89 protein-coding genes and 1 riboswitch (1 of these 90 only partly in view) are annotated in these 115,343 nt (G+C 45.4%); of the genes, 32 read left to right on the top strand and 57 right to left on the bottom strand.

The window, feature by feature from the left end; genetic code table 11:
• From lptD to BZA03_RS08175, 8 genes are all read left to right on the top strand, one after another.
• On the top strand, window positions 1-1,776 hold the 3' portion of the coding sequence (gene lptD, locus BZA03_RS08140) for an LPS assembly protein LptD (RefSeq protein ID WP_014975696.1). The gene continues 477 nt to the left of window position 1, outside the view; the window shows 1,776 of its 2,253 coding nt (coding positions 478-2,253); its start codon lies beyond the left edge, outside the window; it ends in the stop codon at window positions 1,774-1,776.
• 29 nt (window positions 1,777-1,805) lie between these two features.
• Window positions 1,806-3,119, top strand: coding sequence for a peptidylprolyl isomerase SurA (gene surA, locus BZA03_RS08145; RefSeq protein WP_258364609.1), 1,314 nt, complete (start codon window positions 1,806-1,808; stop codon window positions 3,117-3,119).
• A 13-nt stretch (window positions 3,120-3,132) separates the two neighbouring features.
• Window positions 3,133-4,119, top strand: coding sequence for a 4-hydroxythreonine-4-phosphate dehydrogenase PdxA (gene pdxA, locus BZA03_RS08150; protein ID WP_110288484.1), 987 nt, complete (start codon window positions 3,133-3,135; stop codon window positions 4,117-4,119).
• Window positions 4,116-4,943, top strand: coding sequence for a 16S rRNA (adenine(1518)-N(6)/adenine(1519)-N(6))-dimethyltransferase RsmA (gene rsmA, locus BZA03_RS08155; RefSeq protein WP_014948308.1), 828 nt, complete (start codon window positions 4,116-4,118; stop codon window positions 4,941-4,943). The genes pdxA and rsmA overlap by 4 nt, the downstream gene beginning before the upstream one ends.
• Before the next feature lie 7 nt (window positions 4,944-4,950).
• The gene (apaG, locus tag BZA03_RS08160; RefSeq protein ID WP_014948307.1) at window positions 4,951-5,325 is read left to right on the top strand and encodes a Co2+/Mg2+ efflux protein ApaG; all 375 of its coding nucleotides are present in this window, start codon (window positions 4,951-4,953) and stop codon (window positions 5,323-5,325) included.
• A gap of 7 nt (window positions 5,326-5,332) precedes the next feature.
• Window positions 5,333-6,160, top strand: coding sequence for a symmetrical bis(5'-nucleosyl)-tetraphosphatase (locus BZA03_RS08165; protein ID WP_110288485.1), 828 nt, complete (start codon window positions 5,333-5,335; stop codon window positions 6,158-6,160).
• A 282-nt stretch (window positions 6,161-6,442) separates the two neighbouring features.
• On the top strand, window positions 6,443-8,467 hold the full coding sequence (locus BZA03_RS08170) for a methyl-accepting chemotaxis protein (RefSeq protein WP_039235832.1): 2,025 nt from the start codon (window positions 6,443-6,445) through the stop codon (window positions 8,465-8,467).
• A 227-nt stretch (window positions 8,468-8,694) separates the two neighbouring features.
• Window positions 8,695-9,276 carry a heme-binding protein gene (locus tag BZA03_RS08175; protein ID WP_014975692.1) on the top strand — a complete coding sequence of 194 codons (582 nt, stop codon included), beginning with the start codon at window positions 8,695-8,697 and terminating at the stop codon, window positions 9,274-9,276.
• Between the two features lie 63 nt (window positions 9,277-9,339).
• Here BZA03_RS08175 and lysC read toward each other — a convergent pair whose 3' ends face one another.
• The 9 genes from lysC to BZA03_RS08220 all read right to left on the bottom strand — a co-directional run bounded on the left by lysC (window position 9,340) and on the right by BZA03_RS08220 (window position 23,572).
• Window positions 9,340-10,689: a lysine-sensitive aspartokinase 3 gene (lysC, locus tag BZA03_RS08180; protein WP_014948303.1), complete on the bottom strand. Its 1,350-nt coding sequence runs from the start codon at window positions 10,687-10,689 to the stop codon at window positions 9,340-9,342.
• A 60-nt stretch (window positions 10,690-10,749) separates the two neighbouring features.
• Window positions 10,750-11,199 carry a DUF192 domain-containing protein gene (locus BZA03_RS08185; RefSeq protein ID WP_014948302.1) on the bottom strand — a complete coding sequence of 150 codons (450 nt, stop codon included), beginning with the start codon at window positions 11,197-11,199 and terminating at the stop codon, window positions 10,750-10,752.
• Window positions 11,200-11,271: 72 nt separating this feature from the next.
• Window positions 11,272-13,884, bottom strand: a complete 2,613-nt coding sequence (gene acnB, locus BZA03_RS08190) for a bifunctional aconitate hydratase 2/2-methylisocitrate dehydratase (RefSeq protein WP_110288486.1) — start codon at window positions 13,882-13,884, stop codon at window positions 11,272-11,274.
• A 626-nt stretch (window positions 13,885-14,510) separates the two neighbouring features.
• Window positions 14,511-15,464 (bottom strand): DNA ligase, encoded by a 954-nt coding sequence (locus BZA03_RS08195; RefSeq protein WP_110288487.1) that lies wholly within the window; start codon window positions 15,462-15,464, stop codon window positions 14,511-14,513.
• Window positions 15,465-15,609: 145 nt separating this feature from the next.
• Window positions 15,610-15,894, bottom strand: coding sequence for a DNA ligase (locus tag BZA03_RS08200; protein ID WP_110288488.1), 285 nt, complete (start codon window positions 15,892-15,894; stop codon window positions 15,610-15,612).
• A gap of 6 nt (window positions 15,895-15,900) precedes the next feature.
• Complete coding sequence (locus BZA03_RS08205) at window positions 15,901-17,082, bottom strand: alpha/beta hydrolase-fold protein (RefSeq protein ID WP_110288489.1); 1,182 nt, start codon at window positions 17,080-17,082, stop codon at window positions 15,901-15,903.
• Between the two features lie 132 nt (window positions 17,083-17,214).
• The gene (locus BZA03_RS08210; protein ID WP_110288490.1) at window positions 17,215-18,927 is read right to left on the bottom strand and encodes an ATP-binding protein; all 1,713 of its coding nucleotides are present in this window, start codon (window positions 18,925-18,927) and stop codon (window positions 17,215-17,217) included.
• Window positions 18,928-19,135: 208 nt separating this feature from the next.
• Window positions 19,136-21,946: a bifunctional aconitate hydratase 2/2-methylisocitrate dehydratase gene (locus BZA03_RS08215; RefSeq protein ID WP_014948296.1), complete on the bottom strand. Its 2,811-nt coding sequence runs from the start codon at window positions 21,944-21,946 to the stop codon at window positions 19,136-19,138.
• 399 nt (window positions 21,947-22,345) lie between these two features.
• Window positions 22,346-23,572 carry a PQQ-dependent sugar dehydrogenase gene (locus BZA03_RS08220; protein ID WP_110288491.1) on the bottom strand — a complete coding sequence of 409 codons (1,227 nt, stop codon included), beginning with the start codon at window positions 23,570-23,572 and terminating at the stop codon, window positions 22,346-22,348.
• Window positions 23,573-23,689: 117 nt separating this feature from the next.
• Between BZA03_RS08220 and BZA03_RS08225 the strand changes: the two genes are divergently transcribed.
• From BZA03_RS08225 to BZA03_RS08240, 4 genes are all read left to right on the top strand, one after another.
• A complete protein-coding gene (locus tag BZA03_RS08225) occupies window positions 23,690-24,163 on the top strand; it encodes a hypothetical protein (RefSeq protein WP_258364610.1) in 474 nt (157 codons plus the stop codon).
• A 112-nt stretch (window positions 24,164-24,275) separates the two neighbouring features.
• Window positions 24,276-25,844 (top strand): AMP-binding protein, encoded by a 1,569-nt coding sequence (locus tag BZA03_RS08230; RefSeq protein ID WP_110288492.1) that lies wholly within the window; start codon window positions 24,276-24,278, stop codon window positions 25,842-25,844.
• Window positions 25,845-26,089: 245 nt separating this feature from the next.
• Complete coding sequence (locus BZA03_RS08235; protein WP_110288493.1) at window positions 26,090-28,969, top strand: PAS domain-containing hybrid sensor histidine kinase/response regulator; 2,880 nt, start codon at window positions 26,090-26,092, stop codon at window positions 28,967-28,969.
• Window positions 28,962-30,062 (top strand): two-component system response regulator, encoded by a 1,101-nt coding sequence (locus tag BZA03_RS08240; RefSeq protein ID WP_039224527.1) that lies wholly within the window; start codon window positions 28,962-28,964, stop codon window positions 30,060-30,062. The genes BZA03_RS08235 and BZA03_RS08240 overlap by 8 nt, the downstream gene beginning before the upstream one ends.
• 57 nt (window positions 30,063-30,119) lie before the next feature.
• On the opposite strand, the gene BZA03_RS08245 is transcribed toward BZA03_RS08240, so the two are convergent.
• From BZA03_RS08245 to phoB, 12 genes are all read right to left on the bottom strand, one after another.
• Window positions 30,120-31,469, bottom strand: coding sequence for a lipopolysaccharide assembly protein LapB (locus BZA03_RS08245; protein WP_110288494.1), 1,350 nt, complete (start codon window positions 31,467-31,469; stop codon window positions 30,120-30,122).
• A gap of 6 nt (window positions 31,470-31,475) precedes the next feature.
• Window positions 31,476-32,084 (bottom strand): energy transducer TonB, encoded by a 609-nt coding sequence (locus BZA03_RS08250; RefSeq protein WP_075175980.1) that lies wholly within the window; start codon window positions 32,082-32,084, stop codon window positions 31,476-31,478.
• A 3-nt stretch (window positions 32,085-32,087) separates the two neighbouring features.
• Window positions 32,088-32,495, bottom strand: coding sequence for a biopolymer transporter ExbD (locus BZA03_RS08255; protein ID WP_014948289.1), 408 nt, complete (start codon window positions 32,493-32,495; stop codon window positions 32,088-32,090).
• A gap of 32 nt (window positions 32,496-32,527) precedes the next feature.
• Window positions 32,528-33,046 carry a MotA/TolQ/ExbB proton channel family protein gene (locus BZA03_RS08260; RefSeq protein ID WP_012517279.1) on the bottom strand — a complete coding sequence of 173 codons (519 nt, stop codon included), beginning with the start codon at window positions 33,044-33,046 and terminating at the stop codon, window positions 32,528-32,530.
• Between the two features lie 2 nt (window positions 33,047-33,048).
• The gene (locus BZA03_RS08265) at window positions 33,049-34,413 is read right to left on the bottom strand and encodes a MotA/TolQ/ExbB proton channel family protein (RefSeq protein WP_014948288.1); all 1,365 of its coding nucleotides are present in this window, start codon (window positions 34,411-34,413) and stop codon (window positions 33,049-33,051) included.
• 13 nt (window positions 34,414-34,426) lie between these two features.
• Window positions 34,427-35,185 (bottom strand): DUF3450 domain-containing protein, encoded by a 759-nt coding sequence (locus BZA03_RS08270; RefSeq protein WP_014948287.1) that lies wholly within the window; start codon window positions 35,183-35,185, stop codon window positions 34,427-34,429.
• 207 nt (window positions 35,186-35,392) lie between these two features.
• On the bottom strand, window positions 35,393-38,089 hold the full coding sequence (locus tag BZA03_RS08275; protein WP_039224525.1) for a TonB-dependent receptor domain-containing protein: 2,697 nt from the start codon (window positions 38,087-38,089) through the stop codon (window positions 35,393-35,395).
• Between the two features lie 96 nt (window positions 38,090-38,185).
• Window positions 38,186-42,256 (bottom strand): hypothetical protein, encoded by a 4,071-nt coding sequence (locus tag BZA03_RS08280; RefSeq protein ID WP_101563490.1) that lies wholly within the window; start codon window positions 42,254-42,256, stop codon window positions 38,186-38,188.
• A gap of 206 nt (window positions 42,257-42,462) precedes the next feature.
• The gene (locus BZA03_RS08285) at window positions 42,463-43,254 is read right to left on the bottom strand and encodes a 2OG-Fe(II) oxygenase (protein WP_110288564.1); all 792 of its coding nucleotides are present in this window, start codon (window positions 43,252-43,254) and stop codon (window positions 42,463-42,465) included.
• A 62-nt stretch (window positions 43,255-43,316) separates the two neighbouring features.
• Window positions 43,317-44,345 (bottom strand): PstS family phosphate ABC transporter substrate-binding protein, encoded by a 1,029-nt coding sequence (locus tag BZA03_RS08290; RefSeq protein WP_110288495.1) that lies wholly within the window; start codon window positions 44,343-44,345, stop codon window positions 43,317-43,319.
• 16 nt (window positions 44,346-44,361) lie between these two features.
• Window positions 44,362-45,663: a phosphate regulon sensor histidine kinase PhoR gene (gene phoR, locus BZA03_RS08295; RefSeq protein WP_014948282.1), complete on the bottom strand. Its 1,302-nt coding sequence runs from the start codon at window positions 45,661-45,663 to the stop codon at window positions 44,362-44,364.
• A 100-nt stretch (window positions 45,664-45,763) separates the two neighbouring features.
• Window positions 45,764-46,453, bottom strand: a complete 690-nt coding sequence (phoB, locus tag BZA03_RS08300; protein WP_110288496.1) for a phosphate regulon transcriptional regulator PhoB — start codon at window positions 46,451-46,453, stop codon at window positions 45,764-45,766.
• Window positions 46,454-46,707: 254 nt separating this feature from the next.
• On the opposite strand from phoB, the gene BZA03_RS08305 reads away from it, so the two are divergent.
• The gene (locus BZA03_RS08305) at window positions 46,708-48,438 is read left to right on the top strand and encodes a HAMP domain-containing sensor histidine kinase (RefSeq protein WP_039224522.1); all 1,731 of its coding nucleotides are present in this window, start codon (window positions 46,708-46,710) and stop codon (window positions 48,436-48,438) included.
• A gap of 117 nt (window positions 48,439-48,555) precedes the next feature.
• Window positions 48,556-49,467, top strand: a complete 912-nt coding sequence (gene rdgC / locus BZA03_RS08310) for a recombination-associated protein RdgC (protein WP_014948279.1) — start codon at window positions 48,556-48,558, stop codon at window positions 49,465-49,467.
• A 205-nt stretch (window positions 49,468-49,672) separates the two neighbouring features.
• Here rdgC and BZA03_RS08315 read toward each other — a convergent pair whose 3' ends face one another.
• Window positions 49,673-50,236: a helix-turn-helix domain-containing protein gene (locus BZA03_RS08315; RefSeq protein ID WP_061094220.1), complete on the bottom strand. Its 564-nt coding sequence runs from the start codon at window positions 50,234-50,236 to the stop codon at window positions 49,673-49,675.
• Between the two features lie 185 nt (window positions 50,237-50,421).
• On the opposite strand from BZA03_RS08315, the gene BZA03_RS08320 reads away from it, so the two are divergent.
• Window positions 50,422-51,612, top strand: coding sequence for a benzoate/H(+) symporter BenE family transporter (locus BZA03_RS08320; protein WP_014975686.1), 1,191 nt, complete (start codon window positions 50,422-50,424; stop codon window positions 51,610-51,612).
• 126 nt (window positions 51,613-51,738) lie between these two features.
• Here the strand turns inward: BZA03_RS08320 and BZA03_RS08325 are convergent, their stop codons facing one another.
• On the bottom strand, window positions 51,739-52,575 hold the full coding sequence (locus BZA03_RS08325) for an HDOD domain-containing protein (protein WP_014948276.1): 837 nt from the start codon (window positions 52,573-52,575) through the stop codon (window positions 51,739-51,741).
• Window positions 52,576-53,024: 449 nt separating this feature from the next.
• Between BZA03_RS08325 and BZA03_RS08330 the strand changes: the two genes are divergently transcribed.
• A complete protein-coding gene (locus BZA03_RS08330) occupies window positions 53,025-54,719 on the top strand; it encodes a Zn-dependent hydrolase (RefSeq protein WP_110288497.1) in 1,695 nt (564 codons plus the stop codon).
• A gap of 82 nt (window positions 54,720-54,801) precedes the next feature.
• Here BZA03_RS08330 and BZA03_RS08335 read toward each other — a convergent pair whose 3' ends face one another.
• From BZA03_RS08335 to folB, 4 genes are all read right to left on the bottom strand, one after another.
• Window positions 54,802-55,173, bottom strand: a complete 372-nt coding sequence (locus BZA03_RS08335; RefSeq protein WP_014948274.1) for a histidine triad nucleotide-binding protein — start codon at window positions 55,171-55,173, stop codon at window positions 54,802-54,804.
• A 158-nt stretch (window positions 55,174-55,331) separates the two neighbouring features.
• Window positions 55,332-56,132, bottom strand: a complete 801-nt coding sequence (locus tag BZA03_RS08340; RefSeq protein WP_014948273.1) for an undecaprenyl-diphosphate phosphatase — start codon at window positions 56,130-56,132, stop codon at window positions 55,332-55,334.
• Between the two features lie 8 nt (window positions 56,133-56,140).
• On the bottom strand, window positions 56,141-56,635 hold the full coding sequence (folK, locus tag BZA03_RS08345) for a 2-amino-4-hydroxy-6-hydroxymethyldihydropteridine diphosphokinase (protein WP_110288498.1): 495 nt from the start codon (window positions 56,633-56,635) through the stop codon (window positions 56,141-56,143).
• A complete protein-coding gene (folB, locus tag BZA03_RS08350) occupies window positions 56,635-56,988 on the bottom strand; it encodes a dihydroneopterin aldolase (RefSeq protein WP_014948271.1) in 354 nt (117 codons plus the stop codon). Before folB ends, folK begins: the two co-directional genes overlap by 1 nt.
• Before the next feature lie 281 nt (window positions 56,989-57,269).
• Here folB and plsY point away from each other — a divergent pair, with 281 nt between their 5' ends.
• Entirely contained in the window at window positions 57,270-57,872 is a 603-nt protein-coding gene (plsY, locus tag BZA03_RS08355; protein WP_014948270.1) for a glycerol-3-phosphate 1-O-acyltransferase PlsY, read from the top strand.
• Here plsY and BZA03_RS08360 read toward each other — a convergent pair.
• Both BZA03_RS08360 and tsaD read right to left on the bottom strand, forming a co-directional pair.
• Complete coding sequence (locus BZA03_RS08360; protein ID WP_110288499.1) at window positions 57,862-59,178, bottom strand: ectonucleotide pyrophosphatase/phosphodiesterase; 1,317 nt, start codon at window positions 59,176-59,178, stop codon at window positions 57,862-57,864. The genes plsY and BZA03_RS08360 overlap by 11 nt on opposite strands.
• A gap of 192 nt (window positions 59,179-59,370) precedes the next feature.
• The gene (gene tsaD / locus BZA03_RS08365; RefSeq protein ID WP_039224515.1) at window positions 59,371-60,396 is read right to left on the bottom strand and encodes a tRNA (adenosine(37)-N6)-threonylcarbamoyltransferase complex transferase subunit TsaD; all 1,026 of its coding nucleotides are present in this window, start codon (window positions 60,394-60,396) and stop codon (window positions 59,371-59,373) included.
• Between the two features lie 520 nt (window positions 60,397-60,916).
• On the opposite strand from tsaD, the gene rpsU reads away from it, so the two are divergent.
• The 4 genes from rpsU to rpoD all read left to right on the top strand — a co-directional run bounded on the left by rpsU (window position 60,917) and on the right by rpoD (window position 66,327).
• Window positions 60,917-61,132: a 30S ribosomal protein S21 gene (gene rpsU / locus BZA03_RS08370; RefSeq protein WP_012517258.1), complete on the top strand. Its 216-nt coding sequence runs from the start codon at window positions 60,917-60,919 to the stop codon at window positions 61,130-61,132.
• A gap of 439 nt (window positions 61,133-61,571) precedes the next feature.
• Complete coding sequence (locus BZA03_RS08380; protein WP_012517256.1) at window positions 61,572-62,018, top strand: GatB/YqeY domain-containing protein; 447 nt, start codon at window positions 61,572-61,574, stop codon at window positions 62,016-62,018.
• 203 nt (window positions 62,019-62,221) lie between these two features.
• Window positions 62,222-64,000 (top strand): DNA primase, encoded by a 1,779-nt coding sequence (gene dnaG / locus BZA03_RS08385; RefSeq protein WP_110288501.1) that lies wholly within the window; start codon window positions 62,222-62,224, stop codon window positions 63,998-64,000.
• Window positions 64,001-64,494: 494 nt separating this feature from the next.
• Window positions 64,495-66,327 carry an RNA polymerase sigma factor RpoD gene (rpoD, locus tag BZA03_RS08390; protein ID WP_110288502.1) on the top strand — a complete coding sequence of 611 codons (1,833 nt, stop codon included), beginning with the start codon at window positions 64,495-64,497 and terminating at the stop codon, window positions 66,325-66,327.
• Window positions 66,328-66,493: 166 nt separating this feature from the next.
• On the opposite strand, the gene BZA03_RS08395 is transcribed toward rpoD, so the two are convergent.
• From BZA03_RS08395 to BZA03_RS08415, 5 genes are all read right to left on the bottom strand, one after another.
• On the bottom strand, window positions 66,494-68,113 hold the full coding sequence (locus BZA03_RS08395; protein WP_039224512.1) for a methyl-accepting chemotaxis protein: 1,620 nt from the start codon (window positions 68,111-68,113) through the stop codon (window positions 66,494-66,496).
• Between the two features lie 143 nt (window positions 68,114-68,256).
• A complete protein-coding gene (locus BZA03_RS08400) occupies window positions 68,257-69,456 on the bottom strand; it encodes a topoisomerase IV (RefSeq protein WP_110288503.1) in 1,200 nt (399 codons plus the stop codon).
• 34 nt (window positions 69,457-69,490) lie between these two features.
• On the bottom strand, window positions 69,491-69,895 hold the full coding sequence (locus BZA03_RS08405; RefSeq protein ID WP_039224509.1) for a phosphate ABC transporter substrate-binding protein: 405 nt from the start codon (window positions 69,893-69,895) through the stop codon (window positions 69,491-69,493).
• 529 nt (window positions 69,896-70,424) lie between these two features.
• A complete protein-coding gene (locus BZA03_RS08410; protein ID WP_110288504.1) occupies window positions 70,425-73,532 on the bottom strand; it encodes an efflux RND transporter permease subunit in 3,108 nt (1,035 codons plus the stop codon).
• Between the two features lie 14 nt (window positions 73,533-73,546).
• Window positions 73,547-74,596, bottom strand: a complete 1,050-nt coding sequence (locus BZA03_RS08415; protein ID WP_110288505.1) for an efflux RND transporter periplasmic adaptor subunit — start codon at window positions 74,594-74,596, stop codon at window positions 73,547-73,549.
• Window positions 74,597-74,823: 227 nt separating this feature from the next.
• Between BZA03_RS08415 and BZA03_RS08420 the strand changes: the two genes are divergently transcribed.
• From BZA03_RS08420 to BZA03_RS08430, 3 genes are all read left to right on the top strand, one after another.
• A complete protein-coding gene (locus BZA03_RS08420) occupies window positions 74,824-75,369 on the top strand; it encodes an NUDIX hydrolase (protein WP_110288506.1) in 546 nt (181 codons plus the stop codon).
• A 65-nt stretch (window positions 75,370-75,434) separates the two neighbouring features.
• The gene (locus tag BZA03_RS08425; RefSeq protein WP_014948258.1) at window positions 75,435-76,202 is read left to right on the top strand and encodes a class II aldolase/adducin family protein; all 768 of its coding nucleotides are present in this window, start codon (window positions 75,435-75,437) and stop codon (window positions 76,200-76,202) included.
• Between the two features lie 55 nt (window positions 76,203-76,257).
• Window positions 76,258-77,442 (top strand): mandelate racemase/muconate lactonizing enzyme family protein, encoded by a 1,185-nt coding sequence (locus tag BZA03_RS08430; protein ID WP_014975676.1) that lies wholly within the window; start codon window positions 76,258-76,260, stop codon window positions 77,440-77,442.
• Between the two features lie 70 nt (window positions 77,443-77,512).
• On the opposite strand, the gene BZA03_RS08435 is transcribed toward BZA03_RS08430, so the two are convergent.
• Both BZA03_RS08435 and BZA03_RS08440 read right to left on the bottom strand, forming a co-directional pair.
• Complete coding sequence (locus tag BZA03_RS08435) at window positions 77,513-78,388, bottom strand: amidohydrolase (protein ID WP_110288507.1); 876 nt, start codon at window positions 78,386-78,388, stop codon at window positions 77,513-77,515.
• Window positions 78,389-78,474: 86 nt separating this feature from the next.
• Complete coding sequence (locus BZA03_RS08440; protein ID WP_039224914.1) at window positions 78,475-79,266, bottom strand: SDR family NAD(P)-dependent oxidoreductase; 792 nt, start codon at window positions 79,264-79,266, stop codon at window positions 78,475-78,477.
• Between the two features lie 347 nt (window positions 79,267-79,613).
• On the opposite strand from BZA03_RS08440, the gene BZA03_RS08445 reads away from it, so the two are divergent.
• Window positions 79,614-81,374: an acyl-CoA dehydrogenase family protein gene (locus tag BZA03_RS08445; RefSeq protein ID WP_110288508.1), complete on the top strand. Its 1,761-nt coding sequence runs from the start codon at window positions 79,614-79,616 to the stop codon at window positions 81,372-81,374.
• 94 nt (window positions 81,375-81,468) lie between these two features.
• On the opposite strand, the gene BZA03_RS08450 is transcribed toward BZA03_RS08445, so the two are convergent.
• Both BZA03_RS08450 and BZA03_RS08455 read right to left on the bottom strand, forming a co-directional pair.
• The gene (locus tag BZA03_RS08450; protein ID WP_014978309.1) at window positions 81,469-82,014 is read right to left on the bottom strand and encodes a DUF3016 domain-containing protein; all 546 of its coding nucleotides are present in this window, start codon (window positions 82,012-82,014) and stop codon (window positions 81,469-81,471) included.
• Window positions 82,015-82,137: 123 nt separating this feature from the next.
• Complete coding sequence (locus BZA03_RS08455; protein ID WP_014948251.1) at window positions 82,138-82,509, bottom strand: hypothetical protein; 372 nt, start codon at window positions 82,507-82,509, stop codon at window positions 82,138-82,140.
• Window positions 82,510-82,989: 480 nt separating this feature from the next.
• Here BZA03_RS08455 and ccoG point away from each other — a divergent pair, with 480 nt between their 5' ends.
• The 5 genes from ccoG (at window position 82,990) to BZA03_RS08480 (ending at window position 89,400) form a co-directional block, all read left to right on the top strand.
• On the top strand, window positions 82,990-84,420 hold the full coding sequence (gene ccoG / locus BZA03_RS08460) for a cytochrome c oxidase accessory protein CcoG (protein ID WP_014975671.1): 1,431 nt from the start codon (window positions 82,990-82,992) through the stop codon (window positions 84,418-84,420).
• A complete protein-coding gene (locus tag BZA03_RS08465) occupies window positions 84,417-85,400 on the top strand; it encodes a serine/threonine protein kinase (protein WP_110288509.1) in 984 nt (327 codons plus the stop codon). Before ccoG ends, BZA03_RS08465 begins: the two co-directional genes overlap by 4 nt.
• A gap of 119 nt (window positions 85,401-85,519) precedes the next feature.
• A riboswitch (cobalamin riboswitch) is annotated at window positions 85,520-85,772 on the top strand.
• Window positions 85,773-85,860: 88 nt separating this feature from the next.
• Window positions 85,861-87,783: a TonB-dependent siderophore receptor gene (locus tag BZA03_RS08470; RefSeq protein WP_258364611.1), complete on the top strand. Its 1,923-nt coding sequence runs from the start codon at window positions 85,861-85,863 to the stop codon at window positions 87,781-87,783.
• Window positions 87,784-88,091: 308 nt separating this feature from the next.
• Complete coding sequence (locus BZA03_RS08475) at window positions 88,092-88,724, top strand: thiol:disulfide interchange protein DsbA/DsbL (RefSeq protein WP_014948248.1); 633 nt, start codon at window positions 88,092-88,094, stop codon at window positions 88,722-88,724.
• Between the two features lie 85 nt (window positions 88,725-88,809).
• Entirely contained in the window at window positions 88,810-89,400 is a 591-nt protein-coding gene (locus tag BZA03_RS08480) for an HD family hydrolase (protein ID WP_014948247.1), read from the top strand.
• A gap of 58 nt (window positions 89,401-89,458) precedes the next feature.
• Here BZA03_RS08480 and BZA03_RS08485 read toward each other — a convergent pair whose 3' ends face one another.
• The 13 genes from BZA03_RS08485 to BZA03_RS08550 form a co-directional block, all read right to left on the bottom strand.
• The gene (locus tag BZA03_RS08485) at window positions 89,459-90,679 is read right to left on the bottom strand and encodes an alginate export family protein (protein WP_110288511.1); all 1,221 of its coding nucleotides are present in this window, start codon (window positions 90,677-90,679) and stop codon (window positions 89,459-89,461) included.
• A gap of 129 nt (window positions 90,680-90,808) precedes the next feature.
• Entirely contained in the window at window positions 90,809-91,711 is a 903-nt protein-coding gene (locus tag BZA03_RS08490) for an ABC transporter ATP-binding protein (RefSeq protein ID WP_014975666.1), read from the bottom strand.
• A 16-nt stretch (window positions 91,712-91,727) separates the two neighbouring features.
• Window positions 91,728-92,723, bottom strand: coding sequence for an ABC transporter permease (locus tag BZA03_RS08495; protein WP_014948244.1), 996 nt, complete (start codon window positions 92,721-92,723; stop codon window positions 91,728-91,730).
• A gap of 88 nt (window positions 92,724-92,811) precedes the next feature.
• Window positions 92,812-94,221: a CmpA/NrtA family ABC transporter substrate-binding protein gene (locus BZA03_RS08500; protein WP_014948243.1), complete on the bottom strand. Its 1,410-nt coding sequence runs from the start codon at window positions 94,219-94,221 to the stop codon at window positions 92,812-92,814.
• A gap of 571 nt (window positions 94,222-94,792) precedes the next feature.
• Complete coding sequence (locus tag BZA03_RS08505) at window positions 94,793-96,109, bottom strand: methyl-accepting chemotaxis protein (protein WP_075175961.1); 1,317 nt, start codon at window positions 96,107-96,109, stop codon at window positions 94,793-94,795.
• A gap of 284 nt (window positions 96,110-96,393) precedes the next feature.
• Window positions 96,394-97,992, bottom strand: a complete 1,599-nt coding sequence (locus BZA03_RS08510; RefSeq protein WP_014948241.1) for a GGDEF domain-containing protein — start codon at window positions 97,990-97,992, stop codon at window positions 96,394-96,396.
• A 4-nt stretch (window positions 97,993-97,996) separates the two neighbouring features.
• Complete coding sequence (locus tag BZA03_RS08515; protein ID WP_110288512.1) at window positions 97,997-99,514, bottom strand: bifunctional UDP-sugar hydrolase/5'-nucleotidase; 1,518 nt, start codon at window positions 99,512-99,514, stop codon at window positions 97,997-97,999.
• A gap of 145 nt (window positions 99,515-99,659) precedes the next feature.
• Complete coding sequence (locus tag BZA03_RS08520; RefSeq protein WP_110288513.1) at window positions 99,660-100,646, bottom strand: glycosyl transferase family protein; 987 nt, start codon at window positions 100,644-100,646, stop codon at window positions 99,660-99,662.
• Window positions 100,630-101,613: a uroporphyrinogen-III C-methyltransferase gene (gene cobA, locus BZA03_RS08525; protein ID WP_110288514.1), complete on the bottom strand. Its 984-nt coding sequence runs from the start codon at window positions 101,611-101,613 to the stop codon at window positions 100,630-100,632. Before cobA ends, BZA03_RS08520 begins: the two co-directional genes overlap by 17 nt.
• Window positions 101,614-101,625: 12 nt before the next feature.
• Complete coding sequence (locus BZA03_RS08530; protein WP_110288515.1) at window positions 101,626-104,517, bottom strand: nitrate reductase; 2,892 nt, start codon at window positions 104,515-104,517, stop codon at window positions 101,626-101,628.
• A gap of 87 nt (window positions 104,518-104,604) precedes the next feature.
• Window positions 104,605-104,976, bottom strand: a complete 372-nt coding sequence (nirD, locus tag BZA03_RS08535) for a nitrite reductase small subunit NirD (RefSeq protein ID WP_014975661.1) — start codon at window positions 104,974-104,976, stop codon at window positions 104,605-104,607.
• Window positions 104,977-105,012: 36 nt separating this feature from the next.
• Window positions 105,013-107,562, bottom strand: coding sequence for a nitrite reductase large subunit NirB (nirB, locus tag BZA03_RS08540; protein ID WP_014948235.1), 2,550 nt, complete (start codon window positions 107,560-107,562; stop codon window positions 105,013-105,015).
• Window positions 107,563-107,873: 311 nt separating this feature from the next.
• Entirely contained in the window at window positions 107,874-109,439 is a 1,566-nt protein-coding gene (locus BZA03_RS08550; RefSeq protein ID WP_014978293.1) for a SulP family inorganic anion transporter, read from the bottom strand.
• 434 nt (window positions 109,440-109,873) lie between these two features.
• On the opposite strand from BZA03_RS08550, the gene BZA03_RS08555 reads away from it, so the two are divergent.
• Together BZA03_RS08555 and BZA03_RS08560 are read left to right on the top strand one after the other, a co-directional pair.
• On the top strand, window positions 109,874-110,161 hold the full coding sequence (locus BZA03_RS08555) for a hypothetical protein (protein ID WP_014948232.1): 288 nt from the start codon (window positions 109,874-109,876) through the stop codon (window positions 110,159-110,161).
• Window positions 110,162-110,504: 343 nt separating this feature from the next.
• Window positions 110,505-111,845 (top strand): nitrate regulatory protein, encoded by a 1,341-nt coding sequence (locus tag BZA03_RS08560; RefSeq protein ID WP_039224912.1) that lies wholly within the window; start codon window positions 110,505-110,507, stop codon window positions 111,843-111,845.
• 82 nt (window positions 111,846-111,927) lie between these two features.
• Here the strand turns inward: BZA03_RS08560 and BZA03_RS08565 are convergent, their stop codons facing one another.
• From BZA03_RS08565 to BZA03_RS08590, 6 genes are all read right to left on the bottom strand, one after another.
• Complete coding sequence (locus BZA03_RS08565; protein ID WP_014948230.1) at window positions 111,928-112,131, bottom strand: helix-turn-helix transcriptional regulator; 204 nt, start codon at window positions 112,129-112,131, stop codon at window positions 111,928-111,930.
• The gene (locus BZA03_RS08570) at window positions 112,124-112,606 is read right to left on the bottom strand and encodes a hypothetical protein (protein ID WP_039231818.1); all 483 of its coding nucleotides are present in this window, start codon (window positions 112,604-112,606) and stop codon (window positions 112,124-112,126) included. Before BZA03_RS08570 ends, BZA03_RS08565 begins: the two co-directional genes overlap by 8 nt.
• 377 nt (window positions 112,607-112,983) lie before the next feature.
• Entirely contained in the window at window positions 112,984-113,625 is a 642-nt protein-coding gene (locus BZA03_RS08575; RefSeq protein ID WP_110288517.1) for a nucleotidyltransferase family protein, read from the bottom strand.
• 2 nt (window positions 113,626-113,627) lie between these two features.
• A complete protein-coding gene (locus tag BZA03_RS08580; protein ID WP_110288518.1) occupies window positions 113,628-114,320 on the bottom strand; it encodes a phosphatase PAP2 family protein in 693 nt (230 codons plus the stop codon).
• A gap of 31 nt (window positions 114,321-114,351) precedes the next feature.
• Entirely contained in the window at window positions 114,352-114,672 is a 321-nt protein-coding gene (locus BZA03_RS08585; protein WP_014948226.1) for a BolA family transcriptional regulator, read from the bottom strand.
• A gap of 5 nt (window positions 114,673-114,677) precedes the next feature.
• Window positions 114,678-115,319, bottom strand: a complete 642-nt coding sequence (locus BZA03_RS08590; protein ID WP_039224473.1) for an alpha-ketoglutarate-dependent dioxygenase AlkB — start codon at window positions 115,317-115,319, stop codon at window positions 114,678-114,680.
• Between the last annotated feature and the right edge of the window lie 24 nt (window positions 115,320-115,343).

Raw genomic sequence — 115,343 nt, forward strand, 5'->3', positions numbered from 1 at the left:
ATTGTGCTCAAAGAAGTTAGCTTCACTACGTGTCCTGAAGGCGATGAAGACTGGCTAATACGCGCCAGTGAAATTAGTTTGGAAAAAGGGACCGTATGGGGCCAAGCCAAACACACACGCTTCTACATTGCCGATGTTCCAGTGTTTTATTTACCGTATTTTGCGTTCCCTGTTAGCAACGAGCGCCAAACGGGCTTATTGTTTCCAGAGTTAACCAGTTCAAGTAGAACGGGCGTCGACTATACGCAGCCCTTTTACTGGAATATTGCCCCCAACTATGACATGACCATCTCACCGCGATTGATGACCCTTCGCGGTCTTCAGCTGAATACTGAGTTCCGCTATCTAACGGAGCGTAGCCAAGGCAAAGCATACGTGGAGTACTTGCCGAGCGACTCAGATATTAGTGGGAACCCTGACCGATATTTTTATCGCTTGGAACATCAAGGGCTTATAGCTGACAACTGGCTACTAAACGTTGATTTCAACGGATTAAGTGACGACAACTATTTAGTTGATCTTGGTTCAGATTATTACAGTCGCGCTGACACCCACCTATATCGTAGCGTTGGATTAAGTTACTACTCGCAAAATCTATCCGTAAATATGCAGATAAAAGATTTTGAAGTACTGGGTAATACTGCAGATAGCTATCGCGCCGTACCTGAGATCAAAATCAACTACAACAAAGCGTTAGGTGAATATCTAGAGTTCAACCTAGACTCAGAAGTCGCACACTTTGACAATACTCTCGATACCGCTCCAACGGCTACTCGTTTTCACGTTGCACCTACTTTAGCGGTGCCGCTTCGCGCAGCATGGGGTGAACTTGTCGCAGAAACCACGCTTTTTCAAACGGTTTATCAACAAGACAATGTTGAAGGAACTGACTTAAAAGAAGATGTTGAACGCACATTAGGACAAGCTCGCCTTTATGGCGCGTTATATTTTGAAAGGGATAAATCGTGGTTCAGCGACGATATGTCGATGACTTTAGAGCCAAAGATTCAGTATCTTTATACATCGTATGAAGACCAAACTGCGATTGGATTCTATGACTCAACGCCGCTGTTAACCGACGTTGAAGGATTGTTTAGAGGTCAGGAATTTACTGGCCTTGATAGGATAAGCGATAACAACCAAATCACCCTTGGCGCGACCACACGCATGTTGGATAAAAACAATCGGGAACAATTTGTTCTTAGTGTGGGTCAGATATTTTACCTTGAAGATAACAAAGTCATTGCGGCAACCAAGAATCAAGATCGTTCAGCGCTCGCCGCTGAAGTGGATTGGCGCTTTAATAAAAACTGGTTCTTCCATTCTGATGTGCAAGTGACCACTGACACAGACAAAGTTGACTTAAGCAGCGTGGGTATTGAATACCGCAAAGATGATTCGCGCTTTATTCAATTAAGTCATCGCTATGTTCGCGATCTCAGTGGTGAAACCATAGATCAAATTGGTATTTCGGCAAGCTGGCCTATTTCTGAAAATTGGCAGTGGGTTGGCCGTACTTACCGAGATCTTGAACGCAATAGAAGTGTAGAAACCTATGCAGGTATCCAGTATGAATCATGCTGTTGGGCGGTGCGATTAGTTGCGCAGCGCAGTCTGAACAACCGTTACAATGCTAGCGGCGAACAGACAACAGACGATTTTGATTCTGGAATATCGCTACAATTTATTTTCAAAGGCATCGGGTCATCTGGTACCCAAAGAAGCATGCTTCAAGACGGTATGTTTGGCTATCGTCAGCCTTATAGTTTAAATTAACCCGCAGTTGAGCGCTTTACAGCGCTTAAATGCAATCAACCAATAATAAAAGAGTGTGTATGAAGTTCATTATCCGTGCATTGATGTTAGGTGCCCTACTCTCGTTTAACAGTGTTGCGCAAGAGGTCATGCTTGACCGCGTGGCTGTAATTGTTGACCAAGGCGTAATACTTGAAAGTGAAATCGATGCGCTAATACAAGACGTTAAACGCAACGCAGAAGCGAATAATCAACAACTACCGTCAGATCGTGCGCTTCGTACACAGGCTATTGAGCGCTTAATCTCAAAAAGTCTTCAACTTCAAATGGCAGAGCGTATGGGTATTCGCATTAGCGACCCACAGCTAGAGCAAACCATTAGTAATATAGCAGCGAATCAAAATGCAACAATTGAAGAGCTACGTACTCAGTTGGCAGCGGAAGGTATTGCATACGATGATTACCGCGAAGACATTCGCGAAGAAGTTATCATGGGTGAAGTTCGCCGCGCTAACGTACGTCGCCGTGTCTATATTACACCTCAAGAAATCGACACCTTGATTGACCTGATGGAGCAACAAGGTGCTGAGCAAGCTGAATACCGCTTAGGTCACATTCTTATTGGTTTCCCGCCAGAGCCTACAGATGAAGATATTCAATCGGCGCGTGAACGTGCTGACAAAGTCATTTCACTATTAGAGTCAGGCTCTGATTTTGCTAAAATCGCCATTGCGTCATCATCAGGTAACGAAGCGCTCGAAGGCGGTGACATGGGCTGGCTTAACATTAACGCCATGCCGACGCTTTTTGCTGAAGCTATCCAGAACAAAGACAAAGATGCTCTTGTTGGTCCTATTCGAAGCGGTGCAGGCTTTCATATCCTAAAAGTACTAGATACGCGCGGTATTGAGAAAGTCACGGTAGAAGAAGTAAACTCTCGCCACATTCTTGTTAAGCCTTCAATCATTCTTAGTGAGGACAAAGCTAAGGCCATGCTAAACCGCTTCAAAGAAGAGGTGAAAAATGGTGAAGCTGATTTTGCAGAGCTAGCTAAAGAGCATTCAGAAGATCCTGGTTCAGCACTTCGCGGTGGCGAGCTAGGCTGGTCGGATCCAAATAACTACGTGCCTGAGTTTAAAGACGCACTTGCACAGCTTGAGCCTGGAGAATTTAGTGATCCTGTGCGTACTGTTCACGGCTGGCATTTAATTCAGCTTATTGAACGTCGTATTGACGACGCTACCGATAAGCGCAAAGAAGATAAAGCTTACCAGCTTATCTTCAACCGTAAATTTTCAGAGGAAACCGAGAACTGGTTACGTGAGATGCGTGATGCCGCTTACGTAGAAGTTGTCGACTCGTAACAATAAGTTATTCATGAGTACACCAATTAAAATAGCAATAACGCCGGGAGAACCGGCAGGTATCGGGCCAGATTTGATCATAAAACTGGCCCAGGAAACATGGCAAGCTCAGCTTGTCGTGTTTGCCGATGGCGAAATGCTCACAGCACGAGCAAGCGCCTTGGGGCTGCCATTAACGCTAATCGATTACGATGCCACTAACCCGCAAATTCAAGATGCGGGTTCGTTGTTTATAAAGCAAATAGATAAATCCGTTGACGTTACGCCAGGCGAGCTTGATAGCGAAAACGGGTTATACGTAGTAGAAACTCTGCGCCAGGCGTGTCAGGCAAATATGGATGGCGACTTCGACGCCGTCGTCACAGGCCCCGTACACAAAGGCATTATCAACAAAGCAGGGGTATCATTCAGCGGTCATACTGAGTTTTTTGCGTATCAGTCTAATACCATTGATGTGGTTATGCTTCTGGCAACTGAGGGCCTTAATGTAGCGCTTGCCACCACGCATATTCCCCTTGAGTATGTAGCGAAAGCTATCACCCGAGAGCGTCTTCATAAGGTCATTCATATCATCAACACCGACCTTAAATTGAAGTTTGGCGTTAAAGAACCTCACATTTATGTGTGTGGCTTGAACCCTCACGCGGGTGAAGATGGTCACATTGGCACTGAAGAAATTCATACCATCATTCCGGCGCTTAACGAACTAAGAGAAGAAGGCTTAAAGATCACAGGCCCTCTACCTGCAGACACCATATTTCAACCAAAATATCTGGAAAATGCTGACGTAGTGCTGGCTATGTATCACGACCAAGGCTTACCCGTGCTAAAATATAAGGGTTTTGGGGCTTCAGTGAATATCACGCTAGGGTTACCTTTCGTTCGTACATCGGTAGATCACGGTACTGCATTAGACTTAGCAGGAACAGGTGAAGCCGACGCCGGTAGTTTCAGAAAAGCATTGGAAAAAGCCATCGAGCTTGCACATCATCAACAATGAGTAAAACACACTTAGGCCATACGGCCAGAAAGCGATTCGGACAAAACTTCCTTCACGATGATTACGTGATAGGCAAGATTGTTGCGGCCATCGCGCCAAAAAATGAACAAAACTTGGTAGAAATTGGACCCGGTTTAGGCGCATTAACAGATCCTGTTTGTGAAGAAGTAGATGCACTCACAGTCATTGAGCTAGACAGAGATCTTGCTAAGCGATTGAGACACCATCCATTTAACGGCAATAAGCTAACGGTTATTGAACAAGATGCAATGACCATGGACTTTGGCGCCCTTTCTAAAGAAATGCCAGTCAAAGACAAAAAGCTTCGCGTATTTGGTAACTTGCCCTACAACATTTCGACACCACTAATGTTTCACCTTTTTGATCATGCTCACTGCATAGAAGATATGCATTTTATGCTTCAAAAAGAAGTGGTAAACCGCTTGGCAGCAGGACCAGGTTCTAAGAATTACGGCAGGCTTTCCGTTATGGCGCAGTATTACTGCCACGTCATTCCGGTACTCAATGTTCCGCCGGGTGCCTTTAAGCCACCCCCGAAGGTTGATTCTGCAGTAGTGAAGCTAGTGCCGCATCAGGCTCCGCCAGTAGACGTTGAGTCTGTAAATACGCTTGAGCGCGTCTGTGCACAAGCGTTCAACCAGCGCCGAAAAACCATTCGCAACTCGCTGAAAGACAGTTTAAGTGAAGAGGAGATCCGTGAGCTAGGTATCGATCCTACCTCTCGCGCAGAAGTATTATCACTTAACGATTTTGCCACAATAGCAAACGCTGTGTCGGCAAAAGAGCACCAACAAGAGCAGTAAGTTCTCTATGGATGTACTTGATATTAAGGTGCGGGTGAAAACCCGTCACCTTCCCGACCACCTTCCGTCAGATTCAAAGCAATTTGCCTTCGCGTACCACATTACGATTGAGAACAATAGCGACCATACGGTGCAATTACTCAGTCGCTACTGGAAAATTACCGATGCAAATGGCAAGACATCAGAAGTTGAAGGTGATGGGGTTGTAGGCAAGCAACCTATCATGAAAGCGGGCGAGCATTTTGACTATACCAGTGGCGCTGTCATTGACACACCGGTTGGGAATATGGAAGGCTACTATGTAATGGAATTAGAGAGCGGCGAGCGTTTTCGCGTTCCTATCGACGTTTTCCGATTAGCCATTCCAAGTATTCTTCATTAAGGTTTCTATGTCGCAAGGTAACACGTACGTCATTGGTGATATACAAGGCTGTTACGATGGTCTTCGTCGCGCGTTAGATAAAGTAAAATTCGACGAAGAAAACGATACGCTACTCGCAGTAGGTGATTTAGTTGCTCGAGGAGAAGATTCTTTGAGCACATTGCGCTTTTTAAAGTCTCTCGGCAGCCAGTTTAGCAGTGTTTTAGGAAACCACGACCTTCACTTACTTGCCGTTGTAAACGGCATCCGCAAAGCAAAAAAATCCGACAAATTAGAGCCTCTACTAAATGCTTCAAACTTGGCCGAACTTATTGACTGGTTGCGTCAGTTCCCGTTGGCAATGAAGTTAGATGAGCAATCAGTAATGGTGCATGCTGGACTCTACCCTAAATGGTCTATCGATGAGTGCGTTTCACTTAGTGACGAAGTTAGCAACATCCTAAAATCCGACAATTACGCTGCTTTTCTTTCAGAAATGTATGGTAATAAACCCAACAACTGGTCAGATAAACTTAAGGATGATGAGCGACTGCGTTTTATTGTGAATGCGTGTACGCGCATGCGTTTTGTTCATACCGATGGGACACTCGATTTTGATAATAAATCTCATCCCAGCGCAGTATCCCACAGCACCAGTAGCACGTTAAAACCATGGTTTGAAGTAGAGAATAAAAAGCTCGGTGACGATCAACGAGTGGTATTTGGGCATTGGGCAGCTCTGTCGGGCCAAACAAACAGTCATCAATTTATCGGCTTAGATACAGGCTATGTTTGGGGGCAAAGCATGACTTTGCTAAACCTGAATTCCGCTTCGCTTGTGAGTGTTTCTGCCTAAGACCAGAGTTTACTGGCTCCGCAATTATCCAATTCGCACATGTTTACGTGTATAATTTTACGCACCAACTGGTATTACCAGTTAAACTTTCTACACTTAAGTGCTAAATAAAATAAACATTAAGTTATTGTAGCCGATACACTTACTTACGATAGTAACGATAATGTCTCATTATCTACTCAGTAATTGAGCAAACTAGCTTCTTTAATCGCTATATTTTGTTTGCTGAGACGGGTAATATCGTTAGGGATAAAAATAAAAAACACTCATCCAGGAGTTCCGATGAAAATAACGGTAGCCACACGCGTAATCGGGGGATTTGTAGCGATTAGCGCACTTCTGATCGTCATTAGTGTTGTTTCACTTTATAACCTCAACTCAATAGGCTCAGCAACGGAAGAAGTAAATGACGTTGCATTACCCACAGTAGCAGGCAGCAATGCACTTAAAGCCAGCTTTCTCAATATGGGCCGACTTACCTTCGAGAGCTACATCGAAGAAGATCTAAATGGCTTAAAAGACAAACGAGCGTCTTTTAACTCTGCCAAAGACACCTTTGAGAGTGAATATAAGAAACTGGCGCAGGCCGTTAATAACGAGCCTGAACTAAAGAGCACGCTGAATACTGTACGTGAATCATATGAAGCATATATCACCAATGTTGAAGCGATGTACAAAAATCACCAAATGTACCTTGATATACGCAACACAATTCAAGACAGACTGGGTGACGCCGAAGACAACGCAGACGATGCATCTACCTACCTTCTAGATTTCTCAGACTTAGATGCTGTTCAGCGCGACTCTAACCTACGACGTGCGGCAGAAATCGGCGGCCAACTTGAGACCTCGCTGCTTTCTTTGCTCACGGTTTCATACGAGTACATTAAAACAGAGACACTTGTTCGTTCGCAGACGCTAGGCAACGAAGTTGATTTGGTTGTCGAGAAAGTGGTCACGCAATTAAGCGACATGATGCAAACTGCGGGCGGTCGCGATGATTCTGGTACTCTTGATGACATTAACGACTTGGTTAACAACGCAATCAATGCGATTAAAGCTAACGATGGCGTGGTTCAGCTTCATGTTGATCGTCTAGAGCGTAGAAATGATGCTGAAAAAGCGCTTAACGCTTCAGACTCAAATATCGCGCAAGCGGTTGTCGCTCTTGAAAACCTGCTCAACCTTGCAGACAAGAAAGCGACACATGTAGAAAATCAGGTTAATGGCGCGATTGCGACAGGCAACACGTTCGTTATTGTGGTCGTTATCATCTCGATTGCAGTAGCAGCATTCATTGGCTACGTGACCGTTCGCGCAATCACACGTCCGCTTTATCGTGTAAATGAACTTCTGACGGTGGCTTCATCGGGTGACCTTACGCACCGCTTAGACGATTCGGCGCAAGACGAATTTGGTCTTTTAGCTCGAAACTGTAATACGCTTATTGGAAACCTTAAGGAGCTCATTACAGCCATTAACGTTCGTGCTGAACAGCTGGCAGCCGCCTCAGAACAAACGTCTGCAGTGACGGCGCAAACGACGCATTCAATTCAGGATCAGAAATCACAAATTGGCCAAGTAGCAACAGCAACCACAGAAATGCACTCTACGTCGCAGCTGGTTGTGCAAAACGCTGAAGATACGCTAAGTCAAATTCGTCATGCGGATGCTGAGGCTGAGAACGTGCGCCAAATCTCACTAGAGAATAAGAACACCATTGAGATCTTATCTCGTGACGTTCAAGAAGCGGCAGACGTTATCAATAAGCTTCATCAAGACAGCGCAAGCATTGGTGGCATTTTAGACGTTATCCGTGGTGTTGCAGATCAAACCAACCTGCTCGCCTTGAATGCTGCTATTGAGGCAGCGCGTGCCGGTGAACAAGGTCGAGGCTTTGCGGTTGTTGCTGATGAAGTGAGAACCCTTGCCAGCCGAACTCAAGAATCGACACAAGAAATCAACGCTATGATTGAAGTGCTTCAAGCGGGTGCTGAAAAAGCGGTATCGGTGATGAATCAAGGTAAAGAGCAAACTGCGGCGTGTGTGGCACAAACTGAAAAGGCTACACAGGCATTGGATATCATCTCAGACGCCGTTCACAAAGCCCATGACGTGAGCTCTCAAATTGAGCAGTCTGCCCGTGAACAGAATACGGTATCACAAGAGATCAGCGAAAAGCTTGAAACTATTGTGGGTATCGCTGAAGAGACGACAGCTGGAGCACAGCAAACGTCTGAGTCTAGCCATGAAGTGGCTCGACTTGCTGAAGAGTTACAACAGTCTATCAGACAGTTTAAAGTGTAACGCTTTTTACAAATCTGTTTTAAGAAGGGGCTTTTAGCCCCTTTTTTGTGTCCGACAATTAATCTGGCACACTTTAGGAATGCATAGATAGTTACTTTAGAACAGTTTAACTGAGCATTAATCGGCTTTAATTCGTATAAGGACTATTCGTAACAAACCACTAAAAAAGAATGATATTTTCCCGTTTTCGCTTGCCTCTTTTCATTACTACTTTATTGGCGTCAACAATGATCCAGGCTGAGCCATCATATTACAAAGATACAGAAACCCTTCCCTATTCCATTATCGAGACCCTTGATGAAGATATTGAAGTGAGGCATTACAATGAAGCGTTAGGCGTAATGTCTAGTGGGAATGAAGATAACGGAGCATTTCAACTACTCTTTAATTATATCTCTGGTGAGAATACATCCAGTAGCAATGTGTCAATGACGTCCCCCGTAGAAGTTGGAAAGCGCTCTCAAGAAATTGCAATGACCTCTCCTGTCGAAGTCTCATCTTCAGAAACAATGATGTTTTTCTTGCCCAGCAAATATGACATTAAAAGCGCTCCTGTGCCTACGCACAAAGATGTATCGCTGGTTACTGTACCAGCGAGAACGGTAGCCGCTATTCGTTATTCAGGTTTCAACAAGGACAGCGATAAGAAGCAGTATACGAATAAACTGCTTAAAGCCCTTAGGGACAATAATATTGAGCTTGATGGTGAACCTAGCTATATGGGCTACGACTCGCCTTTCACCCTACCGTGGAATAAACGTCACGAAATCATTGTACCGGTCGACATTTTGAAATCATCTACAAACTGATGTGAAATAAAAACGGCCGCCTTTAAGGCGACCGTTTTTTGGGTCATTCAGCACAGTAGGTGCTTATTCAAATAACGCCGTGTGAAGCTTGCGAACCACGTCGTCACTGTCGGTCTCGTTAACCAAGAACGATAGGTTGTGCGGGTTGGCGCCAAAGCAAATCATACGCAGGTTGAAATCTGAAACCGCAGCTAAAATCTTGCTAGAAACACCTACAGCGGTTTGCATGTTGTTACCTACAACCGTGACAAGGTCGTAACCTTTTTCTACTTTCACATCACAGATAGTTTCAAGTTCAGCAATGGTTTCTTTGTTTAGTCGCTGAGCCACAGAGTTTGCAGGGTTATCAAGGGTAAAAGATACCGAGATTTCTGACGTGGTAACCAAATCAACACTTAGCTTGTGCTTAGCGATGATGGCAAATACCTGCTGTAGGAAGCCTTGCGCATACATCATCTTAGGTGTTTTCACTGTCACCATTACCTGCTCTTTACGGCGAGTAATAGCGCGATACGGTGGTTCGTGCTCACAATCACGCACAATCCAAGTACCGCCCTTTTCTGGCTCCTTACTAGAGCCTACAAACACCTTTATGTCCTTGCGAAGCGCAGGCTCCATAGTGGCAGGATGTAGTACCTTGGCACCAAAGGTGGCCATTTCCGCCGCTTCTTCAAAGCTGAGTTCTGGTAACGGATGAGCGGCTGGCGTAATGCGCGGATCAGTTGTGTACACCCCTGTTACATCAGTCCAAATCTCACACGATTCGGCATCAAGCGCTTCAGCAAGTAGCGCCGCCGTAAAATCTGAACCACCACGACCTAGCGTTGTAGTACGGCCTTCCTCATCGGCTCCGACAAAGCCTTGAGTAACCACTATCGCGTCTTTAATTTCAGGTGCCAGCAATTGTTTAGACAGCTTTTCGATTTCTTCGATTTGCGGCGCACCTTCTCCAAACTCACTGTCCGTACGTAACACCTTACGTACGTCAAAGTTCATGGTTTTTACGCCCTGCTCTGCAAGCACTGAAGAGAACATCAGCGATGACATCCGCTCACCCATTGAAAGCAGCTGATCTTTTAAATCATCGCGGTGAAGGATTTCTTCATGAAACGCTAAGCTTCGCATTTCATCTAACAAGTCGTTGAGTTTTGGCTCAACCGCGTCTTTATCTTTCAACTTGTTAAGAATGGCAAGCTCAATATTGATAATGGCCTGACAGGTCTCTTCAATTTGCTGTTGCGTCATAGGTGTGTGCGCTAAGCTTACCAGGTGATTGGTTACACCTGCCGCAGCGCTCACTACCACAATGCGCGTTTTGTCATTACCGGCAACAATTCGGGCGCAGTTTTGCATTACTTCGTAATTCGCAACGCTAGTTCCACCGAACTTAGCTATCGATAAGGCATTTGTCACTATATTTAACTCCAGAATAAAACTAGCATTTCGCTAGCAGCAACCGCGCCTTTTGCGCGGTTAATCAATCGTTATTTGGTCGCCTACTTTTATATTATTCTCGGCAAACCACCCTTGGTTCATTTCCAACGCGTAAAGTACCTCTTTCGATGATCCGACCGACTCCAAACTATGCGGAGTGAGAGGTTTTATATCCGTTATTACGCCTTTTCTGTCGATAAATGCTACGTCTAGAGGAACAAAGGTATTTTTCATCCACATGCCCGCAAACTTTGGGCTAGAAAACTTAAAAAACATACCGCAGTCTTCACACAAGGCTTTGCGAAACATAAGGCCCTGTGCGCGTTGTTCAAAGGTTTTGGCATACTCAACTTCATAGTGCTTGCCGCCAATCTCAAGTGTAATGGATTCAAAGTCCACTGAATTCAGCGACGATACAGGGTCAACCTGCGCTTTTGCACACCCTAAGGTTAATACAAGTGCAGCAACAATAAAGAAAGATTTTCCCATTAGACATTCCTTTTCGCCATAAAAAAAGCCGGTCACCTTAACGGTCACCGGCTTTGTAGTTTATACACTATTTTAAGCAACATTCAATGTTGGAATAATGCGCGCTTTTGCTTCTTCCTCAGCCTTTTTAAAGCTAGGCATTTTGTCGAAGTTTAAGTAGCGGAATACTTCACCCGACATTGCGTTAATTTTGCTGGCGTATTCCATGTACTCTTCAGCAGTTGGGATGCGCCCAACGATGGCACCCACAGCAGCAAGCTCTGCTGAGGTCAAATAAACATTCGCCCCATCGCCCAAGCGGTTAGGGAAGTTTCGAGTGGATGTTGAAAGCACGGTTGTGCCCGCATCAACCCGTGCTTGGTTACCCATACATAGTGAGCAGCCCGGCATTTCCGTACGCACACCTACACGACCATAAATGTTGTAATAGCCCTCTTCCATTAATTGAGCTTTGTCCATCTTAGTCGGTGGTGACATCCATAAACGGGTGGGCAGTGTTTTGTTGTACTGCTCAAGTAGCTTACCCGCTGCGCGGAAGTGACCAATGTTTGTCATACATGAACCAATAAATACCTCGTCTACCTTATCGCCTGCAACGTCAGATAAGGTTTTCGCGTCGTCCGGATCATTAGGGCAGCACACAATGGGCTCTTTAATATCGTTAAGATCAATTTCGATTACCTCTGCATACTCAGCGTCTGCGTCTGCTCGCATCAACTCTGGGTTAGCTAACCATTCTTCCATTTTCTGCGCGCGACGCTCTAGCGTACGAGGGTCGCCGTAACCTTCGTTAATCATCCAGCGAAGCATGGTAATGTTTGAACGCAGGTATTCAGCAATCGACGCTTCAGATAGATTGATAGTACAACCTGCTGCTGAACGCTCCGCCGACGCGTCAGAAAGCTCGAACGCCTGTTCAACGGTTAAGTTCTCTAGTCCTTCGATTTCTAAAATACGGCCAGAGAAGGCGTTGATCTTGCCTTTTTTCTCTACCGTTAACAGCCCTTGTTTGATGGCGTACAGCGGAATGGCGTGTACTAGGTCGCGTAGCGTAATGCCCGGCTGCATTTCTCCCTTAAATCGCACCAATACCGACTCGGGCATATCTAGCGGCATAACGCCAGTAGCCGCAGCGAACGCGACTAGGCCAGAACCTGCAGGAAATGAAATACCCAATGGGAAACGAGTATGCGAGTCACCACCCGTGCCTACTGTGTCAGGCAGCAGCATGCGGTTTAACCAGCTGTGTATAATGCCGTCACCAGGACGAAGCGATACGCCACCGCGGTTCATTATAAAATCGGGCAGCGTGTGCTGCGTTTCTATATCCACCGGCTTTGGGTAAGCGGCGGTGTGACAGAATGACTGCATGGTTAAATCGGCAGTAAAGCCAAGACAGGCTAGGTCTTTAAGCTCATCGCGGGTCATTGGCCCTGTGGTATCTTGCGAGCCCACGGTTGTCATTTTAGGTTCGCAGTAGGTGCCTGGGCGAATACCGTCGACACCGCACGCCTTACCCACCATTTTCTGCGCTAGCGAGAAACCCGCGCCGCTGTCTTTTGGCTGTTCAGGCGTGCGGAATAAATCCGTTGGGCCTAAACCTAGTGTCTCACGCGCTTTCTCGGTAAGGCCACGACCAATAATCAGGTTGATACGTCCACCTGCACGCACTTCATCCAGAATCACCTTCGACTTATAGCTGTATTCTGCAAGAAGTTCACCGGTTTCATGGTTGGTGATTTTGCCTTCAAACGGATAGATGTCTATCACATCACCCATGTTCATTTTTTCCACATCGGCTTCAAACACCAACGCACCGGCGTCTTCCATGGTGTTAAAGAAGATAGGCGCAACTTTTGAACCAATGCACACACCGCCGCCACGCTTATTAGGCACACCCGGTAAGTCTTCACCAAAGAACCACAATACAGAGTTAGTTGCCGACTTGCGTGACGAGCCGGTTCCAACTACATCACCGACAAACGCTACGGGATACCCCTTACTTTTGACTTCTTCTATTTGCGCCATTGGGCCTTTAACACCAGGTTCTTCTGGCTCTAAACCTTCGCGGGGCATCTTGTAAGCTGCCAGGGCGTGCAGAGGAATATCTGGGCGAGACCATGCGTCAGGGGCTGGCGACAAATCATCAGTATTCGTTTCACCTGTTACTTTAAACACGGTGTAAGTGATTTTATCGTCCATTAACTTGCGCGACGTGAACCACTCACCTTCAGCCCAAGATTTAATGATGTCAGTGGCATGCTCGTTACCCGCTTTGTGCTTTTCTTCCACATCGTGATAAGCGTCAAACATTAAAAGAGTATGTTTCAGCTCTTTCGCTGCCAACGGCGCAAGCGCTTTATCATCAAGTAGCTCCACTAAAGTGGCAATGTTGTAGCCACCGTGCATATTTCCTAGCAGTTCAACGGCTTTCTCTTTAGAGATAAGCTCACAACTGTCTTCACCTTTTGCGATTGCACTTAAAAACCCAGCTTTAACGTAAGCTGCCTCATCAACCCCAGGCGGTACACGTTCTGACAGCAGTTCTAAAAGAAACTCCCCTTCGCCTGCTGGCGGGTTCTTTAATAAATCAACCAGGCCAGCTACCTGTTCAGCGTTAAGCGGTTTAGGTGGAATATTTTGAGCGGCACGTTCTTCAACGTGATTGCGATAGTCTTGTAACACAGTCTCTTCCTCTAAGTTAGCTTGCGCAATGGGAGTAAACGGTCTTGTACGCACTTGACGCAAGGTGTGTTTAATAAATCATCAACAGTATAACTTCACGGGCCCATTTTTTAAATTTAGTGCCCTTTTAATTCACTTATAATCGCTATTCATACCATTACTTTTAAACGACAAAAGCGATTAAAAAGAAATAAGCAAAGTCATTTTAGCAATTAACATGTAGTAAAGTTATAGGGCTTTATGACTTAAAGACAAGGGGTTAGCTGTACACAATGCTTCTTCAATTGAAGCAAACCGTAAACGATTAATACCAGTCCGCATAGATAATTACCCACTCAGCGAGAGTTAAAATGTTCGTAATCGCGGCGTGTTGCCGCAGGTATAGTGGTTCTACATCAAGGTGACACAACAAAGAGTACGGACATTTTAAACTCGCCCTTCGGGAAGGTCTGGCAAGCTTCCTAGCTTCATTCTGGGAATTTGAAAGGGAACAACCATTCCTGCATTCCCAAGCTTCGCTATGAAGCTTGCCAGCGCCTTCTGAGTGGGCACTTATCCATGCGGATTGGTATAACAACAGTAAGTGAGAGGCAGTTCATTGTGACTATACTGGCAGTAAGTAAGTGTTAATTGGGCAAGTCTGTCTGAGGTCTGGTGCGAAGATAGCTTGCAAACTTTGGCTTTCCATTTTTGGTTAAACCGTAGTACTTAAAAGTTACCCAGCTACCGATAGCAGGCGGAGATTGGCGCTCATTTTCTGAAAAGCCCGTTCCTAATTTAAATTGAATGCCTTCTCGCGTTTCTACAAGAAGCGAGCCCATCATTCCCTTAAATCGTCCTTTTCCCGGAAGCAATGCCAGTACTTTCCCTTCTGCATCTTCAAAGCGTTTTACTTTGAGCAACATGTCACTTCGCCCGGATGTGTACAGCGCTTGTTCATGATGAAGCATTAACCCTTCTCCGCCTTCCTGGGTTACTTGCTCCAGCTTTTCATCAAGTGAAGCAATAGACGTAAGCTTAAATTGAGGGATAACTGCAAACGTTGGATTAGGTGTAGATTTACTTAGGCTGTTAAGCCTGTTGAGTCGCCGACCAAAGGGCTCACCCATCATAGGCATGTCAAAGGCCATAAATCTAACTTTGGCCCAGCGTTTTGCAGATAGAGAATTGGCTGCGGCAATAGTGTCTGCTGAAGACACTGTGCTAGATGAAGCGTTAGCGACAGAGTGCAGCTCGATGTTTGTCAGCGTTGAAAGCACAATAGAAGCTGTACGTTCAAACTCCCCTCTTCCTATCCAAAGTTCGCCGTCAATAGTGGTTTCTGGCCAGTTAGCGGTGAACCATGTTGGCGCGAATATCTTGTTCCCATTACGGGTAAGTAGTTCAGTACCGTTCCATCTTGCGCGAATACCGTCTAGCTTCTCACTAACCCAATAGTCAGCTACGTTGATATCAGTGCGACTTTGATCGTATTGCTTAGCAAGCTGCAGCCCTTCGACAGTATCGAGCATGTGATTAGCATTAACGTTAGCTATGGCGGTGATTGAAAGTACATATACAGCAGTCAAAAAATTTCGCATCGGCTCTTCCTATAACGTGTTAACCTTTGCTTGCTTTTATGCTTTTAATAGAGAAGCAAAAACAAAGAAGGCAGAGTAAATTACTCTGCCTTCTTTGCTTTTATAACTGTACGTAGGAAGGTTTTTTCGCTTAATCGAAGCTGCTCTAGTCGGTAATAATATCAATAACTGAGATCAGCACGTCTTCAGCAAACGCTTCACCTGCCGTTCTTTCTTTATCACGTCGCAGTTTGTAAGTCTCCAGGCAAGCATTTAGCTGCTCGTCGACGGTGTACACCCCATGAACATCTGCGTTGTTAGCTTGCTCAATACAGCGATCGGTTTGGCCTGTCGTGACGGTACTGCACCCGCTCGTTCCCAAGGCCATTCCAACCATAAAAACCGCAGTGGCGATCCAATTTACGTGTTTAAATGTGCTTTTATGGTTCAAGATAACTTAATCCTTCAATAAAGACTGCAAGCGTTTTTGTCTATTAACATAAACCTGATGGCCATCGTGCTCAGACGTGGAAAGTGCTAAAGCTTGGTTCACGCTTTCCAGCGCTTTTTTGTACTCGCCCATCTGCTCATAACCATAAGCTAAGCCATTATAAGCGTCTGGCGTTTTAGGATACTCAGCAATATCGTATTTAAACAAGGCGATGGCTTTGTCGTAATTTTGTTTACCCACATAGTGATAACCTAATTCGCGAATAACCCATTCCGGCGCGTCGAGTCTCTCGCCTCGCTGCTTTGAAACACGGGCGTAATAGTCTTTAATACTTTTAATATCTCCACTGAACTGCTGTGGCCTTAAATAAGCTGATAAGAACAAATGATGGTAAGCGCTGAAAGTTGACGCAGCTGAGACCAAATTGTGGGTAACCCCCTCGTAGGCTTCGTTCTCCCATCTTAACCCGGCAGGTTGATTTGCCCGCATTCCAGAAATCATATCGTTATAATACGGGCGCATGGGCGCGCCTTCATTGCCGATAGACGTGTAAATGAAGTGGTCTAAATGATTGGCAGATTTTAAGAATGCAACCGTACTTTTTGCAGATGCGCCATAGTTCCACCACACCGCAGCACTGTAAGTCAGCGCGGCGTTAAAAAGCTCAGGCTTCTGGGAAAGCGCGTACAACGCGAATACACCTCCGGCTGATGCCCCCTCTATCACTCGAAAGTCATGCACGCGATATTTCTTCTCTACCATCGGCATAAGCTCAGTGGTTATAAAGGAAAGAAAGTTTGCACCGCCACCGCCATAGCCTACAGGCCCATTTGGATCTTCATTTGCTGTGGGATATAGATCGCGAAGTCGGTCGGTATTTTCAATGGCGACTATAATGACTTCCGGTGCAGCATTCTGAGATTGCAGCGATTCTAGCACTGCATTCATCATAGTAAGATTTCCCGCACCATCTAGACGATAAATAACGGGGTATTTCTTGTCGGGGTTTTCGGCGTAGCCTTTTGGAAGCTGAACAACTACTTCTCGTTGCTCGTTTAGCACTTTAGATTGGAGTTTCTCTACCTTCAATTCGTAACGCTGGCTGTCGCTGCCTGTTTCGCTGTTAGCCGGAAGGCTCGTGAAAGCAAGAAATAGCAGGGCAATTATAATATGTATTTGTGACTTCAAACTTAAATCCTTTTATAAGACGCTTTGCTTTTCGCAGTAATACTATTTACTTGATTGGGCCAAGCGAACTTTTATTTTTATCTATTGTATAACAGGGGGTTTATTCGGATTAGTGACACTTTCATGGCCACATTACTCCGTATATTCACCTTTAGCAATACAGGAACTTTCTGTAGACATTTCTCCGCCCAAATATTTAGTTAGCACAGCGTGTAGTTCCGTTTTATTGACTGGTTTTGTGAGATATCCATTCATCCCGGATGCTAACGCTTTATCTATTTCTTCGGCAACCACCGCAGCAGTGAACGCGATAATAGGAATAGTGATGTTAGCTTTTCGCAACGCTAAAGCGGCTTCAGAGCCGTTCATTTCAGGCATGTGTAAGTCCATCAATATAAGGTCGAAATACTGCTTTAGTGCAATCTCTACTGCTTCTTTACCGTTATTAGCAAGCGCAACTTTCAACCCTGTGTCTTCTAACAATGATTTTGCTACGACCTGGTTAATGTCGTTATCTTCTGCCACCAAAACAGTAAGGTTTGAGAACGACGGTGTGCTTTCCTGTTCTTTAGCGCCAATTACACTATCTGCAATGTCAAACGGTAGCTCGAAATAAAATTCACTCCCCTGACCTACCGCGCTTTTCAGATAAACCGTGCCGCCCATAGCTTCAACCAAGCTTTTTACTATCTGTAAACCAAGTCCCGTTCCCCCGTGCATTCGATTAATGCTGCTGTTGGCTTGTGTAAATGCATCGAATACGCGTTCTTGTTCAGAAGCATCAATCCCATCCCCCGTATCCTTAACTGAAAATCTGACAAATTGATGGGTCTTTGACGCTTCACCTTTCGATAGCCCTAAAGTGACACTGCCCTGATGCGTAAACTTTATCGCGTTGCTCACTAGGTTGTTTAACACTTGAGAAAGGCGCGTTGCGTCCCCTACAACACAAGTATTTAATGTTTTATCTACTTCTATTCTCAGTGAAATACCTTTGTTCTGCGCCAATTGTGCATAAAACGCCACGCAATCTTTGGCAGTTATTTTTAGGTCAAAGGGAATGATCTCCAGCGCAAGTTTTCCCGCATTCAGTTTGGACAGATCTAATATGTCGTTCAAAATACGGTTTAGCGAGAGTCCTGAACGCTGAATCTTCTCGAGGTTAGGCCGTGCACTTTCCGAAATATCATGAGAAAGCACTACATCGGTCAATCCCAAAATACCGTTTAATGGCGTGCGAATCTCGTGTGACATAGTGGCGAGGAATCGTGATTGTGCAGCCGACGCTTGCTTTTCGCTTGCAAGCGCCCTGTTTAGCTCAAGAGTTTTGTTTTTACTCTCAACAAGGGCTTTCTCTAATTGGCTCGCTAGAGCATAGATAAGAAGGGACACAACAAGGTTGGTCACACAAAGCCTTAGCCAAAGGCCCTTGTCATAATCCCCTTCGTAAAACGGCACAAGAAAAGTACAGCATGCGAGTACTACCATTGCACTTATTCGCCAACCATTAGAAAGCAGTAAAATGGGAAAAATAGTAGCAATTGGAACTAAGGTTGCGGGCATGAGCCCATTGCTTATTACAAGGTAAGGCGCGACGGGAATGGTGAGTATTGCCCACAATTTCGCCAAAGGTTCTTTGTAGTTAGAAAAGATAATTCCCGCTATCGAAATTGCACACCAAGACAGGCCGAAAAATACTGCCACATACACATTTTGGGGTTGGGCTATGACGATTACCGCTAAGATGAGTAGAGAAAAAACCAGCAGAATTTTGAAGCCAGCTTTTTGCAAGGCCGATGTGACTTCGCCAAATGATTCAGGCTTTTTAGAGTACTGCTTTGGCATTAGGGTTTCTAAGTATTATTAAATGACTAATAACTCAGTATAAGTACCAAACAACAACTCTGCATAAAAATAATGGGGTCAGAGTACTTTTCTAGCTGTTTACCGCTAGCTCTATTACCGTACTAATGTACTCTGACCCCATTATTTGGGTACAAAAAAGCCCCAACCGAGGTTGGGGCTTTTAAATGCGCTTGAAAGCGTTAAGTACTTATACGCGCTTAACGGCTACATCTGCTTCGAACTTAGGCTTAACTGCCAAGTCTTCAGAAGGTGGAGCAAACTTAGTTAGGTCAATGCCTGCAACTGCTTGCTTGTACTCTTCTGTCGTTGGGAAACGACCAAGAACCGTTGAAAGTACTACTAGCGGCGTAGAGCCTAGTAGTGATTCACCTTTCTTCTCAGCAGAGTCAGCTACAACACGACCTTGGAAAAGACGTGTAGATGTCGCGATAACTGTATCGCCTGGCTCAGCCTTTTCTTGGTTACCCATACACAGGTTACATCCAGGACGCTCTAGGTAAAGAATGTTGTCGTACTTAGTACGCGCCGCTTCTTTAGGCTTAGCATCATCGAACTGGAAGCCTGCATATTTCGCTAGAACGTCCCAATCGCCTTCCGCTTTTAGCTCGTCAACGATGTTATATGTAGGTGGAGCTACAACTAGTGGAGCTTTGAATTCAACAGAACCGTTAAGCTTTTCTAGGTTACGCAGCATTTGTGCGATGATTTGCATGTCGCCTTTGTGCACCATACAAGAACCAACGAAACCTAGGTCTACTGGCTTACCATCATAGTAAGAAACTGGACGGATAACGTCGTGGGTATAACGCTTAGATACGTCTTCGTTGTTTACGTCTGGGTCAGCAATCATTGGCTCGTCGATTTGATCTAGATCGATAACCACCTCTGCGTAGTACTTCGCGTTGTCATCTGGCGCAAGCGCTGGCTCTTCACCAGACTTGATTTCAGCAATACGCTTATCAGCTAGGTCAATTAGGCCTTGAAGCATGTTCGCTTCGTTGTCCATGCCCTTGTCGATCATGATTTGGATACGGCTCTTAGCAAGTTCAAGCGACGCAATCATTGTCTCGTCATTTGAGATACAGATTGATGCTTTCGCCTTCATTTCTGCAGACCAGTCAGTGAATGTGAATGCTTGGTCAGCCAATAGAGTACCGATTTGAACTTCAATTACACGACCTTGGAACACGTTCTCGCCAGAGAATTGCTTAAGCATTTGCGCTTGAGTCGCGTGAACCACGTCACGGAAGTCCATGTGCTCTTTCATGCTACCTTTAAAAGTAACTTTCACAGACTCAGGGATTGGCATTGCCGCTTCACCCGTTGCAAGTGCTAGTGCTACCGTACCTGAGTCGGCACCGAATGCTACACCTTTAGACATACGCGTGTGCGAGTCACCACCGATGATAATGGCACGATCGTCTACTGTAATGTCGTTAAGCACTTTGTGAATAACGTCAGTCATTGCATGGTAAACGCCTTTAGGATCACGTGCAGTGATTACACCAAAGTTGTTCATGAACGACATAAGCTTAGGAATGTTAGCTTGTGCTTTTTTGTCCCATACTGATGCCGTGTGACAACCAGACTGGTAAGCACCATCTACAACAGGAGAAATCGTTGAAGCGGCCATTGACTCAAGCTCTTGGCACGTCATTGGGCCAGTCGTATCCTGCGAACCTACAATGTTTACTTTAACGCGTACGTCAGAACCAGCATGAAGCGGAGCATCTGAATTTACGCCAACTGCATTACGGTTAAAGATTTTTTCAACCGCTGTTAGGCCTTGGCCTTCGTGAGACACTTCTTTCGACGCTGCATATACGGCTGGCGCTTTTGTACCTAGAGTACGTGCTGCGAAAGACTGTAGCTGCTTACCGAATACAACTGCGTAAGAACCACCGGCTTTCATGAACTCCATTTTTTGAGGAGTAAATGATGCAGATACGTCAGCAAGTTCTTCTGAACCGTTGTAAAGCTTCTTCGCCTTAGTATCGATAGTTAGTACAGTACCAGTTGCTACTGAGTACGCTTCTTCAAGTACTGGGTCACCGTTTGCATCGCGAACGATTTCACCGTTTTCATCAGTTTTCTTAACCCAGTTCTTAAGGTCAAGACCAATACCACCGGTTACGTCAACAGTAGTAAGGAAGATTGGCGCAATACCGTTAGTACCAGCGACAATTGGCGCTTTGTTTACAAATGGAATGTAAGGGCTTGTTGGCTCACCTGCCCATAGTGCAACGTTGTTCACACCAGACATACGAGATGAACCTACACCCATTGTGCCTTTTTCAGCGATAAGCATCACTTTAGCATTCGGGTGCTTCTTACCAAGTTCAACAATTTCTTGCTGCGCTTCAGGAGAGATCATGCACTGGCCGTGAAGTTCACGGTCGGCACGTGAGTGCGCTTGGTTACCTGGAGAAAGAAGGTCAGTTGAGATATCACCTTCAGCGGCGATGTAAGTCACAACTTCAATTTTCTCTGGAACATCAGGAAGCTTGGTAAAGAATTCAGCTTTTGCGTAGCTTTCTAGTACGTCTTTAGCAATAGCATTGCCAGCTTTGAATGCATTTTCAAGACGCTCAGTGTCAGCTTCGTATAGATAAACTTGAGTCTTCAATACTTCTGCCGCAGGCTTAGCAACCGCTTCGTCATCAGAAAGTGCTAGGTCTAGTAGTACTTCTACAGACGGACCACCTTTCATGTGTGAAAGTAGTTCAAGCGCAAACTCAGGGGTAATTTCTTCTACTTTTTCTTCGCCAAGTACAATTTCTTTTAGGAATTGTGCTTTAACACCCGCCGCAGGTGTAGTACCTGGAAGCGTGTTATAGATAAAGAATTTTAGAGAGTCTTCGCGATGCTCGTTTGTTGTATCTTTAATTTGAGCAATAATTTCAGACAGCAGATCTGCACTGTCGATTGGCTTAGGGTTAAGACCTAGTTCCGTTTTACGGGTTTCGATCTCTGCCAGATATTCTGAATACAAACTCATATAGTTCTCTCGGTCTTAGTTTTACTTGGGCGTAGTGTTAAGTCGGTCTTAGCTATACGCATATAAAAATGAGGGATATTTTAACCGATTTTTAGCGGTTACGTAATGACTGAAAGTAAACAGTTAGGTATTCACCCGCCTAAACTGTCGTTGTGTTAAAGCACTTACATTTTTACTAGAAAAACGAATTTTAATTAAAAGCAAAATTAAACCAATAATTTCATGTAGTTAGAAGCAAGCCATTTGAAATCAATGACGATATTTAGCTTGAATGGTTTGACCAATAAAGATAAATAATAGTGTTGCACTTATGACAGACATTCATTTTATTTATGGTGCTACCAGTACAAATTACCATCAATTTTGAAACAAAATTTCATTTATTAATGTTTTCTGTGCCTAATTTCCTCTTGGCGATACTTCGATCACTCTTCCATTTTCACCATCGGTCAAAAGAAGCAGGTTACCTTGATGATCAAGCGCAATATCCCGCAGCCGTTCCCCAGGTCCCTCAAAAATTTTTGTAGAGATATATTCGTTCGATACGGCTCTAACTGCATACAAAGCTTTGGCTTTCAAGCTGGTAACAAGTAACGTATTAGCTAGCATCGGGAAACGCCCATGGGAATAGTAGATCATGGAGGATGGCGCTATAGAAGGTGTCCAGTCTACAATGGGGCCAGTCATACCCGGATAGGTCGAAAAAGGCGAAATTCTAGCGCCGGAATAGTCTTTGCCTAGTGTAACAACTGGCCAACCATAATTTGCGCCTTGTTGTAGAAGGTTTACTTCATCACCGCCATCTGGGCCGTGCTCATGCAAAAACAGGTTGCCATCACTCCCCTCTACAAGTCCTTGGGGATTGCGGTGTCCAATACTAAAAATAAAGGGGTTATCAGGAAAAGGAGGGTTGGCCAACGGCTTGCCGTCTATTGTGAACCCTAGCACTTTTCCTAGTTGTGAACTGATAACTTGCGCTTGCTCGCGATAATCAAAGCCATCTCCTGTCGTAACCAAAAAGCCCTGTTTTGTGTGTAAAGCACTGCCCTCTAGTTGAAGCAGTTTCCCACCGTAGTGCACAGGCGTGTCTTTGGCTTGTGCCAGTGCTAACACTGGCTGAATGTTAGTAATGCCAGAAGTAAGGGAAAGCTGTCCTTTTACTATGGCAAGACGGTTTGCACTATCGTTCCCCTTGGAATAACTCAGCAACACGGTTCTGTCTTCAGGGAATTGCGAGGGTATAAGAAGATCGAGTACGCCTCCTTGCCCTTTGGTGTACAAGTCATCGAGCATTAAAGAAAACCGCGCACTTTCCCCCTTATTGTCAATAATTACCAGCTCACCATCTCGCGTTACTATCAATATATGGGTGTTTGCCTGAGCCTTATCGATAACCGTCGTTAAGGCCTTGGGAAACGCCAGTGAGGTAGCGATATCTTCTGTCATGACATGCTGGTCAAAATTTTCATAGGCCGTTAGATTTGAGCTACCTGCTTCACGTTGCTCAGTATTAGATGCGTGCTTTTGAGTGAGTTCAGAGGCAGTAGTTACGGCAAAAGCAGGAGCCAAAGCAGCTCCCAATAAAGAAAAAGCCAGTAAACTGATCATCGTACGCCATGACTTCATTGTGATTGTCCTCTTTTACTTAACATACTATGGTATACCCTATTGCCACGCTCAAACCATTTGAGGCCTGTTGAGTTTTGTTCTAATGCACTGTGCGACAAATCTTGGACTACAAAAATGAACAACCTAATACGACGCACTATTTTCCATTTTTTACCATCATGGGCCGTCGGCTTTCTACTAGCAAGTACGTTTCACTCGTGTGCCGTTTTAATCGGACTCATTCGAATTGATGTTGATATGAATCCAAGCGATTGGTTTTTCATGATATGGCAAGATGCACTAGGCCTTTTTCCTACTTACGGCGTGATTATTGCTGTTACCTTATTGTTGGCGTTCTTGGCGACACATTTCATCGTTAAACGTCTTAATCAAAATGCTAGTGGCTCTTCCAACCGTACCCGATTTATTCTTTTCACAATAGCGGGAGGCCTGTCGTTCTTATTAATGCTCACTGCCATGCAGCCCATATTGAATGTGACCCTAATTGCAGGCGCTCGCACTACCTTAGGACTTGCCGCACAATGCATGGCAGGCATCTGTGCTGGTGGGCTATATAGTTACTTAAGTAATAGTTCTACAAACAATTGATAACTAAAAATTATAATACTAAATAACCCAACCCTGATGTAAATGAAAAGTTAAGTTTGCTACTGTAAGGCATAAACACCCTACTTACTTTGCCCTACTAGGAACAAGCAACATGATAACTTATCCTGATAACGTGACCTGCTTAGCCGATTATATTGAAAGCGTTTTGCAAAAATTTGCCGACAGGCCAGCGTATACGGCGCTTGGACAAACACTTACATTTGCCGAGATAGACCGTAAGTCATCAGCGTTAGCCCGCTACTTTGTTCACGAAGCTAAATTGTCTCCTGGTACCAAAGTCGCCATACAACTTCCTAATTTAATTCAAAACCCTATTGTTGTTTATGCTGCCTTACGCGCAGGCCTTGTTGTAGTAAATACAAACCCGCTTTATACCGAACGCGAGATGAAGCACCAGTTCACTGATAGTGGCGCGAAAGCTCTGGTTATTCTGGGTGATTTGCTCCCCAAATTCACTAGCATAAAAGATGATACTAGTATCGAAACCGTTATCACCACATCGGCAACAGAGCTTTTAGACCCTAACACTGCACCAAATCTCGATGGTACGGTTTCATTCACACAAGCAGTGGAGCTAGGCAATACACTGCCTGCATTTGAACGTCCTTCTATTGCTCTAGATGAACTTGCCATGTTGCAATACACCGGTGGTACTACTGGGGTATCGAAGGGCGCAGCCTTAAGTAATAAAAACGTTTTAGCTAACTGCATCCAAATGCTCGACCGTATTGGTGAGGGCTTCAAAGATGGTGAAGAAGTATTGGTATGCCCATTACCGCTTTATCATATTTATGCATTTACGGTTGGAATGATGGCGCTCTTTGCCAAAGGTACTCAGATAATTCTTATACCCAATCCACGGGATATCGACGGTTTCATTCAAACACTCAAGCCCCATAAAATTTCAGCATTCATGGGGATCAACACCTTGTTTGTTGGTCTTGGGAGACACCCTGAATTTGCAAAGTTAGACTTTTCTAAATTACACCTCACAATGTCTGGCGGCACCGCACTTACTCAAGCCGCAGTATCTATTTGGCGAGACGTAACCGGGAACACCATCACCGAGGGCTATCGGCTATCAGAAACTGCGCCAGTTGTATCTTTTAACATTCCAGGTAAAGAAGAGATTGGCACAGTGGGGCACGAACTAGAAGGCACTGAAGTTGCGTTACTGGATAGCCATGATAAGCCGGTGGCCGATGGTGAGTCGGGGCAAATTGCAGTTCGCGGACCTCAGGTTATGCTGGGTTATTGGAACCGAGACGACGAAACTGCCAAAGTCATGACCCAAGATGGCTTCTTTAAAACCGGGGACATTGGCATTCGCACCGAATCTGGGGCAATTAAAATTGTAGATCGTTTGAAAGATATGATTATTGTCTCTGGCTTTAATGTCTATCCAAACGAGATTGAAGATGTACTCACAACTCACCCTAGCGTGATGGAAGCCGCAGTTGTGGGTAAACCCGATGAAAAAACCGGTGAGCGAGTGTGTGCATTTATTACTGTTTCAAGCGATGTATCGACACAAGACGTCATTGATTTTTGTAAACAGCACCTCACAAATTACAAGATCCCTAAGTCGATCACGATACTTGACGAGCTACCAAAATCTACCGTCGGAAAAATTCTACGTAGAGAGCTTCGTTCGGCCTAATGACTCCCCCACTTGCGCCGCACATTCAGCGCGGTGCTTAATACCTAGTTTTACGCGTTTTCCATTGAAAAATCAGGTTATTGCTACCAAAGGATAATCTGATTTCATTGGAAATAAGCGCGGTACAGACTATAACTTATCTATACCCCATTCACTTTTGTTGCACATATGCAATTTATGACATTGTCTGTCAAAACTAGCCGTCGTTCTGTCCTGCAATTCAACATTGTTGTAGGAGAGTTCACATGAGCGCGCAGCTTTTACAGCGGCAGGCCATGGATAAACACGGCATTGTTGCGACAATGGACGTAAACGGTAAAATTCTAAGCGCTAATGACAAGTGCAGCCAACTATCTGGTTTTTCAATTGACGAGATAATTGGGGAAAATATCTCCGCATTCGATATTACCAATATGTCCGAGCAGGAAAAATCAGATATTTTTGTTTCGCTATCTCAAGGCCAAACCTGGCAAGGCGAAGTACATAGTCTGACTAAGTTGGGCGAACCTTGGTACGTATTTGCCACTCTGGTTCCCGTCATTAAGTCACCGCCGCGGGTAGACCACCTAATTGCTATTGCCACCGATATATCAGAACAAAAGCGATTAGAGACGAGACTTTCCGAAGGGCGCGCGTTCTATCGAAGTATCACTGATAGTATCGGCGAGGGTGTGTATGCCGTAAACGGTGAAGGTACGACACAGTTTCTCAATCCCGCTGCCTCGCGATTATTAGGGTGGTCGCTTGACGAATTACAAGGCCGACGTTTCCACGACACGGTCCATTATCAAAAAGGGGATGGAACTCTCCTTCCTAGAGAGCAATGTCCAGTTAACCTCACTATCCGAAGCGGTCAGTCTTACACGTCTTATGAAGACTTCTTCACCGATAAACGGGGCCGCCTTTTTCCCATATCTATTGTTGCGGTTCCTCTGCTCGATAAAGAAGGAAAGCCCGATGGACACGTGGGCGTATTCAACGACATAAGCGGCCAAAAAGCCATTGAACAAAAACTCCAAAAGGCTTATGACGAAGCCCAAAGTGCTAACAAGGCAAAAAGCGACTTCCTTGCCACAATGAGCCATGAAATAAGAACACCGATGAACGCCATTATCGGCCTCACTCACCTTGCCCTAGAATCCACCGACAATGAGCAACGTCAGCAATATTTAGAAAAAGTGCAGCGTAGCTCTACAGCATTGTTAGACCTGATGAATAGCATTCTCGATTTTTCTAAAGTGGAAGCAGATAAAATAGAGATAGTTGATGAGCCCTTCACCTTAACAAAAACCATCGATAAACTCGCTCAAGTCTTTCAAGTAAAGGCGCAACAAAAACAGCTTCAGTTGCTTTTTGATATTCGGTGCCATACTAATTTGCAATGCCGTGGCGACAGCGAAAAGATATACCAAGTACTGCTCAACCTTTTAAGTAATGCTATAAAATTTACCGCCAGCGGCCACGTAATACTGACGGTTGAAAAGCGCGAAAATCAATTAGCATTCAGTGTTTCCGATACCGGTATGGGTATCAGTGAGCAAGTAAAATCAAAACTTTTCAAAGCCTTTGTTCAGGCTGATGCGTCCATTTCCAGAGAGTATGGGGGAACCGGCCTTGGCCTTGCGATATGTAAGCGTCTGGTTGAACTGATGGGTGGTGACTTAACCTTGGAAAGCGAGGTAGACAAGGGAAGCTGTTTTTCCTTTGCATTGCCTGTCTGTTCTGATGAAGGCCCTGGTACAGGCCCTCAACTTCCCGTATCGGTTCCCGACAATGTACTGTGCATTCAAACACACGAAAGCGTGAGCCAAGGATGCGAAATACTTGCGGCGACATTGAACAGACATAACATTCGCTGCCAAATAATCGACCAAGTTGAAGGGCTATTGCCGAGTAAAGCCTCTCAAACTATCGCTTTTTTACCGGATGACGAGCAAAGCTGGAATAGCTTCATTAAACACATGCAGTTTGGTGAATATCAGTCGTTAAACCTTACTACATTAATCAGTCCCCTCAACAAGCAAGACGTGCAAAAGCGAATGGGAAGTGCCCTTGTTCAAAATATAAATATCATTGAGCTTCCGTTTACCGACACAGAACTTATTTCAACACTATCTCCAGCTCAACTATCACTCAGTAAGCGGACACTAGAAGGCCTTGAAAGTCGAAAATGGCGAACCAGACGCCTTTTAAACAAACATGTGCTTGTGGTAGATGACGACGCAATTAGTGTAGAGATTAGTCAGCAAATACTTTCTGATCTAGGTATTAATGTTGCTGTTGCTTCATCAGGTGAGCAGGCACTTGCGTTATGCGAAATGAGCAAATTTGACGCTATACTCTTGGATTGCTACTTACCCGGCATATCGGGCTATGAAGTTGCAGAACAACTTACCCAGAAAACAGACTGGTATACGCCAATTATTGCGCTTAGTGCCGATGAGTCTCAGGAGGCTTCTGAAAGCGCGCTTACCGCCGGTATGTGTCAGCACTTGGTTAAGCCCGCTACCGCGGATGAAATCGTTCATACCATCGATATTCACATACATTCAGGTTACATTGAAATAACCCCTCCAGACGAAATGAGCCAGTTTATCTCGTCGCTGCTAACGTTTTATAAAACCTACAGTCAGCGTGGTGTTATGTCTGACTTGCTCGATATTTTTCATACACAGGCGAACACGTCGAAATTGTTAACCTCTCTGCTTGAAGATGCTCAGCTTATTGGCGCCACAACGCTTGAGCAAAGCCTGCTTCCTCTTATAGAAGCACAAGAGAGAAATGAAGCTGTTAATGCAAGACACGTAACAAACTTATCGTTTCAGCTAGATGCAACGCTACGCCTAATTGCTCACACTATCGATAAAAACGACACCGACAATATCCATCAAAGCGGTACTAACTTAGATAAATCCTCCATGCTATCGACCCTACGCAACGTTGAGCAGGCGCTTCAATCTTATGACGCGAAAGCGGTTGAATACATCAATGCATTGGCAGCCAATTACAGCGACTCGGTCTATGCACATAAAATTAACCGATTGAAACAGCTTGCTACCATTTACGATTTCGAAAGTGCTCAAGCGGTTATTACGCAACTTATAGGCGATATTACCGATGAATAATCAACGTAATGAAGCACATAGATTTAGCATATTAGTGGTTGATGATGAGCCCGCAAATATCGATATTCTATTAGGCATTTTAGGCCCTTACTATGATGTAAAGGTTGCGCCTTCGGGAACAATAGCACTTAAGATTACCCAGCAGTTTACTCCCGACCTTATATTGTTAGATATAATGATGCCCGGTATGGACGGTTTTGAGGTATGTAAAAAGCTCAAAGCTAACGAGGCGCTTAGCCATATACCCGTTATTTTTGTTACAGCCTTAACTCAAGGAGAGGACGAAGAAAAAGGTTTCAAACTAGGTGCAGTAGACTACATAACCAAACCCGTATCACCGAGTATCACCCTCGCTCGCGTTAAAACCCACATTAGTTTAGCCCATCAAATGCGGACGGCTGAAAACCTTGTAGCGGCGCGTACTAAGGAACTAAGTAAAAGCCAACAAAGCGCAATCAGCATGCTAGCTGCCGCTGGTCATTACAATGATACCGATACCGGTCATCATATTTGGCGGATGGCAGCTTACAGCCAGTGTCTTGCTCTGGCTCACGGTTGGCCTTTCGAAAAAGCGTGCCTGCTCGCGCAAGCTGCTCCAATGCATGACACAGGCAAAATAGGTATTGCAGACGCAATATTAAAAGCACCTCGGCGATTGTCATTGAGCGAAATGGAGGTTATGCGCTCTCATGCTGAAATAGGGCACAGAATACTGTCTCAATGTGATACCCCGCTCTTTAACCTCGCAGCCGAGATTGCTTTATGTCATCACGAAAAGTGGGATGGCACAGGCTATCCAAGAGGATTAAGGGAAGAGGCGATACCTGAAAGTGCACGTATCGTAGCTATCGCCGATGTTTTCGACGCCCTTACAATGAAAAGGCCTTATAAAAAAGCGTGGGCTGACGATGATGCTTTTGATCATCTTAAACGAGGTTCAGGCCAGCACTTTGATCCCGTATTGGTCGACTGCTTTCTTTCAATAAAGGAAGAGGTTTTAGAAACCAAACGCTATTGGAACCAGTTAGAGGCAGAAGGAAAGATGGCCTCGGTGTCTGACTTATTGCCTCAAGTACTTTTCCCTAGCGCATAAAAAAGGGTCGAATATTATTCGACCCTTTTAAATGATGTATTAACGAAAGTACGATACTTAACTTGTACCTAGCTCAGCTGCAATGGCGTCTGCCTGACGCTTTTCGCCCTGTACAAACTGCTTCCATTGCTGTGCCATGGCACGACTTTTCTGATGCTTTTCTGCTTCAGCTAGCTGATTAAGCGCAAGGGCATATTGCTTCTTGTTGTAAAGTGCCATGCCTTTAACTAGGTAAACCAAACCAGGGTTTCTCAAATCGCCCTTTTCAACCGCTCGGTCTGCCGCAGCAATTGCATCGTCGAAACGCTCTTCATTAAGAAGAATTTGCGCTAACTGTGCATCTAACTCACCGTCTTCAGACAGTTCAGCCGCTTGCATCATAACGGGAATGGCTTTGTCTTGCTCTTTAGCAAGTGACCAGCTTTGGCCTAAGAACTTAAGGTTGCGCAAGTTTTTCTCTAGCACGCCGTCGTTCATCGCCTGCTCCATCAACTTAGCACCTTTATAAGGTACACGGTGATAGTAATAAAGCTGCGCCATGTTAAACACATCAGCGGATGTATTAACGAACCCGCGCTGATAAGCGGTTTCCATAATAGCCAACTGCTTGCGCTCTTCGCCTAGCTCACCGTACATGCCCGCTAGCTGGATCCAATACTTAGGCTCGTCAAATAGCTTCACCATTTTAATAAGAACGTCTTTAACCTTTTGAGGCTGCTTGAGTTCATAGAAAATAGCACGCTGAAGAATTAACCACCCTTCATCGGGGATCATGCCTTCTGCTTCGTGGTCGGCAACGGCTTCAGAAATCCACGTTGAGGCTTGCTCGTACTGTTTATTTTGGTAGTACGCTTGGGCCTTTATCACTTTATTTTTAACCGGTACAGGGCCTGTATTTAGGCTTTCCCAACGTTCCAAATAAGTGATGGTGTCGTCGTAATTACCTTGCATAAGGTTAAGCTGAGCCAAACTGAAAAGCGTGGTCATTTCAAACTTTTCAGGAATAGGCTGCTGCTCTACGACTTTCGCGAACGATTCTAACGCCTTTGTATAGTCTTCGTTGTTGTAATAAATGAAACCGAAAAAGTTGTACATCATGGCTTTTTCGTAGGCGTTCATAGAGTGAGACTTATCTTCCACTTCTTTCAAAATGGAAATAGCTTCTTCTACATCGCCAGCTTCATCTGCTGCCGTTTGTGCACGGGCTAGTTGCTCGTAGACTTTGCCGCGAAGCGTTGGTACCCGACGGGTTTGCTTATCGCTAGCTTTTATCTCTTGTCCATCTTGCTGCTCAGCCTCTTGCGCTGTAGCGTTAGAAACAATGAACATAGTAGGTACAGATACCGTGGCCGATGCAAATGCAAACGCCAGTGCACTAAGCAAGGTATTCGTTTGTTTTCTCATCATATTCTGTTACCCGTCAATTAGGAACGAAATACGGTTTTGTACACCAGACACTTCTGTTGCTTCACCGTTAACCACGCGAGGCTTATATTTGAACTTCATCGCCGCATCTATCGCCGCTTGTTCAAAAATACCTGAAGGATTCGCTTCAACAACAATTGGGTCGCGTACTGCGCCTTGTTTAGTTACCGTAAACTCAACAATAACGAAACCTTCAATACCCCGCTGAAGTGCACGTCGTGGATACACTGGCGCTACCTTAACGATAGGCAGATATTCACCGTCACCGGATTCAAGAGCCAAACCGCCCTCTAGCGAGATGTCGTCTCCGACTTCAGCACCAAAGTCCATCGACGTACCTTCTGCATCTGGAGAAGGCGAGTCCATTTGAGGCTGCTCCATTTGCGGTGGCGGCTCTTCAGGCTTAGGTGGCTTCTTCGGCTTACGATCTTTTTTCTCAACCTGTTCATCCTGCTTAACCCTTACGAAGTCAAGCACGCTTCCCTTAGGCGGCTCAGTTAGTGCACTGCCACCCATCTTGATAAGCGATTGCATCAAGAAGAACAGGCCTAACGTGATCGCAAGGGAAATAACAAATGCGATTAAATATCGTGGCATGATTTATTGCTCTTGGGCTGCAATCGAAACATCGTAAACGCCAGCGGCTCGCGACGCGTCCATAACCTTAATCAGTGTTTCTGTCGTGGCCTTTTTGTCAGCCTGAATTACAACAGAACCCTGTGGGTTTTCTGCGCGAAGACGCTCAATGTTCGCTTGAACTGCGCGAACGTCGATACGGCGCTTGTTAATCCAAATTTCGCCTTTATCTGAAATAGCGATAAGGATATTAGCACGGTCCTTTTTCACAGCAGTTGCTGCTTCTGGACGGTTAACATCGATACCCGCTTCTTTCACAAATGACGCAGTCACAATGAAGAAGATCAACATGATAAATACAACGTCCAGCATGGGCGTCATGTCGATGGCTGCTTCTTCTTCATCGACTAAGTTTTGAAAGTGCTGCTTCATAATAAATACCTTACCTTAACGCTTAGCTAGCATTAACGTTGAATAATCAATGCATCCTCAAGATGCGTGCGTTCTGATTTCACCATACGAGTTAACCAGGTAGCGGCGAATACGCCTGAAAGTGCGCCAACCATGCCCGCCATTGTGGGGATAGTGGCTTTCGATACACCTGACGCCATTGAACGAGCATTACCTGAGCCCGCAATCGCCATTACATCGAACACTTCAATCATACCGGTAACCGTTCCCATCAAGCCTAGCAGCGGACAAAGCGCAACCAGTGACTGGATAATTGGGATGCTGCCGTTTAGGCGCATGGTTAACTGTGAAATTGTTTTCTGACGAACCTGCTCTGCGAACCAAGAAGAGCGATCGGCACGTGCTGTCCACATTGCTATCGCTTCTTTCTTGGCTTGCTTGTGCCAAACCATCAGATACATCGCACGCTCGAGGATCAAAAGCCACATAACGAATATCAGCAGACCGATGACCAGGAGAACCTGGCCACCTGTTTCTGTGAAATCGCGAATTGCTTCTAGAAACTCGATCATGATTAGCCTCGCTCAGCGCGCTCTGCAATTACGCCAGACGCCTGTTCTTGTAGGATGTACACAATGTTCTTAGAACGTGTGTTAAGCATTGCATAAAGCAGTGTCATTGGAATCGCTACAACTAGACCTAGTACTGTTGTTACAAGTGCTGTTGAAATACCACCTGCCATCAGTTTCGGGTCACCCGTACCAAACAAGGTGATAGCCTGGAAGGTGTTGATCATACCGGTTACCGTACCTAGTAGACCCATAAGCGGTGCTACAACAGAGATAATCTTAATGATAGTTAGGTTACGACCTAACTTAGGCACTTCGCCCAAAATCGCTTCTGTAAGGTGAAGTTCAAGTGCTTCAACGTCGGCGTCTGGGTGCTCGTCACGTACTTTAAGTACACGGCCAAGCGGATTGTTTGTGTTTACTTCTTTGCTCTTAAGCTGTTTGTTCACTTTCATGCGAATAAGCGTCAGCGTTACAAGACGCTCAAGGGCAAGTAGAAGACCGAATGCACCAACGATAAGAATGATGTAACCTACAACACCGCCCTGCTCTACACGCTCTTGAAGGTTAGGCGCTTGAACAAGAAGACCTAGGATTGAACCACCCGTTGGGTCGATACCGAACTGCACTAATTCACCGCTTGATGCTTGTAGTTCAGCAGCAGAATCCATGTAACGGTCAGCAGGCTGACGTACAAGTTCAGATACTGTACCTGTTACACCGTTGTACTCTAGGTATTTACCATCGGCAACAAGTGCAAAAGGACCTACGCGAACAACAGACTTATTCACTTTTTCACCGCCCGCTTCAACAACGTCTGTCTTGAACGTAGTGACTTTGCCGGCTTCAGTCATTTCACGCTGCATTTCAAACCAAACGCGCTCAATTTCTTCAATTGACGCAAGTTTTGAGCTTGAACCCATGTCTTGTGCCATCTTATCAAGGAAGTCAGCACGGCCTGGGATTTGTGCAGAAACCACTGAGTTATAGAATTTGTTTTTGGTATCGCCAGCGATTTGCTGAAGCACACCGAATAGCTCTTTAAGTGAACCAAGACGTGTGTCTAGTGCACCGTTTAAGTCAGCCAGTTTGAATTCGTTTTCTTCGAACTGAGTTTCAAGCTGCTCTGATTGTGCAAGCATTTGGTCGCGCTTTTCACGAGTTTCGCGAAGAATGCGATCTTGCTCTGCACGTTGCGCTTGGAAATCACGCTCGCGCTGTTTGTTTTGCTGAGACTGTGCGAACTGACCTTCTTCTAGTTGCTTAAGAAGTGCGTCTAAGTCCATGGCACGGTCGCTTTGTGCGAAAGCACCAACGCTGATGCTAAGGGCTGCTAGACCAACAGCGATACGTTTTACTGTGTTAAACATTCTCATCAACCTCTTAGTCTGTAATTGCCACTGGCAGCATTAGCAAGTCTGGTGCAAGTTGCTTCTTCGCCATGCGCAGACCTTTTGTAATTTGTGTACGGTAGCTGCTATCAAGCTCTTCCCACTGACGAGTTTGCTTGTTCCAAACACCCTGCATGCTTGCGTCACGTGTTTGATAAATTAGCGCTGTGCGACCAAGGCGTAGGAATTCAACGTCACGCTCTTGACCGTTAATTGAATGAATACCGCTGTACGCTTCCATAGTGCGGCCGTAGTCCATCTCTACTTGATACGCTTCCATTACGCGGCGGAATTTTTCAGACGCAGCAACGTCGGCACGGTCCATCATAGCGCGAAGGTCAGCAACGCGATTTGCGCGCTCTTCTGGAAGGAATGGTACGTCTAGCGCAACAAACTGCTCTAGGCCGTCAATCATGCGCATCATTAGTGGCGTGATTTGACGCTCAACAACAGACACTTCATCGATAGCAGCATTTAGGTCTGCCATTTCTTGTTCTTGGTTATTGATTTGCTTACGAAGCTGAGTGTTATAAACCTCAAGGCCTTCGATTTCTTTCATCAATGTTTTGAACTGTTGAAGTTTGCTGTCGATTTGATCGGTAATACCGTTAATCTTTTCTTGCGATTTCGCCGCTGACTCGTTTATTTTCGCTGCCTCATCGACAACGGGTTTTAAGACTTCATCGTCTTGTGCAAGCACGGGTGTCGCTGCTAGCGCACCTGCCACAAGCAAGGCATTGATAAGCTTCATACATTCAAACCTTTAAAGTTAAAAGAAATCGGTTGTATCCGACTATAAATTTCTGCGCGTAGGATAGGAGTTTTCTGTGACAGTTTTATTACGAAACTGTCATAAATCGATGACTATTGTCACAAATAGAAAAGCCCGGCAGGAAAACCGGGCTTTAGATGATTGTTGCTGCTCTCTTTTTGAAGAAGCAGCACTGGCTGTATTTTCTTAGAAGTTATAAGTAATTGAAGCGTTTATACCTGTACCTACGCTTAGCTTACGCAGCGTAAGACCTTCTTGCTCAATTTCTTTCTCATCGTTGAAAATGTTTTGCACACGTAATTTAATCGTAGTGTTGAAGTCTGGATAGTAAGTATAAACAGCATCCAATGAATGGAACGGTTTTTCAATACCATCTTCAAAACCACGTACGCCAGGCGCAATGATACGTTCACCGAATGAGTTATAGACTAATGACGCTGAATGCTCACCGTTATCAGAATCCCAACCTAGTTGAAGGTTAGCAACCCACTCAGAGTGACCTACTAGACGACGCTTGTCGTTAGTAATGGTCGCCGTGATAGTACCGCCGTAAGCTTCACGTGCCTGCTGAGAGAACAGTGATTCTTGATCGCCACTACCAATGGTTACTTCTGAGTCAGAAAGCGTCATGTTTCCTGATACAAAGAAGTTACTGAAGTTATCACTAATAAAGCCAAGGTCGTGCAAGAATTCAAACTCGATACCGTACAGCTCACCTTCCTGTCCGTTAGCCGTCAATAGCTGAGGCACACCTTCACCGCCGTCAAACTGCACCATCTCGATAGGGTTTTCCATATCTTTATAGAAGAGTGCAACAGACAAGTTGTTACCTTGTGACATATACCACTCCCAGCGGAAGTCGATATTGGTCAATTCAGTTTCAACCAAAGAAGGAGAACCACGTACAAGGAATTCTGTCAGCGGGTCAATAAAGAAGGTTGAGCTGATATCACGTAGGTCAGGACGAATTAGCGTCTGGCTGATGTTAAAGCGATACTGCATTTCTTCACTTGGGATGTAAGTGAAAGCCAATGACGGTAGTACATCAGATTCATTGTAGATGCTGTCAATGATGGCATCTGTGTCGTCAGCAAACTTATCCGAGTGCTCGATAAATGGAATCGATACTTGCTGGAAGTCTTCATAACGAGCACCGCCACTTACGCGGAACTTCTGGTTGAAGAATGCATCAACCATGAAATAGCCTGCGGTAAGTTTAGTTGCCGCTGAGTACTTATCACCTGCACCTGTATTGTCCTGAAACACAGAACGACCCGTTGAGCTGGTGTAGAAGTCGTCGTTATAGATATTTTCTTGTGAGAAAATTTCATTCAAACGGCTACCTTCTTTAAAGTCAGAAGAAATACCAAAGTGACGCACCGCTAAGTCAATATTGTTACCGTCACGGGTTTTGTCGTAGTAATCCATACCGGCTTTAAGTTCAACGTCGTAGCCATCGCCGAAGAACGCGGTAGACACGTTGAAGCCATAGGTATCAGACTCATCATAAAGCACCTGATATTGACGGTTTAAGTTAGTTCCTGGCGTATCATCAAGACGCTCAAGCTCTAATGCACCCGACTCATCGTAGAACTGCTGGAATGTTACTTCCATGATGTCTGGCGCTTCACGAGACGCACGGCTAGTTCCAACGTACCAATCGAAAAACACACCGTCTAACAAGTTAAGGAAGTTGTGCGTGCCTTTAAGCTGTGAAGAAACCATTTCACGCTCTTCGAAAATGATATCCATGCGGCGGAATTCTTCCACGCCAGGGTTAGATTCACTTTCGTCAAAGTAGTATCCATCGCGAACACGGTCACGCATGTCGTGAAGGATCATGTTCACAAGTTCTACTTTGTGATTGCTGTTGTACTCGTAACCTACGTTGAACATACCGCTCCAACGCACGTTTTGCTCAGTAGACACCATGTCGCGATATTTAGTGAAACGTGGATTTTCCTGACCACCACCAATATCGTTACCTAACATCTCTTCGGCAACTGTCCATTCATTGCTGTAAGAAACCGTTGCAAGGAAACCAAGTACAGAGTCGTTGTCGAAAACGTAATTGTTACCAATGGTTGTACCCAAGCTGAAGTTCGGGTCTACAGACTTTTCGTCTGGGCCGATGTCCCAGTTAAATGAACTTAGGATATCCTGCGTTTCAGCCAGTGTTCTTGTTCGGTCACCCTCGAAGCCTGCAGAACCATTTGCAGCAAGACCCGAGCTGATAATGTCAGGCAGTGCACGAGTACCGTCATCACGACCTGTCCAATCATCGCCGCCACCAGAATAGAAAACACCGGTATCGCTGTTCTGCGTATTCCAACCGCCACCTGCACTTACGTTGAATACAAACTCAGATGGGATTGATTTAGTACGAATGTTTACGTTACCACCACCAAAGTGACCAGGCATATTGGGTGAGTAAGATTTCTGAACGTTCAGGCTTTCGATGATACTTGATGGGAATAAATCAAGCGGTACAACCGAGCGCGTAGGATCCGGACTTGGTACCGTCATGCCATTTAGCTGTGTGCTTGAATAACGCTCACCTAAACCACGAACGTAAATAAATTTACCGTCAACTAGCGTAAGACCTGTTACACGTCGAAGTGCAGCAGCGGCATCGCCGTCACCGGTACGAGAAATTTGTTCTGCGCCAAGAATATCAGCAACGAACGCCTGATTTTGACGCTCTTGTAAAACCGCCGTTGCGGTTCCTTTAAGTCGCGTGCCCGTAGCAACGACTTCTTCAATTACTTCGTCTTCTGACTGCTGTGCTACTGCTGATAACGGTAACGCGCTTGCGCCAAGAATGGACGCGATAGCCAGCGAAAGTCCACCGACTTTAAATGCTGACGTTTGATTGTTTTTCATTGTGTAACTCCTAAGAAACTGTAATCAGGTAGCTGCGCTTACACAAAAGCTAAGGCGTAAAAACGCCTTAGCTTTACTGTGTCTCGCATTCACTTATTAGTCTTGAAGACCAACAGTTACCCAACCCAGTGTCCAGTCAGACTCACCGTCGAATGCACCTTGGAAGTCTGTGCTATCAAAGAAAGCGTCCAAAGTAGAAGCGTCGAAGCCTGAACCTAATAAAACTGAATTGCTTGCAGGTACGAAACCTGTTGAATCAAAGCCAAGTGCTGCAGTTTCAGCAAGAACGCTGTTGCCATCTTGACCTTCAAACCACGCTTGCGTGCTGTCTGTACCAATTGTGTCTGAACCAAATGCGCTCGCAGATGAACATGCTACTGTTGAGTGCGTCACAGTTAGTGAACCTGCTGCTGCGTTAGCAATTGATTCATCACCATTCACTCGTAGGCAGTTGCTGTAGTTTGCGCCACCGGTAACCACTAGGTTTTTGATTGTTCCCGCTGTACCGTTGCGAAGACGTACACCGTTTGTATTGTCTGCACCTAAAATTGTTACGTTAGATACTGTTGGTGTCGTCAATGGTGTCCACGCAGGGTTATCTTCGTTGTTGTCAGCTTCGAACGCATTGTCGCCGCCCGCTGCATCTTGCTTGATAACTACGTACTGCGCCTTACCTGTCCAACCGAATGACCAGTCTAGAGAATCATCACCGATAGCAGTTAATACTAAGTGACTTACGTTTACTGTACCGCCGAAGAACTCAACGCCATCATCTAGGTTTTGGTGAACTTGGATGAAGTCAACTTCAGTGCCGCTACCTACACCCGCAAATGAAATACCGTTTAGCTCATCACCTGCCGCAAGTGCTTTACCTGCGTGCTTCACGATAACGTAGCGAAGCGTACCTGAGTTATCTTCACTGTCTGCACCACCGTATAGGCCTGCATCACCTTCTGCGGCTACACCACAGTTAGCCAGTTCAGCTTCAGACGTATCACCGTCGTCACCTGTGTTACATAGGTTTGTTGGTGCGTTACCTAAGATAACTAGACCGCCCCATTGGCCGATGGCTGTTTCGCCGCCAGTCATATCTTCTGAAGATGTGAAGGTAATTGGCAGTGTTGCAGTACCAGACGCTTCAATCTTAGAGCCACGACGAACAACTAAGAAATCATCACCATCTTCACCGAATACTGTAGTACCGCGCTGAATGTAAAGTGAAGCGCTGTCAGCGTTGTCGTTACCTACCGCTGTACGACCTTTAATTAGCCAGTGAGCATCGTTAGTTAGCGATACATCAGCAGTAAACACGGTGTCAGTAGCAAGCTGATAAACAGGCTTGTCAGTAATATCTGGGAAGCTAGCAGACACGTCGGTCGCCAAGCCTTGCTCTAGTGCCGTTGTAACGTCAGCAGGAATGCTATCGTTTACCGCAACAGTCCAACCGTCCATCCAGTTGTTGTCACCGTCAAATGCACCGATATAGTCAGTTGCTGCGAAGAAGTCATTCTCTTCTGATACATCAACGCCCGCACCAAGAAGTGGTGAGCCAGAGCGAGGTGTAAAGCCATCGTTAGAAAGCATTAGTGCATCAGCGGTAAGCACGCTGTTACCTGTTTGGCCTTCGAACCATGTTTGAGTAGTACCACCACCGATAGCGTCTGAACCAAAGTTATTACCTGCTTCACAAGCAACCACTGAATGTTCTACAGAAAGCTCGCCAGATACTGCGTTAGCAATCGACTCGTCGCCGTTAACTCGTAGGCAGTTAGAGTAGCCTTCACCAGCTGTAACAACTAGATTGCGGATGTTACCCGCAGTACCGTTGCGTAGACGAACGCCGTTAGTTGTGTCAGCGCCAACGATAGTCACGTTAGAAATAGTAGGCTTAGTGAGTGGAAGCCACGCTGGGTTGTCTTCGTTATTATCCGCTTCAATAGCGTTGTCGCCACCAGCAGCTGATTGTTGGATATAAACGTTTTGCGCGTTACCTGTCCAACCGAAAGACCAATCTAGCGAGTCATCACCGATATCAGTAAGTACAACGTTACGTACGCTAACTGTACCGCCAAAGAACTCAATACCGTCATCAAGGTTTTGATGAACTTGAATGTACTCAACTTTAGTACCTGAACCGATACCTGCAAATGAAATACCGTTTAGCTCGTCACCCGCTGCAAGAGCGCGGCCTGCGTGCTTAACTACTACGTAGCGAAGTGAACCTGTGCTATCTGCAGGGTTATTACCGCCGTAAAGACCCGCGTCACCTTCAGCAGCCACACCACATGAAGCAAGTTCAGCGTCAGAGGTATCTGAATCGTCACCGGTATTACATAGGTTAGTTGGTGCATTACCCAGAAGAACGATACCGCCCCATTGGCCGATACCCGTTTCGTCGCCGATAAGGTCTTGTACAGAGGTAAACGTGATAGGTGCACTTGCTGTACCGTTAGCTTCAATCATTGAGCCACGACGTACTACCAAGAAGTCATCACCTTGCTCACCAAACACAGTCGTACCTTGTTCGATGTATAGTGTTGCGCTGTCTTCGTTATCGTTACCTACTGCAGTACGGCCTTTAATTAGCCAGTAAGCATCGTTAGTAAGTGTAACGTCAGATGTGAATGTGGTGTCAGCAGCAATTTCGTAAACCGGCTTGTCTAGGTCGAAGTCAGCCGATACGTCTGTTGCTAGACCTTGTGCAAATGCGTTTTGAACGTCAGTTGGGAAACCGCCGTTTACGCCTACCGTCCAACCTACAGTCCAGTCTGTGCCGTTAGGGTTGAATGCACCAATATATTGACCGCCGCCAAGTGCTACAGGAGAAGAGGCAGTTGGGAAGTAACCGTTGTCCTCAAGCATTAATGCAGATGCAGCTAAAACGCTGTTGCCATCTTGGCCTTCAAACCATGCTTGAGTAGTGCCACCGTTAATGGTGTCAGAACCAAAGTTGTTCGCAGGTGTTTCACACGCAACAATTGAATCAGTGATAGAAAGCTCGCCCGACTCAGCGTTAGCAATTGCTTCGTCACCGTTTACACGTAGGCAGTTGTTTGCAAGTGCAGAACCCGTTACTAGAACGTTTGAAAGCACGCCTGCTGTACCGTTACGTAGACGCACACCATTGGTGTTGTCTGCACTAACAATAGTCACGTTTGAAATAGTTGGCTTAGTTAGCGGCAACCAAGACGGATTATCTTCGTTATTATCCGCTTCGATTGCGTTGTCGCCACCGTCAGCTGACTGTTGGATATAAACGTTAGTTGCGCTACCAGTCCAGCCAAATGACCAATCTAGTGAATCGTCACCGATATCAGTAAGTACAACGTTACTTACGTTAACTGTACCACCGAAGAATTCAATACCGTCATCAAGGTTTTGGTGAACCTGAATATAGTTAACTGTGGTGCCTGAACCGATACCAGCGAATGAAATACCGTTTAGTTCGTCGCCTGATGCCAGTGCTTTACCCGCATGCTTAACTACAACGTACTCTAGTGTACCTGAGTTATCTTCTGGGTTATTACCGCCGTATAGACCTGCATCACCTTCTGCAGAAACACCACAGTTTGCAAGTTCTTCGTCAGAAGTATCTGCGTCGTCACCCGTATTACAAAGGTTGGTCGGTGCATTACCTAGTAGAACCACACCGCCCCACTGACCGATTGAAGTTTCTTCACCAGTAACGTCCTGTACCGATGTCATCACGATAGGCGCTGAAGACGTACCAGATGCGTCAATTTGAGAGCCACGACGAACAACTAAGAAGTCATCGCCGTCTTCGCCGATTACTGTAGTACCTTCTTGAATAGTTAGTACCGCTGCATCAGCGTTGTCGTTACCAACCGCCGTACGACCTTTGATGATCCAGTGAGCATCGTTTGTTAAGGTCATATCTTGAGTGATAGTTAAATCGGTATCTAAACGATAAACAGGCTTATCTGTAATCGTTCCTGAGAATTCGCTTGATACGTCTGTGGCAAAGCCTAGAGAGAACGGCGTATCTACATCAGGGGTAGTCGGTGTTGTTGGTGTTGTAGGTGTAGTTGGTGTTGTTGGAGTTGTTACTACTTCATCACCTTCATTGATATTGATGTCACCGCCACAGCCTGCAAGGACAAGCGCAGTCGTGATAGCACTTACCTTAAATATGTTACGAATTTCCATTAAATTCTCCAGATTTTTGTAATACGGATTCTAAGGTTTGCTAGAGAGTAAAGGAGATCGGTGACATTTTTGTTACAAAGTAAAAAACTTATCGAATTTATTTGAACTTTTTCAGCTTTGAACTAAAGCCTGCGTAAAGCTATTACTTTTCAATTAGATAAAACAAGATTGATTAAAAATAAAACTAAAAGCTTGGCTTGAGGTGTTTAGTTTTTCGTTCTAAACCATTTGGTTATGACAGTTTTGTGACCACGAGTGACAGGTTCTGCGAAATGAATACTGTTAAGGTTGGGGTCGCCAGAGGGCAGCAAATTATTCCAAAAGAGTGCCATTCCCTTTTTCGGTCTTACCGCAATATCTAGCTTGGTAAAGCGAGTGTGACCGCCGTCACATTCATCATTCAAGTAAATCATGCATGTCCATGTTCGCTGACCACGCGATAGACAATGCGTTTTGTACTGCGGGCTTCCTGGAGGAAAGAAGTCGTAGTGAGGTTTGTAATATTCCCCAACATTGTAGTGCTGCGCCTGAATAACTTCCCCTTCTCCCACGCCCAAACTAAGGGTTGAAACAATGCGACTATCAACGTCTTTGACTAGCTTATTACCGAGAAAGGCTAATTCACATGTTGAAGAGGTTCTAATGTCATCAGCGCTAGCGGCTCCCGCCAATTTTGAGGGCGCGAGTTTATCTTTGGTCAGAGCAACAATGTCGTCACACTCTTGGCTGCTCAAGAAGTCATCGTACGAGAAGAGCTGAATGTCACTGGGCTCGGCAAGCGGCTTAGCCTGCTCCACGCGGGAGATAGCACTTTTTGCTAGCTTCTCGTAGAAACTCGGAGAGGGTGAAAACTGATAATTAGTGGGCAAATTTGCGCCGAGCACTTTTTTAATAGTGTCGGGAGAAAAACCGTTTTCCGCTAGGGTTGTCACGATAGTTGGCACAGCTGTCCCTGATAGCAGGCATTTGACAACCCATTGTTTCCACGCTGGCGGCATATACGACACAGTTTTATCCTTTGCTTTTAACGGCGAGTGATGCGGCTTCTACTTTCGCTTTTCTATTCCAATAATCGACGTTGGCGTACCAGCACGTCTTCACGAATGGGGAAATATCCGTCTCTTAACACCTGCTGCTGCCCTTCCTGTGACAAGATATAGCGCAAAAACTCTCTTTCCAGAGTAGGTAAAGGCTCACCGGGCTTTTTATTTATCACCAAATAAAGAAATCGGGCAAACGGATACGTTTCGTTGCGTACCGTATCAATAGAAAGAGGGATTAAGCTGTCTAGCGACTCACCTAAAGGCAGAGCGCGAACTCCTGCGGTTTTATAGCCGTAAGCGGCATAGCCAATCGCGCCTGTACCGCTGGCCACGGACAATACTACAGATGCAGAGCCAGGTTGTTCGTTTACCGTATTCTTAAAGTCACCATCGCATAGCGCCATCACTTTAAACAAGCCGTAAGTACCCGATACTGAATTTCGACCGTACAGCCTGATAGGAGAACGATAGCCTATATCGTCAACGCCGAGCTGAGACCAATTAGTAATGGCGGTATTGCTGCCACAAAACTGGGTTTCAGAAAACACCGCGTCAACTTGCTCAAGGGTCATACCCGGCAATGGATTGCGTCTGTCCACAAAAATGGCGATGGCATCCATTGCCACTTTTAATACCGTGGGCGGGTAACCGTGTGTTCGCGTAAAGTCCCGTATTTCACTGGGTTTTAATTCCCGGCTCATAGGGCCTATGGTGGCAGTACCTTCAATAAGTGCCGGCGGTGCGGTGGATGAACCTGACGCCTGAATTTGAAAGCCTACCTGAGGATAGAGGGTTTTAAACTCCTGTGACCAAAAGGTCATTAAGTTTGCCAGCGTGTCTGAGCCAACAGAGGATATTTTTCCTGCCACCCCAGGCTTACGTTCATAGGCAGGTACTTGATAGCTACCAGAAGCAGATGACGAGCTTTGAATATTTTGAGAATCAGCCAGAGTTCCAAATGGTAACAATAAGCCTATTACTAAAAGTAACGTTGAAAGGCGATAGCGTTGCCCTTTCATCTTGTCATGCTTTTTGCTCACCAACACTTCTCGCCTCTTAGGGTTACAGTTGCTCTGCAATCAACTCGTTATCCAGTACAAACGAGAAATTGCTGCCCTCACCCAATGTACTGGTTATATCTAAACGAGAATTATGATGACTTAGTACATGTTTTACAATGGAAAGGCCTAAGCCAGAGCCACCGGTTTTGCGAGAGCGCGCTTTATCCACGCGATAAAAGCGCTCGGTAAGGCGGTTTAGATGATTTGGCTCAATACCATCACCGTTATCTACCACAGAAAATTGCGCGCCATTTGGTTTACGTCGCCAGTACACATTAATTTCGCCACCAGCAGGTGTGTAGTGCACCGCATTAAACACTAGGTTTGAGCAAGCACTTCGAAGCTCAGTCTCTACACCGAAAACATAGAGTTCTTTGTCGATGTGGAAGTTTATTGTGTGGTTTTTCTCTTTATTAAGCGCCTGCGCTTCTCTTTCCACTTGCGCAAGGACCACAGGAATATTCACAACATTTTCGTAGATGCGTTCCGAACTTGCTTCAATGCGCGACAACACCAGCAAGTCTTCTATCAAGTTTTGCATACGGTGGGTTTGCGATGTCATTTCTTTCATCGCTTTTTGCATGAATGGATCGGAGTCTTCATCAATAGGAAGAATTTCAAGGTATCCGTTAATGACCGTTAGCGGTGTACGCAATTCATGAGACACATTTGCCACAAAGTCCTTACGCATTTCTTCAAGCTGGGACACCCGCGTTATGTCACGGGCAATCAGCAACAAATGCTCATCGCCATAAGGCATAATCCGGTATTCAAAGGTTTTGTTGGGGTTGGTAGGCGACGGTACTTCAATGGGGTATTTATAATTCCCTGCATGAAAGTACTGAATAAACTCCGGATGGCGCAACAAGTTGTCGATTCGACGCCCAGAGTCTTGCGGCCATTTAAGTCCTAAATCCAAGCGAGCAAGGCGGTTACACCAAATAATGCAGGCCTTAGCATCAACCACTACCGCCGCATCAGGCAAGGCCTCAGAACCCTCTCTAAAGCGCTTTACCAATTCACCAAGCTCTTTACGCTTATTGCGGTTACGACGCTGAAGGTAATAAATCCCTTCATAAATATGTTCCCACACGCCACGCACGGTAGGTGGAGACATTTTACGACTATGCCATAACCAGCGATTTAGCTTGTAAAGATGCCAGTAGTTAAATAGCAGTAGCAGGGTTGCGCCAATAGCAACGGCGAATAACATATCATCTAGATACCACCCGACTAGCGCAAAAACCACAAGGAATAGCACTAAGCGCAATGTACTTCTCAACCAAGAGAACGGGTAATACATGAAATAGCTCGCGTTGTTAAAAGTGGAATTGGGCGCATGCCCAGATGGCGCAGCGGCATCAAGGGAATAACACCATGTTACTCCCTAAACACTACATTTATTACAGCTTAGTAGAAAAACGGTAACCCGCGCCGCGTACTGTTTGGATCATAGCATCATGTCCGTGACGAGAGATAGCTTTGCGTAGACGTCGAATATGTACATCTACCGTTCTGTCTTCTACATAAACATTGGTTCCCCAAACATTATCTAGCAGTAGCTCTCGGCTATAGACACGTTCTGGGTGCGTCATAAAGAAGTGCAACAACTTAAATTCAGTCGGCCCCATGTCTAACGGTTCTTCATTCGCCATTACGCGATGTGATACCGGTTCAAGTTTAAGACCATTAAATTCAATGGGCTCCTCGCTTGATGTAGGCGTAACTCTTCGCATCACTGCTTTGATTCTTGCCACAAGTTCCTTCGGCGAGAATGGTTTAGTAACGTAGTCATCAGCACCTGCATCCAGGCCGCGAATTTTGTCTTCTTCCTCGCCACGGGCTGTAAGCATGATGACGGGAATGTCACGAGTAAACTCGTGCTGCTTTAAACTTTTAGCTAGCTGTACACCGCTTCCTCCCGGCAACATCCAATCTAATAAGATTAAATCTGGGTAAGGTTCGCAAATTTTTTCTCGCGCGATGTCGAAATCTTCGGCTTCAATAATGTTAAAACCAGATTGCTCAAGCACAAACTTAAGCATTTCACGGATAGGCGCTTCGTCCTCAACCACCAACACTGTACGAGACATCGTAATATTCCTGCTCATTTTTAAACGCCGTTATTATTAATGTGGTCTGTGACAGTTTTATTAAAACGATTACATTTATGTGTCAAGTTTAATACAAGCTTGTTCCAAAGTTTAAATACATAATCTTGTTTATTCATACGATTACGCATATTCTTGAAATTACATAAAACCGACTGTTATTGTTGCAAAAGTGAGCAACTACCAAGCGTTGTCGGTGATTTAAAAGGTCTGATGTAACAGGGGTGTGTTTATCGATGGCTGCGGTCAAGACAGGGTTATCAAGGAAACTCTTAGCCAGAGTGTTGTCAGTGTACTTTTCTCTCACGCTGCTAGTGACGGTAGGACAGATCTTTACAGAATACCTCAGCACGAAAAATCACGTTGAAGGCGAGCTTCAAACGCTAAAAAACACCTTTTCTTCTAGCCTGACCCGCGCTTTGTGGGAACTTAACCACGACCAAGTGCGTGCCATCGCCGAAGGCCTTATGTCATTGCCTATTGTTGAAGGGCTTCAAGTTCGTGGTGAAAACGGTAACTACATTGCCGAGTACGGCATCCGTGCTCAGCGCTCTCCTGCTCCGGTTGACCGTGAAATAATTGAAGATCATCCCGGCGGCGTATTTAGCTACAGCTTCCCACTAGTATTTAAATTCTCAGGTCGCGAATCTACGGTTGGCGACGTTACCTTGTATTCTAGCTTTGATACTATTTTTAGCCGTATTGAAGTAGGCGTATTTTTTCTTATCGGTAATGCGTTAGTAAAAACCACCTTTCTGGTCTTCTTGTTCATGACCGCATTTCGCACCATGCTTTCTGAACCGCTGCAAACCATTACTGAGCAAATGGGTAATTTCGATCCTCAGCACCCAGAAGAGAGCAAACTCAGCATAAAGCTCGATGATGACAACGAGCTATTACAGCTTAAGGAATCTTACAACCACGTTATTGACGACCTTATTATTTCAAACAATAAGCTGAAAGACGCGCAGAATGAACTCACTCTTGCCAACAAGAAGCTAGACGACCAAAACCTGATTTTAGAACAAGAAGTGGCAAAGAAAACAGCGTCGTTGTCTCAGATTATGCTCGACTTAGAGCAGCAAAAAGACGAGCTTATTGCCCACCAGCGAGAGCTTCGCCAGGAAAACGAAAATCGTCAGTATATAGAAGCCGAACTGCGCAAACGTAACCAAGAGCTAGCCAGTTCGATGGATACACTTCATCAAGCGCAAGAGCAATTAGTCGAGTCGGAGCGCATGGCGTCGCTTGGCGGTCTTGTGGCCGGTATCGCGCATGACGTAAACACGCCATTGGGCGTGAGTGTGACCGCAGCCAGCTTTCTACAAGAGCGACTTAACAATTTAAAGACCGACTTCGAAGATAAAAGCCTGACCAGTAAGAACATGGCAAGCTTCATCGATGAAGCCGAACAAACTGCGCTATTACTTTTAAGTAACCTAGAACGCGCATCTGATCTTATCGCCAGCTTTAAACAGGTGGCCGTTGACCAGACCAGTGAAACCGAGCGCGAATTTGTGTTGGGCGACTATATTAACGAAATTATTCAGTCACTTAAGCCAAGTTTTAAGCATACTGAACATCAAATTAACGTATCCTGCCCCGATAATTTAGTTGTGACCTGTGCACCTGGCGCCATCGCTCAAATCGTTACCAATATGGTGGTTAACTCAATTACGCACGGCTTTGAAGGCAAAGCGGCCGGCTCTGTAACACTAGATGTAAAAGAAGATGGTGATAATGTTGTGATCCACTACCAAGATGACGGAAAAGGTTTAAGCGAAGAAGAGCTCAGTAAGTTGTTTGATGCCTTCTTTACTACCAAACGCGGAGAAGGTGGTAGCGGTCTAGGCACACATATTATGTACAACCTAGTTACACAGTCACTGCATGGACATATAGAGGCCGACAGTACGCTTGGCAACGGCTTACAGTACACCATTCGTTTTCCGAAAAAGAGTGCTTAACCTTTCTTGCCACTATCAATCTAAGGTGCCCGCTTTCTAGGGCCTTTTATTCAATTGCACCGCGAGTCTTACGTTGGTAGGCTTGCGCCCTATTTTTATCAAGAGAATGCTTACACTATGTGGTTTAAAAATGTAAAAGCCTATCAAATTACTCAGCCGTTATCGCTAGACGAGGGCGATTTAGAACGTGCCCTTAACGAACACGCTTTTCGCCCGTGCGGTAGCCAGGACTTAGCAACCATGGGGTTCGCCTCTCCGTTTTCTCAGGCGGGTAAGCAAGGCACCATGTTCCATGTTGTTCAACAGCGTTTTTGGATAACCCTAAAGAAACAAGAAAAGATCTTGCCCGGCGCAGTGGTAAATGCCGAGCTTGACGAAATGGTGGCCAAAATTGAAATGGAAACCGGTTCGCCGGTTGGTAAAAAAGCCAAGGCAGATCTTAAACAAGAAATTCAAACCCGCTTGCTGCCCCAGGCATTTACGAAAAACACCTACACTCACGGCTTTATTTCACTTGCTGACAACTTAGTCGTAGTTGACGCATCATCTGATGGCAAAGCCGAAGCCTTTTTGGCCATGGTAAGAAAAGCCATAGGCTCACTTCCAGTAGTGCCATTTACGCGCAGAAGCCTTCAAAGCGAGCTTACGCACTGGGTTACTGAGTCAACACCAGAAGGTGTAGGTCTACTTGAAGAAGCTGAGCTTAAATCTACCGATGACACTGGCAGCGTTATTCGTTGTAAGAACCAGCCGCTAGACAGCGAAGAAATTAGTATTCATTTGGATGCCGGTAAGCTGGTTCAAAAGGTTGCATTCGAATATGCAGAGACGTTGACGGCTATTATGTGTGAGGATGGCGCCATTAAACGTGTTAAGTTCACCGATCGCATTAAAGAAGAAACTGACGATGTGCCAAAAGATCAGGTTGAAGCGCGCCTTGATGCAGAGTTCGCGCTTATGTCAGCCGAAATTTGTACACTGCTTAACTTCCTTCGTGGTGCGCTTAATCTTAACGACGATAGTTTATAAACTTATGGCAAATAAATATTAAGCCGATGAAAAAGATAGCCTAGCGCTATCGAAAAGCCTAATCACCTTGGGGTAGTTAGGCTTTTTATTAGGTCCTGTTAATTAACTTGCTTGTTTGAACTGGCAACCGTCATTTAGCGCAAATACTTCTTAGCTTTTTTCCTAGCCTTTCTCCTAGCTTTTGCAAGAAAGTTGCCCAACCGCTTTAAGTGGGATAGTGAATAACCACAATAAAGCGCGTTTCTCCTACTTCATCTCGATAACCGTGGGGCTGGTCTGCGCGTAATATACACTGCTCTTGCGCTTGATAAGTTTGCCATTGACCATCTTGCAAAACCCCTAACTTTCCTTGTAGTACGTGAATATGTTCGGTGACGCCTATTTGATGCGCCGAAGAGTGCTGCTCATGAAAGTCCGTTAAGCATAGTTCAAACATTTCAAACTGGGTGGCTGAGTTAAACGGAAATAGCGTTTTTATGGTTACGTTTGGGTCGTTAGCGAACTTGTTGTCGGCATGTTGGGACGTAGGTGCGGTTTCATCACCTGACAAGAAAGAAGAAAAAGAACACGCAAGACCGGTTGCTATCTTCCACAAGGTAGCGATTGTGGGGCTAGACTCGCCTCGCTCTATTTGCCCCAACATGGCTTTAGACACTCCCGTCAACTGCGCGGTTTTATCAAGGGAAAGCCCCCGAGCTTTACGAACAGACTGCAGGTGCTGTGCAATACTTCTTGAAATAGCAGAAGGCTGCGCATTTGCTTTTGTCATGTAATGAAGGCCTTTATTTTGACGCTGAGTTTAATAAACCAGTTGTGCGCTATAACGCACAGATGTTAAGTTACCTATTGTACGTTATAGCGCACAAAAAGGTAGAGTAGCACATTCGATAGACACTAAAAGCGTGTTTCATCGCTCGGTCGATTCCAAATCGAGATTCCATCACGAGGGTTTTCATGAGCAAGTGGAAGTTAAGTCATATCAGCGCAGGGCTAACCGCGGTTACAGTAGGTTACAGTAGTTCTGTTGTCATTATCATTGATGTAGCGCGTAAAGCCGGCGCCAGCGACGACATGGTAGTGAGTTGGTTGTTGGCGCTTGGGCTCGGTATGGGCATTACCTGCATTCTGTTCTCGTGGCTATCCAAACTGCCCGTTGTTACCGCTTGGTCTACCCCTGGCGCGGCTTTTTTGTTAACCAGTATCGGTGACTACCGTTTAAGTGAAGCCATTGGTGCATTTATACTATGTGCCTTGCTTTCTCTTGTAACTGCGCAAAGCCGTAGCCTGCTCAAACAAATAAGTCGGATTCCCCCTGCAATCTCATCGGCGCTTTTGGCCGGCATTCTCTTACCTATATGCCTTGCGATATTCAGTGATGTTAATGACGCACCGTACTTAGTTGCGTTATTTATCGCGGCTTATTTAGTAGGAAGCCGACTATTTCCCCGCTATCTTATGCTGTTGTTGCTGATCATGTCGGTGACCATTAGCTTGTTTATGAGTAGTGCAGATGGTGTGGTTGCTCTATCAAGCGACTCACCAGGGCTGCCATCAATATTCACCCTGCCCGAGCCTATTTGGGTAACGCCCACTTTCTCACTGAGTGCTGCCATTGGATTAGCATTTCCCCTTTTTCTTATCACCACGCTTTCTCAAAACTTGCCAGGTATAGCTATTCATCACGCCCATGGCTATACGCCCGACCACAAACCCATTTTGTCAGGCATTGCCATTGTTCAAGCCTTATTAGCACCTTTCGGTGGTTTTACCTTTAACTTAGCGGCGATAACGGCAGCGCTATGCATGGGCGAGCAAGCGGATGATGAAAAGTCGCAGCGCTATAAAGCCGCTATAGCAGCGGGGGTGGCGTATTTGTTCATGGGGTTATTAGCGTCTGTGGTCGTTGCGCTATTTGTGAGTATGCCCAGTATCATTATTCATCTGCTTGCTGGACTAGCCCTATTAGCTACGCTGCAAGGAGCGGTGGTTCGCGCCATGGAAGTAGAGCACCACAGGGCTCCTGCGTTGCTTACCATGCTGTGTACGGCGTCAGGATTTAGTTTATATTCCATGACTTCAGCGGTGTGGGGATTAGGGTTAGGTTTATTGCTGCTTTACGTTCAAAAGAAGCCTGTTAGCGCGTAGCAGCATTTGTTTGCTTTATGCTGTTTCATTGTCAGCTTTCCATTTTTCAGCTTTTCATAACGAAAAGGCCGGTACTGAAGTTATGCTTCAGTACCGGACTTTGCAGTATTTTTTAGCTTAAAACACTTACAAGAAGATCTGCTTCGCTGCGCTTGCAAGCTCTTCAAACTCATCAGAGTGAAGCTCGCCCATATCTTCAACCACACCGCGCTGAATAGCTAAGTTTAAGATCGCATCTTTTTGACTGTCTACCGCACCTGAAACTGCAGCGCCAACACGAACGAAATCAATGTAGGTTAACTCTTCTGGCATGTAGCTTAGGTCTTTCCAATTTTTTGAAACATTAACGAAGGTTTCTCCGAAGCCCCACTCTGTCATAATGCTTGCACCAATACGGCCAGCTAATTTATCGATTGCCACTTCAAGGAATGAAGGGTTCGCAAAGACTTCAGGGTGACGCTCAGCCTCGGTCAAAATAGGCAGAACACCAATGTTGTGAACCAGTGCCGCTAGTGTCATGGTATCCATGCTCATTTCACGCTTTTTGGTACGCGCTATGTAAAGCTGAAGCACCGCCATAGAGTTAGCCACGATATTAACTGTATTTGCCCACTCTTGTTGTAAATAGCGTGCAACTACATCGTTTTTAGAGACGAATAATTGCTCCATAGCGAGTGCAGTAGAGATGTTTTTAATTTGGCGTAAACCAATTCGTGTAACCGCTTGGCTGATAGAAGTAACTTTTACGCTACGTCCCATATAAGCACTGTTCGCAATTTTGATCATTCTTGCGCTAAGTGATGGATCTTGACCAATCACATCACCCATCGCGTTTAAGTTAATATCGGGATCGTCTGCCGCTTTGCGGACTTTCAATGCAATAGCAGGAAGCGTGGGAAGGACGAGTGTGTCATTGTTAATTTTTTCAACCAAAATGGTTGAAAGCGCGTTCTGTGTAGACATATTTCTACCCTTAGAAAGTTCCAAATAGCCTCGTGAAGGCGATAGGTTGCTTTACCAGTTAATCATCTCGACCACCAGCAAAACTGATGACTAAAATAGATTCGATGTTTGTGCGTTGCATTCCGTGCGTTAACTTACATAGGCCTCTATGCTTCACGCTAAAATACAAACCGTTTATTGTTTTATTATGGTATTTCTATCACCATACTATAGTAGCTCTTTAGTTTCGACCAACTAAAAAAATACAGTGTCGATGCGAATTATTAGCAACGGTAGAACCACCAGAGCTTTTTTTAAAGTATAGTCAACTGGTAGCAAACCACTATTGATATTAAACAAATATTTTTCATACTTTTGTATTAAATCAAAAGCATAGCTATAGTGAGCTATCTATTCACCGCCCCGCATACTGTAAATCAATGCGGTTAAACCACACGGTAAGAGTCATTATGAAAAAAACAATTACAACTTATTCTCCTATTGCAGCTGCAGTAGCGGGTTTATTTATGCTGACCGCGTGCAGCAAAAGCGCCGATACAACACCAACTCAGACAGCAAAGCCTGAAACCGCTTCCGAGCAAACCTTACTTGTTGATGAGTCTCGCTTGTCTATTTATCACGGCGTAGATCTTACCAGCGATTTGTCACACCTGAGTGACAATCAACACAAAATGCTTTCACTGTTAATTGATGCATCGAAAATCATGGACGACTTGTTCTGGAAACAAGCGTTCTTTGAAGATAAAGATGCATTTCTTTCATCAATTAGCGACGAAAAGGTCCGTCACTTTGCAGCGATCAACTATGGCCCTTGGGATCGCTTAAATGGCGATACGCCTTTTTTAAGTGGCTATGAAGACAAAGCGCTGGGCGCTGAGTTCTACCCCCATGATATGGAAAAAGAGGAATTTGCCACGGCAGATTTTGGCGACAAACAAGGCCTTTATTCCATGGTGAAGCGCGATGAAGCGGGCAACCTTTATTCGGTGCCTTATTCTGAAGCCTTTAAAAGTGAATTAATGAAGGCGTCTGACTTACTTAAAAAAGCGTCAGAGCTTGCTGAAGATGAAAGCTTTAAACAATATTTGCAGCTGCGTTCTGAAGCCCTACTATCAAACGACTACCTGGCTTCTGACATGGCGTGGATGGATATGAAAACCAACCCTGTTGAGCTGGTTATCGGTCCTATTGAAAGCTACGAAGATCAACTCTTTGGCTATCGCGCAGCGTTTGAAGCCTATGTACTCATTAAAGATTTAGCATGGAGTGAAAAGCTAGCTAAATACGCGGCCTTCTTACCTGAATTACAGCAAGGCCTTCCGGTTGCTGAGGCATATAAAGCGGAAATGCCAGGGTCTGACGCAGACCTAAATGCCTATGATGTGGTTTACTACGCCGGTCACTCTAATGCAGGCAGCAAAACCATTGCAATTAACTTGCCCAATGACGAGCGTGTACAGCTAGAAAAAGGCACCCGCCGCCTTCAGCTTAAAAACGCGATGCGCGCTAAGTTCGATACTATTTTGGTGCCTATTGCGGATACGTTAATTGTACCAGAGCAACGTGAACACATTACGTTCGACGCCTTTTTCGCGAACACCATGTTTCATGAAGTGGCACACGGTTTAGGGATTAAGAACACCCTAGATGGTACAGGGACTGTGCGCGGAGCACTTAAAGAGCATGCGTCGGCTCTTGAAGAAGGCAAAGCGGATATTCTAGGTTTGTACATGGTACAAAGTCTTCTTGAAAAAGGTGAAATCACTGAAGGAACACTAGAAGATTATTACGTTACCTTTATGGCTGGCATTTTCCGTTCTGTGCGTTTCGGCGCAAGTTCTGCACACGGAAAAGCGAACATGATCCGCTTTAACTTCTTTGCCCAGCAAGGCGCCTTCGAGAAAACAGAAGACGGCATGTATCGCGTAAATATGGAGAAGATGGGCGCCGCAGTAGAAGCACTATCTGAACTAATCCTTACATTACAAGGTGACGGCGATTACGATGGCGTAGCGAAGCTAGTAGAAACTATGGGTGTAATAAAACCCGATCTTGCTTCAGATTTAGCGCGCCTAGAGGCAGCGAGCATTCCAGTTGATATTCACTTCAACCAAGGTAAGAAAGTACTGGGGCTTGCTAACTAAGTAAGCACTGGACTTATCAAATAAAAATGCCGCCCTGAGATAACTATCAAGGGCGGCATTTTTGTGTTCTTATCTTTCCACGCTACTCTACGTGTTGCTTCATATTTTCAGTATACGGAGGCCAGCCTAGCGGTTTGCCTGCCAACACGTGAAGATGAATGTGATACACCGTTTGACCACCGTATTCATTACAGTTCATTACCGTACGAAAGCCTTGGTCAGCAAACCCTTGCTCCTTTGCAATTTTTGCTGCAACAAATGACAAGTGCCCCACCACTTCGCGATCTTCTTCGGCTATATCGTTTACCGTTGCAATTTGCTTTTTCGGAATAACCAGAAAGTGAGTCGGTGCCTGAGGGTTTATATCTTTAAACGCCAGCGCCAATTCATCTTCGTACAATATGTCCGCTGGAATTTCCTTGCTGATGATTTTATCAAATATTGTTTCTGCCATATCTCACTTCCCTTACCAATTAGGTGATTACCAATTATGTTAGCAGTGTTAAAACATTTGCCTGCGAACATAATTAAAAATTAAGTGCTATTGTGCGGCGCAGGGGCATCTCATGCGAATAGCCCCCTCATACGAAGGACAACGCCCTTTTTCTTTACTTAAGCGAAAACAAACCACAGTAGTATTACGCCCAACGCCAAGCGATAGATAACAAAAGGCAGCATGCCGATACGTGATATCCAGCTTAGGAACAAATAGATACAAAGGTAGGCGCTTACGAATGAAAACGCCGCGCCATAAAGCAACGCATACCAGTCTACCGCTTCGTTGGCATTAAGCAGGTCGAGAGTGGCCAAAAGCCCCGCGCCTAAAATAACTGGAATAGACAGCAAAAAGGAAAAGCGTGCACACGCTTCGCGCTTAAGGCCTAACATCAAACCTGCGGTCATCGTAATACCTGAGCGAGATGTACCAGGAATGAGTGCCAATACTTGGGCTAACCCGATATAGATGGCTTGCTTAAGTGTCAGTCCTTCTAGCTCTTGTTCGCGTTTTGCAGTGGCATCGGCGTACCATAGCAGCAAACCAAAAATAATAGTGGTACCTGCTATTACCAGCGCCGTACGTGCGTTTTCTTCTATCCAGCCTTTCATTAAAAAGCCAATAATAACCGCTGGAATAGTTGCCACAATTACGTACCAAGCAAGTTTACTGTCGGTAGATTGTTGCTTGCTAAACCCTTGTGTTACCCAAGCTACGGTCATCTGAGCGATTTCTTGACGAAAATAGATCATAACCGCAAGCAGGCTTCCCACATGAACGGCGACATCAAACGCTAAGCCCTGACTTACCCAACCAAAAAGTTCAGCGGGCAGCAACAAGTGTCCAGAGCTACTGATAGGAAGAAATTCAGTAACGCCCTGAATAATTGCTAAAATAATAATTTCAAAAAGTGTCATTCCTTTGCTTAACTCCAAGTAAAGTCAATCGGCCATAATTGCTGTTTCTGTTTATCAAAGTTTTGCCACATTTTGGCATAGGTTTCTTGCGTTTCAGGGTGAATGTCGTTGGGAACAAGTTCAGCTAACGGCCAAAGCACAAACGCGTTGTAGCAAATCTCTTCGCGAGGTAAAACCACAGGGGTTGTGGTCACCTTACTATCATAGGTAAGCAAGTCGAGATCAAGGGTTCTGGCACAGAATTTTTTGTCTGTATGCACCCTGCCATTGTCTTTTTCAATGGCTTTAAGAATTGCGCACACTTCCTTGATACTTTTTGACGTCGTCGCACGGGCAGCGGCGTTATAAAAAGGGCTTCCATTGAAGCCCACCGCTTCGCTCTCGTAGACCGAAGACACTGCAACATCTGAGAAGTGCTGTTTCAGGGCAACTAAAGATTGCTTGGTGTAATGCTCACGTTCAATATTAGAGCCAATGCTGATTAAGATGGTGTGTTGTGACATTAATTGCGCTCTTTACGCATTTCAACAGCGACCGTTTGCGCATTGGGAAGGATATTAGGCTTAACAATTTTAAGCGTTATTGACGCAACGGTGAAATTATCAAGAACGGCGTCCATCACTTTATTACCTAGAGCTTCAAGTAGCTCAAATGTGCTTTCTTTGCCTACTTCTACAATACACTCTGCCACTTTTGCATAGTCTACAGTGTCTGCAACATCGTCGCTTTGCATCGCAGCGCTTAAATCAACATCAAGTGTTACATCAAGAAGTAGCTGGGTGGTTCTTACTCGCTCCCAATCATAAACACCAATCAGGGTGTCTACTTCAAGCCCTGTTATATAAATTTTTCCCATGGAATTTTTCATCTTGTACTGTTATCAAACCAGTTTATCGCCGTTTTTATTAGCCCTACTACTGGTCTTACTACTGCGCTTTCACCCACATATTGCTGGTAAACGGTGGTATATCGCGTTTGGATGGAGTAGCTTTACGCTTGTGTGGCACAACTATACCGCTGTATGACAACTGGGAGCAACCAAGGTTTCACAATTTAATGCGACTAAAGCCCATTGAACTTGCACACACCAAATTTAACGTAATAAAAGGCAATATTTTTAATAATTAGAATGACAAAATGATTTCGCTAACTCTTTTGATGATCGCTGTTGCCTATCTTTTCGGTTCACTTTCAAGTGCTGTGGTTATAAGCCAGCTGTTTGGTTTACCAGATCCACGAACCGCCGGCTCTAAAAACCCAGGTGCTACCAATGTGTATCGACTGGGCGGTCGTGTTCCAGCACTCCTCGTGCTTGTCATGGACATACTAAAAGGCACTATTCCCGTTTACGGCAGTTACTTTCTGGGCATAGAGCCAATCATGTTAGGCGTCATTGCTATTTTCGCGTGCTTGGGGCATATCTTTCCGCTCTATTTTGGTTTCAAAGGTGGAAAAGCCGTCGCCACTGCGTTTGGCGCTATGCTCCCTATAGGCCTCGATTTAGCAGGTTTGCTTATTTTGAGTTGGGTAGTAGTGGTGTTTCTTACGGGCTATTCTTCATTAGGTGCGCTTATCGCAGTATCTCTTGCGCCGTTATTTACATTTTTGATTAAGCCTTTATATACCGTGCCCGTGGCAATGCTTTCGCTGCTTATAATTCTACGCCACAAAGACAACATTGCCCGTCTTTTAGCGGGCAATGAAAGTAAAGTATGGGATAAGGGAAAAGTTAAAGAGTAAGCGCCTTTTCCAGCACATCTAACTTACCATCTATCGGCGTAACCGGCGCAATGCCAAGTATTTTGGCCAACGCAGGATAAACCTCCAGGTTGCTAAACACAGGTAGGGTAGTATTCGTTTTAAACGCAGGTCCCACTGCAACAAATGTCGCCCCCATATCAGGCAGCGTGTTCATGTAGCCATGCCCACCTTTACTAATATGCATGCTGTTGGCGTTTTTAAAGCGTGCTGGCGGGGCTATCTCAATAATAATATCGCCGGTTCTATTTCCCACTTCCATATGTCGCTCGGCGCGCTGGGTATCGTTAAGCACAATGTATCGGTTTTCGGCTATATGGGTAAGACGTTCTGTTTCTTCGGTGATTTGTTTATCGTTCACGCCCACTTTGGCGTAAAGATGAACTTGCGCTCCCTCATTTTCAATAATGAAGCTATCAGGTATAGATAAAGACTCAACTTCTATAAGCTGACTTTCATCAATGGGTGTCATGCCGTGATCCGACACCACTACCAAGTTTACCGGCAAATCTAATGCGTTAATGCGTTCATAAAGTTGACCAATAAGCGCATCCACTTCCTGCACCGCATCATTGGTTTTGTCGGCAAAAGGTCCTTCATCATGTCCAACCGAATCGGTAAGCGAGAAATAACCCGCAATAAAGCGAGGGCGCGACACCTCAGGCAGTTTCAACCAAGTTATAATTTGATCTACCCGCTGCTGGTAATCGGCGTATTTAGAGTAGTGATAGAAGTAGCTAGGCAAGGTACCTGATATGCGTGAATCAGACTCTGGCCAGAAGAAGGTAGCTGCCTTCATGCCATGATATTCCACTAAGTTCCATAGCGGCGTTGCCGTAATCCACGTGCTGTCCATGCCGCCGTAACCCAGCTTGTACTGCGCGTAGCCTTCTTTCGTTGGGCGAGACTTATCAAAAAATCGATTGTTCACGATGCCGTGGTGTTTCGGTAATAACCCAGTGATAAGTGAAATATGGTTGGGAAAGGTATTTGAAGGATAAACAGGGGTCATAGACGACGCTCTTACCCCTTTCTTTGCAATAGCACCAAGGTGTTGCGCGTTGTGTAATTCGATATAGTCGTGGCGAAATCCATCAAGAGAAATGAGCACGACATACTGATCTTGCTGCTCTTGCTTCAGGCCTTTTACAAAGTCATTCAGGGATGCTTTGCTTGATGCAAATGCATTGGACGCAGTGAGCGCTGCAAAGGTAAGCGAAATAAATAACGACAATGCTAAATAGAATAGCGGTGCATTTTGTTTTGTTCCGTCTGTTGCTAAGCGCATGGTGTTTAACGTCCTTACTCAATGTTCATTTTAGTAAAACAAAAGGCAATGGAATGCGCTCCCATTGCCTTTTATTTATGCTTTTTTGTTTTACCTGCTTGCTATGCTCAATATTTCCTCAGTGAACTTAGGGAAGACATAGTAGCGTTTACAACGAGGTGTGGCGCCTAATTACCGGTTTTTTATGAATACCTAAATCGCCGATAAAGTATCAAGGGGCCAGCGCGGCTTGGCTTGTGAAGACAAGGCCAAGGTTTCCCCAGCTTTCAAACGCTGCATGCCCGCATAGGCAATCATGGCACCATTGTCTGTACAATACGCTAAGCTAGGATAAAACACCTCACCTTTTAGCTCTTGCATCAGGGCTTTCATCTCACTGCGCAACATTGTATTTGCACTTACGCCGCCAGCAATAACCAAACGCTTCATGCCAGTCTGCTTTAATGCTCGCTTACATTTTATAATAAGCGTATCAACGACGGCTTCTTGAAACGCGTAGGCAATATTGGCTTTAATTTGCTCAGCATCACCACCAGTTAGGTCAGCATCGCGAATGGTGTTCGCCGCAAAGGTCTTTAAACCACTGAAACTGAAATCTAGTCCTGGTCTGTCGGTCATCGGGCGAGGAAACTTATAGTGTCCCGCTTCTCCCTTTTCAGCCAATCTTGCTAAAAGAGGGCCGCCTGGGTAATCAAGGCCAAGTAACTTGGCGGTTTTATCAAAGGCTTCACCAGCGGCATCATCAATAGACTCACCAAGTACTTCATATTGACCAATGCCTTCGACTTTAACTAGCATTGAGTGGCCACCTGAAACCAATAAAGCAACGAAAGGAAATTCAGGTGCGTCGTCTTCAAGCATAGGCGCTAATAAATGCCCTTCCATATGATGAACGCCCACTGCTGGCACATTCCACGCGTAGGCCAATGAACGCCCGACAGACGAACCCACTAACAATGCGCCCACTAAACCGGGGCCTTGGGTAAAAGCAACGCCGTCGATCTCTGATGGTTGGGTGTTAGCGTCTTCCATAGCCTTTTCAATTAAAGGAATGATCTTTCTCACGTGGTCCCGTGACGCAAGTTCAGGCACAACACCACCGTAGTCTGCGTGCAGCTTTACTTGACTATATAGTTCGTGCGACAGCAACCCTTTTTCATCGTCGTAAACGGCGATGCCAGTTTCGTCACAAGATGTTTCTATTCCTAAAATACGCATGGGGAGTAACCCTTTTACTACTAACTTCAATGCTTCGTTTTTGGATTTGCTGTCGTCTTTTTATCACAACACGTGTTCACACAATTGTTGAGAACCATAATGACTAAGCAAATATCAAAAACTGAGAAAATAATTCTGGCGATCTGATGCGATCATCTTTATGATCCCGCCGCGATCATAACACTACCCTAGTCAGGATCATCTGATTCCACACTTTTGATCACCATTTTTCAAAAGGGAATTGAGCTAGAAAACATTCTGAAAAGGGCGCTTATACAAGCCGAGTTAAACAACACGGTGCTTAACGAGCGCAGAGTTTACCTTTAATCCTGCATTCATGGAATGCCAGTGAACAGGTAAATGAACGGTAAATGCACAATATTGGCTATTTTTTGGCAATTCATCCTTTACTTTCTCTGTAGATATGATTAGAATTTCGCACCATTTTTAACCCGGGTGGCCTTTTTAGCGCACAATTTTACCCGGATTTACACAGTAAAAGTTTTGAGGTGAGTGTTTAATGCCTATCGTTAAAGTTAGAGAAAACGAGCCGTTTGATGTGGCGCTGCGTCGTTTTAAGCGTTCTTGTGAAAAAGCAGGTGTTCTTTCTGAAGTTCGTCGTCGTGAATTCTTCGAAAAGCCAACTTGGGAACGCAAGCGCAAGAAAGCTGCCGCCAAGAAGCGTCATCTTAAGAAGCTAGCTCGTGAAAACGCACGTCGCGTAAAACTCTACTAATATAGGGTTAAGTAACGAGTCTGAAAGGTGTTGCAATTGCAGCACCTTTCGCGTTTCTGGGCCTCTATTTTTTGGCCTTATTCTTATCGACTCCATTTTTTCCTTTTCAAATGGTTGCATTTGATTTTCAACCTGGGGCTTAATAATACCAGTCCGCATAGATGATTATCCACTCAGCGAGATTTAAAATGTTCGTAATCGCGGCGTGTTACCGCAGGTATAGTGGTTCTACATCAAGGTGACACAACAAAGAGTACGGACATTTTAAACTCGCCCTTCGGGAAGGTCTGGCAAGCTTCCTAGCTTCATTCTGGGAATTTGAAAGGGAACACATTCCTGCATTCCCACGCTTCGCTAGGAAACTTGCCAGCGCCTTCTGAGTGGGCAATGATCTATGCGGATTGGTATAAACTCTACTAATAAAAAATCAGGAAACATCATGGCACTAATTGATGATTTAAAAGCAGCGCAAAAAGATGCGATGCGTGCAAAAGAAAAAGTACGTCTTGGTACTATTCGCATGGCAATGGCTGCCATTAAACAAAAAGAAATCGATGAACAAATTACGCTAGACGACAGCGCAATCTTAGCAGTACTAACCAAAATGGTTAAGCAGCGCCAAGACGCCGCCGCGCAATATGACGCAGCAAACCGCGACGACCTAGCTAGCAAAGAGCGTGAAGAAATCACTTACATTGAAGATTTCTTACCTCAGCCTTTGACTGACGATGAGCTAAATGCACTTATCGACGAAACCATGGCTGCGACTGGAGCATCGGGTATGCAGGATATGGGTAAAGTCATGGGCGCCTTGAAACCTAAGGTTCAAGGCCGCACCGACATGGGTGCTTTGAGTGCAAAAATTAAGGCGCGTTTGAACGCTTAAACTTTGCCCTTTCATAAAAGTGAAGCGTATAGAAGGTGTGCATTGTCACACCTTCATTGTTCTCATTTTTACACTTCCCTGTTAAAGTAGATTACTGTTTTCATAATGTTGTAGCCTGTCGCTTGAAGCGCAGTTACGGCTTGTGCTTTTCTCATTCTTTTGAACTGAATCTTTTTTAACTAACCCTTTTTGAAAGTACCCTCATGGCTGGAAAGATACCTCGCGATTTTATAGACGACCTGCTGTCACGTACCGATGTGGTAGAAGTAGTAGATAGCCGAGTTAAACTTAAAAAAGCAGGTAAAAACTACCAAGCGTGCTGCCCTTTTCATAACGAAAAGTCGCCATCTTTCACTGTTAGTCAAGACAAACAGTTTTACCACTGTTTCGGCTGTGGCGCTCACGGTAACGCTATCTCGTTTATTATGGAATTCGACCGCTTAGAATTTGTCGAGGCCATTGAAGAGCTAGCGCGCTATCACGGGCTTGAAGTCCCCCGTGAAAAGGGCAGTCGCCCTGCCATGAGCGAAGAGAAAAAGCAGCAACAGCAAGACGATTACGCAGTAATGGAGCAAGTTGCACGCTTTTTCCAGCATCAGTTACGCCAAAATGGTAATAGCAAAAAAGCCATCGACTATTTGAAAAACCGTGGATTAAGCGGCGATATCGTTAAGCAATGGGAAATTGGCTACGCGCCAGACAGTTGGGACGCGTTGCTAAATACCTTTGGCAAAGATCAACAGCGCATCAAGCAACTGGTCGATTTAAAACTGGTCAATAAAAACGACCAAGGACGTACCTACGACTTCTTCCGCGACCGCATTATGTTTCCTATCAGGGACAAACGGGGTCGTGTGGTGGGTTTCGGCGGCCGAGTATTAGATGACGGCGGCCCTAAATACTTAAACTCGCCAGAAACCCGCATTTTCCACAAAGGCAGTGAGCTCTTTGGCTTTTATTCTGCCAGACAAAAAAATCGTAGCCTGGATACCGTCGTTATTGTAGAAGGCTATATGGACGTAGTGGCGCTAAGTCAATTCGACATTAATATTGCTACTGCTGCGCTAGGTACAGCTACCACACCTGAACATATTCAAATGCTGGTTCGCGCTACGTCTCACATTGTATGCTGTTATGACGGTGACCGCGCAGGGCGTGAAGCTGCATGGCGCGCGTTAGAAAACGCCCTGCCCGCGTTAAAAGACGGCGTACGTATTTCGTTTTTATTCTTACCCGACGGCGAGGATCCTGACACGATGGTGCGTCAGGTGGGGAAAGATGCGTTTATGGAAATGCTAGATGACGCTATGCCGTTATCCCGCTTCTTCTTTGAAAACTTATTAAAGACGCACAATGTGGGCACGCCAGAAGGTAAAATTGCCCTTAAGAAAGCGGCAATGCCGCTTATCGAAAGCACATTAGGTGATGATCAAAAGCAAATGCTGCTGGGAGAACTAGCCAAGCACACTGGCGAGTTCGATCGGTTTAAACTTCAGCAAGATATCACCAAAGCCAATCAAGGTTCGAAGCAAGCTTATTCTCCGAATCGCAATCAAGTAAACAAGCCTAAACTATCACCGCTTCGCATGCTGATACGCTTGCTGCTTGATAAACCTGAATTAGCCACACTATGTGAAGACGTTCAAATTGATATTTTTGCGGGCAGCAACGCTGCTGGCATGGATTTATTACGCGATGTGCATCGCTATTGCGTAAGTCACCCTCAAGCAAAAACCGCACAGCTTGTTGAAAATTTCCGCGACCATCCCCATTCTTCTACTATCGCGAAATTATTGTTACAAGAACACTTGGTTAAAGACGAGGATGCTGAACGGGTTTATAACGACAGCTTCGCTCGCTTACTGGACGGGCATTTCGATAGCCGCATTGAAACCTTAATTTCACGCTCGCGGGTTCAGCCGCTGACACAGGCGGAAAAACAGGAATTGAACCTGCTTATGAGGGAAAGACAGAAGAGTTAACCTTGGGCAAACTGACCTAGAGGTTAGCCTGTTCTACTGTAGGCTTTTGCATAAGGCTTTTTTAAACGCTTATGTTAGTGAGATTGAGTTAACGAGATTAGTTTAGCTAGAATACGCGCTATCTAGAATACGCGCTGTAAATATGCGCTGTTTTATAGCTTAAAAACACTGGCTAAAAAATCGGCCATCAATCTGGTAAAACCACCGTTTATTCTGCTATACTGGCTAATTCGCTGTGGGCACAGATAAACGTGTCTTATTCACTATATAGTGAACAAAAATACAGCAGCACGAGTAGCAAAGATATAGCCGAACATAACGGGCAGATCCGAACCCGAGCAGATGTGCATCGCAACATAATGGTTTAAACCAGCGTGGCATCGAGCATTAACGGCCTTGATACAAAAGCAGTACTACAGCAGAACGGGGAACATACCTAGACGTATGTTGTCTTTTCTATTGCAAACTAATTGAATGTGAGAAGTGTAGGTTATATGGCGCAAAGCAAGCAGTCTCAGATTAAACTCCTGATTGCAAAAGGTAAAGAGCAAGGTTACTTAACCTTTGCAGAAGTAAACGACCACCTGCCGCAAGATATTGTCGATTCTGATCAAATCGAAGACATAATCCGCATGATTAACGACATGGGAATTCAAGTTTCTGAATCAGCTCCTGATGCAGACGAACTTCTCATGCAAGAAGCGAATGCTGATGAAGATGCTGCAGAAGCGGCAGCTCAGGCATTAGCTACTGTAGAAAGTGAAATTGGCCGTACGACTGACCCAGTTCGCATGTACATGCGTGAAATGGGTACGGTTGAACTTCTTACTCGTGAAGGCGAAATTGAAATCGCTAAACGAATTGAAGATGGTATCAACCAGGTTCAATGTTCAGTTGCTGAATACCCAGAAGCTATCACTTATCTATTAGACCAATGGGATCTTTACGAAGCAGAAGAAATTCGCTTGAGCGACATCATCTCTGGCTTTGTTGATCCTAACGATGAGCAAGACCTTGCTCCAACGGCTACTCACGTTGGTTCTGAATTATCTGAAGAAGAGTTAGATGATGAAGACGACGATGAAGATGATGAAGATAGCGACGAAGACGATAGCGGTGTTGACCCAGAGTTAGCCCGTGAGCGTTTCACTGAGCTTCGTGAGCAATACCTTAAAACTCGTGAAGTTATCGAGAAGAAAGGCCGAGCTCATGCTGACTCTCGCACGCAAATCAATGCATTAAGCGATGTTTTCAAAGAATTCCGCCTAGTTCCAAAACAGTTCGATCGCATGGTTAAGAACATGCGTGAGATGATGGACAAAGTGCGTATTCAAGAGCGTCTAGTAATGAAGTTCTGCGTGGTTAACGCAAAAATGCCGAAGAAAGACTTCATCAAAGCATTTGCGGGCAACGAAACGTCTAATGCATGGTTACATGAAGCAGTTAAATCAGGTGCACCATACGCCGCTGACCTTGCTGTAAATCAGGAAGAAATTGAGCGCTGTATTAGCAAGATGAACCAAGTTGAACAGGAAACTGGCTTGGTGATCGCAGATATCAAAGACATCAACCGTCGCATGTCAATCGGTGAAGCGAAAGCACGCCGCGCGAAGAAAGAAATGGTTGAAGCTAACTTACGTCTTGTTATCTCAATTGCTAAGAAGTACACCAACCGTGGTCTTCAATTCCTAGACCTTATTCAAGAAGGTAACATTGGTCTAATGAAGGCGGTGGATAAGTTCGAATACCGTCGTGGTTATAAGTTCTCAACTTATGCAACGTGGTGGATTCGTCAGGCGATTACTCGCTCTATTGCTGACCAGGCGCGTACTATCCGTATCCCTGTTCACATGATTGAGACGATCAACAAGCTTAACCGTATCTCTCGTCAAATGCTTCAGGAAATGGGTCGTGAGCCTACTCCTGAAGAGTTGTCAGAGCGTATGTTAATGCCTGAAGACAAAATTCGTAAGGTACTTAAAATTGCTAAAGAGCCAATCTCGATGGAAACCCCTATCGGTGATGATGAAGATTCACATCTTGGCGACTTTATCGAGGACAGCACGATTATTCAGCCCCTCGATTCAGCAACTGGCGGTAGCTTGAAAGATGCAACGCAGGAAGTACTAGCAGGCCTGACCGCCCGTGAAGCAAAAGTACTTCGTATGCGCTTCGGTATCGACATGAATACTGACCACACCCTTGAAGAAGTAGGCAAGCAGTTTGACGTAACCCGTGAGCGTATTCGTCAAATTGAAGCGAAAGCACTTCGCAAACTTCGCCACCCTAGCCGTTCTGAGCAGCTACGCAGCTTCTTAGACGAATAGAAAAAGCATTGCTTTGACTAAAAATCCCCAGCCTTGGCTGGGGATTTTTTTATGCCTTCGTTTTATCCTAATTCCGCTTAACGCTAGTAACAATGACTTTTAATATGTAATTGGCGCCTACAAAAAAGCCTCCTTGCGGAGGCCCTAAATAGCATTTGATAAGGTGTTATACTCTAAATTGCTTCGCAATTGACTCAAGGTGCTGCGCCAGGTCAGCAAGCTCATTACACATGCTGCCTAATTCACCTGAACGGCTCGCTGTTTGCTCGGTACGCTCATGAATTTCATCAACGTGACGAACTATGTCAACCGCTACGGTGCGCTGGTCTTCGGTATTGTGCGCAATTTGCTCGTTCATTTGATTGATGCGCCCAATAGTACTGGTAATGGTTTCTAGACTGCTTCCCGCTTTATTAGCTGTCTCTACACTGCTAGTTGCTTGTTCGGTACCGCGAGACATTACCTCTACCGCTGAGTGAGCAGCATTTTGAAGCTGTTCAATAGTACTTTGAATTTCTTCCGTAGACTGCTGTGTGCGCGATGCTAGCGTTCTTACTTCATCAGCTACCACTGCAAAGCCTCGACCTTGTTCACCCGCCCTTGCAGCCTCGATAGCGGCGTTAAGTGCCAATAAGTTAGTTTGCTCTGCAATGCCTTTAATCACATCTAGCACCGAGCCAACTTTATTAGAGTCAGACTCTAGACGAGCTATAACGTCAGCGGTTTCGCGTACGTTCTCAGCAAGCTGCTGAATACTGGTAACGGTTTGCTGTACGATTTGACGTCCTTCACTGGCCGCTGTTGTCGCTTCGTTAGCGTCGCTTGCCGCCTGCGCTGCGCTATGTGCAACACCGTCAACAGAGCCACTCATCGTATCTACCGCACGCTTAGCATTGGTTGCAGACTTTTGCTGTACATCAATGGTGCGCTGGGTTTCTTCCGTTACACCGCGTAAGTTCTGCGCTAGGTTTGATAGCGGTAAACTCGCTTCTACCACATCACGCACTACGCCTTGCAGTTTGTCCATGAATTGGTTGAACCAATACACCAACTCGCCAATTTCATCTTCGCTTTTGGTTTCTATGCGAACCGTTAGGTCACCGTTTTCCTGAGCAATATCTTTAAGGGAACGAACCACGTCATCAATACTTTGCTTAATGCCGCGAACAATAGGTACCGCTGTTCCAAACAGCAATATAGTCACAACCACGGCTAAAATGACGCCTGTGCTAATTAACGAGGTATTGGCACTGTCTGTGTTTTTAAATGCTTCTTCAAATGCCGCCTGTTGAGCATCACGAAATTGAGACATCGCAGCGATGGCACCATCGTATGACTGATTCATTTGGGCTGAGAGTTCGCCTAAGCGACTGAAGTCGGCAGTGCCGTTGACCATAGACTGTGATACGTCGTAGGCAACATCGAAATAATTATCAAAGCCTGAGGAGATGCGAGAAATTTCACTACGAAACTCAGGGCTAATAGAAGCAATTTGGTTTAAGCCGCTTTTTGCTTCTTCGGCGAGCTCTTGCGCCATAGTAAGGGTGTCTTGATCACCAGTGGTCACTGCGCTCGCAAGGGTATCACGAACCTTTTGCATATCAACTAAGGTCGATGCTGATAGTTGAAGGGCAGGAAATTGAACTTTCTGAACTTTTTCTAGCGTTGCACCATTATTGAGTGCGGTATAGACAGTGATAAGCAAGTAAATAATAAAACTTAGCGCTGCGATCCCCGGAATGAGGAAAATCTTTGTCGCAATTGGCATTTTTTTTAGAAAGTTCATCAGCTATCCCACTGTTTTTTATAATTGCTTAACTACGTTTCAGTTTTACCTGAAAAAACATCATAACTAATTTATCTACCCAATAGCTAAAATCTTTAATGAAATTATGGCCTCGCACCAAAATGCAAGGCCATAACGAGTAGTTAGAACGTATAGTTTACGCCTACTTTAAGCAGTGTTGCATCATTTAGATCGTTTAGATCATCTGAATACCAAGTTACGTCAGTTTTAAGTGCAAAACCTGGCTCAACGTCGTAACGAAGACCAACAGTAACTGCCGATACATCTAGCTCCTGTTGAGCAGCAATACCTGCCGCAGTTTGGTAAATACCCGGCAATCCATTTGCGCCGTTCCACGTAGCATCAACCACGGCATCACCTGTCGCAATCGTAGCAGGCAATGCAGCAATTAAACCTAGCTGAGTACCATTATCCGCTTCTTCAACTTCGTAAGTAATATGTGGTGTAAACTTGCCAAAACGCATACCCGCCGTAACGTACCATGCTTTATTATCGGCAATAACAGAGCCGTCAACTTCTGTTTGGGTAAATTCTGCACCCACAAACCAATCGTACTTATCGATATCAACAGCAACTTCAAAGAAGGTACCTGTATCTTCGTTAACACTCAGGCCTTCAGCGGCTAAAGACGCCGCAGGAATAAAGGCACCATATTGATTTAAACCACCAACAAATGTGTCAAAGTCAGCATTCGCAGCACTTGTTTTACCACGTGCTAGCAAAGTACGCGCACTGAACCAATCACGTGTTGCTTCAAATGAAACAGCGACCACGTTTTCCAACTCTAACGCAGCAGGCGTTCCTGAAATGGTGGTATCAGCCTCAACACGACCAACGGTAAACTGCGCACCATATTCCCAGTCACCTGAGTAGTTCATGTAGTCAACACGAACACCGTCAATGTTGTTGAAGTCAATGCCGTATACAGCATCTGGTGGTGTTAGCCAGTGATACGAGTAACCGATATCTAATGACGCAGAGTACTTAAATAAAGGCATACGAAGACGGCCTGCACTGATGTTGAAGTTGTTGTTCAACATATAGGTCATGTACGCCCATTCAAAATCGGCGTCGTAATCTTCACTACCACGGCCAACAAGCTGGGCGGTCGCAGAGAGCTTATCGCTAACATCACCACGAACCTGAAGGCCAAATACACTTGCAGGGTCGAAGTTAAAGTCGCTGTCGTAACCGTACACTGACTCGTCATCGTCTAGTGTCATACCACCAATAAGGTTTGCAAAGCCGTTGATTTGAATATCAGCCAGTGCCGGAGTAGCTAACAGGCCAGCCATAGATAAGATAGCAAGTTTGGTTTTCATGCGTGTTCCTTAAATTCTTTGTATAAACGGTCAGTTAAAAGGTAGCGACTACTCGTACGCTATCGTTAACAGCGCCAGCGTCGACGTAACCAATTGCGCCAGGGTTTCCTGCTACTGCAGATACAACTTCTGCATCGCTACCCAGAGCTTTTGGTGGTTGACCTTTACCGGTAAATACTAGTTTTGACCAAAACGCAGTTAATTGTGCTGCGGTTTTGTTTAATACCTTGCCGTTAAATTCATCAGTGGCAGATTGGCCTTCAGCTAACGCAACTGGCTCGGCTTGCGTACCGCTTGGAAACGCCTTTGCTTTATTTAGAAATAAACGGCTAATACTATCTTTATCGAGGGTGTCAGCGTTACTTGGATGAACAATAACTGCTACATCGGCAAAAGCTACGTTACAGCACAATCCTGCTGCAAGTATCCATTTCTTCATGATATGTCCTCTAGAGTCTGTTGAATGCTTGCTCTTCGCTTTTAACTTTCTTGCTAACCCGTTTGCACGGAAAGTGGAGCTTTTAAACGGCTTGAGACAAACATGTGCGTGTGCTCATACTCATACAACGGGGTAAGTATTGGTCACAATTGCCATATTCGCCAATTTGAGCGTGAAAATTTTAGCGTTTAAAAATTAATGACTTATACAAGCGTTTGATTTTGGCGCGAAGTGTAGATGAAGTTGTAAGTTAAGCAACTATACAAATGTCTAATACATACCTTTATGCATTATGACTACAAATAAGAATTTATGATGAGAACAATAAAAAGCAAATTATTTTATCTTATTCAGTAGGTTAAGGGATTTCACCACAAAACGTTTAGTGATAAGCGCTGATATTTACGTATATAAAAACATACGCAAAAGATAATCCTTACAGCCCCTTCCTGTATATTTTTGAATCAGCCTTTGTTGAGCGTGTATTGAAGAAAATAAAGGATAAGCGGGGCTTGTACCCCGCTAATGGTTACGATTCGCCTTTTTTATAAGGGATCGTCTGCTCCAGCTTCTCTATCTCCATTGTTCGTTGAAGTGGAGAACCGGTGTTTCTTGCCAGCCAACTATAAGCGGTGGGAACAACATAAAGTGTCATGAAGGCAGAAACGAGAACACCAGAGAAAATGACCATGCCTATAACCATTCTGCTTTCTGCTCCTGGTCCAGACGCGAGTACAAGTGGTAAGGAGCTAAATACCGTAGTGAAGCCCGTCATTACGATAGGACGTAGGCGCTGCGCGGCTGCGCGTTTAAGCGCATACTCAAACTCCATACCGGCATCCCGTAGTTGGTTTGCAAACTCGACAATAAGAATACCGTTTTTTGCGGCAAGTCCAATTAGCATAACCAAACCGATTTGACTGTATATATTGATTGTCATATCGCTAAAGAATAGCCCGATATAGGCTCCAACAAGCGCCAATGGCACGGTCAGCATGATGACTAACGGGTGCACCCAGCTTTCAAATTGCGCAGCCAATATTAAATAAGTGACAGCGAGTGCCAGCATAAATACATATACAAATGAATTACCCGCTTCCTGATACAGCTGTGACTCGCCTTTGCAATCTATTGATACATTGTCAGGCAGCTCTGTACTTACAATGTTTTCTAAATATTCAAGTGCCTGCCCTAGCGTATAACCGTCCGCCAAGTTGGCAGAAATAGTGACAGCACGCATTCTGTTGTAGCGATTTAACTGTGCTGACGTGGCTTGCTCTTCAAACGTGAGTAAATTGTCCATAGGAATGAGCTCGCCAGTACGGGATGAACGCACGTACAAATTTTCTATGCTGTTAGGGCTTCGAAAATCTTCCTCTATACCTTCCATGATGACATCGTATTCTTCGCCCCTATCAAGGAATGTTGACACCCTACGCTGACCCAGCATCACTTCCAGTGTGCCGCCAATATCACTAATTGATACCCCAAGATCAGCGGCCCTGTCGCGGTTAATATTCACCAATAGCTGTGGTGAGGTTTCTTTATAATCGGAGTCTAGTCGAATGAGCCTTGGGTTCTGCGCTGCCTTTTGTAGAACAATATCTCGCCATTCAACCAGGTTTTCGTAGGTATCGCCTTGTAAGACAAACTGAACAGGACGGCCGAGGCCTCCTCCGGAAATCCCGCTGCGCATGATGGCAAAAGCACGAACGTCAGGCACGCTGTTAAGTTTGGCGCTAATTTCATCCATGAGCGAAAATGTACTGAAATCTCGCTCATCCCAGTCTGCAGACCCCACAATTGCGATACCCGCATTACCGCCGAAACCAGGTGTTCTAACCAAAAGGCGATTAATTTTCCCACTCTCGCGGTAAGGCATTAAGATACTCTCAATTTTTTCGAGATTCTTTGCGTTACTTTCGAAACTAGCCCCTTCCTGCGCGTTCATCAAAATGAAGAAATTGCCTCTGTCTTCTTTGGGAACGAACTCGCTAGGCACTTTTTCAGAAAGCTGTACCAATGCAACGATAGCAATAGCAAGCATAAGCAGCATCAAAATAGGCTGATGCAACGTTTTACCTAGCGTATTGAAGTAGCCGTTCTCAAGTTTAGAGAACTGCTTGTCCATCCAACTTCCAAAGCCAGACGACCGCGTTCTTTTTTTAAGAATTTTCGAGGCCATCATGGGCGACAACGTAAGTGCGGTAAAGCTTGAAAACGCTACCGCAGCAGCTATGGCCAATGCGAACTCCGTAAATAGCCTTCCAATGTTGCCCTCAAGGAAAACCAACGGTACAAACACAGAGATAAGCACCAGCGTTGTTGCAATAACCGCAAACCCAACTTCTTTAGCGCCGCGGTAGGCGGCCAAAATAGGTGGTTCGCCCATTTCTATGCGTCGGTAGATGTTCTCAAGCACAACTATGGCGTCATCCACCACCAAACCGATGGCTAGCACCATAGCAAGCAGGGTAAGAAGGTTGATCGAAAACCCCAGTGCATACATCACGATAAAAGCGGCAATAATAGAAACGGGTACGGTAACTGCCGGAATCAACGTGGCGCGAATATTACCTAGGAAAAGGTAAATAACGATCACCACCATTAGCATCGCTATACCTAAAGTCTCATATACTTCATCAATCGACGCCTCAATAAATACCGAAGAATCATAGCTGGGTACAATAAAAATATTATCAGGAAGGGTGGATTCTATTCTTTCAATTTGCGCTTTCGCTGCACGGGCAACGTCTAAGGTGTTGGCTTTGGACTGCTTAATAATACCGAGTCCAATCATATTGACGCCATCACCACGAAACTCGGTTTCGTCATCTTCTGCGGTTAATTCAACATGGGCTATTTCGCCAAGCCGAACAAGATAGCCGTTGTCGCCTATCGCAACCGTCAGCGCGGCAAAGTCGTCAGGCGTAAGAAAGGTTCGCGCAACCCGTACTTCAAAGTTACGATCAGTACTTTCCACTTCCCCCGCCGGCAATTCCACATTCTCGGCGCGAATGACTTGCTCTACATCGTTTACCGTAATACCTCTTGCCGCCATTGCATTGCGGTCTAAGAACACTTTCATGGCATAGCGCCTGCCTCCCCCAATTTGAACTCGGGCGACACCATCGACAATTGAAAGCCTATCCACTAATACGCGCTCGGCGTAGTCAGTTAGCTCCATGGTATTTAGGTTAGTGCTTCGCAGGTTGTACCACACAACGGCGCTTTCATCGGAATTTGCTTTAGACACCTCAGGAGGATCAGCTTGGTCAGGCAAGTTATTGAGTGCGCGACTTACTCGCTCGCGCACGTCATTCGCGGCAGCATCAATGTCACGAGAGAGCTTAAATTCAATAGTAATGTCTGAACGACCATTACGAGAGGTCGAGGTAACGTTTTTTATCCCCTCTATACCCGATATTCTATCTTCTAATAGCTGGGTAATTCGGGTTTCCACTATATTCGCAGATGCACCTGTGTAGGTGGTACTTACCGAGACAATAGGTGGGTCGATATCTGGGTATTCTCGCAAACTCAACATGGTAAAAGCGACAACGCCAAAAATGATCAGCAGTAAATTGATAACCGTTGCAAAAACAGGGCGCTTTACAGAAACGTCTGACAATAACATGACGATATGCTCCCTTAGCGGTTTAACACATTAACCGGAGATTGGTCGCGTACCCGAAGCGTGCCTTCGGTAATGACCTCATCGCCTTCGTTTAACCCACTAACAATTTGTACCAGCCCGGGACGACGCTCACCAATTACCACTTCGGTTTGATGTGCAACGTTATCTTTGACAACATACACATACTGCTTGTCTTGAACGGGAACCAGCGCCTTTTCCGGCAATACCAAAGTATTCAGCACGCGCTTTTCAACAATTACGGTAAGCAGCATACCTGGGCGTAGACGATTATCTTGGTTATCTATCGTCGCACGTACCCGAATAGACCGGCTAATCGGGTCGAGTCGCGTGTCAATGTTAGAGATTTTCCCTGTAAACTCTTCTCCGGGGTAAGCCACCGAGGATGCACTTAATGCCTGCCCTTTAGCCACGCTTGCAAGATGGTTTTCAGCGATACTGAAATCGACCTTAATTAGACTGATGTCATCTAAAGTAGTGATAGTGTCACCAGGTTGCACCAAAGTGCCGATACTGATTTCGCGATTACCTAATAGTCCGCTAAATGGCGCGCGTATCTGCAAGTCATTTAGCTGAGCTAGCGCAATATCTAGCTGAGCTTGTAAGGCTTTAACCCGTGCTTGCTGCTCGTCAAGAAGTTGTTCAGAGGTAGCGTTTGACTGACGCAAGTCAGAAATTCGCGTGAACTGGCGTTTGGCCTCATCAATATTCGCCTTAAGTTCCTCTACCCTGGCGCGTTCTTCCGTATTGTTTAGCTGAACCAGTAACTCGCCTTCGGTGGCTTTATCGCCGTCTTCAAAATTAATCGTTTTTACGGTATCGGTGACTTGTGCGGTAATATTCACCGACTCGTTGGCGGTAGCAGTACCTAATGACTCAATAGTAATGGGGAATGCCTGTGATGATACCAAGGCTGTTTTTACCGGCGTCGCCCGCACGCTACTATTACTCGCGCTCTCTTCTTCGGGCATATTCAAATACACTACAACACCTGCAAGTAGTACTACGCCAAGCAACAAAGGCGATAAAGATAATCGTGAAGACATAACCTTTCCTATAGGTAAAAAAGTATCCCATCACGTATTTTTCAAACCGTTTAGGATACTCAAGTACACAAAATCCGCTTACGATTCTTCGCAAGCGCCGCTATACGTTAAGATTGTGTACTGCGTTATTATTGTTAGTTGTGTTATTTTTGCGTAGAGTCTGTCATTTAATATTGATTATTTTTAAAACAATCACAAACAGCTTCTAGAGTATTTTACCCAAATCGATGGTCATCTTATTTCGCTTATCAGCTATATTCGCTGTTTTAACGCTTTTCGCATGTTCACAGTCTTCACCCAACGCGCCGGTTTGTCGCGTTTCCGATAGGCTTTTATCTCAACAAAACCAAGTTGGAGAAAACAGTCCAGCCCCTTTGATTGCTGCCGCGTGCCTAGTCAAAACAAATAACAAGGTACTGTTAGTAGAACACCGTCTTTCAGGTAAATTGGATTTTCCTGGTGGAGGGGTGCTTGAAAATGAATCGGTCGCCTGTGCTGCACACAGAGAAACGTGGGAAGAAACTGGGTTCAATGTTGAAGTTACCCAATATTTATCCACCACACCTAATGGATTGGCTATATTTGGTTGTGATTTAGATGCCGGTATTGAGACCCTTCCAGACGCCTTCGATGCGCCTCCTTGGGCCAAATTAGAGATAAAAAAACTCGTAAAAGCCGACCCCTTTACCCTTGACCACGACGCAATGCGTTTCGCTGACGATCTTATTCCCTTGCGCGATGGCTACACCCAATTCGATATAACGCAGCACTGACAAAGCATTGTTCATTGTTGCGGGTATTGGTAAATTGTCACCATGAAAAGAATAGGAGAAGTGGCTTGTTTTCACTGCCAACCTTAAGCCTCAAAGGCAAAGTATCTGAACAAGAATGGCAAACTCGTGTCGATTTAGCAGCATGCTATCGGTTAGTGGCAGATATGCGATGGGGCGACCTTATTTACACGCATATCTCAGCTAAGGTACCGGGCACTGATCATTACTTGGTTAACGCCTTTGGCCTGACGTTTGACGAGGTTACCGCCTCTAACCTGGTTAAGGTCGATTTAGAGGGTAACATCCTTGACGATACACCTTACGGCATAAACCCCGCTGGCTTCACCATTCACAGTGCTATCCACGAAGTGCGTCACGATGCCCAATGCGTTATTCACCTGCATACACTAGCCACAATCTCAGTCGCATCTGTTAAAGGCGGGCTTAAGCCCTGGAGCCAGTATTCAATGTTTTCGCTACCATCACTTTCTTATCACAGCTACGAAGGTTTAGCCGTTGATGATAGTGAAAAGAAACGTTTGCAGGACGATCTTGGCGACACTAATCACATGCTTTTGCCTAATCACGGCGGTCTAACCCTTGGCCCCACCGTTGGCGACGCCTTTATGCGCTTTTATGATTTGCAGCGTGCGTGCGAAATTCAGCTTGCCCTGATGCAGTCTAATGAAGAGGTTATCGAGATACCGCAAAGCATTATTGATGGCATATACGCACAGGCTAATGTGGTTCACAGCGGCGAAACAGGCGGCCAAAAAGCATGGCCTGCCATGCTTCGCAAAGCTTACAAACTAGACCCGGGCTTCTGCGAATAATTTAGCTTAGCCAGCTAAACGCCAACTTATTTCAAACAGGAATTGTTTATACATTATGAAAGTCACCAAAGTAGAAATTTTTGATATCGAATGCCCTAAGCGCCCTCAGTGGAACCCGGTTTTCGTTCGCGTTTACACCGACGAAGGTATTACCGGTGTGGGCGAAGCCGGACTGGCTTATGATTGGGGTCACAGCGCCGCTGCACACATGATTAAAGAAATTGCCGAAGCCATGCTGATTGGCTTTAATCCTTTTCACACTGAACTGCTGTGGTCGAGAATGCTGCGCGAGGGCTTTTGGGGATTAGGCGGCGGCCCGGTTATTTATGCTGCGATGAGCGCCATTGATACTGCACTTTGGGACATTAAAGGCAAAGCGCTTGGCTTGCCGGTTTACGAATTACTGGGTGGCAAAACTAATGGCAAGCTCCGTAGCTACGCTAGCCAGCTACAGTTTGATTGGGACAAAGAAGTGACCAAGCTTAACGACCCCGCTGACTATGCTCGCGCCACTGAAAAAGCACTTAAAGATGGTTACGATGCGGTTAAAGTTGACCCCATCGTTTACGATAAAGACGGCAACACCCATTTCGACAGAACCAAACTATTCACTAAGCCCGAGCTTAAACTTTTCAAAGCCCGTCTTCAGGCGATTAGAGACACAATGGGCGAAGATGGCGACATCATCTTTGAATGTCACAGCTTATTAGGTGCATCAACGGCTATCCAGCTGGGTGACATCGTTGAAGAAATTGGCTGTCTATATTACGAAGAGCCAGTGAATTACCTTAATTCGAAGCTTCACGACAAAGTAGCGAAGAACGTGAATGTGCCTATTGCGGGCGGTGAGCGCTTGTACCACCGCTGGGATGTACGCCCTTACCTTGAAGACCAATCTATTGATGTACTTCAGCCTGACGTTGGTCTTTGTGGTGGTTTCACCGAAGCGAAAAAGGTGTGTGACTATGCCGACATTTACGATGTACGTATTCAGGCTCACGTTTGCGGAGGCCCTGTAGCGACAGCGGCAAGCCTACATTTAGAAACGGCCATTCCAAACTTCTTAATTCACGAGCACCATACCTACGCTATTAAAGACTGGAACCGTGAACTTTGCATTCAAGATCCTCAGCCAGTAAACGGCTTCATTGAAGCGCCTGACACACCGGGAATTGGTATCGATCTTAACGATGAGGTGGTTTATCGCTCGCCGCACATGACGGTAACTGCGCTTAAATAAAGCTAAAATCCAACGGGTTTATTGAAGGCAATAAACCCTAGGCTAGTTCAGCAGCTTAAGTAAGCTAGCTTTATGCGATGTCGTACCATCGCTTCGCATTTTCGTACAGCAGTGCCGCTTTTTGAGTTATAGAAAGCGGCGTTGTCATATCAATGAATCCATGCCAAAGCGCGGCATACGGCATTCGCCACTGACACAGCGGGAAGTTGCTGGCAAACATCATGTGATCTGTGCCAACGGTGTCCAGCAAGGTTTCAAAAATATAAGACGCACGCTGCCACAGCCAACGGCGATCTTGCATTTCTAATCCTGAGAACTTAAACACAACTTGCTGCGTTTCATTCAAGTCGCGAATATTCTGCCGCCATGTTTTAAACGCAAAGCTATTTACATCAATCGGCGCTATTGCGGCATGGTTTATAGCCACTTTTAGCGAGGGCGTTTGTTCTAGTACCGTTAGCAGCGCATGCACAGCATTGCTATCTGTAAGATTTAACTGCGCTTCAAAAGACAAGCCTTGCGACGCCATATGATGAAGCCCCCATTTAACTTTAGGGGTGCGTAAAAGTACTTTAGCATCGTCATCTAATATGTGACGAAGCCCACGTATTGAGTGGTACCGCTTTAGCTTATCGATATGACTGCCGACATTATTTCCCGTTAAATCGATACACCCAACTGAACGGAATGGCATCGTACAATGACGCTCCAAGAACGCAATTTCACGCCAGGGTCTTTCATTATCGTAACCCGCTTCAATGTGAACAAAACCGCCTAACTGCCCTAACGACGCGCGATAGAGCATGTGCTCTGTAGTATGTTTTGCAATCGCTTTTTTATCTGGCCAAAAAGGGGCATTGGCTGGTTTCAGCCAATTATAGTGCCCTTCGTTTAAGGCAAAGAAGTGAATATGAGGGTCTATCCAAGTGATTGAAGGCTTGCTCATTTTTGTTTATAAAACCTTGGTTTATGCTATTGCTGATAAGGCATTTCGCGTTGCTTTTCTATTTAGCCCTATCTATTGTGCTCTTTCTATTGTGCTGTGTAGCCCCCATCCACCGCATACAAGCTACCCGTGATGAACGACGCTTTGTTGCTGCATAGGAAATAAGTCAATTCAGCTACGTCTTCGGGCTGGCCCAAACGTCCGATAGGTTGTGCAGCGGCTTCTTCAGCTACCACTTCATTTTTATCTGCCCCAGAACGTGCCACATAATTATCAATGGCGTTATGAAATAGAGGGGTTTCGATAGTACCCGGGCAGACCGCGTTAACGCGGATATTATAGGGTGCGTAGTCAAGCGCGGTGGTTTTCGCCATAGACGCCAATGCACCTTTGCTGACACCGTAGGCGAACGAATTGCGCTTTCCAATAAAGGACTGATCTGAGCCCATCACCACAATCGCGCCGCTGCCCTGCTCTTTCATGGTTGGCAGGCAAGACTTAATCGCGCCATACGCCCCTTTTACGTTCAAGTTTAGTACCTTATCAAGCAGCGCTTCATCAGTGTCTTCAATCGTTGCTGAAACATGTATACCGGCATTACACACCAATGCGTCTATGCGTTGATAAGAACTAATAACCTCATTCACCGCGGCTTCAATATTACGCACAACACTTACATCACACGGCTTCCAGATAGCATTAGGTAACGCTTGCTCAAAGTCTCTGATATCTAAATTAATGACTTGATAACCGTTTTGACTAAACAGCTTGCATACCGCAAAACCGATACCCAAGCTTCCCCCCGTTACAATGCAAACCGGGATCTGCGCATCATCACTGCTATGTTTAAGGTTTTTCTTCGCGCTTTCTGGATTCATGTTTTTATGTACCGTGTTGCTTATGCGTATGTGAACGGGTTATTTCAATGTAGGCTAAGCATGCCAGTGAGAATTTGAATTGCAAGCGAGCTTACCACTTGAGTTCGCTTTTCTATATTAACATCAATACGTCAGTCATCATCATCAGAGCCTGTGTGACCTTTGCTGCACATTTAAAGTCAACGAGTCTTGGAAAACCTATGTGTTTCTCTCATGTCAGTCCGCATAGGTCATTACCCACATCATCCAAATTTATTATTAACTTTCCTTTAACGGACTATTCGGACTACGCTTTTTGTGACTATAATAGACAAAATTAAAACACTTGTTTGAAAAAGGAGTCATCCATGCCTCTGTACCACGCCCCTACGACTGATTTTCAGTTCTTGTTAAAAGACTGGCTTGGACTTGATGCTCACTACGAAAAGCTCGGTATCAGCGACTTTGATAGCGAACTTGCCAACGAAATTATTGCACAGGGTGCAAAGTTTGCTTTGGATGTGGTTGCCCCTCTTAACCGTGAAGGCGATGAAGAAGGCTGTACGCTAAAAGACGGCAGCATTACCACGCCTAGAGGCTTCGCTGATGCCTATCAGGAATATGTTGCTAACGGCTGGAATGCAATGCTAGGTACTGCCGAGTACGACGGGCAAGACTTGCCGTACACCATGGCTGTGCCTGTTCACGAAATGCTAAACGCGGCGAACTTAAGCTGGCGTTTAACCACCATGCTTACTGAAAGCGCCACACTTGCGGTTACTAAGCACGCCAGTAAAGAATTAAAAGATATCTACCTTGCTAAGCTAATCAGCGGTGAGTGGACAGGTACCATGAACCTGACCGAACCTCACGCAGGAACAGATTTGAGCTTGCTTAGTACCAAAGCTGAGCCACAAGGCGACGGCAGCTATAAAGTCACCGGTAATAAGATTTTTATTACCGCAGGCGATCATGATTGGAGCTCGAACGTTATTCACCTTGTTCTAGCTCGTCTGCCTGATGCTCCCAAAGGCGTTAAAGGCATCAGCTTATTCTTAGTGCCCAAGTTCCTTCCAGATGCTAGCAATGAGCCTGGCGAGGCGAACAGCTTGTCAGTGGGAAGCATCGAACACAAAATGGGGATCAAAGCGAGCCCGACTTGTGTGATGAATTTTGACGGTGCAACCGGTTACCTTGTTGGTGAAGAAAACCAAGGCCTAGCATGTATGTTCACTATGATGAACGATGCACGCTTCCAAGTAGGTCTGCAAGGTTTAGGGGCGGCAGAAGCCTCTTACCAAGGCGCGCTGACCTATGCCCGCGAACGCGTGCAGTCTCGCGCACCTCAGGGTATTCAAAATCCAGAAGGCAAAGCAGACCCGATCGTCTTTCAACCTGACGTAGCGCGTATGTTACTTACGCAGAAATCACTGATTGAAGGCTGCCGTGCACTTTCACTTTTCTATGCCAAGTTTATGGACGTTGAGAAGCTTGGTGAAGGTCAAGAAAAAGAAGATGCCGACAAGATCCTTCAGTTTTTAACCCCAATCTGCAAAGCTTTTATGACGGATATGGGCCTTGAGATCACCAGCCTAGGTGTACAAGTATTTGGTGGTCACGGCTTTATTCGTGAATGGGGTATGGAACAACTTATGCGCGACGTGCGCATTGCTATGTTATATGAAGGCACCAACGGTATTCAGGCGCTAGACCTTATTGGTCGTAAGCTTACCCGAGATGGCGGTCAAATGATGGAAGCGACCTATAATGCGTTTAACGCTTTGGTCAGCGACATTCAAGACAGTGAGGCGAAGGGTCTGGCTCAAGGAATTCTTGATGACTGGCGTGCATCTTCAGCCGATTGCTTAGGTATGGATGCCACCACCGCTGCTGCAGCTGCTTGTGATTACTTAGCATACAGCGCCTATTCCTTGATTGGTGTACTGTGGTACAGCATGGCAGACAAAGCGCAGACATCAGGTAATGCGGTACTTGCAGCGTCTAAGATGAAGACACGTGACTTCTACATGGAACGTATCTTAGTACGTCGCGATGCGCACAAAGCCGCTTATAAAGCTGGCCCTGAAAGCACCCTTGCAATATCAGGTAATGAGTTTGATTATCTGTAATTAGCGCATGCTTTACGCCCATAACATATGGGCTTAAAAACTAAAAAAGGTCACATATAGTGACCTTTTTAAGTTTAATAGTTATCACGCGGTACTAGTTGTTTGCCGCTACCTGTGTCGAAAACGTGTCTGCAAACCAATCATTCAACATGGCTTTTTCGTAGGTTAACGACTCGGTCCTATTACGGCGGATTGTCGATTCCATAAAGTCCATGTCTTTGAGTTTTACATCTTCGCCGCTTAAAATGACTTGTCCTTCGGCATTGGTCAAAGAATAACTAAACGCCATTCTTGGAATATCGATGCGCTTAATAATGCGAACGTCACTCCCACCACCAGTGCCAAACCCGACGAACTGACTAGGCCATACTTGCCCCGCTAAGTCCACATTAGTCACGGTCATAGACAGCACTTGAGATTCAGGTAAATCACTAGCTAACTCAACAATGTGCTGTTCCAGATCTTCTAATGTTCGTTCGCGAAACCGTTTGCGTGACTCATTAGTAGGCTTAACATCGCTATATGTTTCAGGTTCTTCCCAAGTAATCTTTACTTCTGCCGCCTGGGTGGGAGCGAAAACAGCAAGAAGTCCAACCGCAGTGGCACAACCTAAATAAGAAAAAGTACGTAATTTATTCACTTTTATGCTCCTAAATTCAGTCGTTTAAACTATGAGTTAGCAAGACATTTAGAGAAAGCTTAGCATGCAGCAATTGTCGGCTTTTATATCAGCTTTACATTTAACCAGCCTTGTTAAAATTGGCTAGTCTCGCTTTGCTACTTGCATAACTGACGACTGTTTAATGATTAGGCATAGTTGAACGCGTTTAGTTCCCGTAAAGTTGGGGTTTATATCGTCCTTTTCACAATAGGTGTGATAAAAACGTTTAACGCTTGCGCTATCAGCGGTGATTTGCTGAACATATGTTTGCTGGTAAGGCTTTAAGGGACTCAGCTGGATATTAATTTTATCTTGTAAACTACGCAGTTCTTCTCGCTCCGGTAAGGTGGCAATTGAAACTAGCCATTCAGAAAGCGAGTTCTGGATATCTTCAAAGAGATACTGAACAAAAGGAGACCGCAGCACAATTACCAAAACAATAATTTCAGCAGCGATGATAAAGAACCTTAACATGACTTCTCAGCTAACTTTGACAGACGTTTACTACAAATAGCGCCAATTTTTTAGCACCTTTCTCACTATGTGCTCAACTACACTTTGCCAATTTACACTTTCACAATGCTCACTGTACACGATTCAAACGGTAATTGACCACATTATTATCGACGATAATAGGGTCATATCGGTTTACCTGTAAATACAGCAAACTATACTCATGTATAGTAGGTAAAGCCTAATCGTCGATGTTGGGCATCAAATGGCATCTGGCCGTTATATTAATCCTCATTATTCACGTAGCTGTATTTAACTATTTACAAAGTTACATAGACTGAGGAAATCAAAACAAAAAACGACTTATGTTCTGAAGTTTCAGTATTGACTGAAACTTTAAAAAGATACACCATACGCCGCATTATTGATCTACATTAAATATGACGTTTTGAACGCAGTTATACTGCACAGGCAGTTCGTTACGTCACATAAGGTTAAGCTATGAATGAACAAATACCGGTAAAGACCGTTACACCGGTAAAAGTACATAAACCCAAAGGTGGACCTGAGGGTAAACGCCACGACTCTCGTAGCCGTATTTATGTGCGGGCTGTACAAGGCCCTCTGGAGACGTTTAGACGCATGTTTGGCCTTTTCTTTTTGGGCCTCTTTGCCATCATTCCATGGATTCAGTACAACGGGCATCAAGCCGTGCTACTCGATATTGGTGAGCAGCGATTTACTATATTCTCTCTAACCTTATGGCCTCAAGATCTCACTTTACTGGCCTATATATTTATTGTTTCCGCCTTTGCGCTGTTCTTCGTCACCACTTTCGCTGGTCGAGTGTGGTGTGGATTTATGTGTCCTCAAACAACGTGGGTATACATTTATACGTGGTTCGAAGAGAAATTCGAAGGCCCGCGCAACAAGCGTATAGCGCTAGATGCACGCAAAATGGATGCAGATAAATTTTTGCGTAAAACAGCTAAGCACACCGCTTGGGTATTGGTAGCGCTGTTAACGGCTTTAACCTTCGTTGGCTACTTTACGCCAATTGATGAACTGTTTATCGATTTTGTAACATTTAACACCAGCTTCTGGGCAGGTTTATCGGTTATTTTCTTTGCCGTATGTACGTACGGAAACGCTGGCTACATGCGCGAAATCATGTGCACGCACATATGCCCGTATGCGCGTTTTCAGTCTGCCATGTTCGACAAAGACACGTTTACTGTATCGTACGATGCAAAGCGTGGAGAGCAACGCGGCCCGCGACCACGCAAACTTAGTCACGAGCAAGTAAAAGAAAAAGGGTTAGGCGACTGTATAGACTGCAACCTGTGTGTTCAGGTATGCCCAACCGGTATCGATATTCGAAATGGCTTACAATACGAATGCATCAACTGCGGCGCCTGTGTTGATGCGTGTAACGGTGTTATGGATAAAATGGGTTATCCTAAAGGCCTGATAAGCTTTACCTCTGAAGAAGAACTAGCTGGCGGTAAGACTCATATTTTACGTCCAAAGTTAATTGGTTACTTTGTAGTTTTAGTGGTGATGATAGGCTTGCTGTTTGCCAATATTTGGATGCGCAGCCCAACCGAAGTTGACATTATCCGCGACAGAAACTCGCTATACCGCGAAACGAATGAAGGGCTAATTGAGAACGTTTATACAATAAAAGTACTTAACAAAACTCAGCAAACCCAAACCTACTCTATTGCTGTAAAAGGTTTGCCTGACTACAAGTACATTGGTGAGCAAACTGTAACAGTTGAAGGCGGTGCGGTGTATAGCACGCCAATTTCAGTTGCAACTGACGCCTATAATCTGGAAGATACGGTTACCGATATTTTTATCAGTGTAACCACCACTATTGATGGGGAAACGGTTACCGTTGATGAGCCAACTAAGTTCCTTTATCGATGACAGATTTTTCATTCTCTGGGCTTAGCCCAGACACCATATTAGATGCCCTGGAAAGTCAGGGCATTTTTCTTCAAAGCGGTTTGCTAGCACTAAATAGTTATGAAAACCGCGTCTATCAGTTTTTGGCTGAAGACGGTCAGCGCTATGTAGCAAAATTCTATCGCCCAGGTCGATGGACCGACGCTCAAGTTCTTGAAGAACACGCGTTTGCTGCAGAGCTAATCGATAACGAAATTCCATTGGCTGCGCCCATTTCTCTCAATGGCAGCACGCTGCATCACCACACCGTGGCCGAAACTGACTATCGATTTGCGTTATTTCCTTCGGTGGGCGGTAGACAATTCGAAAGTGACAACCTTGATCAACTCGAATGGATGGGGCGTTTCATTGGCCGTATTCACCGCGTGGCCCATGCTAAAGGGTTTGCACATCGTCCCTCGATTGATATTGAAAGTTACCTCGATGAACCGAAGCAGGTGCTTATGCAAAGCACACTGCTGCCAGAGCATCTAAAGACAGCATTTTTTGCCATACTTAACCCCGTTATTGATGCCACGAAAAAAGCGTATAAGCCAACATCGAGTATTCGGCTTCACGGTGACTGCCACCCAGGCAATATACTGTGGCGCGATGGCCCTACCTTCGTTGATTTAGATGATTGCCGCATGGGCCCTGCTATCCAAGATTTGTGGATGATGCTAAGCGGCGACCGCCAACAACAACTATTGCAGCTCGATACTTTGGTTGAAGCATACGAGGAGTTTCACCCGTTTGACACTGCACAGTTGCCACTTATTGAGCCCCTCCGCGCTATGCGAATGGTGCATTACATGGCATGGCTTTCACGACGCTGGGAAGACCCTGCTTTTCCGCGGGCATTTCCTTGGTTTGCTGAAGACAAATACTGGGAAGGCCAAATACTTGCTCTGAAAGAACAGCTATCGGCCCTTCAAGAGCCTCCACTGAAATTAGGATATTGAGCCAGCCCCTTTACTGCTGAAAAAACGCTTTTTCGATGACCGTTGCCGATAATCTTATGGCGGTTACGAAAAAGCGTAAGGTATAAGAAACCGTATTCGCTATCACTTTTTAACTTAGATATAATCGACAGTGTGTAGGTGCTCTTGTCTAGCTCTATATTAACTACGGCGACAAGGGTTAAACGGGAAATCAGTGAAAAACTGATGCTGCCCCCGCAACGGTAAACTCAACGCGTTGTCGTTTTCTTTTCATACGCCACTGTCTTTTATGCGTTACGTATTAAACGCCATTAGATGGGAAGGCAAAAGAGCTATTACATTTTTAGTAATGGTGAGTAAGCCCGGATACCGGCCTGTACTTCATGGTGTCGTTTGCTTGCTCACATCCATAATTAAGCAATGCGTGCACTTTCCCTAATCATGTGCTCGGGTGGAGCGCATCAAAGACAACATAAAAACCATGCGTACACATTTTACTAAAGCAGCCCTTAGCGCTGCAGTTATTTCGTGCTTAAGCACACCTGCCTTTGCTCAAACTTCTGACCAAGATATTGAAACTTTAACAGTAACAGGCACGCGTTTGCCTATTTCGCTAACCAAACTTCCTGGTTCAGTATCGGTGCTAACTGAAAGCGACATTAAAGCTTCGGGCGCACTTCAACTTACCGATCTAATTCGCGGCCTACCTGGCGTTAGCTTGTCTCAGTCAGGCAGTCCTGGTGGCTTAACAGAGCTGCGCGTGCGCGGCGGTGAAACCAACCATCTACTTGTTTTAATTGATGGCGTTGTTGCCAACGACGTAGGCCAAGGAAGTCTGGTTGACCTTGCTCACTTAACTAGCGCAAACGTGGTGCGCATAGAACTTCTTCGAGGCCCGCAGAGCGCAAGATGGGGCAGCGGCGCTATCGGTGGTGTATTGAGCATTACTACGAAATCAGGCCAGTTTGCCGATAATGCGTCACACGTAGACTTCTCTGCTGGCGTTGGCACACAAGGTACGTTGCAGGGCAGCATGAACGCGCGCTCGCAAAGCGATAACGTAGGTATTTCTGCATACGCCAGCTACATACGTACCGACGGTGACAACGTATCTCGTGTTGGTAACGAAGATGATGGCTACGACAACATGACCGCTGGCATTAATATTAATTATGCCGCAACGTCGGAGCATACGTTAATAGCTAACCTTCGCACGGTTCAGTACGAGAACGATTACGACGGCACTGATTTTGTGACGACAGGCCTTCCTGCTGACTCAGATAACGTGACGGATGGTTCACAAATTAGCGCGAAATTAAGATGGGAATTTGCTCCGGAAAATACAGGTTATCGCTCAGCGCTAAGTGCGCATTATCGCAAAGACGATAACGATAACACTGAGTCAGGTGCAGACACTGGCGGTACCACTGGTGAGCGCATAGAGTTAAACTGGACAGGTTTCTATACCATGGATAACTGGGATTTTGCTGGCGGTGTTGAATACCTACAGCGCCTTTTTACCCAGCGCGGCCCAATTGCATTTGGCGATCCGAACCAGAAGCAGCACGACAATACTTATAGCGTATTTGCCGAGACAAATGGCCAGCTAACCGAGTCGCTAACCGCAACACTAAGCGCACGATTTGACAACAACAGTGAGTTCGACAATGCCGTTAGTTATCGCGGTGGCCTTACATGGCAGCTTAACGATTACTACGCTGTTTTTACCAGCTATGGTAAAGCTGTTAAAACACCCACCTTCACCGAGCGCTTTGGCTACTTCCCTGCAAGCTTCATCGGCAACCCAAACTTAGAACCTGAAACCAGTGAAGAATGGGAAATAGGCGTTAAGGCAAACTGGAAATCACTGTCTGCACAAATCAGCGCATACACTACCGACCTTGAAGATGAAATCAATGGCTTCGTATTTGTGTCAGATTTGGGTGCATATAGTGCCGATAATATCGACGGTGAAAGCTCGCGAGAAGGTATTGATCTAGAAATTAACTGGGACAGTGGCTATGGTGATTTTACCGCAGCGTATAGTTATCTAGATGCGGAACAAACCGACAATGGTATAACAACCACTGAACTGCGTCGTGCCCGTCACCAAGGCTCATTAACCTACAACACTGACTTTGGAACGGAGAAGTTCAGCTTTTACACCAAGCTAGCTTACACAGGGAGTCATTACGACACCTTCTTCCCTCCTTTCCCTGAACCGTCTCAGACTCTGGCGCTGTCAGCCTATACGCTTGCAACCGTTAATTTAGGCTATCAAATAGATAAGCAGTGGCAGGTCTCGTTGAAGGTCGACAATGTATTTGATACTGATTATGAAGACATTGTAGGTTATGCTGGCCAAGAGCGTCGCGCTCTACTTTCAGTTAACTACAGCATGTAAGTGATGTAACGTTAATGAACCTTCTGTTGAGCATTGCTTAAAGGCAAAACTCAACGTGAAATCAACAAACAATAAAGGGCTATACATGGTTATAGCCCTTTTTCTTTGAGTTTCTGTTAGGGCCTGATGATTCAGACTCTGTTCATCATGCGTATATAAAATACTGCATTTACCTAAACCTTGAATCGCGTTTTTTAGTGAGCTTATCGCGTAGTAAGGCATTGAAGTAGAACAGGTCCTAGTTAAGCGAACAAGCCTGTGATAATCTCGGTATCGATAATAGTTTTTTGAACATAGGATTATATTCCATGAAAAAGTTTGCAGTAATGTTTGTCATGGCAATGCTTTTGCCACTAACAGCATGCGCTCAGGAGCCAGCGTCTAAATGGAAAGAAGGTACGCACTATACTGTGCTTGATAAAGAAGCCACAGATAAGCCTGTTATTACTGAGTACTTCTCATTTTGGTGCCCTCACTGCTTCCAGTTCGAACCAATCGTTGCGCAAATTAAAGAAAAGAAAAGCGACGGTACGAAATTCAATAAGGTGCACGTAAACTTTATGCGTTTTACTGGACCTGAAGTTCAAGACGATGCAACTAAAGCCATGCTAATTGCGCGCGCTATGAAGCAAGAAGACGCGATGAACGGCGCTATTTTTAACTATATCCACAAGCAACGTGCATCTATCACTGGCTTGAAAGACCTTCGCAATATCTTCGTTGTGAACGGAGTAGACGGTGAAGAGTTTGACAAAATGGCCAAAAGCTTCGGCGTAAATAGCATGGTGCGCAAGAATCAACAGCAAATTGACGAGTATCGTGAGCACCTAACTGGTGTGCCAAGCTTTATTATCAACGGTAAATATCAGCCTACTTTCACTGCTGACATGACCTTCGACGACATCGCTGACCTAATCGTGTGGCTATCTGAGCAAAAATAATTTGGCTAATAACCAATACACTCGTTAGACCTTGAATAATTAAATGGGCGCTCAGGCGCCCATTTTTACGCCTTGGAGCATCCCAATGTATGCAGTAAGTGACTTTGCTGACTTTATCTGTGAACTTGACCAGCTAAAAGCAGTTAAGCGCCAGATCACCCTCCCCTGTGATAACTATCGACAGGAAAACTCCGCAGAGCACAGCTGGCATGTTGCATTAATGGCAAATATGCTAAGCGAATATGCGGCTAAACCTATAGACGTGACCCGCGTTATTCGCATGATCCTTATTCACGATATTGTGGAAATTGATGCTGGCGACATGTTTGCTTTCAATCATCAAACAGATCACGACGCACAAGCCGAGAAAGAAGTAGCTGCCGCTAAGCGCATTTTTGGTTTATTGCCGAGTCCACTTAGTAGTGAAATGCTCGATTTATGGCTTGAGTTTGAAGCAGCTGAAACCGCCGATGCAGAATTTGCAAAATCAATGGACCGCGTACTTCCCGTATTTCAAAATATGAAAGACAACGGAGGAAGCTGGAAGCGTCACGGTATTGCAAGGGAGAAAATTGAGAAGCGTAATGCTCACCTTAAATCTTGCGCACCGGCTTTATGGGACTACGTTATGCAGCAGCTTGATGTGGCCGTTGAAAAAGGCTGGCTAAGTCAGTAACGACTCAGCCAGACCTGTAGTATTAATTACAACATAACGTTGTAATAGTGGATTGCAATTAGAAGCGTGTACCAATCCACATCCAGAAGCGATTGGTATCCACCTTTATATCTCCCGCATCGTAAGTACCATACTTAATGCCAAAATTGTACTTACCTGCAAACTTCTTCGTATACTGTACATTAATTTCGCTGCCTAAGTCGTCAGCACCGTTACTGCTGTCGTCAGCGCTGAAATCGTGGTAAGCCAAAAGCCATTTACCACCGGCTAGCCCACCTGATAGAGATAACTTAAGATCTTTTAAGCCCTGTGCTGGCGTGCCCAAGAACTGATCAGTCCAACCGTTGAATTTGTGCAGCGTAGCTAGCGGCGTTGCAAACCCGTACAACCCATCGTCAGAACCTAGTATTTCGTAATCGACCTTAGCCGTCACGCCAGAAAACGTGGCTGCGACATACGCATTTAAATAAGAGGCGTCAAAGTCGGTGGCCGTTTCGCCCGCGCCAGCTTCGCTTGATTGCGTGGCAAACTCACCACCGTAAGCCCAACTCACGCTCTCACCTTTCATCTTTCCATCGTAGCTCACGCCATACGTGTCCAACGCGTTATCCGTGTCGTTGTCCACCTCTAAAAGGTAAGCGTAGGCCACAAACTTGCCAATTTTAGATGTATAAGAAGCATGAAGAATATGATCTTTAGAATCTAAATCTGCCGCCTCAGCAAAAATGCGGTTGCGTTTGTAAAGATAGCTATAGAACAGCTCTAAATTGTCTGTTGCCGCATATTTAGTGCTTACGGCATCAAAGGTCTGGCGGTCTTGTCGCCAGCCAACGTGGCCAACAAATCGATGGTCATCCAACGTAATCACTTGTCGCCCTACTCTGGCGGTAAAGTTATCCGCCTTATACTGAATAAAAGCTTGATCAACTTCGGTAGTTTCAGGATCGGCAATGACCGAATACTCACCTACGTTAAAGCCAGTAGGCCCCACAGTAAACTCATCTTGCCCAAGTACAATACGACTATCTTCAACCTCAGCGGTAAATGAGAAACCATTAACGCTACCCGAACTAAACCCTAGACGCGTACGCAAAGTCAGTGCACTTGCGTCTTCTAACGCATTGTCTTGATCAACAGCTTCGTAGCGTAAATTCAGATCCGCCCATGCCTTTGAATCGCTTAATGCGCTGTGAATGTCAGCGGCCATTACGCTTCCACCTAATACTGTCAAAACAGATGCTGTTAGCATCTTAATGCCAAAGTTTTTTAACGTGTTCATGTGTATTCCCTATCGGTATCGATTTTTATTAGTCAACACTTACCCAGCCAGCAGTAGAATGCTGGTTAAAAGTGATGGTTTTGGTTAGTTGGCGGAAAAGGCTTCCGCCCTAGTCAGGTGCCGATAAAGCTAGGCGGCATCTGACTTCTTAGCGTCTTTTTTTTCAGATGACACCCCGCTGGGTTTTGCTAGCTGTTGTGAATGTTTGTTAGTTGTAGGCGCTTGGTTGGCGCGTGACGAAACGGTTTCAACCTTCTTTTGTTTGTCGTAAAGGAAAGTTAAGACTTCATGTCTGTAGTGGTTGTACTGCTTGTTATCTGCAAGTGCTAATCTATCTCGCGGACGCGGCAACTCAATATCAAGAATTTCGCCAATGGTGGCTGCCGGGCCGTTATTCATCATAACAATACGGTCTGATAGCAATACCGCTTCATCCACATCATGAGTAATCATGATAACCGTGTTACCCAAATCAGCATGAATTTCCATTAGTGAGTCTTGAAGATGAGCGCGAGTTAGGGCGTCTAGCGCACCGAACGGTTCATCCATTAGCAGCACTTTTGGCTCCATTGCCAACGCTCGTGCAATGCCCACTCGCTGTTTCATACCACCTGATATTTCACTGGGTAATTTATCAAGGGCGTGGGTCATGTGCACAAGCTCTAGGTTGTGCATGATCCAGTCACGCATCTCGTTTTTACTCTTGCCTCGCATGGTCGATTTTACGGCTAGCTCAACATTCTTGTATACCGTAAGCCAAGGTAATAAAGAATGGTTTTGAAAGACTACTGCGCGTTCAGGTCCAGGCTGCTTCACTTCTGCGCCATCTAAAATTACGCCGCCGGTAGTAGCTTGGTGCAAACCTGCGACGATATTCAGCACCGTTGATTTACCGCAGCCCGAATGGCCAATTAACGACACAAATTCACCTTTGCTGATTTTAAGATTTACATCTTGAAGCGCAGTAAATGGCCCCTTCGGTGTGGGGAAGTCGATACCCACCTGCTCTAACTCTAAGTGTTTAGTGTGCATAAAATTCTCCTCAAAATTAGCGTAGTACGCTCGACTTGTCCCAGCTTACAGCGCGCTGAATCGATAACATTAGGCGGTCTAGTACAAAGCCAATAGCGCCAATGGTGAGCACTGCTACCATGATCCTGGCTAGCGACTCCGAACTTCCGTTTTGGAATTCATCCCACACAAACTTTCCTAGACCTGGGTTTTGGGCAAGCATTTCTGCCGCAATCAGTACCATCCAGCCAATACCAAGCGACAATCTAAGTCCTGTAAAAATCATGGGGATAGAAGATGGAAGTACTATTTTGGTGAGATGAGCAAACGGCGTAAGGCGCAATACCTTACTTACGTTGATTAGGTCCTTATCAATATTTGATACGCCTACTGCGGTGTTAATAAGGGTTGGCCATAAACAACAAAGCGAAACCGTAAAGGCAGAGGTCACGAATGATTTAGAAAAGGCCGGATCATCGCTGACATAGAGGGCACTTACCACCATAGTCACCAGCGGCAGCCATGCCAATGGAGACACTGGCTTAAATAACTGGATAAGTGGATTTATTGCGGTGTAAGCAGATTTACTTAGACCACATAATATACCCACGGGAACCGCCACGACTGATGCAATTAAGAATCCAACCATAACGGTGTAAAGGCTTGTCCATATCTGATCAAAGAAGGTTGGCGCACCGGTGAATTCTCTAATTTTTGGCTGATAAGTAGGGTCCTGCGCTACACGCGCTGCATTTCTTGCTTCTTGACGTTGATAGAAAGCGTCCGCTTTTTCACGCTGTGCAATATGTTCGTCAATTAACGCACCGGCTTGCTCAAAAACTTGTGCAGGCCCTGGGAACTGCCCCAGCGACGTGTCGATACTTTTTGCTACACCATTCCAAATGGCCAAAAACATCAGCAAGCCAATAACAGGCAGCAGCAACGCAGGCGTGGATTGATATAAACGGCTCAACAAAGAGTTGGCGTTTGACGGCGACGATGGAAGGCGAAGAATGGTTGTCATCTTGCTCATTGCTTGCTCCTGACACTTGATGTGCGCTTTTGCGCTGTTTATGCCCCGCCCTAGTTAGAACTGAAGGCAGGGCCATTAAATCAGACACTTACAGTACAGTGTCACCCTTCAGACCAATCTTAAATTGCTCTAAGTAAGCGTTAGGCTTGCTTCCGTCAAACGTCACGCCATCAATGAATTCGCTCTGAGGCGGCTTGTAGCCCGTTTCCGTCCCAAACTCTGGAAAGTCAGACGCCTTAGCTTTACCTTCGGCAATCAACGCTTTAGCAGCCTGAGCATAGACCTCTGGTTTATAAACTTTTTTGGCTGTCTCTTTATACCAATCGTCAGACTTAGCCTCTGAAATTTGACCCCAGCGGCGCATTTGTGTGAGGTACCAAATAGCATCACTGTAGTATGGGTAAGTGGCGTTGTAGCGGAAGAACACATTAAAATCAGGCACGTCGCGCTTGTCACCTTTTTCGTATTCGAAAGTGCCTGTCATGCTGTTAGCCAGTACGTCTTCATCTGCACCTACGTAGTTACTTTTAGCAAGAATCTTTACCGCTTCAGGACGGTTAGCATTGTCGTTTTCATCCAGCCACATTGCCGCTCGAATTAGGGCTTTAACCACGCGAATGTGCGTATTAGGATATTTGTCAGCCCAGCCCTGGCTTACGCCGAACACTTTTTCAGGGTTATTTTTCCAAATTTCGTAGTCGGTGATCACAGGTACACCAATACCTTTAAACACTGCCTGTTGATTCCATGGCTCGCCTACGCAGTAGCCATAGATGGTGCCGGCTTCCATCGTCGCTGGCATTTGCGGTGGAGGGGTGACTGACAGCAGTGCCTGAGCGTCTATTTGGCCCGCAGTATCGCCTTTATGCGGCGCATAATATCCAGGGTGAATTCCACCTGCCGCAAGCCAATAGCGTAACTCGTAGTTGTGTGTAGAAACTGGAAATACCATTCCCATGTTGAACGGCTTTCCAGCGTTGCGGTATTCATCAACCACTGGCTTTAAATAATCAGCTTTAATAGGATGAACTGGCTTGCCATTTTCCTGTGGAATATGGGCCTTCATTTTGTCCCAAATTTCATTAGAAACGGTAATTCCATTACCATTGAGGTCCATACTGAACGCTGTTACCACATGCGATTCCGTGCCGAAGCCAATGGTTGCACCAAGGGGCTGGCCAGCCAGCATATGAGCGCCATCTAATTGGCCGTCGATTACGCGATCAAGCAGCACTTTCCAGTTAGCTTGTGCTTCCAATGTAACGTAGAGGCCCTCATCTTCAAAAAAGCCTTTTTCGTACGCCACAGCAAGCGGTGCCATATCAGTGAGCTTGATAAAACCAAACTTAAGTTCTTCCTTCTCAGGCCAGCCTACCGCTGGCGCTTGTGCTGCCACACTCGCAGAAAAACTTGCTACAGAGACGGCAAGTGCTGCACATACTCCAGCACTCGCCGTTCGAAAGCGTTTTAGCAGTGATGTTGTCTTTAACCCAGTCATACGTGTTCCTCGTAGCCAAAAAAAAACCCACCAGCGTACGACGTTTAACCGTCGAGCATGGTGGGCTTCGTTGCCGTGTTTGTAATATCGGAGTTCTTACAAACGCATCAAGTTGTTAATGGTAAGTCAGGAATTCCCGCTCACACACCTCATCTTTAAGGGAGGTTTATTAAAAGCTTTAGCTTATAAAACCATCTTTATTTTTTATTATTATGCACTTGCCATAAATGCCGGAGATGATGATGCTTCCTTACCGTTCTCCGCTGAATCCTATTTGTTTACCCTATGGTAAGTGTTGTGCACTCCACTCTGCCATCGCATTTGTGTTTGCACCCGTTGCTTTGTACAGCAACGTTGTTGTTGCACGGATTAATTAGCACCCATCGTGCCAGAAATGTAAGCCATTAAAATTTATGAACATTTACACTATTAAGGTAAGAGAAAAGTGAGAATGAATTCGTTTTGGTGCACCAAAACAGGGGGGGTGTTCAACCTTGGTGCGCGAAAGCAGATACCAAGGTTGAACAAATATGGCCAATGACTAAAGCTGTCTGATTGTGTCGCTAATTTTCTAGAGGCGTTTAGTAAATTGCCCGATAGCGTTTACCACTTCATTGGCACCGCTTTGGATTTCGCTCATTGCTTTGCCTGACTGCGTTGAATACTCTAAGGCTTCGCGCGCTTTTTCCTGACCCGCTTCAATTAACTGAACTGCATTTTCTGTTAACTTTCTGTTTTCTACGACAACGTTTACGATTTCTTCAGTTGCGCTACTGGTTCGCGACGCTAGCTGCCTGACTTCATCGGCTACTACCGCGAAACCACGCCCTTGATCTCCTGCACGTGCAGCTTCAATAGCAGCGTTAAGCGCCAATAAATTAGTTTGGTCGGCAATTCCGCTAATACTTTTAACCAAGTCCGCAACTTTTTGGGATTGCTCATCAAGGTCCTTAATACCTTCACTCGCATTACCCATCTGTTTCGTTAATTCGTTCATCGCCTTAACCGTAGAATCGAGCACTTGGTTTCCCTTACGTGCTTGCTCTCCAGTTTCTTGCGAAATATTGAATGCAACGTTGGCGGCTTCAGAAATGGCGAACTCCCGCTTCATTTGCTCTGTAATTACCGTTGCAAATTTCACTACTTTATAAAGCTGACCATCTTCGTTTCTGATGGGGTTATATGACGCTTCTAGCCACACTTCATTCCCTCGGCTATCAATGCGTTTGTAGCGTCCAGATTCTAACTGTCCTTGCGCTAGCCCACGCCAAAACTGTTTGTATTCTTCCGAGTTCGCCTCTTGCTCTGTGCAAAAGATCCTATGATGCTTTCCAACTATTTGCTCCAGCTTGTAGCCCGTGCCTTTCAAAAAGTTTTCGTTGGCTTTTATGATGGTGCCATCAAGGTTGAACTCAATAACAGCAGAAGAGCGATGAAGCGCGGCAATCATATCTCTAAGCTCATTACTGTAAGAAATATTGCGCGTTTGCTCTGCCATATAGAAAGAAATACACTTCACATTTCCATAGGCGTCATCTATGGGCTGTATGATTCCTCTTACCCAAATCTCATGGCCTTTTGCATTATTGAAGCTAACTGCGCCATGCCAATGACGATGATTTTTAACAGCGCCTAGCATATCTTGAACGTCCGATTTCTTAAGCGATTTCGGGTCCATTAGGCTTTCAAGGGACTTCCCTTCTAGCTCTGAAATCTTAAATCCTGTTGCTTGAGTACATAGATCATTAATTGCACGTATACGTCCATCTGCATTCAACTCAATGTACAACATTTCTTCACGAAGCTCTTCCTTAACCGTTTGATATGCCGCCAGTTCCTTTTCCAAACGTTGGTTTTCGGCTATCAACTCTTTATTTTTGAAAAACATCCTGCGCTCCTAATGAACTTCGTTTCACGCATTATTTATCAGCCGACTTAGCTCATAACGAAGCCACCCTGACAAAATAGGCACTGGCGTATCACACTGAAATACGGTTAGTTGTCTGAAACGATAAGCTAGTTTTTGTTGGTTTTGATTAAAGATAGCAGAGGAAATGAAGTTTATTGATGTTTCACACAAATAAAACTGAAGTTTTTTTGTTCAATAAAGATTAGAGATAGCCCAGTTTGGGGATTGACATAAACCCGCCTCTTTTTACTATACAAAAATACTCATGGCAGCGATGAAAACACGCAGCGATTCCGGCCGCCCGTTTTGGCGTCGTACAAAGCTTTATCAGCGGTATTAAGGATCGAAGTTAACGTCCAGTTGTGGTGATTAACGAAATTGACCGTTGCAACGCCTAAACTTGCGGTAATTACGGGTGAAACTGTGCTCTTGCTGTGCTCTATCCCTAATGATTCTATCGCATCTCGAATCTCTTCAGCTTTCACCTTCGCGCCTTTCTCATCGGTATTGGGCAAAATCGCTACGAACTCCTCACCACCGTATCGAGCACAAAAATCAGTGTTACGGGTAATGACTTCATTAAGCCCAATAGCGACGGCTTTCAGGCATTCATCCCCTTTAGGGTGACCATAATTGTCATTGTAAAGTTTGAAACTATCGACATCCAAGATAACTACCGTCAACGGCCAGTCATACCGTTTTGACATCGCTATTACCTTTTCCATTTCCATTTCAAATGCCCGTCGGTTTGGGATGTTAGTCAGCGGATCGCTAAGTGACAAACGAATCAATTCGGTTTCTTGGCTCTTCACTCTCTCAAAATACAGTGCGAAGGTTTTAGCCAGGCGAGATATCTCGTCACTGCCTTCGAAGCTTGCTACTTCTTCACTATTTTTTTCAACCAAGTTGGTTAAAGCAATTAAACGCAGAATAATACGTTTGTAGATATAGAAGATGATGGCGCAACAAATAATCATCACAATTAATGAAAGTGCCAATGACAGGGTTATTTGTTTGGACACAGCTTGGTTGGCAGACAATGCGTAAAAAGAGGTGTCTTTTGTGATTGAAGATGCTCTAAACTCAATATTTGACGCGACTTCTTCAGCCAAGTGCTCAACAAAACTGCCTCGCCCTCTTGAACGTCCACGAATGCGCATGACATTAGCTTGTTTATCAATCATGCCCCATTTACCTAATACCCCCTCCTCTAGCGCACTTACCAGTTCGCTGCTGCGCTTGTCGAGCGTTGTCGCCTCACGCAAGGAAGCGATGCTTTCTTCAATATTGTCCTCTAACTTGCGTAACTCATGCAGTTGGAACTGCTGATTTATTTGGGCAATTTGTAATATCAGAGGAACCAGCGTTTGAGAAGATTGAATACCAACATACTGCGATTTATTGTCTTCAAAAATATTGTTTAAGTAAGTAAATAGTACTTCCCTTTCCACCCGCACTTCTTTTTCGACATCAATCCGCTGACGCACTAATGCGTTTAGTTCTTCTATTTCTAATGTAAGTACATTCAGCTGCGTCGCTAAGTACTTGTCTCCTTGCTCAAGCTTCAAATTGGAGGAATCCAAGCGCTCTATCGTTTCATCCAACTGGGTTTTGACGATACGCCGAGACGATTGGCTCTCAGACGATGTCAATCGCGCAGTAAGTGAAATTAAGTGCTGAACTTCACGCGTAATTTCAGTAGCTTGGCTAAGAGTGGGGATAGAAGACGAGGTGATATCGTCAAGCACTTTTCGCACGTCATTTAAACGCAGCAGCGACAAAACCAGTATCAAAAGAAAAAATCCCATCACACTGCATTGTGCAATGATAAACAGATACAAGGTCTTTTTCTTATGCTGCATCTGATCAACCGCCTTTTGCCATATTTATTATGCGGTTATCAGTTTTAGGCTTTATATCGTATTGATTGACGATGGCCTGCATCACAAGGTCTGATATTTGAGGGGGACGTGTACTCAAGGCCGGACGCTTTTCGGTATTCTTTAACGCATAGAAACCGTCTCCGCCATTAGCCAGAAAGTTACTTGTAGCCAGCGAATAGGTTTTCGACTTAACTATTCGCTTTCCATTAATGGTGACATTTTTTACTCGTTGAAGCACTTTCGCTGAAGGGTCGAAACTATAAGACATACCCGATACATGAGGAAAACCGCCTTTTAAATTTTGATATTGCGAAAGCCCCTCTTCCAGAGCTTGAATTAACTGAGCGCCAGTTATATCTAAAGCCACAACATGCGCTCGAAACGGCATTTCGGTGACAATATCTTGCCGAGTAATTGGTGTACCTGCCGTATATTGTTTGTTGCCTCGGATACTGCCTCCGTTTATCAAGGCAATTTCAGTATTGGCATAGCGTTTAATGGTATCCGCGACAAAGTTTACAAAAGGGTTCTCTTCACTTCTCACTTCTTTGCGCGCAGTCGAAACGGCAATCTTCCATTCGCCAATTTGGATATTTAACAACCGCTTTAGGCGCGCTTCATACTCAATGAGTTGCTCGTTTAACTCAGCATCAGCCTCTATATCTTCTAACGGCTGTTCTATATACGACGTTGCTTGCCACCCAGCATTTTTCACAAAACTAGCAACGACAGCGGTGCCCTGCTGCGTAAGTACCATGCTATTAGGATGACGCGTAGTTTCGAGCAAACTTTTTTCGTCCAAGCGACTGTCTGTTATGAAAGCGACATCAATAATACGTTTGTTCAGCATGGTATTAATAAAAGGGAACGGGTAGGAATAGTGCAGCAAAATAATATCTGCGCCTTGCTGTCGCAATCTTTTAGACTCCTCCATGATGGCTTTTTGAGGAGGCGTTATAGCAATATCAGATAATTGGTACTCTTCTATCACTCTCTCATGTAAAACTGATATAACACCAAGAGTTAATTCTTCTTTTTCTACAATCACAGAAGTGTGCAGGCCATCTGGGGAACGCCCCACCCGGTTGTCTATTACGTTGCTGGCTACCAATGGAAAGGCTGCTTCATAAGAACGAAGAGATAATTCATCCTCATAGAAACTAAATTCTCTCTTTGTGACCCCCATCACATCTGGCTCAAGGGAATTGAGAATATCAATAATGTGGGAGCCACGGTCAAACGAGGATAGCGCGCTCGGCCCAATCGAGCCGCCGCCGAAAATGAAGAAGACGGTTTCACTAATTTGCCGCTGTTGTTTTACGAGGGTTTGAAGATTAGCGTAACGCCCTGTGCGTGCGTCGCTAATATTAGGCATATCTGCGGTTAGTACGAAAGTTACGCTAGAGGTTGTGACCTGTTCTCGATTTTCAGATACAGCATAACCTGCTCGAAATAAGAGCGACAGGCTAGCTAAAAATACGAGCCATTGCGTGATTCGCATAACACCACTTAAGGAAAACTTGTTAATACTATTAACAAGTATAGCAACGATTAAGTCAATGCGACGATTGGCTATTTTTCCTTAAAAAGAAGGGCTTTATATCAAGCAATATAGATAATTGCCCGCTCAGAAAACGCAGGTGACCTTAAAATGGCGTTGCGCTTTTATCGCGCTGTGCCCAAAGATGCCTTGCCTGCGACAAGGCATCTGCAACATCACACTTTTGTAGCAGTACCAAATAGCTGGCAAGTGTGCTTAAGATGGCTTGTTCACCGTAAAGGCTATTCGCGTTACCCGCCCACACATCAAGCATGTCGTTAACGTTCATGTCTTTATCTTTAAGCGCCCATTTGTCAGCAACCACCGGCATTATTACTTCTTCGGTCTCACCATTTCGAGTAATAAATAGCTCAGTTTCCCGCTCACCATTAACTTCAGGATCTCCGCCATCACCACGAAAGCAAAGCGCATCTATAGATGGATAATTTTCATTAACGCGGCAGTGTTTGTGGTCAAGATGCATATGGTAAACGCCCTGTACGCAAAATTGTGCAGCGGTGGGATTCAACAACCTTGCGAGGGTGTTAGCGCATGAACGCAGGCCAAATACCTCACGAAGCTTAATAATTGTGTCGAGCGCAGGCAGCAAATAAGACAAATCAAGGTAAGTCACCCCTTTATCCGTTAACTGCTGTTTGGCGTCTGCAATACTGCTAACTTCAGGTAGGCCCAATTGAGGTAACGCTATACTTGCATAAAGGCGCCCCGAACCCGGTTCATGAGCACCGTGAAGCATGACCGAGTAACCATTGTTGGTTAGTACCGCTACGGCCAATAAGTACCACGGTAACTGGCGACGCTTTCCCGCGTAGCAGCCAATATCTAACGTGGGGGTGAGAGTTTTAACTTCTGGCTCTATCAGCTCTCTGCATGCATCGACAAAGCCAATAACTTCTTCTGGTGTTTCTTCACGGGTACGCAGCAACATAAGAAATGCGCCGCGTTGATCGCCTGTTACTTCATTGGCCAATACCATTTTCATGGCATGATAAGCCTCGTCACGGGTAAGGCTACGCCCCCCTTTTTGACCCTTGCCAATAATTTTTATGTATTCACTAAATGGTTGCTGCATGCTTGGATGAATGTAGTAGAAGAGTATTTACCTGTTGACGAGACTCTACCACCTTTCCAAATATAAGTAACGTAGGCCCCGTTAAATTTGCTGCTTCTACCTTGCTATGAATATCGGCAAGCACGCCAGTAATCACGTGCTGTTCGGGCGAAGTGGCATTTTCAATTGCCGCTACTGGCCATGTGGTTGGCACGTTGTGATGAATCAAGCCTTTGCATAGCCCTTCAAGTCGGCTTAGCCCCATATAAACCACCATGGTTTGCTTCAATACATTTTGCGCCATGGGTGCCATCTCTGGCCATTGATCCACGTCCTTAAAATGTGCGGTCATAAAACTCACCGACTGAGCACAACGCCTGTCGGTTAAAGGGATCCCCGTATAGGCTGACACACCCGATGCTGCCGTAATACCAGGAACAATAGCAAAAGGAATGTTGGCTTTTGTGAGTGCATCGGTTTCTTCGCAGGTTCTTGCAAATAGGGCTGGGTCACCGCCTTTTAACCGTACGACAGTGTGACCGTTGCTTGCCAATTCAACCACTCGCTTGCATATAGCGTCTTGGGTAAAGCTATGCTTTTTGCAGCGTTTCCCTACATATTCTTTCACCACTTTAGAGGGAATTAGCGCGAGAATATCTTCGCTGACTAAGGCGTCGAACAGCACGACATCGGCTTGTTGCAGAAGACGAAACGCTTTTAACGTAAGTAACTCGGCATCACCAGGGCCAGCACCGACGATGAATACCTGCCCTTGTTTATGACCTTCAGTTTGCCTGTTTGCTAACTTCAACCACTTGCCAAAGTATGAATGCTTAGCTGGAGCTTTTGGATTATCGGAGCGCTGGCGCGTCGTCACGGTCGTGACCGAGGTAGAAATAGCATCGCGATAAAAGAGGTTTAACAAAGGTTTCTGCGGTTTAAATAAGGTGCGCAAAAACGGTAACGACCAACTAGATGCAATTGACATGATTTAACGCTCCTAAACAGATTGAATTTCAATGACTAAATGCTTGTCTATCAGCTGAGACAAGGCGGGCTTGCACGAGCCACAATTCGTACCACACTTTAATGCTTCACCAAGCTCTGCCACCGAACTACAGCCTTCTTCGATGGCATGTGTAATGGTTTTTTCGCGCACTTCAAAGCAGCTACAAACTACATCACCATTTAAAAATGCGTCGTCTACTTGGCCACGTATTAAATTGCGCTGTATGTCTGTAGAAATAGATGTGTTGAGAAGGCTGGCGAGCCATTCGTTAGGTACTGACCATGTGTTTTTTAAATGTGGCGCTGCCTGCGCTGTTGTATGTGCAGCTGCTGGTGCCCTTTCACCCTTTTCTGGCTCATCGCCTAAAAACGCCGCGAAACAAAGAGTATCATCGACAAGCGCAAGGCATACTGAGTATGTATGATGATGAAACTGCAATAGCACCGCGTTTTGCGGCAGCAGAGGTATCAACCCTTGTGTAAAATCTCGACGACCTTTGTTCGAAGCAACATTCAATACTGATAATGCTGCATCCGAGTTATTTAAAGGTGAAGACGCCTCTGTGCTTTCAAGCGGTGTCGTATTCCAGTAATCACACGCATGCTTTAGCGCGTCTTCACTAAAGGGATTAAGTTTTGAATTATGTGCTGATTGGTTTACTGATGAAACAAAGAGCTTGCCGTAGGTAGCGAAGTGAGCAGGCGCGATAGCAACCGCCGCGTGTTTTAACTCTGGCTGCCCTGAAATAGGGTCTACCGCGCTGGCGTAAAGTGCGCCTAGTTTACTGTGCGAACCCCATTGCGCCGACCAGTGAATGGGAATGAATACTTCCCCTTTGCGCATATCCGTATCCGCTTTAACCGGATAAATAACAGGGGCGTCTTTACACAGTGCACTTGAAAGAGAAACAAGATCTCCGCCTTCAACGCCCAATTCAGCAGCGTCTTTAGGGTTGATATGCACGCAAGCACTTGGCATATGAGCCAGTAACTTTGCCGCTTTACCCGTGCGCGTCATGGTATGCCACTGATCTCGCGCTCGGCCGCTGTTCACAACAAAAGGATAAGCGTCTGATGTTACCTGCAGTGGCGCTCTGTAAGTTACGGGAATAAATTTAGCTTTGCCACTAGGGGTTGAAAACCGTTTATCTTCAAAAGGACGTTTACTGGTAAGGCTAGGTTGAGAATTAGAACTGGCCGCATTCTCAGCTTTTATAACTGTGTGAAAAGGCCACTGCAAAGGCGATAGCCCATTGTACTGAGCTTCACTTAACGCTTGTAGAGGTGACAGGTCTAGCTGCCGCTTACCGTTATTTTGATAGCCGGTTAGCCCAGCGTATTCGCAGAATATTTGTGACGGATGGGTAAAATTAAATGCCTCGCCAAAGCCCATTTTACTCGCCACTTCGCACAGTATTTGCCAATCGTGTTTTGCACTACCTGGTGGGGGCAATATACCGCGTTGACGTGAAATACGGCGCTCTGAGTTTGTCACCGTGCCGTCTTTTTCCGACCACCCCGAGGCGGGAAGGGCAATGTGCGCGTAGTTGAGCGTATCGTTAGATTCAACAATATCAGACACCACCACCATGTCACATTTAGAAAGTGCGCGTTCAACTTGACCGCGATTTGGCATACTGACAACGGGGTTCGTCCCCATTATCCAAACGAATTTTACCTTTCTACTCTCAATTGCATTAAACAAATCAACAGCTTTAAGCCCCTGCCCTTTGGGCATAACAGGGGCATTCCAATAGGTTTTAACAGCGCTGATATGCTCAGGGTTTTCAAGGTCCATATGTGCAGCTAGCATATTGGCTAACCCACCGACTTCACGCCCTCCCATGGCATTAGGCTGGCCAGTAATTGAAAACGGGCCACAACCGTCTTTAGCAATTAAATCCATTGCTAAATGACAGTTGATAATGGCTTGGGCTTTATCCACACCAGCAGAAGACTGGTTCACGCCCATAGAATAAAAAGTAACTACGCTAGAGGCTTCACAAAAGGCATCAAAGAAGGCCTTAATGCTGTTAACGTCCAGGTCGCATACTTCAGCAACGTCATCTAACGTTAAGGCAGTTGCACTTTTGAGCGTTTCATCGAGCCCCTCGGCATAGGTATCAACGGCGGATTTGTCTATTCGACCTTGTGCGTTTGCATAGCTGAGTAAACCGTTAAATAGGGCTACGTCGCTACCCGGTTTTACAGGAAGGTGTAAATCGGCAATGGTACAGGTTTCGGTTTTGCGTGGGTCAACAACAATGACCTTCATATTCGGATTTTTCAGCTTTGCTCGCTGAATGCGTTGAAAAAGCACTGGATGCGCCCACGCCGCATTACTTCCGGTGATCACCAGTAAATCTGTACATTCCAAATCGGTGTAATCGCAAGGCACCACATCTTCACCGAACGCACGCTTGTACGCGGCAACGGCTGATGACATACACAGGCGTGAATTCGTATCGATATTGGCGCTGCCGATGTAACCTTTCATAAGCTTATTGGCAATGTAATAGTCTTCGGTGAGAAGCTGACCTGATACATAAAAAGCAACGGCATCCGCGCCATACTGCGCAATGGTAGAGGTGATCTTATCCGCAATCACATCGGTGACCGTGTCCCAATCCACCGATTGACCTGCCATGGTTGGGTGAAGCAAACGACCGTTTATGTCGTTTGTTTCAAGCAGGTTTGTTCCTTTGACACACAATCTTCCATAATTGGCGGGATGCTCTGGCGTGCCTTTAACAGTGTCCAGGGTTATGGCACGCGTGCTTACGTTGCAACTGATATCTACACCACACCCTACGCCGCAGTATGGGCATGTTGTTTGTCTTAATTGTTCAGACATCATGTCGGGTTGTCGTGTAGGCATATTCATTTCATTACCTTTTTCGATTTCAAAGCTTTTGAATGCATTTGGCTAGAAGGCTTTTTTCATGTGGGCGTTCAAATAAAGGCAGTTTGCTTAAACGCCGACAAAAACCTTTTCGCCCTCTACCTTCACAGCGTAAGCTGTGACGGAAACATCGTCGTGTTCTTTACACAGCCCGGTTTCTAAAAAGTAATGCTCTTTGTATAGAGGCGAAGCAACAACAGGCGCACCGCCTATCGACCCTAGAAGCCCGCGATAGAGTACGTTTGCTTTACCAATAGGGTCGTAGTTACTAATGGCGAAAACCTGGGTTTCGCCGTTTATCTTCAAACTGAAAATTGCCACTTGCTGTGAGTCGACAAGGGCGCAAACCCCACTGTTTGTCACTAAGTCGTTCGTCTCACAAACATAGTGCCATTGCACTTGCTGTGGTTCTGACGCCATTACATTTTGCGCTGCTGACATAATTTGATTCTCCTAACAGGGTTGATAAGCCAGTGGCTATACCATAGAGACAGGAATGAACTGATCTTTACCTGCTACTTTTTCAGCTTCAGTAGCTGGGCGAACCTGGCCTCGCTCTGAAACAAACTGAATATTGGTGTCGCTAGCATTGCTGTTTACGAATTGACGGAAACGCTTGCGCGACTCAGGGTTTTCGATGGTGGTTTTCCATTCGCACTGATAAGCATCAACCACAGCATCCATCTGTGCTTCAAGCTCACCATTAATGCCAAGAGCATCGTTTATCACAACGTCTTGCAAGTAAGCTAACCCACCTTCTAAGTTGTCCATCCACACCGATGTGCGCTGTAGGCGATCAGCCGTTTTCACGTAAAACATCAGCACGCGGTCGATGTACTTAATAAGGGTTTCGGTATCTAGGTCGGTGGCAAACAGGTCTGCATGTCGAGGCTTCATGCCGCCATTCCCGCAAACATACAGGTTCCAGCCTTGCTCGGTAGCAATAACACCAATGTCTTTACTTTGGGCTTCTGCGCACTCACGGGTACACCCCGAAACGGCAAATTTAATTTTGTGGGGTGCACGTAAGCCTTTGTAACGATTCTCTAAATCAATGGCAGTGCCAACAGAATCCTGAACACCGTAGCGACACCAGGTGCTGCCCACACACGATTTCACAGTACGCAGTGCCTTCGCGTAGGCGTGACCGGTTTCAAAACCGCCAGCGACGAGTTTTTCCCAGATATCAGGTAAGTGCTCTACGCGCGCTCCAAATAAATCAATGCGCTGACCACCCGTGATCTTGGTGTACAGGTTGTATTCTTTTGCCACTTCGCCGAGCAGAATCAACTTCTCAGGTGTTATTTCGCCACCAGGTACACGCGGTACAACGGAATACGTGCCATCTTTTTGCATGTTGCCAAGGTAGATATCGTTGGTGTCTTGCAGAGGAAGATGTGAAGCCTTAAGAATGTAGTCGTTATACACCGAGGCTAAAATTGAGCCGACAGCGGGCTTACAAATTTCACACCCTAGACCTTCACCATGCTGCTCTAGTAGCTCGTCAAAGGTGCGAATGCCGTTTACCTTAACAATGTGAAATAGCTCTTGTCGGGTATGGTTGAAGTGCTCACAAATGGCTTTTGATACTTCCACACCGCGCTTTTCAAGTTCGCTATCCACAACATTTTTAAGTAAGGCAGCACAACCTCCACACCCTGTGCTGGCTTTGGTTTCGCCTTTTACATCGCCAACGCTACAACAGCCGCCTTCAATGGCTGAAACAATATCGCCCTTTGTCACATTTAGGCATGAACAAATAGACGCGGTGTCTGGCAGTGCATCGGCACCTAGCGCCGGTGCAGCATCGGATGAGGGCAGAATTAGGCTTTCTGGGTGTTCAGGTAATTCAATATTATTAAGTGCATACTGTAGGAGCGTGTCGTAGTCGCTGGTATCGCCAACGAGTACAGCACCAAGCACGTACTTTTGCTCGCTATCTACCACCAGCTTTTTGTACACGCCTTCTGGCTGATTTAAATAGGTGTAGCTAAGCGCACCGACTGTGCGTTCATGAGCATCGCCAATTGAGCCCACTTCCACACCCATTAGCTTGAGTTTGGTACTCATATCTGCGCCAGCGAACTCGGCATCGCCGCCGGTTATATGACTTACAGCCGTGCGCGCCATGGTATAGCCAGGTGCTACCAGGCCAAATATTTTGTTATCCCACAGCGCACATTCACCCACAGCGTAAATGTTTGGGTCAGACGTCACGCAGTGATTATCAATGACAATACCGCCGCGCTCACCCAGTGTTAGCGCTGACTTTCTGCCGAGCTGGTCGGAAGGTCGAATACCGGCAGAGAATAAAATCATGTCAGTTTCTAGTGCAGTGCCGTCAGCAAACACCATTTTATAGCGGCAGGTATCACCGGCCTCAATAGTTTGCGTTGCCTTTTGGGTGTGAACCGTAACGCCCAATGCTTCTATTTTGTCCTTAAGAACGTTACCACCTGCTTGGTCTAGCTGAACCGCCATAAGCTGCGGGGCAAACTCAACCACGTGGGTGTCGAGACCGGCTTGCTTTAATGCGTTAGCGGCTTCTAAACCCAACAGCCCACCACCAACAACAACCCCTACTTTGCTCACCGCTGCTGAAGCTTCAATAGCGAGTAGATCGTCTATAGTACGGTACACCAAGCAATGCTCTTGATCGTTGCCAGGGATGGGTGGCACAAATGGGTATGAGCCCGTAGCTAACACAAGCTTATCGTAGCTAAACACCTGCCCTTCAGAAGTCGTCACTTTATTATTGTCACGGTCTATATCGGTAACCAAGGCATTGGTAACTACGTTTACGCCCCACTCGGCGTACTGAGCGGGTGTAGTGAGCGCTAAGTCATCAGCACTCGCGCCGCTAAAAAAAGACGACAGATAAACGCGGTCGTACGCAAGGCGTGACTCGCCGCATAAAACGGTTATTTCTACATTGGCATCGCTTTGGTGAAGCTGCTCAACAAAATGATGCCCCACCATGCCGTTGCCTACGACGACAATTTGCGTTTTTGAGTCCAATGAAGTCATGGTATTCCCCTTTTTTCGGGACAAAAAAAAGCCCGCTTCAACTTTCGTTGATGCGGGCTTCGTTGCCTATTTTGCCAACGGTTTAGGTCGGCTAACACATTTTACGGAGTGTTATAAATCACACAATTTTCAGCGATTGACACAAATCACCAAAACACACTTTACGTTTATAGCTATCCAAGTTCAGTGCCAAAACCGTAAACAATTGTTTTTATTTGATTTACTACAAAATAAGCATTATGCAGACTTCACAACTGCACCAAACAAACGCAAAACTGTGTTTACTTGGTGCATTAAGGCTTTCAAATAACTTAGGCCAGCTTATCCGTCGCTACGCGGTAGCGAGGATCTTCAACCACATTAATTTCAACAAACTTATCGGCCTTGCGAAGCAGTGAGCGACACTCATCACTGATATGGCGAATGTGTAGCTTTTTACCCTGCTCTTCGTATTTGTCAGCAAGGGTATCTAGCGCATCGATACCTGATGAATCCCAAATGCGAGAGTCTTTAAAGTCAATAACTACATCATTAGGGTCGTTGGCGATATCAAACAGGTCTTTGAAATGCGATACCGAGCCAAAGAACAGCGGGCCGTCTAGCTCATAGACTTTCCAACCGTCGTTATCGATATGGGATCTCGCTTCAATATGACGAGCGTGTTTCCATGCAAACACCAGTGCTGAAACGATAACACCCACCACAACCGCAATAGCCAGGTCAGCGATAACGGTAACGCCGGTTACTAGGAAAAGTACGAACGCATCTTCTTTGTTTACGCCGCGAATAATTCTGAATGACGCCCACTCAAATGTAGCAATAACCACCACGAACATAACGCCAACAAGGGCAGCGAGAGGAATCATTTCAATTAGCGGAGCAGCAAATAGAATAAAGCCCAATAATACAACCGCCGCGGTGATACCAGACAAGCGGCCACGGCCACCAGAGTTAATGTTAATCATACTTTGGCCAATCATAGCGCAACCGCCCATACCGCCAAAGAAACCGTTTACGGTATTTGCAACACCTTGGCCAACGCATTCTTTGTTGCCGCGTCCGCGGGTGTCCGTCATTTCATCAATTAATGAAAGGGTAAGGAGCGATTCAATAAGACCAACCAAGCAAAGAATGACTGAGGTAGGCAGAATGATCATGAAGGTTTCCCAGGTGAACGGCACCATAGGAATAGCAAAGCTAGGAAGTTCACCCGCTAGCGTTGCGGTATCGCGCTGGTCAGCTGGTAGCAAGTCACGAACAAAGTCGATTACAGTACGCGCTTCAAGGTCAAGACCATGTACTAACAAGGTCACCGTAACAATCGCTACAAGCGACGCCGGTACAGCTTTGGTTAGCTTTGGTAGTAAATAGATAATGGCCATGGTTAGCGCCACAAGCCCTAGCATCCAATATAACAGCGTACCTTCCATCCACTGTAATTCACCCGCTGCGTTGGTCACTTTGAACTGGCCTAATTGCGCCAAGAAAATAACAATTGCCAAACCATTTACGAAGCCTAGCATTACCGGATATGGGACCAGTCGTATAAACTTTCCGAGCTTGAAAATACCGCACATAATTTGCAGTAAACCAGCCAAAATAACCGCGGCAAATAAATACTGCACGCCGTGTTGGGCAACCAGTGCCACCATTACAACGGCCATGGCGCCGGTAGCACCAGAAATCATTCCTGGTCGGCCACCAATAGCGGAAGTGATTAAGCCCATCATGAAAGCCGCATAAAGACCAATCATTGGTTCTACGCCGGCCACAAATGCGAATGCAACGGCTTCAGGGACCAAGGCAAGCGCCACGGTAATACCTGATAGCACGTCGTTTTTAACGTTGCTGTCTTTACTGGTAATTAAATCGAACATGTTCTCTCAGAAGCTAAGATGTTAAACACAACAACCCACCATGGCGTACACCGCGTTAAAGCAGAACACCAAGTAGGTAGGAGATTTTTTCGGCGATTCTATCACCATTGTAGCGCAAAATCTTTTAATAGATTGTTACTAGGGCCTGTTGAACGTTGATGTGCAGCAAAGATCAACAGGCTCCAGTCCGAACTACTTGGCGCTTACGTGATAAGCGCAGGGCTCTTTGCCCCTTTCCTAATGCTGTGAGCTTGTCAATTTTTCATGTACGGTCTCAGGGCTTAATTTAATAGCGAATGCTGACAAATTGCATCGTACATGGCATCGTATAATGGTTTTTATTAACCGCGTCGTTCAATGCGCTTCGATTTCTAATACGGGGCTATGGTAAGACGTCGCAATAAGGCACAAGTCTTATTCAACGAGGAGTTAAAGTGGTACCTTATATTCTGACTATTTTGTGCGTGCTAGTGGCAGGCGCTATTCATTGGATGTCGCCGAAAGCTTATTGGAAAGCCACTATCATGTCGACCGCCGTTATTTTACTATTTTCTGTAGCAGCATTGTTTATCTTTAAAGCATCAGGAATGCTGGTTAGCGAGCACACTGGCGAGAATGCTGACTTTTCTGGGCAAATGTTAACTATCACCACAATGATTGCCTTCTTCGGTTTCTTAATTTCACTGTTTGTAGGTTGGTTTCTTCGCGTAGTCAGAAACTAATCCGGAAAGCAAAACCACATAGTTTGCGAGGCTGCACCATTTTGGCGCAGCTTCTTCCCTCCCAACGCCGCTAACCTTTCCGTTCCCCCTTATAAAGTCACCTTAAATAAAAGTTCCAGCCGAACCACATGCCGCGAAATGTCAGCACTCCGGGCGTTTTTGTTCACTCTAAGGCTTATCTTCATTAATTCTAATAAACAGGGCATAAGTGTTGCTTGGTACACGTATTGCTCTGCTGAGTGCAGGGGCTAAGAGCAATGAGTTTCAAAAAACGTTTCGCCAATAGATGCACTCATCAAGAAAAAATTCGAAACGTGTGTACCGAAGATTAGCAGGCCTTAACATGCTTCATGAACCAGAACAGACCATTGCGCTTTGTAGCGACGCCACTAAGCGCTTTTTGCTAGCGGCCAAGCACGCCGAAATAACCGTGCTTGAGCAACTATCTAGTAATTGTCGAATTGTAATTGCCGTTCGAGAACTTATTCATGAACTGCAAAAAGAGCGTGGGGCCAGCAATATCTTTCTTGCTTCAAAAGGCGAGCGTTATGCCGCTGAGCGAATGCAGTACGTCAGTGCTAGCGAGCAAGCGGAGTCAATGTTGAAAAGCCACTTGAAATCTCTCTACCTGACAGATGAGATCACCACGGGTAACCCGCGGTTGTTGAGCAGCATTACACTTGCTATGCAGGCGACAGACTACCTGCCCAGACTTAGAGAACAGGTAAGCAAGCAGCTGCTGACACCACTGGAATCCACACGAGCATATAGTCGTCTAGTTGCCAGTTTACTTACGGTTATTTTTGAAGCGGCAGATATTGCAAGCGACCCAACAATCACTCGCTTATTGGTTGCACTGTTCAATTTTATGCAGGCAAAAGAATACGCTGGGCAGGAGCGGGCGTGGGGCGCTATTGGTTTCGCAGAAACTCATTTCGATGTTCGCCTTTGTGAAAAGCTGGCCGCGCTTCAGCATGCCCAAGAACATCACTTCAGTATATTCTGTGAGTTTAGCTGTAAGCCGCATAAAGATGCATTAGACGCGTTGAACAAAAGCCCTGCTGCAATCGATATTACACAGCTTAGAAATATGATTGCACAGCTTGGTGACGGCAGTCCGATTGCCGGAGAAATATCGGAAGTTTGGTTTGATGTAGCAACGCGTCGAATGGATGCAATGCAGACTATCGAAGTGGCGCTCACTGAGGCCCTTACTCAGCAAGCTAACAGTAAAGTCGCCGATGCAAAAAATGAGATGGCCAATCATCAGCAGTTGCTTACGCGCTTCAATGATGAACACGCTACTGATGGCTCACCGCTCACCTTATTGTTCGATCCAAGTATGCCTGGACTCGCGGAAGACACCAAAGAAGACGAAATCAAAACGCTATCACTTAACGAGCAAACGAAGACTTTATCTGCTCACCGCTCTTTTTATGATTTACTGCGTTCACAGGCCCAACACATAGAAGATATGGGTCGGGAGCTCGAAGAGGCCAAGCGTGCAATACAGGAACAAAAACTGATTGGGCGAGCAAAACTGGTAGTAATGGAGCAATTCGGATTAAGCGAAAATAACGCGTATCGTCGACTGCAAAAACAAGCTATGAGCGAAAATACGACCATAGCGGCTATTGCCGCTAAGATCGTAAATATTACAACGAAAAACTCAGCAGGAAGGTAAATTCCGGCTCAACACAAATTCCGACTTTTTGTGCAGCGCCCTTTAATAGGCTTCCACTACAGAATATTTCCAATGTATCGATTTATTTAAGTGCGAATACTTGCTCAACTGGAATAGCAAAATATTCGGCAATTTTTAGAGCAATAACTACCGATGGTGTGAAACGTCCGGTTTCCACGGTACTTATAGTTTTTCTGGAAACACCTATCGCATCAGCTAACTCTTGCTGAGAGATTTTATGTTGCAATCGGAGCTTGTGAATGTGGTTATCTAAATCTTCATTCATCTAGCTCTTCCTCGCGCAACTTCCACAAAATGGATGTTCCATGAGCAGCCGCGGCTACACCAAGTAAGACTTGAAGAGCATTGGTAATCTCAAAGGGAGCAATTACTTCTACAAACCACCTACTGTCACCCCAAAAAGCGAGAATCAGTGTGCCGAAAATCAGTATATGACAGGTAATGCGCAAGCTAAATGAGCTGACGTAGTCCACATATTCATCGTCAAATGTTAGTGTCCAAAAACCCAACCGGGATATATTTTTGGCAAACTTCGTTGATTTAATACCTAATGCTACGCAGTAAATAGCACTTGCTAATGAAGCTACCTCTAATGCCCAGTAAATAACTGAGTCTGTATTGCCAATTACAGCTAATGCAACTTGGAATAGCACAAATAAAGCTAAGGCGAGACTGACTTTACCCGTGATTGTTAAATACTCTTGTTCCGTCTCTGGTGGTACCAAAATTGATGTTGCCATTTTTAAATTCCCTATTATTAACGGCGCATTGATGCCGAATAAAGCTCACTGCGTTCTAATGTCACATATGATACCTAAACGGATCATATGTAACCCTTAGGTATCAATGATACCCAAAGGTTACATGAATGCAAGTTTTTTATGCAACACACGTGTGCCGCGTTTACTGTAACTACGTTCTTTCGTAATTTTTTCGACGATAGGTGCAGAGGAAATGCCGGGATAAATTGGCTAATTCGTAATGCTTTACTGATAGTATGAATGCAGAAATGAACAATGTATTGTTGTGCAGAAGAACGTTTATTATGGCTTTGATTAATCAAAGTATAGTCTGAAACATTGCGTGCCAATTCGTACAAATATGTACTGCTTTCCAGTTACTTATGAACTTTCAACAAAGGCCAAACAGTAAGCCAATTCTTAGAAGCAAGTCGCTGTTTAAAAACTTCGGGTCTTGGATATTTTGGGTTAATACTTATGGTGCCGGCGAAGTTTGCTTCCAAACCAAATGGCGCGAGTATGTCTAAATCATCATTGGCTAAAAGACGAACCGCAACACAGGTTTCTCGTTCTATCCAATAAGAAATAGCGTCGTGGCAATTTTGATAGGGAGCGTGCGCGTGAGCTACGTGCATACGCGCTTGGTTTTTAACTTGCCAATTAGCTTGAGGAACCATACGCGCTAGCTCGCGTTCTATGGCTTGTTCTTGTGCTTTCAGCCCTGGTTTAGCAGCTGCAGAATTTGGTGAGTAAGCTTGCGGTTGAGGTACTGATTCCAATGTATTATCGGCACTCGCAACACTTTGCGGCGGATTAATTTCACCACTAAAGTAAATCACATCAATATCGTTAAGGGGAGTTGGTGTCGCTCTTGCGTGTAACTCATCCCATATGGCATTTCGAACAAATCCAGCACCAATGTACCCTTGCGGTAAATCGAGCGCTCTCAAAGCGCGAAGGCAACGCATGCGAAAAGGATCCCGCTTAATAATGTCGCCTAGCCGCTTGAAATCTTGCACGTTTAACCTTCGCCTTTTATACGCAGTTTGCGTTTCCACTTGATGATATAAAAGCAAAAGGCAGCCATACTGCCACCAGCAAACCACCCTGCAATAATGTCGCTAGGCCAATGCACGCCCAATAAAATGCGGCTTAAGCCAATACAAAATACAAGAAAGGTGGCTGCCATGTAGATCCACACTTTTACTGAATCGTTTTGCGTGAAGTACGTTAACAAATAGGCGATATAGAAATAAACAAGCGTAGATAAGGTAGCATGTGCAGAGGGGAAGCTTTGTGTATACACACTTACATCCTGCATGGGCAGCGGAGGACGAGGCCTGTCGATGCCAGCTTTGAGTAAGAAAGTCGTTACGATCCCCACGGCAACAGCAATCAAAAAAGTCAGTGCCTTTTTCTTTTCACCGGCCATCGCCAAGGCTCCGGCAACTGAAATCGTGACAAAGATAAGTGCCGTATTACTGCCTAACGCGGTGATATCGCGAAGCGCGTCTTCTTTCCAACCCGATACATTGCCTGCTTCACTAATTACATTGAATAACGCATCGTCAAACGTAGTCAGCACGCCCATGTAGACAAACAACATCATAAGCAAAAAACCGGTGCCAAGTAGTAACACCTGAATAGAGGGGGTTTTAATGATGTCTAAGTAAGAGGCTAGCGCGCCGCTGTTTTTTGTTTCACTGCTTGTCATAAATCTACTTCCATTTAGTACAAAAAGAGCGTTATTGGTCGTGCTTGCTACCACCTAGACAGTTTGGCGATACCATAGATTGCCCACCTCGAGCTTCCCACTCTGTAGGCGTATACGTGTGAAGTGCCAACGCATGAACAGGCCCCTGCAGCGCTTCAGCCGCAAGACCGTTAATTTCTCTGTGTCTCGCTATTAAGCGCTTACCCTCAAAAGCATCACTCACTACCGTTACTTTGAAATGACTCTGAGCCCCCTCTGGAACATTGTGCATAAAACTCTCATCTACAACCTCGAGAAAACTCGGGTTAAGTGCAGCTTCAATCGTAGTTTCCAGAAACGCTTTTACTTGCATTTGGCTTACCTTGTTCTGTGAATAAGATGTCGGAATGTAAGATTAATTCTACCACCGATAGGCTTAGCCGTCTTCGCAATACCGTGCACATAATGACTTTGTGTTGTTCCTGCCATAATTAATACACTGCCGTGCTCAAGCACCTGTGTATACTTTTCCTTTGTTTCTTTGTGCTTAAAAACAAAGGGCCTTGCTTCACCTAAGGTGACGGATGCAATAACCGGGTTTATACCCAACTCAGGCTCATCATCTGAATGAAAGCTCATGCTATCTTGTCCGTCACGATACCAATTCGCTAACACACTGTTGAACTTTGTATTTTGGGTTGCAGCACATAACGCTTCACAACAATCCTTAATGCTTAAAAGGCTGTTCGTCCACGGATTTGGCGACATGGTTAAATTCGAATAGGTATAGGTGCAATCGTCATCGCCGTGCCAGCTCTGAAGGCGGGGAATTTTTACCGGCTTGCCAAACAATCTGATCGAGTCCTGACGCCAGGGTAACTCGGCCTTCAGTAACTCAAAAAAAGTATCTGCATCATTTTTTGATAGCGCGTGAGGAAAATAAGTGACGTCGCCCTCTGACAGCGGGAGCTTATGAGATGAGCTATTGTTTTCTGGGGTCTCGAAAAGAGAAAACTGCATGCGTAACTATAATATTTCCGGTGA

This window comes from Alteromonas sp. I10 (genome assembly GCF_003201515.1).
GTDB classification, from domain to species: domain Bacteria; phylum Pseudomonadota; class Gammaproteobacteria; order Enterobacterales; family Alteromonadaceae; genus Alteromonas; species Alteromonas macleodii.

Excerpts from the sequence above, each read along its gene's own strand:
- BZA03_RS08170 (WP_039235832.1), top strand. The coding sequence starts at position 6,443 with ATGAAAATAACGGTAGCCACACGCGTAATCGGGGGATTTGTAGCGATT.
- BZA03_RS08235 (WP_110288493.1), top strand. The coding sequence starts at position 26,090 with ATGAGCGCGCAGCTTTTACAGCGGCAGGCCATGGATAAACACGGCATT.
- BZA03_RS08220 (WP_110288491.1), bottom strand. The coding sequence starts at position 23,572 with ATGAAGTCATGGCGTACGATGATCAGTTTACTGGCTTTTTCTTTATTG.
- BZA03_RS08225 (WP_258364610.1), top strand. The coding sequence starts at position 23,690 with ATGAACAACCTAATACGACGCACTATTTTCCATTTTTTACCATCATGG.
- ccoG (WP_014975671.1), top strand. The coding sequence starts at position 82,990 with ATGAATGAACAAATACCGGTAAAGACCGTTACACCGGTAAAAGTACAT.
- BZA03_RS08465 (WP_110288509.1), top strand. The coding sequence starts at position 84,417 with ATGACAGATTTTTCATTCTCTGGGCTTAGCCCAGACACCATATTAGAT.
- phoR (WP_014948282.1), bottom strand. The coding sequence starts at position 45,663 with ATGTATTACCCGTTCTCTTGGTTGAGAAGTACATTGCGCTTAGTGCTA.
- BZA03_RS08380 (WP_012517256.1), top strand. The coding sequence starts at position 61,572 with ATGGCACTAATTGATGATTTAAAAGCAGCGCAAAAAGATGCGATGCGT.
- BZA03_RS08495 (WP_014948244.1), bottom strand. The coding sequence starts at position 92,723 with ATGAGCAAGATGACAACCATTCTTCGCCTTCCATCGTCGCCGTCAAAC.
- BZA03_RS08270 (WP_014948287.1), bottom strand. The coding sequence starts at position 35,185 with ATGAAGCTTATCAATGCCTTGCTTGTGGCAGGTGCGCTAGCAGCGACA.
- BZA03_RS08415 (WP_110288505.1), bottom strand. The coding sequence starts at position 74,596 with ATGTCTTCACGATTATCTTTATCGCCTTTGTTGCTTGGCGTAGTACTA.
- BZA03_RS08515 (WP_110288512.1), bottom strand. The coding sequence starts at position 99,514 with ATGCGAATCACGCAATGGCTCGTATTTTTAGCTAGCCTGTCGCTCTTA.
- BZA03_RS08340 (WP_014948273.1), bottom strand. The coding sequence starts at position 56,132 with ATGACACTTTTTGAAATTATTATTTTAGCAATTATTCAGGGCGTTACT.
- BZA03_RS08265 (WP_014948288.1), bottom strand. The coding sequence starts at position 34,413 with ATGTTTAACACAGTAAAACGTATCGCTGTTGGTCTAGCAGCCCTTAGC.
- BZA03_RS08285 (WP_110288564.1), bottom strand. The coding sequence starts at position 43,254 with ATGCCGCCAGCGTGGAAACAATGGGTTGTCAAATGCCTGCTATCAGGG.
- BZA03_RS08280 (WP_101563490.1), bottom strand. The coding sequence starts at position 42,256 with ATGGAAATTCGTAACATATTTAAGGTAAGTGCTATCACGACTGCGCTT.
- BZA03_RS08260 (WP_012517279.1), bottom strand. The coding sequence starts at position 33,046 with ATGATCGAGTTTCTAGAAGCAATTCGCGATTTCACAGAAACAGGTGGC.
- BZA03_RS08360 (WP_110288499.1), bottom strand. The coding sequence starts at position 59,178 with ATGCGCTTAGCAACAGACGGAACAAAACAAAATGCACCGCTATTCTAT.
- BZA03_RS08215 (WP_014948296.1), bottom strand. The coding sequence starts at position 21,946 with ATGAGTTTGTATTCAGAATATCTGGCAGAGATCGAAACCCGTAAAACG.
- BZA03_RS08335 (WP_014948274.1), bottom strand. The coding sequence starts at position 55,173 with ATGGCAGAAACAATATTTGATAAAATCATCAGCAAGGAAATTCCAGCG.
- BZA03_RS08445 (WP_110288508.1), top strand. The coding sequence starts at position 79,614 with ATGCCTCTGTACCACGCCCCTACGACTGATTTTCAGTTCTTGTTAAAA.
- BZA03_RS08590 (WP_039224473.1), bottom strand. The coding sequence starts at position 115,319 with ATGCAGTTTTCTCTTTTCGAGACCCCAGAAAACAATAGCTCATCTCAT.
- tsaD (WP_039224515.1), bottom strand. The coding sequence starts at position 60,396 with ATGCGTATTTTAGGAATAGAAACATCTTGTGACGAAACTGGCATCGCC.
- BZA03_RS08305 (WP_039224522.1), top strand. The coding sequence starts at position 46,708 with ATGGCTGCGGTCAAGACAGGGTTATCAAGGAAACTCTTAGCCAGAGTG.
- BZA03_RS08165 (WP_110288485.1), top strand. The coding sequence starts at position 5,333 with ATGTCGCAAGGTAACACGTACGTCATTGGTGATATACAAGGCTGTTAC.
- BZA03_RS08175 (WP_014975692.1), top strand. The coding sequence starts at position 8,695 with ATGATCCAGGCTGAGCCATCATATTACAAAGATACAGAAACCCTTCCC.
- BZA03_RS08560 (WP_039224912.1), top strand. The coding sequence starts at position 110,505 with ATGCTTCATGAACCAGAACAGACCATTGCGCTTTGTAGCGACGCCACT.
- rdgC (WP_014948279.1), top strand. The coding sequence starts at position 48,556 with ATGTGGTTTAAAAATGTAAAAGCCTATCAAATTACTCAGCCGTTATCG.
- phoB (WP_110288496.1), bottom strand. The coding sequence starts at position 46,453 with ATGTCTCGTACAGTGTTGGTGGTTGAGGACGAAGCGCCTATCCGTGAA.
- BZA03_RS08405 (WP_039224509.1), bottom strand. The coding sequence starts at position 69,895 with ATGAAGAAATGGATACTTGCAGCAGGATTGTGCTGTAACGTAGCTTTT.
- BZA03_RS08480 (WP_014948247.1), top strand. The coding sequence starts at position 88,810 with ATGTATGCAGTAAGTGACTTTGCTGACTTTATCTGTGAACTTGACCAG.
- BZA03_RS08565 (WP_014948230.1), bottom strand. The coding sequence starts at position 112,131 with ATGAATGAAGATTTAGATAACCACATTCACAAGCTCCGATTGCAACAT.
- BZA03_RS08315 (WP_061094220.1), bottom strand. The coding sequence starts at position 50,236 with ATGACAAAAGCAAATGCGCAGCCTTCTGCTATTTCAAGAAGTATTGCA.
- rpsU (WP_012517258.1), top strand. The coding sequence starts at position 60,917 with ATGCCTATCGTTAAAGTTAGAGAAAACGAGCCGTTTGATGTGGCGCTG.
- BZA03_RS08455 (WP_014948251.1), bottom strand. The coding sequence starts at position 82,509 with ATGTTAAGGTTCTTTATCATCGCTGCTGAAATTATTGTTTTGGTAATT.
- BZA03_RS08245 (WP_110288494.1), bottom strand. The coding sequence starts at position 31,469 with ATGATGAGAAAACAAACGAATACCTTGCTTAGTGCACTGGCGTTTGCA.
- pdxA (WP_110288484.1), top strand. The coding sequence starts at position 3,133 with ATGAGTACACCAATTAAAATAGCAATAACGCCGGGAGAACCGGCAGGT.
- BZA03_RS08420 (WP_110288506.1), top strand. The coding sequence starts at position 74,824 with ATGGTCATCTTATTTCGCTTATCAGCTATATTCGCTGTTTTAACGCTT.
- BZA03_RS08570 (WP_039231818.1), bottom strand. The coding sequence starts at position 112,606 with ATGGCAACATCAATTTTGGTACCACCAGAGACGGAACAAGAGTATTTA.
- BZA03_RS08275 (WP_039224525.1), bottom strand. The coding sequence starts at position 38,089 with ATGAAAAACAATCAAACGTCAGCATTTAAAGTCGGTGGACTTTCGCTG.
- BZA03_RS08395 (WP_039224512.1), bottom strand. The coding sequence starts at position 68,113 with ATGAACTTTCTAAAAAAAATGCCAATTGCGACAAAGATTTTCCTCATT.
- plsY (WP_014948270.1), top strand. The coding sequence starts at position 57,270 with ATGATTTCGCTAACTCTTTTGATGATCGCTGTTGCCTATCTTTTCGGT.
- BZA03_RS08330 (WP_110288497.1), top strand. The coding sequence starts at position 53,025 with ATGAAAAAAACAATTACAACTTATTCTCCTATTGCAGCTGCAGTAGCG.
- BZA03_RS08470 (WP_258364611.1), top strand. The coding sequence starts at position 85,861 with ATGCGTACACATTTTACTAAAGCAGCCCTTAGCGCTGCAGTTATTTCG.
- BZA03_RS08435 (WP_110288507.1), bottom strand. The coding sequence starts at position 78,388 with ATGAGCAAGCCTTCAATCACTTGGATAGACCCTCATATTCACTTCTTT.
- BZA03_RS08550 (WP_014978293.1), bottom strand. The coding sequence starts at position 109,439 with ATGTTCGATTTAATTACCAGTAAAGACAGCAACGTTAAAAACGACGTG.
- nirD (WP_014975661.1), bottom strand. The coding sequence starts at position 104,976 with ATGTCAGCAGCGCAAAATGTAATGGCGTCAGAACCACAGCAAGTGCAA.
- BZA03_RS08230 (WP_110288492.1), top strand. The coding sequence starts at position 24,276 with ATGATAACTTATCCTGATAACGTGACCTGCTTAGCCGATTATATTGAA.
- dnaG (WP_110288501.1), top strand. The coding sequence starts at position 62,222 with ATGGCTGGAAAGATACCTCGCGATTTTATAGACGACCTGCTGTCACGT.
- BZA03_RS08400 (WP_110288503.1), bottom strand. The coding sequence starts at position 69,456 with ATGAAAACCAAACTTGCTATCTTATCTATGGCTGGCCTGTTAGCTACT.
- BZA03_RS08585 (WP_014948226.1), bottom strand. The coding sequence starts at position 114,672 with ATGCAAGTAAAAGCGTTTCTGGAAACTACGATTGAAGCTGCACTTAAC.
- BZA03_RS08250 (WP_075175980.1), bottom strand. The coding sequence starts at position 32,084 with ATGCCACGATATTTAATCGCATTTGTTATTTCCCTTGCGATCACGTTA.
- folK (WP_110288498.1), bottom strand. The coding sequence starts at position 56,635 with ATGTCACAACACACCATCTTAATCAGCATTGGCTCTAATATTGAACGT.
- BZA03_RS08255 (WP_014948289.1), bottom strand. The coding sequence starts at position 32,495 with ATGAAGCAGCACTTTCAAAACTTAGTCGATGAAGAAGAAGCAGCCATC.
- folB (WP_014948271.1), bottom strand. The coding sequence starts at position 56,988 with ATGGGAAAAATTTATATAACAGGGCTTGAAGTAGACACCCTGATTGGT.
- apaG (WP_014948307.1), top strand. The coding sequence starts at position 4,951 with ATGGATGTACTTGATATTAAGGTGCGGGTGAAAACCCGTCACCTTCCC.
- BZA03_RS08530 (WP_110288515.1), bottom strand. The coding sequence starts at position 104,517 with ATGAATATGCCTACACGACAACCCGACATGATGTCTGAACAATTAAGA.
- BZA03_RS08320 (WP_014975686.1), top strand. The coding sequence starts at position 50,422 with ATGAGCAAGTGGAAGTTAAGTCATATCAGCGCAGGGCTAACCGCGGTT.
- BZA03_RS08510 (WP_014948241.1), bottom strand. The coding sequence starts at position 97,992 with ATGCAGCATAAGAAAAAGACCTTGTATCTGTTTATCATTGCACAATGC.
- nirB (WP_014948235.1), bottom strand. The coding sequence starts at position 107,562 with ATGACTTCATTGGACTCAAAAACGCAAATTGTCGTCGTAGGCAACGGC.
- BZA03_RS08500 (WP_014948243.1), bottom strand. The coding sequence starts at position 94,221 with ATGACTGGGTTAAAGACAACATCACTGCTAAAACGCTTTCGAACGGCG.
- BZA03_RS08195 (WP_110288487.1), bottom strand. The coding sequence starts at position 15,464 with ATGCGAAATTTTTTGACTGCTGTATATGTACTTTCAATCACCGCCATA.
- surA (WP_258364609.1), top strand. The coding sequence starts at position 1,806 with ATGCAATCAACCAATAATAAAAGAGTGTGTATGAAGTTCATTATCCGT.
- BZA03_RS08185 (WP_014948302.1), bottom strand. The coding sequence starts at position 11,199 with ATGGGAAAATCTTTCTTTATTGTTGCTGCACTTGTATTAACCTTAGGG.
- rsmA (WP_014948308.1), top strand. The coding sequence starts at position 4,116 with ATGAGTAAAACACACTTAGGCCATACGGCCAGAAAGCGATTCGGACAA.
- BZA03_RS08475 (WP_014948248.1), top strand. The coding sequence starts at position 88,092 with ATGAAAAAGTTTGCAGTAATGTTTGTCATGGCAATGCTTTTGCCACTA.
- BZA03_RS08210 (WP_110288490.1), bottom strand. The coding sequence starts at position 18,927 with ATGCCAAAGCAGTACTCTAAAAAGCCTGAATCATTTGGCGAAGTCACA.
- BZA03_RS08580 (WP_110288518.1), bottom strand. The coding sequence starts at position 114,320 with ATGACAAGCAGTGAAACAAAAAACAGCGGCGCGCTAGCCTCTTACTTA.
- cobA (WP_110288514.1), bottom strand. The coding sequence starts at position 101,613 with ATGTCAATTGCATCTAGTTGGTCGTTACCGTTTTTGCGCACCTTATTT.
- BZA03_RS08505 (WP_075175961.1), bottom strand. The coding sequence starts at position 96,109 with ATGTTTTTCAAAAATAAAGAGTTGATAGCCGAAAACCAACGTTTGGAA.
- BZA03_RS08520 (WP_110288513.1), bottom strand. The coding sequence starts at position 100,646 with ATGCAGCAACCATTTAGTGAATACATAAAAATTATTGGCAAGGGTCAA.
- BZA03_RS08485 (WP_110288511.1), bottom strand. The coding sequence starts at position 90,679 with ATGAACACGTTAAAAAACTTTGGCATTAAGATGCTAACAGCATCTGTT.
- rpoD (WP_110288502.1), top strand. The coding sequence starts at position 64,495 with ATGGCGCAAAGCAAGCAGTCTCAGATTAAACTCCTGATTGCAAAAGGT.
- BZA03_RS08410 (WP_110288504.1), bottom strand. The coding sequence starts at position 73,532 with ATGTTATTGTCAGACGTTTCTGTAAAGCGCCCTGTTTTTGCAACGGTT.
- BZA03_RS08240 (WP_039224527.1), top strand. The coding sequence starts at position 28,962 with ATGAATAATCAACGTAATGAAGCACATAGATTTAGCATATTAGTGGTT.
- BZA03_RS08440 (WP_039224914.1), bottom strand. The coding sequence starts at position 79,266 with ATGAATCCAGAAAGCGCGAAGAAAAACCTTAAACATAGCAGTGATGAT.
- BZA03_RS08430 (WP_014975676.1), top strand. The coding sequence starts at position 76,258 with ATGAAAGTCACCAAAGTAGAAATTTTTGATATCGAATGCCCTAAGCGC.
- BZA03_RS08325 (WP_014948276.1), bottom strand. The coding sequence starts at position 52,575 with ATGTCTACACAGAACGCGCTTTCAACCATTTTGGTTGAAAAAATTAAC.
- BZA03_RS08490 (WP_014975666.1), bottom strand. The coding sequence starts at position 91,711 with ATGCACACTAAACACTTAGAGTTAGAGCAGGTGGGTATCGACTTCCCC.